Genomic DNA, 113,146 nt, shown 5'->3' with positions numbered 1-113,146 from the left:
GTGCGCCGTCCCGATGCAAGCAGCCCTGCCGCAGCCCCCGACACCCGAGCCTCTGGCCCGGCTGCTGCTGCAATGGGGCGTGCCTCCCGTGGCGTCGAAGCCGGTGCCCGAGCGGCTGGGCGGCTGGCTGGGCTGGGCGGATGCCATCGGGCTGTCGCAGGTGCTGGCCACGCCACCGGCCGCCGGGGCCAATGCCGCCGCACGCCGCGAGGCACTGGACTGGGCCAGCGCGGCGCTGGACCGCCTGCAGACCGAGCTGCCCGCAGCCTTCGACGATGCGCTGCTGGCGCGCGATGCGGCCGAGGCCGCGCCCGAGGGCATGCCGCTGGCCGACCTGCTGGCACCCTACCGCCTGCATCACACGCAGCAGCAGCGCAGCATGGCCGCGCGCGTGGCGACGCTGCGCGAGCGCCTGCGGCCGCGGCTGGCCGAAGCCTCGGGCGCGCTGGCGCGCCTGGCGCAGCTGGACGCCGTGCTGGAGCGCGCCGCTATCGCGCAGGAGCGCCAGGCCCTGGCCGGCCTGCCCGCGCTGCTGACCCGCCGCGCCGAGACCCACCACGCCGCCGACCCGCGCCACTGGCGCCGACGCTTCTGGGCTGACCTGCAGCGCGCGCTGCGGGCCGAGCTGGACCTGAGATTGCAACCGGTGCTGGGCTTGATCGAAGCCTTGCACGCCGACGATTCCGAATGAACCGCTTCCTGAACGCCCTCTACCCCCTGGCCCTGGCCGCCGGCCTGGCCGGCATTGCCGGCGCCGCACTGGCCGCCGCGCGCCACCATCCGGTGGCGCTGGCGATGACGCTGCTGATCGCGGCCTTCTTCGTCATCGGCGTGTGGGAGCTGGCGGCCTTCCGCCGCGCCAGCCGCGAGCTGGGTGCCGCGCTCGCCGGCGAGCCGGCCGACGGCTGGGTCGACACGCTGCCGGCCGCCCTGCGCGCCGGCGTGCAGCAGCGGCTGGAGGGCCTGCGCGTGCCCCTGCCGGGCCTGGGCCTCGCACCCGCGCTGGCGGGGCTGCTGGTGCTGCTGGGCATGCTGGGCACCTTCATCGGCCTGGTCATCACGCTGAGCAGCACGGCCAGCGCGCTGGGCGCGACGGCCGACCTGGCCGCGCTGCGCACGGCGCTGGGCGCGCCGGTGCAGGGCCTGGGCCTGGCCTTCAGCGCCAGCGTGGCGGGCGTGACGGGCTCGGCCATGCTGGGCCTGATGGTGGCGCTGGCGCGGCGCGAGCGCGCGGCCGTGTCGGCCCAGCTCGACGCGGCACTGCTGGGCCGGCTGCGGCCGCTGACCGGCGCGCACCGGCGTGCGCTGGCACAGCAGGCGGCCGACGCTCTGGCCGCCGAAACGGCAAGGCAGCACCAGCTCGAACTCGTCGCCCAGCTGCAGCAATTCGCGCAGCAGATGGCCGACCAGCTCGCGGCGCAGAACGCGCAGTTCCATGGCGAGACGAGCCGGGCCTACACGGCGCTGGCCGCCAGCGTCGACACGACGCTGCGCCACAGCCTTGCCGAGAGCGCCCGCCTGGCCGGCGCGGCCATCCAGCCCGCGGCGGAGGCCGCGATGGCCGGCATCGCGCGCGAGGCCGCGGCGCTGCACGAGCGCGTCGGTGCGCAAGTGGGCGAGCAGCTGACGGCGCTGGGTTCGCGCTTCGAGGCCGGCGTCGCGCAGATCGCCCAGCAGGGCGAGGCCGCTGCCCGCGCCCAGGGCGAAGGCCTGGCGCTGCAACGCGAGGCCGCGCTGCAGCTGCTGGCCGACACCAGCGCCGCCACGCAGCAGGCCGTCGATCGCCTGGGCGAACGCTGGGCCACCGAGGCGCAGGCGCTGCTGGCCGCACAGGCCGCGGCCGACGCCGCCCGCGCCGACGCGCTGAACACGCAGGTCCACGCGCTGGCCGAGCAACGCGCCGCGGCCCAGCAGGCCATGGCGGACACGGCCGAGCGCTTTGCCGCGCAGACGCAGACGCTGCTGGACCGCGTCGCCGAGGCGCAGGCCCGCCAACAAGCCGCGCAGGCCGAGCAGGACGCGCAGCGCCGCGCCGAAGCCCGCGCCGATGCCGAAGCCATCGCCCAGCAGCGCGCCGCCAACGAGCAGCTGCTGCATGCCCAGCGCGAGGCCGCCCAGCAGCTGCTGGCCGACAGCGGCGCCCGCGCGCAGCACGCGCTGACCGAGCTGACCACCGGCTTCGCGGCCCAGACCAGGGACTTGCTGGACCGCATCGCCGACACGCAGACCCGCCATGCCGCGCTGCAGGCCGAGCTGGACGCCGAAGCGCGCGCCGAGGCCCGTGCCGAGGCCCAGGCGCTGGCGCAGCAGCGCGAGGCCAACGAGCAGCTGCTCGCCGCCCAGCGCGAGGCCGCGCAGCAACTGCTGGCCGCCAGCGGCCAGCGCGCGCAGGACGCGCTGACCGAGCTGACCGCCGGCTTCGCCGCGCAGACGCAGGCCGCCATCGCCGCGCTGGCCAGCGCGCACAGCCAGCTGCAATCGGCCCATGCCGCCGACGACGCCGAACGCCTCGCCGCCTGGCGCGCCGAACTGCAGGCCGCGGGCGCGGCGCAGCTGGCCCAGCAGCAGCAACTGGCCGACGGCCTGCTGCAGCACACGCGCGATCTAGTAGCGCAGAACGAGGCGCAGGCCAGGACCACGCTGACCGAAGCCGGCGCGCTGCTGAAGGCGGCCGGCGAGGCGCCGCGCGCGGCCGTCGAGGTGGTGGCCGCGCTGCGCGAGCAGCTGGCGCAAAGCCAGGCGCAGGACCGCGCCGCGCTGGCCGAGCGCGCCGAGCTGATGCAGACGGTGTCGACGCTGCTGGCTTCGCTGCAGCAGGCGGCCGGTGAGCAGCGCGCGGCCATCGATGCGCTGGTGGGCAGCACGGCCACGCAGCTTGAGGCGCTGGGCCTGCGCTTCACGGCGCAGGCCGACACCACCGGCCAGGCGCTGGCCGAAGCGGCGACGGCCATCGCCGCCAGCGCCGCCGAGATGGGCAGCCTGGGCGATGGCTTCGGCGCGGCGGTGGCGCAGTTTCAGGGCGCGAACGCCGAGCTGGTGCAGCACCTGGCGACGCTGGAGGAGCGCCTGTCCGGCGCGATGACGCGCAGCGACGAGCAGCTGGGCTACTACGTGGCGCAGGCGCGCGAGGTCATCGACCTGTGCCTGGGCTCGCAGAAGCAGGTGCTGGACGCGCTGCAAGGGACCACGGCGCATGGATGAGCCGCTGGAGATCGAGCAGGAAGGCGTGGGCGCGCCCGCCTGGGCCGCCTTCGGCGACCTGATGGCCGGCGTGCTGGGCGCGTTCGTGCTGGTGCTGGCGGCGGCGCTGGTGGGCCAGCTGGACTTGGCCAACCAGCTGCAGGCCGAGGTGGCACAGCGCCAGGCCGAGCAGGCGCGCCGCGAGGCGCTGGAACGCGCGCTGGCCGGGCCGCTGGCGGACGGGCGCATCACGCTGGTCGAGGGCCGCATCGGCATCAGCGGCGCGGTGCTGTTCGCCGTCGGCTCGGACCAGCTGCACGCCGACGGCCGCGCGCTGATCAAGAGCCTGGCCGTGCCGCTGCGCACCTACCTCGCGCAGCGTGACGAGATCCTGATGGTCAGCGGCTTCACGGACGACCGCGGCCTGATCACCGGCAAGGGCGCGCCGAAGTTCGCCGACAACTGGGAGCTGTCGGCGCAGCGCGCGCTGAACGTCTCGCGCGCGCTGATGGCTGAGGGCCTGCCGCCGGACGCGGTGTTCGCAGCCGCCTTCGGGCCGCAGCAGCCGGTCGCATCCAACGACGATGCCGCCGGGCGGGCGCTGAACCGGCGCGTGGAGATCGCGCCGACACCGCGGCCGCGGCGCGCAGCAGCGTCGGCCCCGTGACGATGGACGCGCTGGACGACCCCGTCGCCTGGGTCGCGGCGCAGCCCGCCGGCGACCCGGTGCGCCAGCGCGTGCTGGAGGCGCTGGCCCGCCGCGCGGCCGCGCAGCCCGCCGGCGCGCTGCGCGAGCGGCTGGTCGCCCGGCTCGTGCAGCGCTCGCAGATTGAACCGGCCACACCGCCCGCATCCCGCCCTGCCAGGGCCCAGAGCCCGCTGGCCGAACTCGTCGCCCAGCTGCAGCCGGCCGGCCCCGAACTGCGCAACGTCGCGGCCCACCGCCGCACCTGGAGCGCGCTGCGGCTGACCCGCCGTATGGCGGAGGTGAGCGCGCCGGTGCCCGAGCATCTGGGCCCGCTGAACAGCCAGGTGCTGGTGACGCGCGCGCTGCAGCAGCTGCAGGCCTTGTCCCCCGACTACCTGCAGCGCCTGCTGAGCCAGCTCGACGACCTGGCCGCGCTGGCGCCGCTGCAGGTGCCCGAGGCCGCCGACAAGCCGGCCCGCAAGCCCTCGGCGCCGCGTCGCCGCTGAGCAGCGCCCGCGCGGATACGCGCTGCGTGGCCGCCAGGCCAGCCCGCGCCGACGCCCGTTCCGGCTTCGGGAATTCGCTTATTGGAATGGCGTTCCAAAATAATGAACATGCGTTTCGTTTGGTGCGACGCACCGGCGGATGCCTCCGACATCCGCTTTCCGGCGGGCCGGCGCTGCTGTTGATCGCTGCCGTCTGCCCTGGCCTGTGACTGTCTCCAGGACCCCTCGTTGCGCCGACGCTGCGCGGCCGCTCTCGCGGCTGCACCCTCAAAAAGCACGAACTGGAGACAAGCAATGAACGGAACTCTGATGAAACGCCTGTGGCAAGGCGCACTGGGCCTGGCACTCGTGGCCGTGGCGGGCGCCGCCGCCGCCGCACCCGGCGTGCGCACCGTGCCGGCCTGCACCAAGGTCAACGTGCCCGCCACCATCGACGTGCCGGCCGGCACGACCTGGGACGGCGTGGCCAAGTACGGCAAGTGGGTCTGCCTGGTGGGCACGGCGTCCAACATGAAGGGCACGCAGAGCGAGAGCCAGATCCCGATGTTCAAGCTGAACAACGGCGCGACGGTGAAGAACGTCGTCATCGGCGACGGGTCCCTCGGCAGCGGCACCAACCTGGCCGCGGGCGGCGCCGACGGCGTGCATTGCTACGGCGTCTGCAACATCACCAACGTCTACTGGGCCGACGTGGGCGAGGACGGCGCCACGGTGAAGAAGCTCAGCGGCGTGACCAGCAAGCTGACCATCAGCGGCGGCGCGGCCTTCAAGGCGGCCGACAAGCTGTTCCAGCACAACGGCGACGGCACGCTGGTGATCCAGGACTTCTATGCCGACAACATCGGCAAGCTCTACCGCTCCTGCGGCAACTGCTCCACGCAGTACGCCCGCAAGGTGACCGTGACGGGCGTGCGCCTGGGCACGGTCAACGCGGCCGGCATCGGCGTCAACAGCAGCTACGACAGCAAGTCGGGCATCGCGGGCAAGTACGACGTGGCCACCATCACCGACCTGGTCTACGGCGGCTCCAAGCCCAAGTGCGAAGGCTTCGTCGGCACCGGCTCGGGCAACGAGCCGGTGAAGGACACCAACGCCAGCAACGTCGCCCGCGCCTGCGTGTTCAAGTGATGGGCAGCCGTCCGCTCGCCTGGCTGATGGCGGCAGCGGCGGCGGCCGGACTAGGGGCGCTGGCCCTCGGGCCGGCCGCCCCGCCCGCCGCGGCGCCAGCGGCGGACGCGCCTGCCGCAGCACCCACGCCGGTGCTGCAGATGATCGGGCTGGCCGCGCCCACCGCCGGCGAGGCCAGCCCGGACCTGCGCGCCGACATCGAGGCCCTCGCCGGCCGTTGGCGCGCGCTGCCCGGCGGGCTGGGCAGCGGCAGCGCAGCCGAGCGCGCGCTGTGGCGGCACAGCCTGGCGCGGCTGCAGCCCTGGCTGGAGCGCCAGCCGCAGGCGCTGTGGCTGGCCTTGCCCCGGCTTGGCGAACCGGCCGCGGCGCTGGGCCAGGCGCTGGTCAGCGCGCTGCTGTCGCGCGACACGGACGCCACCCTGCCGCAGCTCGAAGCCCTGGCCGGCCTGTGGCCCGAGCGCGCCACGCCGCTGTACGAGGCACTCCTGCATCGATGGGCCGATCAACGCCAGCACCCGCGCGCCGTGCAGGCGCTGGCGCGCACGCCGCTGGATGCCCAGACCAAGGAGCGGCTGCAACAGGCGTTGCTGGCCCGCTGGGCCGAGGCCGCGCCGGAGCAGGCCGCGCGCTGGGCGCTGGCGACACCCGGCCAGGCCGCGTTGCTGGCGCCGCTGCACGACCGCTGGCTGCAGCAGGACGCCCGCTCGGCCACCGTCTTTGCCAGCACCCTGCCGCGCGGCGAGAGCCGCCAGGCGCTGCTGGACGAGGGCCTGTCGCGCTGGACCGCGCAGGACGGCCCCGGCGCGCGCGACTGGCTGCGTTCGATGGCCCCGCTGGCGGAGCTGGACGAGGCGATCGCCCGGCATGCCAGCGCCGACGAACTGGCCCGCCACGCGCCCTTGGAGGCCATGGACCTGGTGGCCCGCATCGCCACGCCCGAGCGCCGCTGGCAGGCCTGGCAGGCGCTGGCCCGCAACCTGCACGACATCGACCCCGGCCAGGTGGAGCCGCTGCTGGCGCGCGCACCGGGCCTGTATCCGGCCGAACGCGCCCGTCTGCTCGACGAGCTGCGGTAGCCCAGGCGGCGTTGGCCCCGGCTTGGCGAACGGCTTGCGAACGCCGAGACTGCGCGCCATGCAGCCCATCCTCTACTTCTCCCGCAACCCCAACCCGCGCCTGGCCGTCGCCACCGCCCGGCACCTGGCCGCGCCCGTCACCTGCGAGTTCGCCGCGCCGCTGGCGCCGGGCCAGGCCGAGAAGTTCCTGCCGCTGAACCCGTCGCTGCGCCTGCCCATCCTGGCCGAGGCCGGCGGTTCGCTGTGGGAGGCCGACGCCATCGCCTGCCGGCTGTCGCAAATGGTGGGCTCGGACTTCTGGCGCACCGGTGCGGAGCTGCCGGACATGATCCGCTGGGTCAGCTGGAGCCGCGACAACTTCATGCACGCCTGCGACATGGTGCATTTCGAGCGCGGCACCAAGCTGCGTTACGGCCTGGGCGCGCTGGACGAAGCCACCGTGGCGCGCGGCCTGGCGCGCTTCCACGAGACGGCCACCATCCTGAACGCCCACCTGGCCAGGCAGGACTGGCTGCTGCCCAGCGGCCTGTCCTATGCCGACTTCCGCATGGCCGTCTTCCTGCCCTTCAACGACGTGGCGCGGCTGCCGCTGGCCGACTACCCCGCACTGGCGGCCTGGCAGGCGCGGCTGCAGGCCTTGCCGGCCTGGGCCGACCCGTTCGAGGGGCTGGACGCGCCGGCGTTGCCGCCGCTGCCGGGTTGAGGCCACGGCGATGACGCCGCCGCCCGCCGCATCGCGGCTCGACAGGATCAGCTTCCAGGACTGGCTGCTGGCCGCCATCGGCGGGCTGTTCACGCTGGGCGGGCTGCTCATCATGCGTCGCGACTTCAACACCGGCATCGCCACGCTGGTGTTCTTCGGCCTGTGCTTCGCGCACGCGGTGCGCGTCATCCTCCGCAAGCGCCGGGCGCTGAAGCAGATGGCGCTGACGGCCACGGTGGCGGGCGGCGTGCCACTGCGCCAGTCCCGGCTGCGCATGGCGTTGCTGGGCGGCGCCATCCTCGCCGTCGGCGCCACGCAGGCCGTGTTCGGCGGCCACGCCCAGGCGCTGTTGCAGGGCATCGGCTGGCTGCTGGTCGCCGTCGGTGCGGCCACTCTGCTCGCCGTCGCGGCCGGCTTGCTGGCCAACGACCACATCCAGTTCGATCCGGCAGGCATCACCTTCGCGCAGCGGGGCGGCAAGGCGCGGGTGCCCTGGGACGCCGTCACCCGCCTGGCTCGCGGCGAGATCAGCAGCAACCCCATGGTGCTGGTCGCCGTCGATGCCAAGGCCGTCGTGGCCGAGCCTGCCGCCTACCGGCCCCGGCTGCTCACGCAGATGGCCCGCTCGCGCGGCGGCATGGGGGCGGACTTCGTCCTCATGAGCGAGGCGTATGGCATCGACGCGCCGGTCCTGCTGGCGGCGCTGGAGCGCTACGTCACGCAGCCTTCGGCGCGTAGCGAACTGGCGCGCCCACCAAAGCTGCCGGGTTGACCGGCGACGCTCAGCCCCGCCCGCCCCAGGCCATGCCCACCGTGCGCGGCGCCGTGTGCACGAAGCCGAATTGCGCATACAGCGCATCGGCCGGCACGTCCGCCAGCAGGCTGACATAGCCACCCGCTGGCACGTTGGCCTTCAGCCACACGGCAATCTCTTCCATGACACGCTTGCCCAGGCCGCGGCCCTGGTGCGCGGGCAGCACGGCGATGTCGACGACCTGGAAGGCCGTGCCGCCATCGCCGATGACGCGGCCCATGCCGACCGGCTCGCCATCGTGCAGCACCTGCACCGCGAACAGCGTGTTCGGCAGCCCGCGCACGGCGGCCTCGGCGGACTTGGCGCTCAAGCCGGCGGCGGCACGCAGGTGCTGGTAGGTGGCGGCGTCGGGCGTGGCGTGCAGCGTCGTGTAGGTCATGTGCCCATTCTTGCGCCCGGCCATCACCTGCCGGCATACCCGCTGCGGCGGCGGGCATGGGCGGTGCGGGCACTCCCGCGGTCGGCGCCGCGGGGGCGCTGCAACAATCCGGGGCTTGGCCACGCCCTTTCACGCATGAAGTCCTCCTTCCTCGCCGCCGCCCTGGCGCTGCTGCTCAGCGCCTGCGCCAGCGTCGCACCGCCGCCGGCCCCGCCCTCAGCGCCGGCCACGCCCGGCACCCCCGGCGTGCGCGCGCCGCACATCGACCGCAGCTACACCTCGCAGAACCAGGACAGCCGCAGCCTCTTCATCGTGCTGCACTACACCGTGCTGGACTGGGAGAAGTCGCTGAAGGTGCTGACGACCGGCGGCCAGGTGTCCAGCCACTACCTGGTGCGCGACAACCCGGCCATCAGCTACGCGCTGGTCGACGAGAACCGCCGCAGCTGGCATGCCGGCGCCAGCTTCTGGGCCGGGCACAGCAACCTGAACTCCTCGTCCATCGGCATCGAGATCGTCAACCCCGGCTATGTGGACGGCCCTGCCGGCCGCGTCTACGCGCCCTTCCCGCCGGCGCAGATCGATGAGGTCATCGCGCTGGTGCGCGACATTCAGCAGCGCCATAACGTCAAGCCCGAGCGCATCATCGGCCACGCCGACATCGCCCCCGGCCGCAAGCAGGACCCGGGCCCCAATTTCCCGTGGAAGCAGCTGGCCGACGCCGGGCTGATCCCGTGGCCGGACGGCCCCTCGGTACTCGTGAAGACGCTGGAGCACGAGGTCGCACCGCGCGACGTGGCCTGGCTGCAGGACAGGCTCGCGCGCATCGGCTACAACGTGTCGCGCTCGGGCCAGATGGACACGCTGACCCGCGAGGTCGTCTCCACCTTCCAGATGAAGTACCGCCCGCGCGACATCGCCGGCACGGTGGACGCCGAGACGGCCGCGCTGATCGAGGTCGCATCGACGCCGGGCGCCATGCGCGTGAGCGGCGCCGGCGACGTCGAGACGCGGCCCTACACCTCGCGCTGGTAGGTTCCGCCCGTGCTCGGATTCCTCCTCAAACGCCTGGCCACGCTGGTGCCGACGCTGATCGGCATCACGCTGGTCGCCTTCGGCCTGATCCGCCTCGTGCCCGGCGACCCCATCGAGGTCATGATGGGCGAGCGCCGGCTGGACCCCGAGACGCATGCCGCGCTGGTCAAGCGCATGGGGCTGGACCAACCGTTGCCGGTGCAGTACGCCGATTACGTCGGCAAGCTGCTGCAGGGCGACCTGGGCCAGAGCCTGGTCAGCCGCGAGCCGGTCAGCAAGGAGTTCGCGGCGCTGTTCCCGGCGACGGTGGAGCTGGCGACGGCGGCGCTGGTGTTCGCGGTCGGGCTGGGGCTGCTGCTGGGCGTCAGCGCGGGGCTCAAGCGCGGCTCGCTGCTGGACCAGGGCGTGATGGGCCTGGCGACGGTCGGCTACTCCATGCCGGTGTTCTGGTGGGGGCTGATCCTCATCATGTTCTTCTCGGTCAACCTGGGCTGGACGCCGGTGTCGGGCCGCATCGGCATCGAGTTCGACCCCGAGCGGGTGACCGGTTTCATGCTGGCCGACGCGTGGCTGAGTGGCGAGGAAGGCGCGTTCAAGTCGGCGCTGATGCACCTGATCCTGCCGGCGCTGGTGCTGGGCACCAGCACGCTGGCGGTGGTGGCGCGCATGACGCGCTCGTCGATGCTCGAAGTGCTGCGCGAGGACTATGTGCGCACGGCGCGCGCCAAGGGCTTGTCGCCCACGCGCGTGGTGGTCGTGCATGCGCTGCGCAATGCGCTGATCCCGGTGCTGACGGTGGTGGGCCTGCAGACCGGCAGCCTGCTGGCCGGCGCCGTGCTGACCGAGACCATCTTCTCGTGGCCCGGCATCGGCAAGTGGCTGATCGACTCCATCGCGCGGCGCGACTATCCGGTCGTGCAAGCGGGCATCCTGATCTCGGCGCTGACGTTCATCGGCGTGAACCTGATCGTGGACGTGCTGTATGGCGTGGTGAATCCGCGGATTCGCGGTGGGGGGCATTGAGCACATGCCGCATTTGATGGTCGCCAGCCCAACCTTCTATTCATCCAAGGACGAAGCCAGCTTCTTCGCTTGGCTCCAAAGCATCTCTGGTATCACGCAAGTCGTCGGGACGGGGCGGGAGTTGCGAGTGACCTTGCGCTCGCCGCGCGTGGGCGAAGAGGCGCTCCGGGATCTGCTCGCGTTGCATTGGCGCTATCAATTGCCCATGCGCGCGCTGGCAGCATTCCTGAGCTCCACCAACGAGCGCTGGTTTGCCGCGCCCGACGCCTACTGGCATGACGCCGTGTTCGGAGCCGCCGCATGAGCGCCGTCTTGGACAAACCCCTCGACCCTCCCGGCCCGCTGCGCGAGTTCTGGCTGGGCTTCTCGGCCAACCGTGGCGCGCTGGTCGCGCTGGTCGTGTTCGCGCTGATCGCCGTGTCCGGCCTGCTCGCGCCGCTGCTCGCGCCGCACGACCCCATCGAGCAGTACCGCGACCACATGCTGACCCCGCCCGTCTGGGCCGACGGCGGCAGCGCGCGCTTCCTGCTGGGCACCGACGAGCTGGGCCGCGACATGCTGAGCCGGCTGCTGCACGGCGGCCGCGTGTCGCTGGGCATCGGCCTGGCGGCGGTGCTGATGTCGCTGCTGCCGGGCGTGCTGCTGGGGCTGCTGGCGGCGTTCTTCCAGCGCTTCCTGTCGCCGGCCATCATGCGCGTGATGGACATCGTGCTGGCGCTGCCTGCATTGCTGCTGGCGATCTGCGTCATCACCATCCTGGGGCCGGGTCTGGTCAACACCGTCATCGCCATCGCCATCGGCGCGCTGCCCGGCTATGTGCGGCTGACGCGCGCGGCGGCGCTGGGCGAGATTGGGCGCGACTACGTGACAGCCAGCCGCGTGGCCGGCGCCAGCGTGTGGCGGCTGATGTTCATCACGGTGCTGCCCAACTGCATGGCGCCGTTGATCGTCAATGCGACGCTGTCGTTTTCGTCGGCGATCCTGGAGACGGCGGGGTTGGGCTTCCTGGGGCTGGGCGTGCAGGCGCCCACGCCCGAGTGGGGCACGATGCTGTCGTCGGCGCGGGACTACATCACGCGGGCGTCGTGGGTGGTGACGCTGCCGGGGCTGACGATCCTGGTGACGGTGTTGGCGATCAACCTGATGGGCGACGGGCTGCGCGATGCGCTGGATCCGAAGTTGAAGAAGGTGGCTTGATGAGCTGCATGCTTCTTCGCTGCTGCGGCTCGCTGGCCAGGCCCAGCCGGGATTTCGTCCCGGCGGCCGACCTACTTTCTTGTGCGAACAAGAAAGTAGGCAAAGAAATCGCCCCTGCAAAACCGGCCCTTCGGGCTCCCCTGCGATGCTCAAAACCCAGGGCCGCGCCGAACTCGCTTCGTTCACTGCGTTCACTACGCTCAGACAAGCGTCGCGAGTCAGTTGTTGAAGCGCGCTGCGCGCGCGCCCTGGGCTTCTGCGCTTCTCGGCGGTTTAGAAGGGGAGTCCCTAAATACCCAGTACCGAATACGCAGCCGGCCTTGGCCGGCTGCTGCATTGGGCTGCTGGCTGTTTCGGGTGTTAAGGAACTCCCCCTTAAAAGCCGCCGAGCAGCGCAGCCCGGCGAGGCGCGCGCGCAGCGCGCTTCAACAACTGACTCCGCGCAACTGTTTGACCACAGCGAACGCAGTGAGCGGAGGGAGTTTTGCGCGGGCCTCGTCGGGCGAGCAGCGCAGGGAACCCGAAGGGCGGCTTTTTCGGGGCGTCTTTCTTGCCTACTTCTTTGGACGCCCAAAGAAGTAGGTCGCCCGCCCGGGCGAACTCCGGGCATGGGCCTGGCCATCAACCCGAACCAACGATGAGCCTCCTAAGCATCAAGAACCTCCGCGTCACGTTCGGCAATTTCCCCGCCGTCGACGGCGTCGACCTGACACTTGCCCCCGGCGAACTGCTCGGCATCGTCGGCGAATCCGGCTCGGGCAAGTCCGTCGCCATGCTCGCGCTGATGGGCCTCATCGACGCGCCCGGCAAGGTCAGCGCCGACGCCATCGAGTTCCAGGGCCGCGACCTGTTGAAGCTCGGCCCCCGCGAGCGCCGCGCGCTGATCGGCCGCGACGTGGCCATGGTGTTCCAGGATGCGCTGACCAGCCTCAACCCCAGTTACACCGTCGGTGCGCAGATCGCCGAGGTGCTGAGGGCCCACCTCGGCCTGCGCGGCGCCGCGGCAAAGCAACGGGTCGTCGAGCTGCTGGACCTCGTCGAGATCCCCGACGCCGCCAGCCGAGCCGGCGCCTATCCGCACCAGCTGTCGGGCGGCATGAACCAGCGCGTGATGATCGCCATGGCCATCGCCTGCGGGCCGAAGCTGCTGATCGCCGACGAGCCGACGACCGCGCTGGACGTGACCATCCAGGCCCAGATCATGGCGCTGCTGCTCCGGCTGCAGCGCGAGCAGGGCATGGGCCTGATCATGATCACGCACGACCTCGCCATCGTGGCCGAGATGGCCCAGCGCGTGGCCGTCATGTACGCCGGCCAGATCGTCGAGACCGGCCCCGTGCCGGGCCTGTTCGACGCGCCGCGCCACCCGTACACCAACGCGCTGCTGGCCGCGATTCCGGAGCACAACAAGGGCGCGAAGCGCCTGTCGGCCCTGCCCGGCATCGTGCCCGGCGCGCGGGACCGGCCCGCGGGTTGCCTGCTGAGTCCACGCTGCCCGCGCGTGCAACCCAGGTGTATCGCCGAACGGCCGGCGCTTGAGGGCGGCGTGCGCTGCTTCTACCCGGTCGAGAAGGCAGCCCATGTCTGAACTCCTCCTTGAAGCCACCGACCTGGCCCGGCACTACAGCGTCAGCCGCGGCCTGTTCCGCCCCAAGGCCACCGTGAAGGCGCTGGCCGGCGTCAGCTTCACGCTTGCCGCAAAGAAAACGCTCGCCGTCGTCGGCGAGTCAGGCTGCGGCAAGAGCACGCTGGCGCGCCAGCTGACGCTGATCGAACCGCCCACGCGCGGCTCGCTGAAGATCCGCGGCACCGATGCGGCGACCGCCGACACGGCGACGTTGAAGACGCTGCGCCGCGACGTGCAGATGGTGTTCCAGAACCCGTTCGCATCGCTGAACCCGCGCAAGACCGTGGCGACGACGCTGGCCGAGCCGCTGCTGATCAACATGCCGCTGTCCGCCGCCGAGCGCCAGGAGCGCGTCGAGGCGCTGGCCACCAAGGTGGGCCTGCGCCCCGAGCACCTGCGCCGCTATCCGCACATGTTCTCGGGCGGCCAGCGCCAGCGCATCGCCATCGCGCGGGCCATGATCCTGAACCCGGGCATCGTCGTCGCCGACGAGCCCGTCAGCGCGCTGGACGTGTCCATCCAGGCGCAGATCCTGAACCTCTTCATGGACCTGCAGGACGAGTTCGGCACGGGCTACGTGTTCATCTCGCACAACCTCAGCGTCGTCGAGCATGTGGCGGACGAGGTGATGGTGATGTACCTCGGCGCGGCGGTCGAGATCGGCGAGAAGACGCGCCTGTTCGCCGCGCCGCTGCACCCCTACACACGGGCGCTGATGAGCGCCACGCCGGCCCTGCGCCGCGCCGACCGGCGCGAGCGAATCGTCATCCACGGCGAGCTGCCCAGCCCGCTCAACCCGCCAAGCGGCTGCACGTTCCACAAGCGTTGCCCGCTGGCCATGCCGCGCTGCACCGAGGAGGTGCCACTGCTGCGCGAGGTGGACGGCCGCCGCGTCGCCTGCCACGCCGTCTGACGGCGGGCCGGAACGGGCATAACCGCCGCACATGGCCCGCGGCCATTCCGTCATGCGCGGAGTGTTGCTCCGGTGCCGACTCCGCGGGCTTGGCCTCTCATCGTGCGTGACATGCGCCGCAAGAATCTTTGCGATCAGCAACGCAAGGACAACGACCATGAGATTCCAGCCCACTCCCATCGCCTGCGGCCTGGCCGGCCTGCTGTTGAGCCTGCAGGGCACGGCGCTGGCCCAGCAAGCCGCAGCCGGCAAGGACGACAAGGCCAAGCAGCAGCTCGAGGCCGTCGTCATCACCGGCATCCGCGCATCGCTGGAAAGCTCGCTGGACGCCAAGCGCAATGCGTCGGCGAACGTGGACGTCATCACCGCCGTGGACGTGGGCAAGATGCCCGACAAGAACCTGGCCGACTCGCTGCAGCGCGTCGTGGGCGTGGCCGTGCGCACCGACTACGACGAGGCCGAGAAGGTCGCCATGCGCGGCGCCAACCCCGACATGTCGCTGATCCTGTTCAACGGCCACACCGTCTCCGGCGGTGACTGGTACCTCAACGACCAGGCCTCCAGCAGCCGCTCCACCAGCCTGTCGCTGATGCCGTCCTCGGTGCTGAACTCGGCCACCGTCTACAAGACCTCGCAGGCCAACATCGTCGACGGCGGCCTGGCCGGCACGATCAACGTGACGACGCGCAAGCCGCTGGACAGCCCGAAAGGCTTCAGCGGCGTGGTCAGCGCCGGCGCCGTGTACGCCGATCTGCCCGGCAAGACCAGCCCGCAGCTCAACGCCAGCCTGAACTGGAAGAACGAGGACAGCACGCTGGGCTTCATCGGCCAGGTCTTCGCCGAGAAGCGCTACATCCGCCGCGACACGGCTTCGCGCTTCGCCTACGGCGCCAACTCCGGCTGGGACCAGATCAACACCGCCACCATGCTGGGCATCACCGACGCGTCGCTGGCCGGCTCGGGCTACACCGCCGCGCAGCTCAACGGCGTGCGCCTGCCGGGCTCGATGTCCACCGAGTTCGTCGAGGGCGTGCGCGACCGCAAGGGCGGCATGTTCTCGGGCCAGTTCAAGCCCACCACCAACACCGAGGTGGGCCTGACCGGCTTCTATTCCAAGATGAACGCGGCCAACTTCGGCCGCGCCACCATGGGTGCGATCTACCAGATGCTGGCCGGCCAGTCCGGCCCGCTGGGCGGCACCACGGCCACCAACGTCAACGGCCAGCGCGTCTACGCCTCCATCAAGAACCCGGTGATCGTCGAGGAAGAGACGATCTACGGCCACAAGCTGCGCGTGCTCAAGTCCGCCGAGATCTCCTACGCGAACGGCCTGCCGGCGCAGTACGTGGGCGATTCCGAAGGCTTCTACCGCAGCGGCGCCTACGCCAGCTCGGGCTTCCTGGACCTGGACGGCAAGTGGGTCGTCAGCGACAAGCTGACGCTCAAGGGCCTGCTGAGCACGACCAAGGGCATCGGCCACACCGACATGGACCGCGGCCTGACTTACTCGCGCTACGGCCAGGGCGTCAAGTACGCCTTCACCGACCTTGAAAGGGCGCCGGACTTCAGCTGGATCAACGCCGGCAGCGGCACCATGCCGCTGGCGACCAGCGCTGCGCCGGGTACGCCAGGCTACCGCCTGACCGGCCGCAGCGGCTTGAACCGCTACCACACCGTCGACAGCGAGAAGAGCTATGCCATCGACGGCGAGTACACGCAGGACAGCGGCATCTTCAGCTCGATGAACTTCGGCTTCCGCAACGCGGACCACCGCCGCCAGTACGGCCTGTCGACCGTGGCGCTGAAGTCCGCCTTCGTCGCGGCCAATGCGCCCGACCCGGCCCTGGCCGTGCCTTACCCCGGCGACTTCGGCCAGTACCTCGGCGGCAACTTCGACAACTCGGGCTTCTATTTCTCCAAGGACACGCTGACCAGCCTCTTCGCCGACCTGGCCAAGCAGACCAACCCCCAGTGGGAGCGCCGCATCGCCAACTCCATCGACCTGCGCGAAGTGCAAAGCGCGGCCTACCTGATGCAGAACCTCGAAGGCGAGAAATGGTCGGGCAATGCCGGTGTGCGGCTGGTGCGCACGACCGTCACCTCGCGCACCCCCGTGCCGATCCCGGCCGGCGCCTGCCTGCGCATCGAGCCAGGCAAGCCCTACGTGCCCTGCGCCGCCTACCCGGACGCGATCATCGACGTCAGCGAAGGCCAGCCCTACTACGACAACGTGCCGTTCAACGGCGCCACCGGCACCATCTACCGCAAGGAAACGACCCGGCGCGTCTTCGACGACATCCTGCCCAGCCTGAACCTGCGCTACGACTTCGGCTCCGGGCTGATCGGCCGCCTGGGGCTGTCCAAGACCATCGGCCGGCAGAACTACAACCTCTACGGCGCGACCTACAGCAACCCCAGCTGCACCTCGCAGGGCTGCACGGTCACCGGTCCGAACCCGAACCTGAAGCCGCTGAGCTCGCGCAACCTGGACATCTCCGTGGCCTGGTACTACGCCAAGCGCTCCATGCTGGCACTCTCCGCCTTCAGCTCGCTGATCGACGGCTACGCCAAGACCGGCGGCACGTCGTCGGGCCAGACCGTGGACCTGTACGACGGCACGACCAACACCGTGCGCACCTACATGATCAACAGCTCCACCCAGCAGAAGGCCCGCATCCGCGGCGTCGAGCTGGCGTGGGAGCAGCCGATCGCGTGGGGCTTCGGCTTCCAATCCAACGCCAGCTACGCCGAGACGCGCGTGGAAGACGGTCGCCCGATGAACGGTGCGTCAAAGCTCGCCGGCAACGCCGGCGTGTACTGGGAGAACGAGGTGTTCAGCGCCCGCCTGGTCTACAACTACCGCAGCGAGTACGTGTCCAGCACCACGGCACCGTCACCGACGGCCAACAGCCAGGGCATGTCCACCATCGGCGGCGTGCTGATGCCCTCGGCCCCGACGATCGCGGCGCCGGTGTCCAACGTCGCCTTCACGGCCAACTACAACATCACGCCGGAACTGCAGATCTCGTTCAGCGCGACCAACCTGACCAACCCGGTGCGCGCCACCTATCGCTACAGCGAGGCGGAGCAGCAGAAGGTCGACGCCAGCGGCCGACAGTACTACCTGGAAGCGCGCTACAAGTTCTGAGCGCGGCGCGCCGGAAGAAGGCCAGCAGCAGCCGGCCCTTCCGTGCACGGCTCGCGCCCGGTCAGCGGTTGCGCTTCTTGGACACTTCGTTGCCGATGACGCCACCGGCCGCGGCGCCCACCGCGGCGCCGGCCGTCGTGCCCGTCACGACGCCGCCGACGACCGCACCGGCCGTCGCGCCGACGACAGTGCTGGTCTCACGGGCCGACATGCCGGCACAGCCGGTCAAGGCCAGCGTGGCCGCGGCCACGAGGGAGATCAGGGTCACGCGCCAATAGACGGCGCCGCTGTCGGAGTGAAGAAGTGGGTTCATGGTTCGGTCCTCGCGGTTGCCGTTCACATGGCTTCACTTTCGGCGCCAGCGGCCGGCGGCGGCACCAGCCGGCTGGCCGACGCCCTGTCGGACGAGGCCCAACGGAAATGCAAGAAGCCACCCGAGGGTGGCTTCTTCGAGGCTGCAGCGCCGCTCAGCCTTTGGCGCTGAGGCACTCCTTCATGAAGGCCTTGCGCTCGTCGCCGGTCTTGCCCTTGGCGTCGGCGTTGCAGGCCTTCATCTTTTGCTGCTGGGGCGTGCCGCTGGCCGCGGTCGCCGCCGGCTTGGCGGACAGGCATTCCTTCATGAAGGCCTTGCGCTCATCGCCCTTCTTGTCACCGGCATCCTTGTTGCAGGTGCCCATCTTCGACTGCTGGGCGGTGGGCTCCTTGTCGGCCGCATGGGCGGCCAGCGCGGCACAGCCGAGCGCAATCGCGAGAGTGAAACGTTTCATCGGAGGCTCCTTCCTCTGGAGGTGAATGGCGCACCGATTCAAGCATGCGCGCCCCGGGCTGTGAAGTGACCCGCAGGTGGCAGTCAGCAACTCAAAGGATGCGGCGCGGATGGTGCAGCGCTTCGTGGGCGGCGTGCAGCCGGCGCACCAGCACGCGGATGAAGCCGCGGTCGAAGCGGTGCTGGCATTCGGGGCTCAACTGGCCGACCGTCTCGGGTTGGAAGCAGATCGTCGTGCATTCCTGGCTGACCCGGATGTCCGCGCTGTGCTTGCGCAGGTCGGGGTTGGGCGCCAGGTAGGCCATTTCGCCGACCGACGTGCCCGCGCCCAGCGTGGCCACCAGCCGGCCGTCGCGGAAGACCTCCACCTCGCCTTGCGCAATGATGTGGAAGCTGTTGCCCTCCTGGCCACGCTTGAAGAGCGCATGCCCCACCGGATAGCGCTTCCAGCGCGCGCGCCGCACGACCTCCCACAGTTGCACGTCGCCGAACTCGGAGAAGAACTCCAGCGCGCGCAACAGGTTGAAACGCTCCGAGTCCCGCACCTCGCCCAGCCGGTTCAGCGGCACCTGCTGACCCGCCACCAGGGCTGACAGCGCCTGCGCGAAGGCGTCCCAGTCGGCATAGCGCGCATGCGGCGCCTTGGCCAGCGCGCGCAGCACCACGGCGTCCAGCGCCTCGCTGACGCCCTCGCGCTGGCCCACGAGCGGCAGCGGTGCCTGGTGGTAGATCTGGTGCATCAGCGCCATCTGGTGCGGCGCGTCGAAGGGCGGGCGGCCGCCGATGAGGTGGTAGAGCACGGCGCCCAGCGCGTAGATGTCGGCGCGGCAGTCGACATCGCCGCCCTCGATCTGCTCGGGCGGCATGTAGGCCAGCGAGCCGACGCGGTGGATCTGCGTCGCGTCGGCATTCAGGTTCAGCGCCGAGCCGAAGTCGCTGACCTTCACATCCACGACCTGGCCCGAGCCGTCCAGCACCGCCAGCAGGTTGGCCGGCTTCACGTCGCGGTGGATCAGGCCCTGGCGGTAGACATAGCCCAGCGCCATCGCGCACTTGAAGGCCAGCTCGACGATCTGGTCCAGCGCCAGCAGGCGGTCGCTGCGGCAGAAGTGCTTGAGCGTGACGCCGGGCACGTACTCCATGACGAGGTAGGGCGAGGAGTCCTCGGCCACCGCGTCCAGGATGGCGACGACGTTGGGGTGGTGCAGCCGCCCGGCCAGCGCGGCTTCGGCGCTGAAGAAGCGGTTGCTGAAGTCGCTGCCCGGCGCATCCGGCGGCGGTGCCCAGGCGCGCATGCGCTTGATGGCGACGTCATGCTGCTGGAAGGGGTCGCGCGCCAGGAAGACATCGCTGGTCGCCCCTTCGCCCAGGCGCCGGAGCACCTGGTAGCGGCCGATGTGGGAAGGCAGGTCGTCTGCAGTAACGCTCACGCGGGGCATGATACGGGCCGCCCATGGAGGAGCCGCCCCCTTGTTCTCCCACGTCTTTGTCGCCACAAACGACTTCGAGCGAGCCCTCGCCTTCTACCGGCCGCTGCTGGCGCTGCTCGGCGTGGCCGAGCGTTTTTGCGAGCCCGAGCGGCCCTGGGCCGGCTGGCAGAGCACGCCGGGCCCGCGGCCGCTGTTGCTGCTGGGCGCGCCGTTCGAGGGCCGGCACGAGCCCGGCAACGGCCAGATGGTGGCGCTGCTCGCGGCCACGCGCGCGCAGGTCGACCAGGCCTACGCGACCGCACTGGTGCATGGCGGCCGCTGCGAAGGCCCGCCGGGGTTGCGGCCCGAGTACCACGCCCACTACTACGGCGCCTATTTCCGCGACCCGGACGGCAACAAGCTGTGTGTCGCCTGTCACGAAGCGACCATCGGCTGAGTCAGCGCCGCGAACGGCCCGTGCGTTCAAGACCTGCCTCCTAAAATCCCGCCCATGATCCAAGCCAAGCAGGCGCTGCTCGCTGCACTCGCCGAATCCCTCCAGGCCATCGCGCCCGGCTCCAATGCCGTCGCAGCCTTCGAATCCCCCAAGCAGGCCGCCCATGGCGACTTCGCCTGCACCGCCGCCATGCAGCTGGCCAAGCCGCTCAAGGCCAACCCGCGCGAACTCGCCACCCGGCTGATCGAGGCGCTGCAGGCCACGCCGGCCTTCCGGACCTGGGTGCAGTCGCTGGAGATCGCCGGCCCCGGCTTCATCAACATCCGCCTGAAGCCCGCGGCCAAGCAGGCCGTCGTCGCCGAGGTGCTGGCCGCCGCCGCGCAATTCGGCCACCGCCCGGCCACGGCCAAGCACGTCATGGTGGAATTCGTCTCCGCCAACCCGACCGGGCCCCTGCACGTGGGCCACGCCCGCCAGGCGGCGCTGGGCGACGCGCTGTGCTCGCTGTTCAAGACCCAGGGCCACGACGTGACCCGCGAGTTCTATTACAACGACGCCGGCGTGCAGATCGCCACGCTGGCCAACTCCACGCAGATGCGCCTGAAGGGCTTCAAGCCCGGCGACGCCGAGTGGCCGGAAGCCGCCTACAACGGCGACTACATCCAGGACATCGCCGACGCCTTCCTGCGCAAGGAAACCGTCAAGGCCGACGACCGCGAGTTCACCGCTTCCGGCGACGTGGACGACCTCGACAGCATCCGCCAGTTCGCCGTCGCCTACCTGCGCCACGAGCAAGACCTGGACCTGCAGGCCTTCGGCCTGAAGTTCGACAGCTACTTCCTGGAGAGCAGCGTCTACGCCGGCGGCCAGCTGGAGCAGGCGGTGGAGCGCATCGTCGCCAATGGCAAGACCTACGAGCAGGACGGCGCGCTGTGGTTCAAGTCCACCGACTACGGCGACGACAAGGACCGCGTGATGCGCAAGCGCGAGGGCGGCTTCACCTACTTCGTGCCCGACATCGCGTACCACATCAACAAGTTCGAGCGCGGCTACACGCAGTGCATCAACATCCAGGGCACCGACCACCACGGCACCATCGCCCGCGTGCGCGGCGGCCTGCAGGCGGTGGGGCTGGGCATCCCCGAGGGCTTCCCGGACTACGTGCTGCACAAGATGGTCACGGTCATGAAGGGCGGCGAGGAGGTCAAGATCTCCAAGCGCGCCGGCAGCTATGTGACGCTGCGCGACCTGATCGACTGGACCAGCCGCGACGCGGTGCGCTTCTTCCTCATCAGCCGCAAGGCCGACACCGAGTTCGTCTTCGACATCGACCTGGCGCTGAAGCAGAACGACGAGAACCCGGTGTTCTACGTGCAGTACGCCCACGCGCGCATCTGCTCGGTGATCCGCAAGTGGGGGGGCGATGTGTCCACCATCGGCCATGCGGACATCAGCCTGCTGACTGCGCCGACGGAAGAAGCGCTGATGCTGAAGCTCGCCGCCTACCCCGACATGCTGAGCGGCGCGGCCGCCGGCCTGGCGCCGCATGACGTGGCCTTCTATGCCCGCGACCTGGCCGGCGCCTACCACTCCTACTACGCCGCCGAGCGCGTGATGGACCAGGCGCCCGAGCTCAGCCGCGCCCGCATCGCACTGCTGGCCGCGACGCGCCAGGTGCTGGCCAACGCGCTGGGCCTGCTGGGCGTCAGCGCACCCGAGCAGATGAGCCGCGACATCCCCGACACTGCCGAAACCCTCTCGGAGACCGAATGAGTTCAGCATCCAAGCCTGCGGGCAACAAAGGCCAGAAGGGCGGCTTCGTCCTCGGCCTCATCGTCGGCCTGCTGGTCGGCCTGGCCGTGGCCCTCGGCGTGGCCCTCTACATCACCAAGGTGCCCATCCCGTTCGTCAACAAGGTGCCCCAGCGCACCGCCGAGCAGGACGCGCAGGAAGCCGAGCGCAACCGCAACTGGGACCCGAACGCACCGCTGGCCGGCAAGGCCGCGCGCAGCGCCAGCGGCGTCGTCAACCCGCCGCCGCTGACCGCGCCGCCGCCACCCACGACGACGGCCAGCGCCGCCGTGGCCGCCGCCAGTGCCGCGGCCACGGGCGCGCTGCCCAAGCCCCCAGCCACGCCCAAGGCCGAAGCGCCCGCGGCATCGGCCGCCGCAACGGGCACGACGGCCACGACAGGCGCCGAGGCGTATGTCTACTTCGTGCAGGCCGGCGCCTACACCCGCACCGAGGATGCCGAGGCCCAGAAGGCCAAGCTCGCCATCCAGGGCTTCACCGCCAAGCTGATGGAGCGCGAGCAGAACGGCCGCACGGTGTACCGCGTGCGCCTGGGCCCCATGGACACGCGCGAGGCCGCCGAAGACCTGCAGCGCAAGATTGAAGGGGCTGGCTTCGAGGCCAACCTCGTTCGTGTACAACGCTAACCGCCTGAACGCCTGAAGGACTTGACGCCATGAAGCGCCGCGATTTCTCCGCCCTGCTCGCCACCACGCCGCTGGCCGTTGCCGCGGGCTCCGCCCTCGCCCAGGGCGGCCCGGTCGAGGGCCGCCAGTACACCGTGCTGCCCCAGCCGCTGGCCACGGCGCCCGGCAAGATCGAGGTGGTCGAGTTCTTCTGGTACGGCTGCCCGCACTGCTACGCCTTCGAGCCCCTGATCGAGGCCTGGGCGAAGCAGCTGCCGGCCGACGTGGCCTTCCGCAAGGCGCACGTCGCCTTCCGCGCCAATGTCAAGATCCACCAGCGCATGTTCTATGCGCTCGAAGCCCTGGGCAAGGAAGCCGCCGTCCGCCCGGCCATCTTCAAGGCCATGCATGAGCAGGGCCAGGCGCTGGACGACGTCAAGAGCCAGGCCAAGTTCCTCGGCGCCCTGGGCGTGGACGCGGCCAAGTACCAGGACGCCTACAACTCCTTCGGCGTGCAGACCAAGTGCACGCAGGCCGAGAAGCTGTCCGAGGCCTACCGCATCGACGGCGTGCCGGCCATCGGCGTCGGCGGCCGCTTCCTGACCTCGCCCAGCCAGGCGGGCGCCGGCCAGCGCCTGCCCGAGCACGAGCTGGGGCAGCGCGCACTGCAGTACACCGACTTCCTGATCCAGCGCGCGCGTAACAAGGCATGAAGCGCCGCGGCGCCCTCGCGCTGACCGCCGCCGCCCTGGCGCCGGCCGCTCTTGCGCAGGGCGGCCCGGTCGAGGGCCGGCACTATGTCCGCCTCGGCCAACCTCTGCCCGGCACGCCGGGGAAGATCGAAGTCATCGAGTTCTTCTTCTACCGCTGCCCGCACTGCTTCGGTTTCGACCCGCTGCTGGAAGCGTGGGCACACCAGCTGCCGCCGGACGTCAGCTTCCGCCGCGTGCCCGTGGGTGCCCAGGCCGTGCTCAAGCTGCACCAACGCATGTTCTATGCGCTGGAGGCGATAGGCGTGATGTCGCCGACGCTGCACAGCGGCATCTTCAATGCCTTCCACCGCCAACGCGTGGAGGCCAACGACGAGGCCAGCATCGCCGCCCTCGTCGGCCGCCTCGGCGTGGACACGGGCAAGTTCAGGCAGGCCTTCTCCTCCTTCGGCGTACAGGGCAAGTTGGCGCAGGGCCAGAAGCTGGCGGAGCTGGCCGGCGCCGACACCGTGCCGGCACTCGTGGTCGGTGGACGCTGGCGCACCGGCCCCGGCATGGGCAGCAGTCCCGGCCAGAGCGAGGCCGCACACGGCCAGCAGGCGCTGGCCGTCGCGGATTTCCTGATCAAGTTGTCACGAGAGAAAGGCTGAGGCGGGCAGCACGCCCATAGAATGGCCTGCAACTTCCGTGCCGCCATGCCCCAGCGCCTGCCCTTCCTGACCGCGTCCTTGTTGACCCTGGCCTTGGCCCTGGCCGCCGGCCCCGTGCTGGCGGAAAAGGCCGACCGGACCAAGCCCATGGTCTTCACGGCCGACAAGGAAGGCCGGCTGGACGGCGTCAACCAGCGCACCGAGTTGAGCGGCAACGTCGTCATCACCCGCGGGACGCTGCTGCTGCGTGCCGAGAAGGTGGACGTGCGCGAGACGCGCGACGGCTACCACCAGGCCTATGCCACCGGCACCACGGGCCGCCAAGTCAGCTTTCGCCAGGCGCGCGACATCCCCGGTGAAGCCGTCGAAGGCGTGGCCGACCAGCTGGAGTACGACACCCGGACCGAGACCGTGCGCTTCATCGGCAATGCCAATGTGCGGCGCACCCGCGGCGCGGCCGTGGCCGAAGAGGTGACCGGCGCGGTCATCGTCTACGACAGCCGCACCGAGGTGTTCACGCTGGAAGGCGGCAGCGCCTCGCCCAACCCGAACGGGCGCACGCGCATCGTCATCATGCCGCGCGCCGAAAGCGCCGATGCGCCCGCCTCCGCGCCGGCGCCGGCGCTGCCGCTGCAGCCCTCCACGACGCTGTCGCCGCGCAAGCCCTCATGAGCGCCGTGGCGACTGCAAGCCCCCAGGCCCCGGCTGCGGCCGACCCGTCGACCGCCTGCGGCAGCCGACTCGAAGCCGAAGGCCTGGCCAAAACCTATGGGGTGCGCAAGGTCGTCAAGGACGTGCACGTGCGCGTGGACTGCGGCGAAGTGGTCGGCTTGCTGGGCCCCAACGGCGCCGGCAAGACCACCAGCTTCTACATGATCGTGGGCCTCGTCCGCTCGGACGCCGGCATCATCCGCATCGACGGTGCCGAGGTGCAGCGCCTGCCCATTCACTCACGGGCGCGCCTGGGCCTGTCCTACCTGCCGCAGGAAGCATCCATCTTCCGCAAGCTCACCGTCGAGCAGAACATCCGCGCCGTGCTGGAGCTGCAGCAGGACGCGCGCGGCCGCTCGCTGGGCAAGGCGCGCATCGACGAACTGCTCAACGGCCTGCTGCACGACCTGTCCATCGAGGGCCTGCGCGACAGCCCGGCGCCGGCGCTGTCCGGCGGCGAGCGCCGCCGCGTCGAGATCGCCCGCGCGCTGGCCACGCAGCCGCGTTTCATCCTGTTGGATGAGCCGTTCGCGGGCGTCGACCCGATCGCGGTGCTGGAGATCCAGCGCATCATCGGCTTCCTGAAGGGGCGCGGCATCGGCGTGCTGATCACGGACCACAACGTCCGCGAGACGCTGGGCATCTGCGACCGCGCCTACATCATCAGCGAGGGCGCCGTGCTGGCCGAAGGCACGCCCGACGAGATCGTGGCCAACGCCGACGTGCGCAAGGTCTATCTCGGCGAAAACTTCCGCATGTGAGCATGGACTGCCCCTCGCCCATCCTCGCGTCGCTGAACGCGAGCGAGCCTGATCGGTCTTGCAGACCGCGCAGCCGGCAGAGCGGCTGCTCTTCGGCAGGCGCGACGAGTCCACTGGACTTGTCGTGCCCTGCCTCAGCCCCCGCGGGGACGGCGATGCTTGCGGCATTGGGCCGCAAGCACATTGCCCAAGGCGGGCCGGCTTGGGAGCGGCCCGCAATGCGGCCATCCCATGCCGCCGATGCAACACCACGCGATGGGACGCCAAGATGAAGCAGACCCTTCAGGTCCGCCTCAGCCAGCACCTCGCGCTGACGCCCCAGCTGCAGCAATCCATCCGGCTGCTGCAGCTGTCGACGCTGGAGCTGAACCAGGAGGTCGAGCAGATGCTGGCGACCAATCCGCTGCTCGAGACCGAAGAGGAGTTCACCGTCAGCACGCCCGAGCTGGCCGCGAACGCGCCGGCGGAGCCGTCCGGCGAGACGGGCACCGACGCCGGCGGCGAAGGCGCCGAAGCGACGCCGGAACTGAGCGGTGACGACTTCGGCGGCACCGAGCGCGAGGACTGGGAGAACGGCACCGAGCGCGACGATTTCGACGGCATCCGCGAGCTGCCCTCCAACAGCAGCAGCAGCGGCCCCAGCGACGACGACGGCGAGCGCGAGAGCCAGGAGTCCGCCGAGACGACGCTGGCCGAGCACCTCGCCCAGCAGCTGGCCGGCCATCACCTCTCGCTGGAGGACCGCGCTGTCATGCAGCTCCTCATCGAATCGCTGACCGAGGACGGCTACCTCGAGGACACGCTCGAAGAGATCGCGGCCGCCTTCGCGGACGACGAAGAAGACCGCGAGGAGCTGCTGGACCGCCTGCGCATCGCGCTGCGCCTGCTGCAGAGCCTGGAGCCTGCCGGCATCGGCGCGCGCGACCTGTCCGAATGCCTGGTGCTGCAGCTGCGCGCCTTGCCCAAGAGCGCGGGTCAAGTCATTGCGATCCTGATTTGCAAGAGTCATCTGGAGCTGCTGGCCCGCCGCGACATGCGCCGCCTGATGGCCGAGACCGGCGCCGACGAGGTGCTGCTGCGCGAAGCGCAGGCGCTGATCACCCAGCTCGAGCCCAAGCCCGGTCGCCGCTTCGCCCAGGGCGCCGCCGCGGCCATCGTGCCGGACGTCATCGTGCGCAAGAGCGGCCGCGAGTTCCGCGTGATGCTCAACCCCGAGGTGGCGCCCAAACTGCGCATCAACGAGCTCTACGCGAATGCGCTGCGCGCCACGCGCGGCGGCATCAGCAACTCGCCACTGGGCGGGCAGCTGCAGGAGGCGCGCTGGTTCATCAAGAACATCCAGCAGCGCTTCGACACCATCCTGCGCGTCAGCCAGGCCATCGTGGAGCGCCAGCGCGGCTTCTTCACCCACGGCGAGCTGGCCATGAAGCCGCTGGTGCTGCGCGAGATCGCCGACGAGCTGGGCCTGCACGAGTCCACCATCTCGCGCGTGACGACGGCCAAGTACATGGCCACCAGCTGGGGCACCTTCGAGCTGAAGTACTTCTTCGGCTCGGGGCTGAGCACCGACGCCGGCGGCGAGGCGTCCAGCACCGCGGTGCGCGCACTCATCAAGCAGTTCGTCGCGGCCGAGGACGTCAAGAAGCCGCTGTCCGACAGCGCGCTGGCGGCGATGCTGGAGGAGCAGGGCATCCAGTGCGCGCGGCGCACGGTGGCCAAGTACCGCGAGGGGATGAAGATCGCCCCCGCGAATCTGCGCAAGGCGATGTAGGCCTCATTCCCCGCCCGCTGGGTATCCCAATCTCAACCCGGCCGTTCCGCCTTGCGCCACTCCCGCGGCGACTGGCCCGTGTAAGCCCGGAAGGCGCGTGACAGTGCCGCCTCGCCGCCATAGCCCACATCCATCGCGATGTGCTTGAGGGCCTTGCCTTCGCGCAAGCCCATCTGCGCCAGGCCGATGCGCCAGCGCTGCAGGTAGACGCCGGGCGTGCAGCCGACCACGTCGCGGAAGGTGTTCGCGAACACCGTGCGCGACATGCCGGCCTGCGCCGCCAGCTCTTCCAGCGGCCACCCGCGCTGCGGTGCCTCGTGCAGCGCCACGAGAGTCCCGCGCAACTTGGGGTGGGACAGGCCGGCCAGCATTCCGGACTCCACCTGACCCTGCGACATCAGCTCGCGCAGCACCCAGATCAGCAGCACTTCGAACAGCCGGTCCAGCATCAGCTGCCGGCCGCAATGGCTGGCCTCGGCCTCGGCGAACAGCTGGCCGAGTACCGGCGCGCAGCTCGGCACCGCCGCCAGCGGCAGGCAGACCCAGGGCGGCAACGCCGCGGCGATGGGGTGGCCGGCGCCGCCCTCGAAGGCCATGTGGGCGCAGACGAACTGGGCGCCGCAACTCGGGTCCGTCACGAAGCGGTGCGCCAACGGGCGCGGGTAGAGCAGCAGGCTGGGCTCCGCGATACGCAGCGGCTCGGGCGTGCCGTCGTTGTGCACCTCCACGCCGCCGTCGCGGATCAGGTGCAGCTGGCCACGGCCGGCCTGGGGTTCCAGGCTGTTGACGCCGCACAGCGGGCCGGCCTGGAAGGTCTCGGCCCGCACGGCGAAGTGGGCGAAGAGGGCGGCAAGTCGGTCGGCCATGTCAGTACGAATTGCAAACTAAAGCGTACCGGATGGTATTTCAAGTACGGCACTCCTCGGCACAGTTCGCCCTGTCGCAAGACAACGCAACCGCCCCCCCACAGGAGATCCCAACATGAACGCCATCACCCGCCTCGCCCTCGCCGCCGCCCTCGCTGCTGGGGGTTTTGCCGCCCAAACCCAGGCCATCGCAGCGCCTGCCACCGCGGCGCAAGCCATTGCCAGCTCGTATGTGGCCGCGCACGACGGCACGCCGCTGTACGTGAAAGACTGGGGCCCGAAGAACGGCCCGGTCGTCGTCTTCAGCCACGGCTGGCCGCTCAATGCGGACAGCTGGGAGTCGCAGATGCAGTTCCTGGCCGAGCGCGGCTACCGCGTCATCGCCCATGACCGGCGCGGCCATGGCCGCTCGGGCCAGCCGTGGGCGGGCAACACCATGGACCAGTACGCCGACGACCTCGACGCCGTGCTGCGCGCCCTGGACATCCAGCGCGCCACGCTGGTGGGCTTCTCCACCGGCGGCGGCGAGGTGGCCCGCTACGTCGGCCGCCACGGCTCGGCGCGCGTCGCCAAGGCCGTGCTGGTGGGCGCCATCACACCCATCATGGGCCAGTCGCCCACCCACCCCGAGGGCGTGCCCACGGCGGTGTTCGACAGCCTGCGCAAGGCTTCGCTCGACAACCGTGCCCAGCTCTACAAGGACATCGCCAGCGGCCCCTTCTTCGGCTTCAACCGGCCGGGTGCCAAGCCCTCGGCAGGCCTGATCGACAGCTTCTACGTGCAGGGCATGCAGGCAGGATCCAAGGCGACCTACGACAGCATCGAGGCCTTCTTCCACTCGGACTTCCGCGCCGACCTGAAGAAGTTCAATTTCCCGACCCTGGTCATCCACGGCGCAGACGACCAGATCGTGCCGATCGAGACGACCGGCCGCGCGACGGCCAAGCTGGTCAAGGGCGCCCGGCTGATCGAATACGCCGGCGGTCCCCACGGCATCACCGACACGCACAAGGACCGCCTCAACCAGGACCTGCTGGACTTCGTGCGCCAATAAGCGCAAAGGGCGTCAGGCGCCCGCTGAAGCCTGACAGGGCTTCGGCGGGCTTCAGTCCTTCGACTTCCCCATCTCCGGCGCCAGCGGCTCGAACACGAAGCGCATCCCGCGCGTGTAGCTCTCGGCCTTGGTGCCGGCATGGCGTTCGCCGTCGATGGTGCGGTTCTGGAACACCAGCTCGGGATGCTTGAGTTCCGGCAACAGCGCCTGGTAGCGCTGGATGCCGGCCAGGAAGCCGGGCCATTCGTACTCGGCACCGGTCACGTACAGCCGCGCCTTGATCGGCTTGCCGGTGGCGGCGTAGGCCTTGGCCTGGCCGATGATCCAGTCGTTGCCGGCGACGACGGCCGGGCTGGCCGCGATGTAGCCCTTGAAGAGCTGCGGCTTGGCGTACATCGCATGCAGCGTGAACAGGCCGCCCAGCGAGCTGCCGGCCAGGTAGCGCTGCGCCGGATCGGCGCGGTAGTCGCGCTCCATCAGCGGGAAGATCTCGCGCTCCAGCGCGGCGAGGAACTTGTCGGCGTGGCCGGTGTCGCTCGCCAGCGGGTTCATGCGCACGGGGGACAGCTCCCAGGCGCGCAGCTGGCCGTAGTCCAGGCCCTCGCCGGCATAGCCCAGGCCCACGGTGATGAACTCGGGCACGACCTTGTCGTAGTTCAGGTTGTTGTACGACGACACGACGGTCGGGAAGTCCCAGTAGCCGTCGGTGACGTAGAGCACCGGGTAGCGGCGCTTGGGTTCCTTGGCGTAGGAGGCCGGCAGGTGGATGTGCAGCTGATAGCTCCGGCCGTCGGCGTTCTTGGGCAGGGCGCGCAACAACGAGTTGCCGATGGCATGCGGCGGATAGGCCGGCACAGCATCGGCGGCCCAGGCGGATGCCGCCGGCAATGCACTCAACAGGAAGGTCAGGTTCAGGACGAAGCGCTTCATGGGTGGCACGGGTTGGCGGCGACGCGGTCAGTTTAGAGCTGACGTCATCGCCACCGCTCACGCACGCGCACCTGTGCCCAACCGGCCAGCAGCCGGTTGGGCACGCCCAGGGCAGCGCTCAGCGTGCGGTGCCGCGGCGGACCAGGTTGACGATGGCCAGCAGGATGATGGCGCCCAGCAATGACACGCCCAAACCCGCCAGGCTGAAGTCGTTGCTGTTGATGGTGCCGGTGCCGAGCATCGGTGCGAGCAGCCAGCCGCCCAGCAGTGCGCCGACGATGCCGACCACCACGTTCAGGGTGACGCCCTGTTGGGCATCGGTTTTCATGATCATGCTGGCGACCCAGCCGATCAATCCGCCGACGATGAGCCAAATGATGAAATTCATACCGATATCCTTTCAGTAGGGAGGGAGCACTTGCGGATAACCCAGGCAGAGCGTGCAGGAATTGCACGTTCGCCGACGGCCGGTCAGGGCCAGGCACCGCTGGGGGACAGGTGGCAAGCAGCGCTCCCGCGCCGGCAAACCGCAATCTCGCGCCCACACGGCGACAATCCGGCGCGTGAGCCTGCCTAACAAACTGTCCCTGTTCGTGTCCTGTGCCGGCGGCGTCGAGCCGCTGCTGGAAGAGGAGCTGAAACGTTTCCTGCCGCCCGGCGTGCGCAGCAAGGTGGAGCCGCTGCGCGGTGGCTGCGGCGTGGTCGGCAGCCTGGAAGACGCGATGCGCATCAACCTCGAGAGCCGGCTCGCGCAGCGCGTGCTCATCGAGCTGATCGAGGGGCCCTACCGCCACGAGGAAGACCTCTATGCGCTGGCCCGCCGCGTCGACTGGCGCGACTGGATCACCCCGCGCGAGACCATCCGCGTCGACACCATCGCCCAGCGCTCGCCGCTGAAGAGCCTGAACTTCACGACGCTGCGCATCAAGGACGCGATCTGCGACCAGTTGCGCGAGCACACCGGCGAGCGCCCCAGCGTCGACACCCACTCGCCCGACCTGCCGGTGCTGCTGCATGTCGGCCCGGAGCGCGCGGCGCTGTACGTGGACACGTCGGGCGAGCCGCTGTTCAAGCGCGGCTGGCGGGTCGACAAGGGCGACGCCCCGCTGAAGGAGACGCTGGCCGCCGCGATGCTGGCTGCCGCCGGCTGGCGTGGTGAGAGCGCGCTGCACGACCCCTGCTGCGGCTCCGGCACCATCCCCATCGAGGCGGCGCTGATCGCCTGCGACTCGGCGCCTGGCCTGACCCGCCGCTTCGCGTTCGAGCGCCAGATCCCGTTCTCCACGCCGGCGATGAAGACGGCGTGGGCCGCCATGACCCAGGCCGCGCGCGCCCGCATCCACGCGCCCGCCGTGCCCATCTACGCCAGCGACGTGGCCTTCCGCATGGTCGACTTCGCGCGCCGCAATGCCGAGCGCGCCGGCGTGGCCGCCTACATCCAGTTCAACGGCGGCGACGCGCTGGAGCGGCCCGCGCCGCAGCTGCCCGAGGGCATGCCCGGCAGCATCGTCATGAACCCGCCCTACGGCGAACGCATCGAGGTGCGCGGCAAGGCCGCGATGGCGCGCGACGCACGCGGTTCCGAGGAGCTGGACGCCGGCGACGACTTCTTCCCCCGCCTGGCCGCCCACTGGAAGCGCCAGTACACCGAGAACCCGGCCGGCTGGACCGCCTGGATGCTCAGCCCCGACATGAAGCTGCCCAGCAAGATGCGGTTGAAGGAATCGCGCCGCGTGCCGATGTGGAACGGCCCCATCGAGTGCCGGCTGTTCCGCTTCGACCTCGTCAAGGGCTCGGCACGCAAGCCCGAAACGGCGCCGGGCTGATCAGCGCGCCCGGCGCTGGCGCTGCGCCAGCCAGCCCAGCGCCGCCGCGCACAACGCGATGGGCACGAGGCTGGCCAGGTTCATCCACTGCCAGCCGCCGGTCGTTACCAGCGCGCCGGACGAGAACGACGTCAGCGTCATCGTCGCGTAGACGCCGGTGTCCATCAGGCCCTGGGCGCGCGTCTTCTCCTCGGGGCGGTAGGCCTGCGTGAACAGCGTCGTGCCGCCGATGTAGAGGAAGTTCCAGCCTATGCCCAGCAGCAGCAACGCGCCAAGGAAATGGTCCAGGTCCTGCCCGCTGAGTGCGAAGGCCACGCAGCCGAGGTTGAGCAGCACGCCCACCGCCATCACCGGCAGCACGCCCACGCGCTTGATCAGCGGCCCGGTGAAGAAGCTCGGCACGAACATGCCCAGCACATGCCACTGCAGCACCAGGCCGGCGTCCGCGAAGGGCAGGCCGCATTGCCCCATGGCGATGGGCGTGGCGGCCATCAGCAGGTTCATGACGCCGTAGCCCAGCGCACTCGCGGCCAGCGCGACGATGAAGACCGGCTGGCGCACCAGCGCCGCGCCGCTGCGGCCGCCCTGCCCCGGCGACGGCCGGGCCAGCGGCGGGAAGTCGATCAGCGAGATCAGCACCAGGCCGGCCAGCGCCACGCCGATCAGCAGCAGGTAGGCGCCGGCGAACGGCGCCACCAGCAGGTCCTTGCTCGCGCGCGCCAGCAGCGGGCCGCCGACGGCGCCCAGGCAGCCGCCGCCCAGCACCCAGGAGATGGCAGCCTCGCGCTTCTCGGGCGCCACCAGCTCGGTCGCCGCGAAGCGGTAGAGCGCCGCATTGGCGGTGTAGTAGCCGGCGATCAGCGTCGCGAGCACGAGCCCCCAGAACTGCTGCTGCATCACGCTCCACAGCGACATCGTGCAGCTGAAGAGCGCCACCAGCAAGCCGATCTGGAAGCCGCGCCGGCGGCCGAAGCGCAACTGGTGACGGCCCACCAGCCGCGCCGTCAGCGCGCCGCCGGCGACATAGGCGCAGATCGGCAGCGTCGCCATCCACGGCTTGGGCGCCAGCGCCAGCCCCACCAGGCCGTTGATGGCCATGAAGCAGATGTTGTTGGTCAGGAACAGGCCCTGGGCCAGCACCAGCAAGGCCAGCTTGCGGTTCACGCCAGGGCCAACCAGGAGAGCACCGCGAGCGGCGCCGTGTCGGCGCGCAGGATGCGCGGGCCCAGGCTGATGGCCGCGAAACCGTGGGCGCGGGCCGCGTCTTCCTCGGCATCGCTCAGGCCGCCCTCGGGGCCGCTGAGGAACAGCGCGCGCTGCTGCGGGAACGGCGCCAGCGGCTGGGCTGCGCGCGGGCTCAGCAGGCCGCGCCATTCGTCGTCGGCCGCGTCGGGCAGCGCCGCCAGCCAGGCGGGCAACTGCATCACCGGCTCGACGCGCAAGGGCACGGTGCGCCCGCTCTGCTCGGCCGCGGCGATCGCCACGCCCTGCCAGTGCGAGCGCTTCTTGTCGGCGCGCTCGCCGGCCAGGCGCAACACCGAGCGCTCGGCCACCAGCGGCTGCAGCGCGGCGGCGCCCAGCTCGGTCGCCTTCTCGACGAGGAAATCCATGCGGTCGTTGGCCGGCATGACGACGGCCAGCGTCACCGCACGGGCCAGTTCGCGCTGCGGCTGCACCGCGGCGATAAGGTTCACGCGCACCTCGCTGCGTCCCATGGCGGTGACCTCGGCCTGCCACTCGGGGCCGCTGCCGTCGAACAGCGTCAACGCATCGCCGGGCTGCAGGCGCAGCACCTGCACGTGGCGGGCGGCGCCGGGCGGCAGCGTGATCTCACCAGGCGCGGCGAGCAGGGTATCGACGTGGAAGCGGGGCAAGGCGGGACGGTGGCGGGCTGTGAGGCCGGCCAGTGTCCCAGATCAGCGCAGGCCCAAGGCGTCGCGCACGACGGCCGCGGCGGCGTCGCCCTTGGCCTTCTGAACGCGCTCGACCAGCTGCAGCGCCAGCGCCTGCAGGCCGGCCAGGCTGTCGCAGCGCTCGACCTCCAGCGCAAAGGCATAGCCCTTGAAGGGGCCGAGCAGCTTGGTGGCCTCGCCGCTCATGTAGGTGTACAGGGCCGCGCGGTCCAGCAGCAGCGAGCCGCCGGCTGATGCGGGTGCCGGCGCAGCGGGGCCGGGCGCCGGCGCTGGCGCAGGACTCGGAGCGGCGGGCGCCAGCGCGGGGGCTGGTGCCGCCGCGCGGGGCTGGCCCATGCCCGCCTGTGGCGCGATCAGGCCTTGCTCGCGCAGCGACTCGAGGTCAGCCTCGGTGGCGCCCGTCACGAGGCGCAGCCAATCCCCCGCCGTCTTGCTGGCGTCCAGCACCAGCAGCAGATTGCGCGCCGCGCGCGACAACGGCAGGGCGCGCGCGCGGATCTCGGCACGGCCGGCGTCGGTTTTGGAATGCAGCAAGTCGAGCACGTTGTGGAACCTCGCCCACGGACAGCTTCACCGTCCGCAGGTCTCATCGGGAGTAAGAGATCAGCTCTTGTCCCGCAGTTCCCTGCGCAGGATCTTGCCAACGGGCGTCTTGGGCAGGTCGGTACGGAACTCGATGATCTTGGGGCGTTTGTAGCCGGTCAGGTTGGCTTCGCAGAAGACCCGTACGTCGGCCTCGGTGATATTCGGGTCTTTCTTCACGATGACGACCTTCACGGCCTCGCCCGCCTTGGCGTCCGGCACGCCGACGGCCGCGCATTCAAGCACGCCGGGCATCTGCGTGAGGACGTCCTCGACCTCGTTCGGGTACACGTTGAAACCGCTGACCAGGATCATGTCCTTCTTGCGGTCGACGATCTTGAAATAACCGCGTTCATCGACGGTGCCGATGTCACCGGTGCGGAAGAAGTTGTCGGCCGTCATGACCTTGGCGGTTTCATCAGGCCGCTGCCAGTAGCCGGCCATGACCTGCGGGCCGCGGATGGCGATCTCGCCGGGCTGGCCCATCGGCACTTCGTTGCCGTCGTCGTCCAGCAGCTTCAGTTCGGTCAGCGGCATCGGCAGGCCGATGGTGCCGCTGTAGGCGGTGCTGTCGGTTGGGTTGCAGGTGGCCGATGGCGAGGTCTCGGACAGGCCGTAGCCCTCGACGATGGGGCAGCCGGTCTTCTCCAGCCACAGCTTGGCCGTGGCTTGCTGGACCGCCATGCCGCCCCCCACCGAGATGACCAGCTTGCTCCAGTCCACCGTGCCGAAGTCCGGGTGGTTGGCCATCGCCATGAACAGCGTGTTGACGGCCGGGAAGCTGTGGAAGCGGTGTGCGCTGAGCTCCTTGAACACGGCCGGCAGGTCGCGCGGATTGGGGATCAGCACATTGGCGCCGCCCATGTGCATGGACAGCATCATGTTCGTGTTGAAGCCGAAGATGTGATAAATCGGCAGCGCGCAGACGGTGACGACCTGCTCGCCCTTCGGGATCTTCTTGAGCGCCGGCTGGTACCAGGCTTCGCTCTGCAGGATGTTGGCGACGAGGTTGCGGTGCAGCAGCACGGCCCCCTTGGACACGCCGGTCGTGCCGCCGGTGTACTGCAGCACCGCGATGTCGTCCGGGCCCAGCTTGGGCGCCTTGTAGGCGAGGCTGCGGCCCTTGGCCAGCGCGTCGTTGAAGCGCACGGCGCCTGGCAGCTCGAAGGCCGGCACCATCTTCTTCACCTTGCGCACGACGTAGTTGACGATGCCGCCCTTCAGCAGGCCCAGCATGTCGCCCATCGCGGCCAGGACGACATGCTTGGTCGGCACGTTCTTGATGACCTGCTGCAGCACCGAGGCGAAGTTCTCGATGATGACGATGACCTTGGCGCCCGAGTCCTTGAGCTGGTGCTCCAGCTCGCGCGGCGTGTAGAGCGGGTTGACGTTCACCACCACATAACCCGCCCGTAGCACGGCAGCCACGGCCACCGGGTACTGGAACAGGTTGGGCATCATGATCGCCACGCGATCGCCCTTCTCCAGGCCCAGGCTCTGCAGGTAAGCCGCGAACGCGCGCGACGCTTCGTCGACCTGCGCGAAGCTGACGCTCTTGCCCATCATCAGGTAGGCCGGCTTGGCGGCGTTCTTCTTGAACGACGTGTCCAGCAAGTCGACGAGGCTGGGGTACAGCGACAGGTTGATGTCGCGCGGCACCTCGGCCGGGTATTGCTTCAGCCAGATCGGCTCCATGCCTTGTCTCCTTGTTGATTGGCGCCGATTCTGACCGAAGGCTGACAGCCGCCGGGTCAGGGGATTCGATAGCGGCCCAGGCCAATGCCGCATGCAGCGGCTGGCTGAGTTCAGCCTCAGCTCCAGCTGGACCTTCACGAACAACGCCCACCCGCCGCTGCCTTGCGCCCAGCGCCGCGGCCAAAGCTTCGGGCTGGACGAGAACCGCCGGGACTGTCAGGCCCGCTTATTCAAGCTCTAAGCAAGAGCGACGCGGCGCCGGTTTCATTCCACCGCCTTCAGCATGTCCTCCACGACCTTCTTCGCGTCGCCGAACACCATCATGGTCTTGTCCATGTAGAAGAGTTCGTTGTCCAGGCCCGCGTAGCCCGCGGCCATGGAGCGCTTGTTGACGATGATGGTCTTGGCCTTGTAGGCCTCCAGGATGGGCATGCCGTAGATGGCGCTGCCCTTCACGTGCGCGGCCGGGTTCACCACGTCGTTGGCGCCCAGGATGATGGCCACGTCGACCTGGCCGAACTCGCCGTTGATGTCTTCCATCTCGAAGACCTGGTCGTAAGGCACCTCGGCCTCGGCCAGCAGCACGTTCATGTGGCCCGGCATGCGGCCGGCCACCGGATGGATGGCGTACTTGACCGTGATGCCCTTCTCGGTGAGCTTGGCCGCAAGTTCCTTCACCGCATGCTGCGCGCGCGCGACGGCCAGGCCGTAGCCCGGCACGATGACGACGCTCTCGGCGTTGCCGAGCACGAAGGCCGCGTCGTCGGCGCTGCCGCTCTTGACGTTGCGCTGCTGCGCCGCCCCCGCGGCCGGGCCGGTGGCCTCACCGCCGAACCCGCCCAGGATGACGTTGAAGAACGAGCGGTTCATCGCCTTGCACATGATGTAGCTCAGGATCGCGCCCGAGCTGCCCACCAAGGAGCCGGAGATGATGAGCATCGGGTTGTTCAGCGAAAAGCCGATGCCCGCGGCCGCCCAGCCGGAGTAGCTGTTCAGCATGGAGACGACCACCGGCATGTCGGCGCCGCCGATGGGGATGATCAGCGTCACGCCCAGCACCAGGCCCAGCGCCACGACGATGCCGAAGGCCAGCGCCGACTGGTTGGCGAAGAACATCGCGCAGAACGCCAGCGCGCCCACGCCCAGCAGCAGGTTGAGCAAGTGCTGGCCCGCGAACTGCACCGGCGCGCCCTGGAACAGGCGGAACTTGCTGCCGCCCGACAGCTTGCCCCAGGCGATGACGGAGCCGGTGAAAGTGACGGCGCCGATGAACGCGCCCAGCGCCAGCTCCAGCCGGTTGCCCGCCGGGATGGGCGCCAGCGTGCGCGTGGCCACGCCGTCCTCCGGTGGGATGCCGGCGAGCGCCGCATCCAGCGGCGGCGTGAGGCCGAAGGCGGCCGGCTCCGCGACCGCGGAGACCGCGATGGCCACCGCCGCCAGGCCGATCATGCTGTGGAAGAAGGCCACCAGCTCGGGCATCTTGGTCATCTCGACCGTCTTGGCCCGCCAGGCGCCGTAGCCGCCACCGGCCACCAGGCCCAGCAGCACCCAGCCCAGGCCCGACGCCGTGCCGGCCAGCTTGATGATGAGGGCCGCCGTCGTGAACACGGCGATGGCCATGCCGACCATGCCGAACAGGTTGCCGCGGATGGAGGTCGTCGGGTGCGACAAGCCCTTGAGCGACTGGATGAAGCAGACGCTGGCGACGAGGTAGAGCAGCGTGACGAGGTTGAGGCTCATGCCTGGCCCTCCTTCGCCGCAGGATTGGCCGCCGGCTTCTTGTCCTTCTTCCTGAACATCTCCAGCATCCGCCGCGTGACGAGGAAGCCGCCGAAGATGTTGACCGCCGCCAGCGCCACGGCCAGCACGCCCATGCCCTTGGCGAACGGCGTCTCGGTCAGCGCCGCCGCCATCATGGCGCCGACGATGACGATAGCCGAGATCGCGTTCGTCACCGCCATCAGCGGCGTGTGCAGCGCGGGCGTCACCGTCCAGACGACGTGGTAGCCCACGTAGATGGCCAGCACGAAGATGATGAGATTGATGATGGTGTGGTCGACCAGTTCCATGGTGCTCAAGCCCTCGTCACTTGTCCGTCTTGGGTCACGCGGCAAGCCGCCACGATGTCGTCATCCAGCGGCACGTTGAACGTGCCCTCCTTGGTGATGACGAGCTTCAGGAAGTCCAGCACATTGCGCGCATACAGCGCCGACGCATCGGCCGCGACCAGCGCCGGCAGGTTGGTCTCGCCGACCAGCGTCACGCCGTGCTTGGTGACCGTCTTGCCCGCTTCGGTCAGCGGGCAGTTGCCGCCCGCGGGGGCCGCGATGTCGACGATGACCGAGCCGGGCTTCATCGCCTTGACCATCTCCTCGGTGACCAGCACCGGCGCCGCGCGGCCGGGGATCAGCGCCGTCGTGATGACGATGTCCGCCGCGGCCACGCGCTTGGCCACCTCGGCCTTCTGGCGGTCCAGCCAGCTCTGCGGCATCGGTCGCGCATAGCCGCCCACGCCTTCCGCCGCTTCCTTCTCTTCGGCGGTCTCGTAGGGCACGTCGATGAACTTGGCGCCGAGCGACTCGACCTGCTCCTTCACCGAAGGCCGCACGTCACTGGCCTCGATGACCGCGCCCAGGCGCTTGGCCGTCGCGATGGCCTGCAGGCCGGCCACGCCCACGCCCAGGATGACCACGCGCGCCGCCTTCACGGTGCCCGCGGCCGTCATCAGCATCGGGAAGAAGCGCTGGTACTTGTCGGCCGCGATCATGACGGCCTTGTAGCCGGCGATATTGGCCTGGCTGCTCAACACATCCATGCTCTGCGCGCGCGTCGTGCGCGGCGCGGCTTCGAGCGCGAAGCTGGTCAACCCGGCCGCCGCCATGGCGGCCAGGCCGTCGCGGTCGAAGGGGTTGAGCATGCCGACGAGGGCAGTGCCGGGCTTCATCAACGGCAGCTCGTCGGCCATCGGTGCGCGCACCTTCAGCACCAGCTCGCTGCCCAGCGCCGCGGCCTGGTCGACGATCTCGCAGCCGACGGCTTCAAAAGCCGCATCGGTGACGCTGGCGGCGATGCCGGCGCCGGACTCGATGCGCAGCACGTGGCCGGCGGCCTTCAGCTTCTTGGCCGTTTCGGGCGTGACGGCCACGCGGGTCTCTCCGGCCGCGCGTTCGCGCGGGACGCCGATCTGCATGGAAGCTCCTGTCGGGGGCAAGGGGTGCGCGGCAGCTTACACAATGCCTGCGCCCGCCCACTGCGGGAATTCGCGAGGAGGAAGCATGGCCGCCACAGATCGATTTCGTCCCAGCGTGACCGTCGCCGCCGTGATAGCCCGCGACGGGCGCTACCTGCTGGTCGAGGAGGAAACCCCCGAAGGCCTGATGCTGAACAACCCGGCCGGCCACCTGGAGCAGGGCGAAAGCCCGCTCGAGGCGGTCGTGCGCGAGGCGCTGGAGGAGACGGCACGGGCCTTCGTGCCGGAGACGTTCCTGGGCGTCTACCTCGCCCGCTTCGTGCGGCCGGCGCAATCGGAGGATGTCACCTACGTCCGGCTGGCCTTCAGCGGCTCGGTCGGCGAGGAGATCGCGGGGCGCACGCTGGACCAAGGCATACGCCGCACGCTGTGGATGAGCGAGGCAGAGCTGGCCGCCTGCGCGGACCGACACCGCAGCCCGCTGGTGCTGCAGTGCGTGCGCGACCACGCGGCGGGGCGGCGGCTGCCGCTGCAGGCCGTCTTCGCGCATGCATCGCTGCAACAGCCTTGGGTGAAACAGGCCTGAAGGCCCTGCGGGACAATTCCGCCCCATGAGTTCCCACCAGAAACACCGTGTCGTCGTCGGCCTGTCCGGCGGCGTCGACTCGGCCGTCACCGCGCATCTGCTGAAGCAAGAGGGCCACGAGGTCGTCGGCATATTCATGAAGAACTGGGAAGACGATGACGACGACGAGTACTGCTCGACGCGGCAGGACTTCCTGGACGCCGCGTCCGTGGCCGACGTGCTGGGCATCGAGATCGAGCACGTCAACTTCGCCGCCGAGTACAAGGACCGCGTCTTCGAAAGCTTCCTGCGCGAGTACCAGGCCGGCCGCACGCCCAACCCGGACGTGTTGTGCAACGCCGAGATCAAGTTCAAGGCCTTCCTGGACCATGCGATGCGGCTGGGCGCCGAGAAGATCGCGACCGGGCATTACGCGCGAGTTCGATGGGTTCCATCGAACTCACGCAAGCCCGATGGGCGTTATGACGAACCGGGCGCAGCTGCGCCCGATAGCGCCCGCGTCAGCGAAGTCGACGGCGAGTTCCAGCTGCTCAAAGGTCTGGACCCGTTGAAGGACCAGAGCTACTTCCTGCACCGGCTGACGCAGGCGCAGATCAGCAAGGCGATGTTCCCGGTGGGCCACCTGCCCAAGACCGAGGTGCGGCGCATCGCCGCCGAGATCCGCCTGCCGAATGCGAAGAAGAAGGACTCCACCGGCATCTGCTTCATCGGCGAGCGGCCCTTCCGCGAGTTCCTGAACAAGTACCTGTCGCACCAGCCCGGCCCCATCAAGGACGAGCGCGGACGCAAGCTGGGCGAGCACGTGGGCCTGTCGTTCTACACGCTGGGCCAGCGCCAGGGCCTGGGCATCGGCGGCGTGAAGGACAAGGGCGCACCGCGCGGCGGCGGCGAGCACGAGCCCTGGTTCGTCGCGGCCAAGGACATCGAGCGAAACACGCTCATCGTCGTCCAGGGCCACGACCACCCGCTGCTGCTGAGCCCCGCCCTCGTCGCCGACGACCTGAGCTGGATTGCCGGTCGCCCCCCCGACGTGGGCCAGGCCGCCGCCAAGACGCGCTACCGCCAGGCGGACGCCGCCTGCAGCGTCGGCTTGGACGCCGCGGGGCGGCTGACGCTGCGCTTTCCCGAGCCGCAATGGGCCGTCACGCCGGGCCAGAGCGCCGTGGTCTATGACGGCGAGGTCTGCCTGGGCGGCGGCGTGATTGCAGCGGCACTTCCGGAATGACGTGCCGCGCAGCGCCTGGCCGCGGCAATCGCGCGGCCGTCCCCCTGCGGATCGGTCGGCGTACCCGCCCCACGAGGGGCTTCAATGATTGACCGCCTGCTGGCCCGGCTGGCCGAGCCCGGCATCGTGCTGCGGCTGGCGGCCCTGGTCGTCTGCGCGATGGAGCTGGTCAGCGCCGGCGCCGCGCTGCTGGGCGCGCGCACTGAGCCGTATGACGGCCTGGTCGCCTGGGTGTGGCGCCAGCTCGGCGGCGACGTCAATGACCGCAGCCTCGTGCTCATCTGCGTGGCGCTGCTGGTGGCCTTCGTGGCGCTGATCCTGCGCCTCGCGCGCCTGGGCCAGGCCGCCCTGCCGGTCAACCAGCGCCTGGCCTGGCTGATGCTCGTCGACCTGCTGGCCTTCGGCGTGACGCCCGGCCTGCCGTTTCTCGTCACGGCGCTGGGCGCGGTCGTGCTGCCGGCGCGGCTGGCGCTGGGTTTCGCGGCGGCGCAGGTGCTGCTGAACACCGGCATCTACGTCTACGCCTCGACGACCGCCTGGCTGGACCAGTTCGGCATGCTGTTCGCCATGCTGGCCCTGCACGGCCTGGCCTTCGGCCTGGGCCGCATGGCCGCGGCCGAGGCCGAGAAGCGCCGCTGGCTGCAGGCGCTGCTGGCCGAGCAGCTCTCCGGCGAGCACCTGCTGGCCGAGCAGATGCGCTACAGCGAGCGCATGCAGATCGCCCGCGAGCTGCATGACCTGATGGGCCACCACCTGACGGCGCTGAACCTGCAGCTGCAACTGGGCGGCGCGCTGCTGGCGCGCGCGGACACGCCCGGCGCCGGCCAGGCACTGGGCCGCGCCCAGGGCGTGGCGGCGCAGCTGCTGGCGGACGTGCGCGAGGCCGTGTCGCAGCAGCGCAGCTCGCAGCACATCGACCTCTCCGCGGCGCTGCAGGCGCTGGCCGACGGCATCGCGAGCACGCGCATCGAGCTGGCACTGGACGACGCCGCGCGCGACCTGGGCCCCCGCGCCGCGCATGCGCTGCTGCGCTGCGTGCAGGAAGGCGTGACCAACAGCGTGCGCCATGCCGGCGCGCGGCGCGTGCAGGTGGCGCTCCAGGGGCTAGGGGAAGCGGGGGATGAGGTCGCGGTCGCCATCGACGATGATGGCTGCGGTGCGCCGGGCTGGCACGAGGGGCGGGCCGGCAATGGCCTGGCCGGCATGTCCGAGCGCATGGCCGAACTGGGTGGGCAGATGCGCGTGACGCGCACGAGCCCGGGATTTCGAATCGAGCTGAGATGTCCGCGATGGGTGTGATCAAGATCCTGCTGGTCGAGGACCAGCAACTGGTGCGCGAGGGCCTCAAGGGCCTGCTGGCGCTGCATGACGAACTGAAGGTCGTCGGCGAGGCCAGCGACGGTGCCGAGGCGCTGGAATGGCTGTCCACCGCCGCGGCCGAGGACATGCCCGACGTGATCCTGTCGGACATGCGCATGCCGCGGCTGGACGGCATCGGCCTGATCCGCGCGCTGGCCGCGCGGGCGCTGCGCGTGCCGACCGTGCTGCTGACCACCTTCGACGACACGGCCGCCTTCGACGAGGCGGTGCGCGCCGGCGCCAAGGGCTTCCTGCTCAAGGCCATCAGCCCGGAGACGCTGGCCCAGGCGCTGCGCGACGTGCACGGCGGCGGCACCGCGCTGCGGCCGTCGCTCACCACGCGCATGGAGGCCAAGGGCGGCGAGCGCGCCTTCACGGCCGCCGACCACCCGGACCCGCTGAGCCCGAAGGAGCTGCAGGTGCTGCGCCTGGTCGCCAGCGGCCGCAGCAACACCGAGATCGCCGGCCTGCTGGGCAACAGCGAAGGCGTCATCAAGAACCACTGCTCGGCCATCTTCTCCAAGATGGGCGTGCGCGACCGCACGCAGGCGGTGCTCAGGGCGATCGACCTGGGCTGGATCTAGGCGCGCTCGCCGGACTCCCGAGCTGCAACACCCAGTAGCGCTGCAGCCGCCCGGGGCCGGACACGCAGGCCAGGCCGAACTCCTGGAAGTCGGCTCCCATCAGGTTCTCGCAATGCGCCGGGCTGGCCAGCCAGAGCGCCAGCACCTCGTCCAGCGTCTCCGGGCCGCCGGCGAGGTTCTCGCCCGACAGGCGCATCACATAGCCGGCCTCGCGCAGCCGGGTGCGCAGCGTCGCGCCGTTGGCGCCGACATGGTCCAAGCGGTCTTGCGCCGCCAGCTCCTGCGCATAGCGCCGCGCCGCGTTGCCCAGCGTGGCTTGCCAGCGCAGCGCGGGCGCCGCGGGCCACAACCGGCCGCCGCAGGTCTGGGCCTGCGCGCGCAGCGCATTCAATGCGCGCACGGCCGAGGCTTCATCGGACATGCAGGCGCCGTCGGCGGCCGCTGCGGCCATGCAGGACAGGCCCATCAGCAGAGGCAGCAACAAACGCATGGATGCATCCTAGTTGTTGCCAAGCCCCGCGCCGCGGACCACCATGGGGCATGAAGACCCACCGCCTCCTCACCGCCCTGCTGGCCTGGGCCGCGCTCGCCAACTGCGCGCAGACCTCACCCGCGGCGCCTGCCGCGCCAGCGGCATCCGCGCCCGAGGCTGAATCCGCCCGGCTGGCCCGCGAACTGCGCGCCTTGATCGGCCCGGCGGCCTGCAAGACCGATGACCAATGCCGCACGCTGGCCGTCGGCGCCAAGGCGTGCGGCGGGCCTGGTGGCTATTGGGCCTGGTCCAGCATCGACACCGACGAAGCCCGCTTGCGCGACTTGGCGCAGCGGCAGGCCCAGGCTGCAGGCGCGGAGAACGTGCGCTCCGGCATGCTGTCCAACTGCAGCGTCGTGACCGATCCGGGTGCCCGCTGCGATGCCGGTCGCTGCGTGCTGCGCCGGGCGGGCGAGGCAGCGCCCGCGCGCTGACGCTGCCACCGCAAAGAAAAGCGGCGGACTCGTGTCCGCCGCTGCCGGCCCGAACGGGCCACTGCAATACCGCCCTTACTCGGCCTTACTCGGCCGCCGAACCGCCTGCGCCACGCGTCGCCGTCACCGCCGCCGTGCTCGCCGAGCCGGCCGGCTCCACGAAGATCACCGTGCTGGTGCCGGTCGGCGCGCCGCCGGTCTGGTAGGCCACGGCACCGACATAGCGGCCGCCGGCCTGCAGGCCGCTCCACGACAGGCCCGCCGACGCGGTACGCCCGGCATAGACCCGCCCTGGCAGCGAGGCCTTGAAGTTGCCGGCGTTGTCGGTCGGGCCGACCACCCAGGAGCTGAGCTTGAAGCCGGTCTGCGTCGCGCCTTCGGCATGCTCGTAGGCGACGGCGCAGACACGATAGTTGCCCGCGGCCGGTGCCACCAGCGTGATGGACTCGCTGCTGCCGCCGTTGCCGCTGTAGCCGACCGCGGTGCCCGCGGCGTTGACCATGACCAGGTCCAGGTCGTCGTACTTGCCGGCGGCAGCCCCCGAAGTGTCCTGGCCGTACAGCGCCACACGCATCACCAGCGTGCCCGCCGGCACGCTGATGGTGAAGCGCCGCAGGCCGGCCGGCGGCGTCGCGGCGGCGCAGCCGGCAGCCACCGTGGCCGAGTTGCCGGTGTTGGTGCCAGTCACCACGCCGTCGGTCAGCGTCGCGTCCTTCATGCCCTTCAGGCCGCTCATGGCGCCGTCGAAGCCGGTGCCGACCGAGAACACCTTGTTCCCGGTGGCCAGCTCGCTGGTCAGCAGGCTGGGCGCGGTCAACAGGTTGGCGCGCGCGGTCAGCGGGCTGCGCACGGTGTGGACGCCGTCCGACCAGGTCAGCGAACCGTACTTCCACGCGGCCTGCTCGGCCGTGGTGCGCTGCAGGCGCACCTGGAAGCTCTTGCTCTCGCCGGCAGCCAGCGTCAGCGACGCCGGCGTGACCGTGACGCTGAAGCCAGGCAGCGTGGCCGTGGCGTTGTACGTGGCCGTCGAGGCGCCGACGTTCTGGACCGTGCGCGTCAGGACGTGGGTGCCCAGCACACTGCCGACGGTCAGCGACGGCAGGTTCAGGTCGGTCGCGGTGATGCTGCCGATGCTGCCGCAGCTGATGCCCGCCTGCAGCCCGACGGAGGCCACGACGCCGGCCGCGCCGACGCCGCACAGGAAGCGGTTGTAGTCGTTGGCCGTGATGTCATAGACCAGGCCGGGGTCGGCCGCGAGCGAGGGCTGCGCGAAGCCGGCGCCCTGCCCCCACGGCAGGTTGCCCTGCTGGATGCTGTTGGACGCGATGGCGCTGGACGGGAAGACGTCGCGCGCGGTGGTCATCAGCGCCGACCGGATGGCCGCGGGCGACCAGCCGGGGTGCTTCTGCATCAGCAGCGCGGCCATGCCGGCGACGTGCGGGCTGGCCATGGAGGTGCCGCTGAGCAGGCTCAGGTTGGGCCGGCCCGCCTGGCCGCTGGCCACCATCGCGTCGTGCTCTGGGATGCTGTAGTCGGGCGTGTAGCTGGCGAGGATGGACGAGCCCGGGGCGGCGACGTCCGGCTTCATGATGTTCAGGTTGCCCTGGTTCGGCCCGCGCGAGGACGAGTCGCTCATCTGCGGGGCGTTGGAGATGGTCGGGTCCTTGATGGCCTGCAGGTTGGCCAGCGACGCCGTGGCATTGCCGTTGGCGGTCACGTAGGCCTTGATCGCATCGCCCTCGACCTGCTGCACGTGCACCGTCGACAGCGTGTGGCCCTGGTTGATGATGGTGTTGGCCGTGCCGGCGGCGTTGGCGATGATGACGCCCGCCGCGCCGGCCGTCTTGGCGTTGCCGCTCTTGTTGACCAGCACGTTGTTGCCGCGCGTGCAGACGACGATCTTGCCGGCCACCTTCGCCGGGTCGAGCAGCGGCTTGGAGGTCCACTGCGAGCCGAGCACCACGGCGGTCGCGTCGAGCGTGCCGAAGCATTCGCGCAGGCGGGCCTGGTCGATGGCGGAGAGGCCCGCCAAGCCGGCGTTCTCGGCCAGGATCAACGGCGCCGACGGCGTGCTGGGGTTGGTCGATGCGCCCGTGTAGCTGGCACCATTGCCCAGCGTGACGGTGCCGATGAACAGGCGGTCGTGCGTGGCGTTGCCGACCGTCGTCATCCAGGGACTGAGGTGGGCGACCTGGTTGGCCGGGCCGCTGTTGCCGGCCGAGGCGGCGACGAAGATGCCGGCATCCACGGCCGCCTTGAAGGCGACGTCGACCGAGTCGGCGATGTTGGTGGCCGAGCCGCTGATCGAATAGTTCAGCACGTTGACGCCGTCGTGGATGGCGGCTTCGATGGCGCGGATGGAGTCGGCGCCGAAGCAGCCGTTCTGGTAGTTGGGCCAGCGCGGGTCGGGGACGGTCGTCGCGGGGTTGCTGCGCGTCCAGCAGACCTTGTAGGTGGCCAGGCGGGCGCGCGGCGCGATGCCGCTGACACCGCTGACCGTCACGCCGTTGTCCAGCGGGCCGGCCACGTTGGCGTTGCCGCCGGCGGTGCTGGCGGTGTGGGTGCCGTGGCCGCCGTTGTCGCGCGGCGAGATGAACTCGGCCGGATGCACGCTGCCGGAGTACTGGCTCCAGAAGGTCTGTGCGAAGGCGCGCGCGCCGATCAGCTTGTTGTTGCAGTGCGCGGCGCTGAAGGCCTGGGCCGGTTGGGTCAGCGACGCCGAGAGCTTCACCGAGGTCTCGCATTCGCCCTGCCAGGTGGCCGGCGGCGAGCCGTACACCAGCGCGCCCGCGGGATCGTGCGTCGGGCGGCCGTTGGCGTCGACGCGGTCGGCGAACGCGGTGTTCTCGGGCCATACGCCGCCATCAATGACGCCGATGACGATGTCCTCACCGGCGTGCGCGGTGCCGCCGAGCTGGTCCCACAGGCCGCCCGGCTGGCTCAGGCCCATGAAGGCGGGCGTGTAGTTCGTGTCGAGCTGGCGCGGCACGTCCTCCTCCACCGCCAGCACGGACGGGTTGCCCTTGAGCTGGCGCACCTCGGCGTCGGTCAGCAGCGCCGAGAAGCCATTGAACGCGATGGAGAAGCGGTGGATGGGATCGACCGCCGGCAGCGTGGACAGCACGGCCGCCTGGCGGTTCTCGATGTAGGCGATGTAGTCCCGCACGGCCGAGGCGCTGAGGTCCAGCCGGGAGCCTGTGGGCGGGCGCGTGGCGGCAAGACCGCTGATGCCGCCGGCATAGGACGCCGTGGCCGCCTCCTGCAGCTGAACGATGTAGGGGCGGCGTGCGTCCTGGGCCGATGCCAGGCCGGCGAGGCCGGACAGCAGCAGGCCGGCGGCCAGGCTGGTGGCCGTACGGGAGAGAGAGCGCTTCATTGATCGGATCCTTTGTGGGGGGAGATCGGGGGTCCGGGGGTGGTGGACGTGCGGGCGAACGGATGGCGTCAGGCGTTGCGGCGGCGGCGCGCGCCACCTGCCACGGCCAGGCCGAGGCCGACGAGCGCCAGGCTGGCAGGTTCAGGGATCACCTGGATGCCGTCGATGCCGAACTGGCCGAGGTTGAAGCTGGCGCCGGCCGTGCAGCCGCCCTGGCCGTCGTCCAGGCACGAGGTGAAATTGACTTGGCTGAAGTAGGTGGAGGAGAACGCGGCGTCGAACGCGAAGTGCGCGAACGCGCCCGTGCCGGTCAGCGCATCCAGCCCTTCCAATGCGAACTCGGCCAGGGTCGTGCCACCGGCGCCGACGCCCTCCACGAGGATCTTGCCGACGGTGCCGACCAGCATGGGATCGAAGGCGTTGGTGATGAAGCCGAGGTCGAAGCCGGCCAGCGCGAAGCCGCCGCCATCCGCGCGCTCCATGCGCAGGGCGCCGTCGTTGATGACGCCGTAGTAGGCGCTGTCGCGGCTCGGGCAGACATAGGTCAAGCCGCAGCTGCCGCTTCCACTGCCAAAGCCGACGAAGATGCTGCCGACCGGGTCGATGGCCGTGAAGCGGAAGTCCCCCTCGACAAAGCTTTCGCCGCCATCGAAGTTGCTGCCCGCCACGCCTTCGAACTCGATGCTGATGGTCTTGGGGGCGGCCTGGGCTGCGCCCATGCACAGTGCCAAAGCGGCTGCGGCGCAGACGGCCTTGAAATGGAAGCTCATGAAGGATCCTTTGCGGTGGAAGTCTGGAAATCGGACAGCCGCCGGCAGCGAGCCATGCATTGCGCGAAGGCCGCCTGTCCCAACGACTGAGAGGTTGCGGCTCTTGGGCCGCGACTCTGACGAAGGGCCGATTCTGTGAAAACGAACACGTTTGGACATGCCGGGTTTCCCACCCCGCAAGCAAAGGAGAGGGAAAGCTTGGATTGCCAAACGCCGAGGCTCAATCTCCTGATCGAAGCCGGGCCGGTGCCGACGCTCCCCGCATCTCGGGCCTCCGCCGTGCGCCCATGCAGTCTCGCCGTTATGAGCCCTGGCTGGCGTCGCCGCCCGCGGTCGCGCGACACGCGCTGGCGCATACCAGATCCCCAACTTGATTGCGGGTTAGCACTCCCCCGGATACGTGGGTTTCCGCGATTTCTACCGGATATGCGGAGTTACGCTGACCCGCGCCTGCCGAGGTCGCCTTCGCGCGGCCCTCGGCTCAGCCCTTTCAACCACATTGCGCAGGCTCACAGTGGCCGCGCCTGGAGTCCTTGATGAAGTTCAAACAACGTCTATTGGCTGCTGTCACCTGGACGGCTTGCGCCTGGCCTCTGGCAGCTTCGGCTGGATTCCAGTGGACCGAGAGCGGCCCACCCGGCGCGGGCGACAGCCTGAGCACCGCGCAGGTCACCTACAGCGCCACGTTCGAGACGCTGGACCGCATCACCGGCGGCCTGACGGCCAGCGCGCCCGACATCAAAGGCGGCAGCCCGATCTACCAGGTCGACCTGTTCAAGATCCGCGTGGCGGACGTGTCGGCCTTCAGCGCCTGGACCACCGGCAGCACGGCCTTCGACACGCAGCTGTACCTGATCGACAAGGACGGCAAGGGCGTCTACACCAACGATGACGGCCTGGACCTGCTGTCGCTGCTGCCGGCTGCCAGCGCGCTGGGCCCGCTGAGCGCGGATGTCTACTACCTCGCCATCGCATTCGGCGGCTACCTGGCGCAGGACGCCGGGGGTGCATCGCTGTTCATGGGTGGCGGCCTGACCGACGTGCTCGGCGGCGACCCGTCCAGCGGCGCATTGGCCGGCTGGGGCCGCAGCTACGACAACGGCAACTCCGAAGCGCTCTACAGCTACCAGATCGGCCTGACCGGCGCGACCAACGCGGACCTGCCGGAGCCCGGCGTGTTCATGCTGGCCGCCGTGGCGCTGGGCGCCGCGGGCGTTGCCCGCCGCCGCCAGTCGATCGCAACCCAGGCCTGACCAGGAGCCACCATGCTGCCTTTGAAGCTCATCAAGAAATCCCTGCTGGCCGCCGCCGCGTTGAGCGCCTGCGCCCAACTGGCTGCGCAGACCGCCCTCCCCGCCATCGACCCGGGCCTCAAGCTCGCCACGCCCATCACCGGCACGTCGGACTTCCGCAATCGCGTGCTGACCGGCCCGGTGCAGGTCGCCATCCGGCTGACCGACGCCCCGCTGGCGCTCGCCGTGGGTGCCAATGCCAAGCGCGTGGGCAGCACCATGAGCCTGGCCCAGCGCCAGGCCTATGTGGCCTCGCTGAAGGCCAAGCAGGATGCGGTGATGGCCAAGGTCGCCAGCCTCGGCGGGGCCGAGGTCGCGCGGCTGAGCAAGGTCTACAACGCCGTGGTCGTCAACATCGATGCGGCGCAGTTGCCGGCCGTCGTCGCCCTGCCCGGCGTGTCGGCGGTCAAGCCCATCGTCAACCACGACCTGTCGCTGACCTCGACCGTGCCCCACATCGGCGCCGACAAGCTGCACAACCTCGGGCTGACGGGCGCCGGCATCAAGATCGCGGTGCTCGATTCCGGCATCGACTACACGCACAAGAACCTCGGCGGTTCCGGCAGCGTGGCCGATTTCAACGCCGCAGCCGCCGCCGCCGCGACCACCGCGCCCGCCGGCCTGTTCCCCACGGCCAAGGTGATCGGCGGCTACGACTTCGTCGGCGAGGCCTGGCCGAACGGCGCTGTCGCGCCGGACGCCAACCCCATCGACGCCGGCAGCGGCTCCAGCCACGGCACCCATGTCGCCGACATCGCCGCCGGCGCCAGCCTGGACGGCACGCACAAGGGCGTGGCGCCCGGCGCGCAGCTCTATGCGGTGAAGGTCTGCTCCAGCGTGGCCACGTCCTGCAACGGCACGGCCATCCTGCAAGGCCTCGAGTGGGCGATGGACCCCAAGGGCGACCTGAGCTTCGACGGCGCGGCCGACGTGGTCAACCTGTCGCTCGGCGCCAATTACGGCCAGCGCGAGAACCCGTCGACCGAGGCCGTGTCCAACCTCGTGCGCTTCGGCATCGTGGCCGCCGTGGCGGCTGGCAATGCCGGCGACCGGCCCTACATCGTCAGCTCGCCATCCAACGCCGCGGAGGCCATCAGCGTCGCGCAGACGGCCATGCCGAACGGCAAGGCGATGGTGCTGACCGTCAACTCGCCCGCCAGCATCGCCGGCACCTACAGCAACACCAACACGGTCGACTGGGCGCCCGTCGTCAACGGCTTCAGCGGCCCGCTCAAGCGCGGCAGCACCACGGCGCAGCTGGAGGCCTGCACGCTGGCCGACACGCCGGACTTCACCGACAGCGTGGCCTATGTGGACCGCGGCTCCTGCTCGGTCAGCTTCAAGGTCAGCAACGCGGCCGCCCGCGGCGCGCGCGGCATCGTCGTCGGCAACAACGTGGCCGGCGCCGCACCGTCGTTCAGCAACGGCGGGCCCGCACCCGGCACCACCGGCTTCGTCGAGACGCTGGTCGTCTCGCAAGACATCGGCGCCAAGCTCAAGTCGGTGGCCAGCGGTGCCGCGACGGTGACGGTCGACCCGAACGCCGCGATCTCGCTGGCCGGCAGCATGGCGTCCACGTCGGCGCGCGGCCCCGGCTACAACTTCGCGGCCATCAAGCCCGAGATCGGCGCGCCCGGCGCCTCGGTCTCCGCGCTCAACGGCACCGGCACGGGCGAGGAGAGCTTCGGCGGCACGTCCGGCGCGACGCCGGTGATCGCTGGCTCGGCGGCCCTGCTGCTGCAGAAGTTCCCGAACGCCACGCCGCCCGAGATCAAGTCCCGGCTGATGAACTCGGCCAGCACGGCGGTCTTCACCAACCCGGCCCTGCTGCCGGGCGAGCTGGCGCCGATCTCGCGCATCGGCGCGGGTGAGGTGCGCGTCAACCAGGCGGCCGCCGTCACGGCCGGCGTCTGGGACGCCACCAACCCCTACAGCGTCGGCCTGGCCTTCGGTGCGCCGCGGCTGAGCGCCGCCACGACCATCAGCAAGAAGGTGGCCGTGCGCAACTACAGCAATTCGGCGCGCACCTTCACCATCACGCGCTCCTTCCGCTACGCCAACGACGCAGCCAACGGCGCGGTGACGCTCAGCGCGCCGGCCAGCGTCAGCGTGCCGGCCAACGGCACCGGCGCCTTCGTGCTGACGATGAGCATCGACCCCGGCAAGCTGCCTGCGTGGAACCTGTTCAGCGGCTCCACCCAGGGCACCGGGGCGCTGCTGCAGGCGGTGGAGTACGACGGCTACGTGACGGTCAGTGACGGTACCGACACCGTCAGCACGCCTTGGCACGTGCTGCCTCACCGCAGCGCCAACGTGACCGCGGCGACCTCGCTGGCCATGGGCGGCGCCGCCAGTGCCGGCCTGCCGGTGTCCAACCTGAGCGCGCCACAGACGGGCTCTGTGGACGTGTTCGCGTTGACCGGCACCAGCCCGCAGGACTTCGCGACGCCGCCGGCCTATGGTGGCGGCCAGGCGCTGATCGACCTGCGCGCCATCGGTGTGCGGCCGGTCGACGTCGGGGTTCTCGGCCTGCAGTTCGGTATCACGACCTTCGGCTCGCGCGCGCACCCCGCCTACCCCGCCGAGTTCGACGTCTATGTGGACGCCAACAACGACGGCATCGATGACTACGTCATTTACAACAGCGAGCTCTCCGGCTTCGGGCTGACCGGGCAGACAGTCGTCAACGTGGTGAACCTCAACACCGGCACGACCGTCACGAACTTCTACGCGGCCGCCGATCTGAACTCGTCGAACATGATTTACACCGTGGTCGCGAGCGATGTCGGCATCACCAGCCCGACGCAGAAGTTCCGCTTCAGCGTCTATGCCTTCGACAACTACTTCAGCGGCCAGCTGACCGACAGCATCACCAACATGGTCCACACGCTGGGCACGCCGCGCTACGCGTCGACGCTCGGCGGCTCGCTCGGTGTCCCGGCGGGCTTCAACGGCAGCCTGCCGGTCAACAAGCCGGCCGGCGGCGCGACGGCCTCGCCGTCACAGAGCGGCCTGCTGATGCTCTACCGCGACGCGCGCAGCGGCCGCGAGGCGGATGTCGTGACCATCACGCCCTGACCCTGCGCTCCCGCCCCTCGCCAGCCACCGCGTCCTGTCGCGGTGGCTTTTTTCAATCCGGTGTCGGCCGGCCCGTCGGTACCGGCGGCGGCGGCGTGCCGGGCTGGGCGGGCGTGACGGGGCTGGGCACCGGTGCAGCCGGCCCGCCCGGCAGCGACGGCCGGGCCGGGGCGCTCGCGGGCAAGGCCTGGCCGGCCGCTGCCGCCAGCGGGTCGAACACCCAGTCGCTCGCCTTGGCGATGGGCTGGCCGTCCGGCGCGGTGCGCCGCAGCAGTTCGGTATCGGCACGGCTGTGGACCGCGCGAAAGCGCGAGGGGTTGAGCGGGTCGGGCACCAGCACCCAGTCCGCCTGCCCGGTGAACGGGTCGACATACAGCCGCCGCAGATGCCGCCGTACGCGCGGGCCGCGGTCGTCGGCCAGCAGGTCGCGCAGGCTGGCCGGATAGGGCGCCGGCTCGACGGCCGCAGCGCGCTGGTAGCTCGCGATCGCCCGGGCGATCTCGCCGCCGCGGAACGCCAGCTCGCGTTCGCGCTCGCGCTGCGCGGCCGTGCGCCAGGCCTGGCCCAGGGCGGCCAGCCCGGCGGCCGTCAGCGCGACGAGGAAGAGGACGGCCAGATAGCTGAAGCCGCGCTGGCGTCTCACGCGTGCCCCCTTGCGATCACCAGTCCGCGTACAGCCGCCCGTCGGCGCTGCGGCCGGCGGCGCCGCTGCGCACGTCCCAGAGGCGGCCCGTGGCCTGCATGTCGGCCGGCGGCGGCAGCTCGACCCAGCTCTCGCGGCTGGTCGTCAGCGGGTCCTCCGGCACTTCGCGGATGTAGCGCGCCTCGGCCAGTTCCTGCAACGACTCCGGATAGCGACCCTTGTCGGCGGCGTACTGGTCGATGGCGTCGCGCATCGTCGCCAGCGACGCCAACAGCGCCGTCTCCTTGCTCTTCTGCAGCGAGTTGAAATAGCGCGGCGCGGCGATGGAGGCCAGCAAGGCGACGATCGCCATGACGACGATGAGCTCGATCAGCGTGAAGCCGCGCGCCTGCTTCATCACCAGTCCTTCAGCTTGGAGCCGTCCAGCGCCGTGCGCTCGCTGCGCGAGAACACGTCGAACACGTCCTTGCCGGCGCGCGGCTCGTCGGGCGGGCTGTCGTAGGCGCGCAGGCCCCAGGTCTCGGCCGCGGGCAGGTCGGCCGGCGCGAAGGGGTCGCGCGGCAGGCGGCGCAGGAAGTAGATCCTGCGGCCGTTGGGCGACTTGGCATCGGTCACGCCATCCACCAGCAGCTGCAGCCGCGCCGGGTAGCCGCTGTCCTCGGGGCTTTGCATGATGCTGCCGGCCTCCGCCGCGCGCTTGTAGGCGTCCAGCGCCTCGCGCAGCGTGCGCAAGCCCTGGCGCAGCTCGTGCTCGCGGCTGCGCTGCACCGAGAGTTCGAGCAACGGCCGCGCGGCGGACGCGAGCACGCCCAGCATGGCCAGGACGACCAGCATCTCGATCAGCGTGAAGCCCCGGGCGACGCGCATGGCTAGGCCTTACTTCACCGCCTCAACGGTCAGCAGCCCGCTGCCGTCGACGCGCACCGGCGCGGACTCGCCATTGGTGCCCGTGGCCGACAGGCCGCTCACGCCGATGTTCAGAACCTGCCCGGCAGCCGACGGCAGCGCGCGCAGCACGATGACTTGCTCACCCCGTGGCGGCAGCAACACCTTCTGGCGGCCCGGCCCGGCGCCAACCGTGACGACATTGACCTCCGTCAACCTGCTGGCGTCGTACTCCAGCTCGCCCTTGATGTGAAGGCCACTCTCGTTCTTCAGCGCGACGGAGACCGTGCCGCCGGCCGGGATCTGCGGCGTGACGTCGAGCTTGAGCGTGGCTTCGCCGCTTGGCACCATGGCGGCCGCAGCAGTGGCAGGCGTGGCCGCCGGCGCTGGCGCTGCCCCGCCGCCGCTCGGCCCCACCCCCACGCGAGCCTCGCGCCGCAGCAGCGTGGAGTAGGCACCCGGACTCGCGTCCACGCCGCTGGCCAGGCGCGTCAGCGACGCATCCGGCACGGCCAGGTTGCGCACCACGCGCGGCGTGATCAGCAGCACCACCTCGGTCTTGTTGCGCGTGTCGGTCTGGGTGCCGAACAGCCGGCCCAGCAGCGGGATGCGCGACAGGCCCGGGATGCCCGCGGCGGTCTTGCGGTCCTCGTCGTTGATGAGGCCGGCCAGCACCTGCGTCTCGCCGTCGGCCAGGCGCAGCACGGTGGCGGTGTTGCGCGTGCCGATCTCGTAGGCCGTCGTGCCGCCGGGGCCGGTGACCTGGCGGATCAGGTTGCTGACCTCCATGCCGATCTTGATGACCACGTCGTTGTCCAGCTGCACGGTGGGCTCGACGTCCAGCTTCAGGCCGATGTCCAGGTAGCTGACCGACGCCGCCACCGACGTGGAGCCGGTGAAATTGGTCGTCGTCGTGAACACCGGCAGCTTCTGGCCGATGTGCACCTTGGCCTTGTCGCGGTTGCGCACGCGGATCTTGGGGTTGGCCAGGATGTTGGAGTTGCCGGCCGTGCCGCGCAGCGTGGCGACGAGCGCGGGGTTGGCGATGCTGCCGCGAAAGCCCCGGCGCTCGTTCAGGAACACCTGGCCCGACACCTGCCCCACCACCTGGCCCAGGCTGTCCAGCGCGGGCAGGCCGTAGTTGATGGTCTCGGGCCACTGCAGCCCCAGCGCGTCGACCTGGTCGGTCGCCAGCTCCATGACCTCCACCTCCAGCATGACCTCGGGCTCGGGCAGGTCCACGGAGGCGATCAGCTTCTCGACCAGGCGCAGCACCTCGGGCGTGTCGCGCACGATGAGCAGGTTCAGCCGCTCGTCGATGTGGATGTCGCGCACCTTGGCGATGGTGCGCACCATGGCCTGCACCTGCTTCACGTCGGCGTTGGTCAGGTACAGCGTGCGCGTGATCAGCTCCTGGTGCTCGCGCTGCTTGGCGGGCGTGTTCGGGAAGACCAGCACCGAGCTTTCGTTGAGCAGCTTGCGGTCCAGCTGCTGCGTGCTGAGCACCACGCGCAGTGCCTCGTCCAGCGTCACGCCGCGCAGGAAGACCGTCACGCGGGCGTCGGCGCGCACGTCCTTGTCGAAGACGAAGTTGATGGCGCTGGAGCGCGACAGCGCCTCGAACACCTGGCGCAGCGGCGCGTCGCGGAACTCCAGCGTCACCGGCTTCTGGAAGCTGGGGCCCAGCTCGCCGACCGCCATCTCCAGCGGCCTGGCCTGCCCGACCTGGCTGGCCAGCAGCCGCGCGCCGGGGTGCTGGGGCGCCTCCGCCAGGATCTCGCGGGCGATGGCGTCGGCGCGCTCGATGCGGCCCTCCTTCAGCGCCGTGCGGCCGGCGGCCAGCTGGGCCTCGTGGCGGCGGCCGCGCTCGATGTCGACCGTCAGCGCCGCCAGCCGCGGGTGCCGGGCGTCGGCCAGCGCCAGCTGGCTCAGCACCGCCTGGGCCTCGTCCCAGCGGCCCGCGCCGCGCAGCGCCTCGATCTGCAGGATGAGCCGCGCCGTCGCCTGCTCGCGGGCGCGCACCTGGGCGGCGCGCAGCTGCGGGTCACCGGGCTCCTTGGCCAGCGCGTCGTCCAGCACGCGCAGCGCCGCCGGCCACTGGTTGGTGCGGCCGAGGTCTTCGGCCTGGCGCAGCGCTGGGTTGGCGCAGGCCGCGAGCAGCACGACGCTGAGGAGTACGAGGAGCTGCTTCATGGAATGGGCCTGAAGGCGATGTTCTGGGGAAGCTTGGCGGGCAGCCAGGTCAGGCTGATGCCCTGGGTCGACACCTGCTCGACGCGCCACTGGCCGTCGATGACGTCGCCGCGCTTGACGCTCAACGCGCGGTTGGGGCCGGCCAGCAGGCCAACCTCGACCGCCGCCGCGCCCTCCCCTTCGACGACGCGGCCGATCATCTGGTAGGGCAGCGGCGGCGCCATGGGCGGCGGGGGCGGAGCGGGGGGCGCGGGCGCTGCAGCCGGTGGCGGGGGTGGCGGCGGTGGCGGCTGCCAGGCGGCGAGCTGTTCGGGCGGCACTTCCGCCCAGGCCTCGCGCGTGCCCACGACCGGCGCCGATGCGGTGAGTGCCGCCGAAGCCGCCGCGGCCACAGTGGCCGTGCGGCGCACCGGCGCGACGACGGCGGCTTCATCGCCCGGCTGCGTGGCGACCCAGGCGGTGGCGGCCAGCGTCGCGGCAAGGGCGCCGCCGAGGGCCAGCTGGCGCGGCTTCATGGCGCGGCCCTCCCGTGCAGCGACCACTGCAGCTCGGCATCGACGTCCGTGCTGACCGGGCTGACGCGGCGCAGCTTGAGCGCGTCCAGGCTCAGCGCCGGGTCGTGCGCCAGCGCGGCGCCGATGAAGCGGCGGACCTGGGCGTAGCTGCCGGTCAGCGGCATGGTCACGCGCAGGCGCTCCAGGCCCTCGCTGGTGGCCAGCCGGTGCTCGGTGCGGGCGCTGTTGAGGTCCATGCGGATGCTGAGCTCCAGCAGGTCGGCCAGGCGCTGCTGGCGCGCCGCCGCCGCGGGCAGCGCGGCCTGCCACTGCTGCACGCTGACCGGCACGGCGGTGGCCGCGGCGGCCGGCCGCGCCTTGGCGCGCAGCGTGTGGGCCTCGGCCTGCAGCGCGGCGGCCTGGGCGTCCCAGCGCTGGGCAAGCATGATGGCGGCCGCGGCGAGCAGCAGCGCCGCCAGCCCGGCCAGGCCCGGCCAGCCCAGTGCCCTGACGAGACGTTGGAGCGGTGCCGTCATGACCCGCCCCCGCCCGGCACGCGGGCATTGATCTCGAAGCGCTGGCCGACGAGGCCGGTCTCCGCCGCCGAGAAGCGCGACAGCACGACCTGGCGCCAGCCCGGCGTGGTGCCCAGCTGCTCGGCCAGCTGCAGGGCCAGCAGTTTGTCGGGCGTCAGGCCTTCCAGCCGCAGCTCGCCGCGGCCGGCGCTGGCATCCAGGCCCAGCCAGGCGATGGCCTTGGCGTCGGCGCCCGCCGTCTCGACGCGGCTCAGCAGCGGCTCCCACGGCATCGCCAGCAGCGCGCGGGCTTCATTGGCGCTGCGGTTCTCGGCGGGCGCGGCGGCTGCGGCGCGGCGCGGCGGCGGTTTGGCGGCGCTGCGCAGCACGGCCACGCGGTCGCGTGCGGCCTGGGCCACGTCCAGCGCGCGGTGGCTCTCGACGGCGCTCCACGCAGCCGTGGCCAGCACCAGGGCGCCGGTCGCGGCCAGCGGCCAGGCCAGCGGCGAGCGGCCGGAGCGCGGCAGGAAGTCGGGCTGCGGCGTGGCCGGGCCGGGCAGCGGCGCGAGGTCGCTCGCTGGCGTGCCGACGGCCAGTAGCTCGTCGCCGCCAAGGTCCGCCAGGCTTTGCACGCGGCGCGACTGCAGGCCGGTCACGCGGCCACGGTCCAGCTGGATGACGACCGCGATGTCGTCCTCCCGCCAGACGGCGCGGCCGGTGGCTGAGCGCGTCGCCGCCGGCAGCGCGGCCAGCCACGCGGCCCAGGCCGGCCGCACGCTGGCCAGCCGCACCTGCGCGGCGTCGGCCTGGCTGCGCAGCGCGGTCAGGTCCAGCCCATGCAGCGCCGAGGCGCCGGCCACGTCATCGAGCCGCCAGGGCGCGAGGGCAAAGCGCTGCGCGGCCGAGCCGAAGTAATGGGCGAACTGCTGCTGCGCATAGGCCTGCACCGCGTCCAGGTCGGCCAGCGGCAGGCCCGGCTCGGCGACCAGCTCGTGCAGGGCGCGGGCCGAGACGACCAGCTCCACCGCCGTGCCCGGCTGCTCGCGGCACCAGGCGGCGAACTCGTCCCCGCCGGGCGTGACGAAGAGCCGCCGCGGCTTGGCCAGCCGTGCGGCGATCTGCCGGCGCAGCCGCTCACTCATCGAGGGTGACACGTTCCAGCTCCTCGAAAGTGGTGTCGCCGCGGCAGACGGCGGCCAGCGCCATCTCGCGCAACGACTTCATGCCGCGCGCCTTCGCGGCGGCCTTGATCTCGGACATCGGCGCCCGGCCGGCGATCAGGTCGCGCAGGCCGTCGTCCAGCCTGAGCAGCTCGGCCACCGCGCGCCGGCCCTTGTAGCCGGTGCCGCGGCAGTGGCCGCAGCCCTCGCCCTTCAGGAAGTTGCCGTTGATGACGCCATGCCTGGCCAGCGTCGCAGCATCGGGGCTGAACGGGCGCGCACAGTGCTGGCAGGTCAACCGCACCAGCCGTTGCGCCAGCACCGCGTTCAGTGCAGACACGACGTTATAGAGGTCCAGCCCCATGTGCATGAAGCGGCCGATGACGTCGAACGCGTTGTTCGCATGGACCGTGCTGAACACCAGGTGGCCGGTCAGCGCGGCCTGCACGGCGATCTGCGCGGTCTCGGCATCGCGGATCTCGCCGACCATGACGCGGTCGGGGTCGTGGCGCAGTATGGAGCGCAGGCCGCGCGAGAAGGTCAGGCCCTTCTTCTCGTTGACGGGGATCTGCACGACGCCGGCCAGCTGGTACTCGACCGGATCCTCGATCGTGATGATCTTGTCGGCGCCGGTGTGGATCTCGGCCAGCGTCGCGTACAGCGTGGTCGTCTTGCCGGAGCCTGTCGGGCCGGTGACCAGCAGCATGCCGTGCGGCTGGCGGGCCTGGTGGCGGATGGCGGCGCGCTCCTCGTCGCCGAAGCCGAGCGAATCCAGCGTCAGCGAGCCGGCGCGCGCGATGGCCGCGCGGTCCAGGATGCGGATGACGGCGTCCTCGCCGAACACGCTGGGCATGATCGAGAGGCGGAAGTCGATCTCGCGGCCCTGCACGCGCAGCTTGAAGCGGCCATCCTGCGGCAGCCGGCGCTCACCGATGTCCAGCTCGGCCATGACCTTCAGGCGCGACACCAGCTGCTCGGCCACCTGCGGGCTCTCGACCTGGCGCACCAGCGCCATGACGCCGTCCACGCGGAAGCGGATCACCGCGCCGCGGGCCGTGCATTCGATGTGGATGTCGGACGCGGTGTCCTGCAGCGCGTCGTAGATGGTGGCGTTGAGCAGTCTGACGACGGGGCTGGCCTGTTCGCTGAGCGCCAGCGCCGACAGTTCCTCGGTGTGGTCCTCGACGGCGGCGAGCGCGTCCTCGACGTCCGACAGCGCGCGGAAGTCGGCCTCGCCGGCGCCGAGGAAGTGCGTCACCGCCTCGCTGGAGGCGCGCTGCCAGCCGACGGGCGCATTCAAGCGCGACTCGACGCTCTGCAGCAGCATCGCGTCTTCGTCGCGCTCGGCGAGCAGGATGCGCTTGTTGGCAGGGTTAGTGGCGAGGACGGCGCGCCAGCGTTGGGCCTGTGCCTGGGGCCATTGCTCGAAGTCGAGGTGCCAGGGGCCTTGGTCAGGCGGCAGCCAGTCGTGGAGGGAGGTGGTCATGGGCTTTGCCGATGCTTTGGCTTGTTGGCAAAGCCCAACCGGGGGTTGCCTGCGGCGAAACCTTCGGTTTTCGCCCCAAGAGGAATACCTCGTTGCGAACGGCTTTCGGGTTTGGCTGTTGGCTGTACGGCTGTTCTGGGAACTCCCCCTTCAAAGCCGCCGAGAAGCGCAGAAGACCAAGGCGCGTGCGCAGCACGCCTCAAGAACTGACTCGCGACGCTTGTTTGAACGGAGCGTAGCGAAGTGAGTTCGGCGCGGCCTTGGTCTTCGAGCATCGCAGGGGACCCGCCCGCGCAGCGGGTGGGCGGCTTTGTCGGGGCGGTTTTCTTGCCTACTTCTTTGGGCGCCCAAAGAAGTAGGTCGCCCGCCCGGGCGAACTCCGGGCACGGGCCTAGCCTGTATGACAGCGCAACGAGCCGCATCACTGCACCTGCTCCACCAACTGAAAGATCGGCAGGTACATCAACACGATGATCCCGCCGATCAGCACGCCCATGATCAGCATCAGCGCCGGGTTCACCAGGCGGGTCAGCAGGTCGGTCAGCCGCGCCGCCTCCTCGTCGTGGAAGGCGGCCGCCCGCTCCAGCATGGCCGCGACCTCGCCGCTGCGCTCGCCCACGCGCAGCATGCGGCGCGCGACCGGCGTGGCGAGGTCTTGCGCATCGAAGGCGGCCGACAGCCGCTCGCCGCGCTCGACCTGCGCCGCCGCCGCCTGCACCGCGGCTCGCCAGGGCCCGGCCACCACGTCGACGACGATCTTCAACGCTGCCAGCGCCGGCACGCCCGAGGCCAGCAGCATGGCCAGCGAGCGGTACAGCCGCGCCAGCGCCAGCACGCGCAGCCGCGGGCCCAGGCCGGGCAGCGTCCACAGCGCGGCCTGCGCGCGCTGGCGAACCGCCGGTTGGCGCAGCAACGCGAAGACCGCGAAAGCGACGGCCGCGAGGCCGCCGACGACCAGCCCCGGATGCGCGCCGGCCGTCTGGCCGAACTCGATCAGCACGCGCGAGGCCCAGGGCAGGTCGGCGCTGGTCGCCTCCAGGATGCCGGCGAAGCGCGGCAGCACGTACAGCAGCAGGAACAGGATGACCGCGCCGCCCACGCCCAGCAGCATCAGCGGATAGACCAGCGCCGCGACCAGCCGCGAGCGCAGCGCGTCGACCCAGGCCAGGTAGCGCGCATGCTGGGCCAGCGCCGTCGACAGCTGCCCCGTGCGCTCGTTGGCCGCGACGATGGCGACGATCAGCTCGTCGAACGCCTGGGGCTGCTGGCGCAGCGCCGTGGACAGCGGCTGGCCCTGCTCGATCTGCGTGATGACGCCGTCCAGCGCGCTGCGCACGCCGGGCTGGCCTTCCTTCTCGCGCAGCGTGTTGAGCGCCTCCAGCAGCGCGATGCCGGCGTCCAGCAGCACGGCCAGCTCCTGGCTGAACAGCTGCAGCGGGAAGCGCGAGTTGCGACGCCAGGGTTTGGCCGCGGCGGATGCGACCTCGCGCACCTCCAGCACGTGCTGCGGCGGCACGCCCAGCGCCGCGGCGACGGCGGCCCGGTCGGGCGCTTCCACGCGCTCGGTGCTGACGGCACCGGCGCGCAGCACGCGGGTCTGGAACTGCGGCACCGTCGTCAGTCCCGCCCGGCCGTCCGAAGGGACTGACAAGCCCCCGCGGGGGGCAGGGCGCGAAGCGAGCGTGGGGGCTTCATCGCTTACCAGCTGGTGAGGTCGGCGTCCTCACCCTCGCCGCCGGGGCGGCCGTCCTTGCCGAGGCTCAGCAGGTCGTATTCGCCATGCTCGCCGGGGCTGCGGTACTGGTAGTCGTTGCCCCAGGGGTCCTTGGGCACGGCCTTGCTCAGATAAGGGCCCTGCCACTTCGGCTCGTCGGCCGGCTTGGTGACGAGCACGGCCAGGCCTTGCTCGGTGCTGGGGTAGCGGCCCACGTCCAGGCGGTACTGGTCCAGCGACTTCTGCAGCGCGTCGATCTGGGCCTTGGTGGCCTTGACCTCGCTCTTGCCGATCTGGCCGAAGAACTTCGGGCCGACGTAACCGGCCAGCAGGCCGATGATGACCATGACGACAAGCAGTTCGAGCAGCGTGAAACCGCGGGCGCGGGCAGGACAGGATCGGGTCATGGTCGGGCGAGGTACAGCAGGAGGGCGACTTTTGACTGCGCCGGGCGACCCGGCAATCGGGATTTGACCGCCCCGCATTCTCAGGTGCTGGTGTGACTCGCCCGTCAGGACGACTGGGCCAGCGTACAGGCATTGGCCGCGTTGTCCGGGCAGGGGCCCTGCCAGCGGATCTGCACGGCAGCGGCCGGCGGCAGCGGCGCGCGGCCGTCCAGCGCCTGGCCGCGCACGCCGGTGAAGTCGGCCAGCGTCGTCCATGTCGAGCCGATGCGGTATTGCAGCGCATAACGGCTGCCGGGGCGCAGGCTGCGCGTCTTGATCTGGTATTCGCCCGCCACGATGGCGAAGCCGGGCGTGTCGCGGAAGGGCTGGGCCAGCGGCTCGCCGACGAACAGGCCCTGGCCCGGCCACTGCACGGCCTTCCAGTAGGCCTCGATGGCCGTCGCGCCGCGCCAGTACTGATCGATGAGCACCGAGGCGCGCGAGAACTTTTCAGTGAAGTTGCAGGGCTCCTCGACCGTGCCGTAGCTGGCGGTGGCGCCTGCGTCCAGCCAGGCGGTGACGGGCATCTGGCCGGCGCCGGTGGGCAGGAAGCCGCCCGTCGAGGTGAGCGTGTCGGCCAGCGCGCCGGGACGGAACTGGAGGGTGGACAGGTTGGCGACGCTGCTCAGGCCGGTCAGGTAGAACAGCACGCCGGCCTTGCCGGACAGGGCGTTGTCTGCCGGCAGGCCGGCGCTGTTGTCCACGTAGTTGAGCTTCAGCGCGATGCCCCAGGCGGCCGGCAGTGGCGAGAAGTCCGTCCAGCGCGGGCTGCGGTCGGCGTCGGTCGTGCGCACCAGCCAGCCGTCGCCGGCCGGCCGGGTGGCGTCGGCTGAAACGCCGCGGCTGATCAGCGCCTGGGCGGCCGCCAGCGTCGTGGCACCCAGCAGCATGGACGGGCGGACCTGCAACTCGGCCTGCGGCCGGCGCGATTCGCTGTCGTACAGCGGCGAGGCGGCCGTGTTGGTACAGGTGTTGCTGGCCGGCGTGGGGTTGCAGTAGCGGGTGTCGAAACCCAGCGCCATGGCGCTGGTGATGCCCATGCTGCAGGCACCGACGACGCGGCTGGGAGCGGCCCAGGTCAGCAGCGTGGCCTGGACGCCAGCCGGCAATTTCGCGTCGATGTCTGATTTAAGCAACGCAAAGTCGGCGGCCGGCAGGCCCGGGCTGGCCGTATTGACCTTGACCCGGATCAGGTTGGCGGCCGGCACGCCACGGGCCGCGACATAGGCCGCGCCAACCGCCTCGCTGAGGGCATCGCCCTCCGCCACGATGACGGCCAGGTCGGCCGGCGCCAGGCCGCTGGCCGGCAGCGTCAGCGTGAGCGTCTGCCCTATGCCGCCACCGCCTGAACCACCCCCACCGGAGCCGGTGTCCCCACCCCCGCCGCCACCGCCGCCGCAACCGTTCAAAAGCAACAGGAACAGGGGCAGCAAGAGGGCAACGAGACGGCGCATGAGGGGATTCTGACGCGCTCGACGGGACGGTTTTCTGCACAGTTTCAGTGCGGCCACGCCCTTTCGTGTCCCACAAACCCGGACTTACCCCAGTGCCTTGCACCGGAGCGGGGCAATACATTTTCGTCACTCGACGCGGTTCCCGGTTCATAGCCAGGGCCGCCGGGCGGGTTGTGAGGAGACAAGACAAGCGACAAGCGCATACGGTTGCTTCGTAACCCCGAAGACAATCACACCGGCCACCAAGGCACCCCTTGGTGGCCGTTTTATTTTGTGGATTTGAAGCCCCTCGTCCGGTCTTGCGCCGCTGGACGCGGGCAAGCCCAGCCGGTCCCCCGGAGGGGACGGCGATGCTTGCGGCATTGAGCCGCAAGCACATCGCCAGACGGGCCGGCTTGGGGCGGCCCGGCGCTCGGCCCGTGAAGGCACGACGGCCGCGTTGTACTGGAATCTGGACATGCTTGAACTCGTCACCGTTGCCCTCGCCTCGCTGCTCGCGGGCTTCATCGATGCGGTGGCGGGGGGCGGCGGGCTGGTGCTGGTGCCGGCGCTGTTCAGCACCTTCCCGAATGCCGCGCCGGCCACGCTGCTGGGCACGAACAAGGGCGCCTCCGTCTGGGGCACCGGCTGGGCGACGCTGCAGTACGTCAAGCGCGTCGACCTGCCCTGGAAGCGCCTGATGCCGGCCGCGGCGCTGGCCGGCATCGGCAGCTTCGCCGGCGCCTGGGCGCTGACGCTCGTCAGCGCCGACGGCCTGCGCAAGGCGCTGCCGCTGGTGCTGCTGGGGGTGCTCATCTACACGCTGGCCAAGAAAGACCTGGGTCGCGAACACACGCCGCGCTACACCGGCCGCGCCGAAGCGCTGGTGGCCGGTGGCATCGCGCTGGCCGTGGGCTTCTACGACGGCTTCTTCGGGCCCGGCACGGGCAGCTTCTTCGTCTTCCTGTTCGTGCGGCTGCTGGGTTATGACTTCCTGCATGCGTCGGCCACCGCCAAGCTGATGAACCTGCTGACCAACGTGTTCGCGATCGCCCTGTTCGTCAGCAAGGGCCACATCTGGTGGCATGTCGCGGCGGTGATGGCCGTCACCAACGTCGCCGGCAGCCTGCTCGGCACCCGGCTGGCGCTCAAGCATGGCGCCGGTTTCGTGCGGGGCGTCTTCGTCATCGTCGTCGGCGCGCTCATCCTCAAAACAGCCTGGGACGGCTTCTTCCGCTGATCTACGATCGGGCACCCCCAGTGCCATTCCCCTTTTCACCATGCCCGTCGATCCTCAACTGCGCAACCTGGACATCGAGATCCCGACCCAGCCCGAGGTCCTGGTCAAGCTCTCGCTGCTGATGGCGGCCGAGGACATCGACCTGCAGGCCATGTCGGGGCTGGTCGAGACCGACATGGCACTCGCGGCAGCCGTCATGAAGGCGGTCAACTCCTCGCTCTACGGCCTGCGCGGCCGCGTGCAGACGGTGCACCAGGCGCTGACCTACCTGGGCATGCGCGAGGTCGCCGCCATCACCTTCGAGATGGGCCTGCGCGCCGCCTTCCCGGCCGCGGCCGAGCTGGAGTCCGTGTGGTCGCGCGCCTCGCAGCGCGGCCTGCTGATGGGCCGCATGGGCCAGATGCTGGGCGTGGACCCCTGGGCCGCGCATTCGGCCGGCCTGTTCGAGGAATGCGGCAAGGCGGTGCTGTACCGCCATGCGCCGACGCACTACCCGGCCATGTTGCGCGCCACGACGCTGGACTCCGAACTGGTGGAGCTGGAGCGGACGGCCTTCGGCGTCAGCCACGATGCGCTGGGCGCGGCGCTGTGCGAGAGCTGGGGCCTGGCGCCGGCGGCCGTGGCCAGCGTGCGCCACCACGTCGAGGTGCAAGCCACGCTGACCATGCCCGAGAACCTGGCCCGGCGCAGCGTCGCCGCCATTTCGGCCGTCGCCTGGGCCTTGCTGACCGCGCCCGAACAGCTGGACGAAGTGGCCAGCCAGATCGCCCCGCAGGCGCAGTTGGACGAGACGCTGGTGCTGCGCGCGGCGCGGCGCGTCAACGAGCAACTGCTGGCCGCCCAAGAGCACGGTCGCTGACTCGCACCGGATGAAACTGTGGGGCGGCGCCAAGGCCGCTCCAAGCCCGCCCGCGTTCAGCGCGGCGAGACCGGGCGAGCCTCCTCTCAAGCAGCCAGGCTGAGGCGGTCTCGTCCGGCGTGCTTGGCGATGTAGAGCGCCTCGTCGGCCGCCTGCAGCAGGGCTTGGGCGCTGAGGTAGGGGTGGGCCGGGCTGGCGGCCGCGAGGCCCACGCTGAGGGTCAGGCTGCCGACACCGTCGGGCAGGCGCAGCTCGCGCAGCTCGTCGCGCAGCGACTCCAGCACGCCCTGCGCCTCGGCCATGCCGAAGCCCGGCAGCAGCGCAACGAACTCCTCGCCGCCCAGGCGGGCAACGACGTCGGTGTCGCGCTTGAAGCGCTCGTTCAGCAGGGCCGCCACACGCTGCAGCGCCGCATCACCGGCCGCCGTGCCGTGCGCTAGGTTGAACTGCTTGAAATTGTCCAGGTCCAGCACCGCAACGGCCAGCAGCCCGCGCTGGCGCTGGGCCCGCTTGAACTCGCGGCGCAGCGTCTCGTCGAAGGCACGCGGGTTGGTGAGGCCGGTCAGTGCGTCGATGCGGGCGAGGCTCGCCAGCTCGCGCTGGTTGACTTCGAGCGCCGCATGGGCCTGTTCGAGCAGCGTGCGCTGCTGGGCCAGCTCGCGGCGCAGTTCGCGGGCGTCCTGGTCCTGCTGCCACAGCGAGCCGCGCGCCCGGCGCATCGCGTGGCCGATGCGGTCCAGTTCGAGAGCCAGCCCGGCAACCGGCGCGGCCTCCCCGGGGGTCAGCGGCACGGGGGCCGACTCCATCGCCTCGCAGCCGGCGGCGAGCTGGCGCAGCGGGCGCAGCAGCCACAGTTCGATGAGCAACAACTGGGCGGCGCTGAGCAGCAGCACCAGCCAGACCGCGTGGCCACCCCCGCTCCACTCGAAGGCGGCCACGATGGCAGCCGTCAGCAGCGGCACCGCGAGCGTCAGCCGCAGCCGCAATGACCCCAGCCGGCGCGGCATGGCGCGGTCCAGGGGTTCGGCGGCTGAATCGGTGTGCATCGGTGGCGCGGGGGGACGCCACAAATTGTCACGGTCTTGGTCCAACCGTGCGGGGCGAATGCGTCGGGGTTTGTCAGGGGGCCGCGGCGCGGCGTGCTCAGTACGGCACCTGATCCGACGGGTACTTCCAGAAGTCCTTGAGCAGGTAGCTCATCGGCAGGTTCAGCGCCGTGTTCTTCGGCGGAATGGGCTTCAGGAACCAGCGCTCATAGATCGCAACGGCCTCGTGGCTGGTGATGAGACGCTTCATTTCCTCGTCGACGAGCGCTTTCAGTTCCGGATCGTTCTTGGGCAGCACGATGGACAGCGGCTCGATGGTGAGGAACTTACCGACCACGCGGAACTTGGCCACGTCAGGCCGTGAGGCAACGATGCCGTACAGCAGCACGTCGTCCATGACGAAGCCATCGGCCTGGCCGGCGGCGAGCATCTCCATGGCCTTGGCATGGTCGGGGGCCTCGACGACATGGATGTGCAGCGCGCGCTCGTTGTTGGCCTGCGTGATGGACTTCAGCGGCGTCGTGCCCTTGGTGGACACCAGGGTCTTGCCCTCGAACTGCGCCAGCTCGGTGATGCCGCTGTCGGTGCGCACGAGATAGCGCGCGCCGGTGATGTAGTGCGGCACCGTGAACGCGACCTTCTCGCGACGGTCGGCGTTGTTGGTCGTCGAGCCGCATTCCAGGTCGATCTTGCCGTCCATCACCATCTGGATGCGGTTGGCCGGCGTGACGGGCACGAACTGCGGCGCCAGCGAGTTCATCTTCAGCTTCTTGCGCACGCCTTCGGCGATCTTCAGGCAGAGGTCCAGCGCATAGCCGACCGGCTTGCCGTCGGGCAGCACATAGCTGAACGGCACGGAGGACTCGCGGTGGCCGAGCACGATGTGGCCGCTGGACTGGATGCGGTCCAACGCCGGGCCGGCCTCGGCCGTGGTGTTGACGATGCCCAGGGCGAGGATGACCGACAGCGCTGCTTTCATGGCCGCGGATTGTTCTTTGCGGTCTTACCAAAGCTCCGGCAAAAAGTCACGAATCGGCGGCCTGTGCGGCGCCCAAGCTGTCAGCAACCGTACGGTTGCGCCCGGCGCGCTTGGCGTCGTAGAGCGCCCGGTCGGCCGCGTTCAGCAGCTCGGCGAAACTGGTCGCGCCGGCCGGCAGCATCGCCAGGCCGGCCGACAAAGTCGCGTTGACGGTGCCGCCCTCGGGCGTCACGAAAGGGGCGTCCTGCACCATCAGCCGGATGCGCTCCGCCACCTCGCAGGCACCGGCCAGGTCGGTGCGGGGCAGCAGCACGACGAACTCCTCGCCACCGTAGCGGGCGGCCAGGTCGCCGGTACGCAGCGAGCGCTGGATGAGGCCGCCCACCTGGCGCAGCACCTCGTCCCCGGTCGGGTGGCCGTGGCCGTCGTTGATGGCCTTGAAGTGGTCGATGTCCAGGAACAGGCAGGCCAGCGGGTAGCGATGGCGCACGGCCTGGCTGAATTCGATGAGGCTGCGGTGGTCGAAGTAGCGGCGGTTGTGCACGCCGGTCAGGCCGTCGGTCATGCCGGCGCGGCGCAGGCGCTCGCGGTTGAGCATGCTCTCGATGGCGATGGCCGCGATGGCCGCCAGGCGGTCCAGGAACTTGGTGCCCGACGCGGCGTCGTAGCGCTCCGGGTCGTGCGCGCCGAAATGCAGGCTGCCGATCAGCAGCCCCTGGCGGATCAGCGGCAGCAGTGCGGCGGAGCGCACCGGCGTGCCCTCGCCGAAGGCCTTGGCCAGCAAGGGCGCGTCCGCCGGGCCGACGAGACGGGTGCTGCGGGCAGCGCCGAACAAGTCCTTCAGCGGGCCGTGGTGATCCAGCAGCCGTGGCGCCTTGACCATGGGCAGCGCCGGCAGCGCACGGCGCAGCTCTTCCTCGGGGTCCAGCAGCCACAGCTCGGCGGCGTCCAGGCCGAAGTCGGCGCAGCAGTCGATCAGCAGCAGGTGCACCAGCTCCTCCATCGAACCGACCGCCATCAGCCGCCGCTCCAGCGCATCGAAGCGGTCCAGCTTGCGCTCGTTGGCCGTCGCGGCCTCTAGCAGCGACTGCAGCTGGCGGCGCAGCTCCTGGACTTGGGCTTGAGGGTCGGTCGGCGGGCTGCTCATGGCGGCGCGATTGTGGCGCTGTCGCCCGAAAGCCGGCGTGAAAAGCGGCGCGCCTGGCCGGTGACCGGGTCCGTGAACGCGATCTCGCGTGCGACGAGTTGCAGCGGCGCGTCGAAGCTCGGCGGGTTCTCGTGCGGCTGCAGCACCGGGTAGACGCGGTCGCCGACGATGGGCAGGCCCAGCGCGTTCATCTGGGCGCGCAACTGATGGCGCGCGCCCGTGTGCGGGCGCAGCTCGTAGCGCGCCAGGCCGCCGTCGAGCCGTTCGACGAGGTCGATGTGCGTCTCGGCATTGGGCTCGCCGCCGACCACCTGCATCTGCAGGAACTGCTCGGTATCCGGTTCGGCAAGGCGGTGCCGCACCACACGCGGCCACGGGCCGTCGCCGGCGGGCGCGATGGCGTCGTAGACCTTCTCGACGGCGCGGTCACGGAACAGCCGGTGGTAGGCATCGCGCTCGCCCGGGCGCACGCTGAAGACGACCAGGCCGGCCGTCTCGCGGTCCAGCCGGTGCACGGGAATGAGGTCGGCCAGGCCGGTGCTGTGGCGCAGGCGGGCCATCAGTGTCTGCCGGGCATAGATGCCGCTGGGCGTCACCGGCAGGAAGTGCGGCTTGTCGGCGACGAGCAGGTGCTCGTCCTGGAAGACGATGCGCTCCCGGAACGGCACGTCGGGCTCGGTGGCCAGGTAGCGCCAGTAGTAGACGCGCTGGCCGGCGCGGTACGGCGCATTGGCGACGGGGCGGCCGGCGTCGTCGACGACATCGCCGCCGGCGATGCGCTCGGGCCAGTCGAGCACGCGCGGCAGGCGCTCGGCCAGGAAGGCCGCAAGCGTCGCCCATGGCCCGGCGGCACAGAACACCGCACTCGCGGCCACGCCGTCGCGCAGCGGCAGGGTCGGCTTGGCAGGTCGGGCCACCTCAACTCCGACGGTGGAACGCGCCCGAGAGGCGTGCGAGGCGGGTCGCTGGCAAGGCGCGCCGACGCTGCGGGCTCCCGCCCGCAAGGAGAAGCAACGCCGCCAGCGGCCTGCAGCGCGTAGCGTTGGCGGTCGAAGCCATGCCCGTTGCAGTCCAGTTCTGGATCTCGAAACGCTCCAAGGCGTGCGTCATGGCAAGCGATCTACCGTCGGCGTTGAGGCACTACTCGATGCGCGGCCCGCCGCGGGCGCGCTCGTCCATGTAGGCGTTCAAGCGCTTCATGTCCTGCGGGCCGGCGCGGCTGCCGCGCCATTCGCGCACCCAAGCGTCGCGGTCCGGCCCGCGGGCCAGTGCGCGCACTGCGGCGTCGATGGCCTCGATGTGGCGGCGGCCCGTGGGCGTGCGGCTGCAGGACACGGTGGCCAGCGGCGTGCTCTGGCCCTCGGCCACCGGCAGCGCGACCAGCGCGTCAGCGTCGCCGATGCGGGCCAGGTGCTCCTTCACGACGGCCGGGTACTCCAGCGTGTAGTCCATGCGGCCGGCACGCAGCATGTCCAGCAGCTGGCTGCTGAGCTGCGCGCCCACGGCCAGGCGCGGCACCACCTGATTGGCCAGCAGTGCGTCGATCTGCGGGCCGAAGGCACGGTCACGCGCCAGCAGCAGCCGCAGGTCGGGTCGCTGGAGCAGCTCGGCCAGCACGAGGCGGCCGTCCTGCGGCCGGCCCTGCGACAGCGCGGCCAGCGCCTCGCGCCTCACGATGACGTGGATCTCGCGCGAAACCAGCGGCGGGTACAGGTGCGAGAAGTAGAGCCAGCCGGCCCGCGCCGGCGTGCGCACATGCAGCGTCGAGCACAGCGTCTCGCCGCTGCGGCTCAGCGCCTCGTAGCGCGCCGTGCTGGCCTCGACGAACTCATGCCGGAACCCGGGCATGCGCGCCAGCAGCACACGCATGAAGCCGTCCACCTCGCCACGGCCCAGCTCGGCAATGCTGCGCGGCGCATGACCCTGGTGGAAGCTGAAATGAGGCGGCACGTCCTGCGCTACCCAGCGGATGGTGTCGGCGTGTGCGGCCACTGTGGTCAGCAGTGCCAGCATCAATGCGCGCCGCATTCAGCGTTGCCGGTTTTCGGGCCGAGCGCCGGGCCGCTCCCAAGCCGGCCCGTCATGGCGATGTGCTTGCGGGCGAGACTGGACGAGGGGCACCACGTTCAGTCGCCTTCGACCCACTCGATGCGGGCGCCCAGCTCGCAGATGTGCTCGACGAAGTTCGGATGCGCACGGCGGATGGGCGTGGCATTGCGGATCACGCTCTTGCCGGAAACGCTGGCGGCCACCATCAGCAGTGCGATGGCGACGCGGATGATGTAGGGGCTCTCCACCTCGGCCGGGCTCAGCGGCTTGCCGCCGAAGGTGATCATGCGGTGCGGGTCGCTGAGGAACGCATGCGCGCCGAACTTGGCCAGCTCGCTGGTCCAGCCCATCGCGCCGTCATAGACCTTGTTCCAGAACATCACGCTGCCCTCGGCCTTGACGCCCAGCGCCACGAAGATGGGCAGCAGGTCCACCGGCACATAGGGCCAGGGCGCGGCCTCGACCTTCTGCAGGATGTTGCGCGTGAAGGGTTCCTTCACCTTCAGCGGGCCGTTCGTCACGCAGCGGCTCCAGCCGTCCTCGTGGACGATCTGCACGCCGAACTTCGCAAACGTGCGGTCCAGCAGCGGGAACATCTCCGGTGCGCCGTTCTTGACCTGCACATTGCCGCCGGTGATGGCGCCCAGGGCCAGGAAGGTGACGATCTCGTGGAAGTCCTCGGTGAAGGTGTAGTCGGCGCCGCCCAGCTCCTTGACGCCGGTGATCTTCAGCTTGGACGTGCCGTGGCCTTCGATCCGGGCGCCCAGCAGCGACATGAAGTTGCAGAACTCCTGCACATGCGGCTCGCTGGCGGCGTTGGTCAGCGTGGAGACGCCATCGGCCAGCGCCGCGCACAGCACGAAGTTCTCGGTCGTCGTGACGGAGGCGTAGTCCGTCCAGTGCGCGTTGGCATGCAGCGGGCGGTTCACGCGCAGCACCAGGCCGTCGGGCAGGCGCTCGACCTGGGCGCCGAAGCGCTCGAACACCTCCACGTGCGGGTCGATCTCGCGCGCGCCCAGCGTGCAGCCCTTGACGTCGTCCTCGATGCGCGCGGCGCCGAAGCGGGCCATCAGGCCGGGCACCAGCATGATGGACGAGCGCATCTCCTCGGGCAGGCGGTCGGTGGCCGGGTCGAAGTGCGTGTCCTTGTGATGGACATCGAGGATGCCGGTCTTGAAGTCCAGTTCGACCTGCGAGCCGAGCTTGCGGAAGACCTCGACGATCTTCTTCACGTCGGTGATCTCGGGCACGCCGCGCAGGCGCACCGGCTGCCGGGTCAGCAGCGTCGCGCACAGGATGGGCAGGACGGCGTTCTTGTTGGCCGAGGGGGTGATGCGGCCCGAGAGGGGCGTGCCGCCGTGGACGATCAGGTGGGACATAAATGCAGGGCTCGAAGCGAGGCGGCGATTGTCAGGCCTCCTCAAAGACATCATGTTTCAGGGTCCAGCCGGCGCGCCCGCGCCAGTCGCCAGGCATCGGCCGGGTCGGTGAAGACGTCCTCGGCCGTCGTGCCCGTCTCGCGGCCGGCGGCGTCGATGGCGATGCGCTTGTCGAAGACGTAGCACTCGCCTTGCCAGTCCTGCGCGGCGTCCGGAAACGTTTCGAGATAGTTCAGGATGCCGCCGTCGAGTTGCGCGACCTGCAGCCCTTGCGCCTGCATCCACGCCGCCGTCTTCTCGCAGCGGATGCCACCGGTGCAGTACATCGCGACCGTCCTGCCCTGCCATTCGGCGCGGTGCGCCTCGACGTAGGCCGGGAAGTCGCGGAAATGCGTCACGCCGGGGTCGATGGCGCCGCGGAAGCGGCCAAGCTTGAATTCGAACGTGTTGCGGTTGTCGAGCACGACGGTGCCGGGGTCGGCCAGCAGCTCGCGCCAGCGCTGCGGGCTCACGTGGGTGTCGGTGGCGTCGCCGTTCCCGCCCGATACGCCCGGCACGCCGAAGGCGACGATCTCGCGCTTGACCGAGACCTTGAAGCGGCTGAAGGGCCGGCGCTCGCAGGCGTTGTGCTTGAAGTGCAGGCCGGCCAGGCCGGGACGGGTCTGCAGCTCGGCTTCGAACGCCGCCACGGCGTCGGCTTCACCGGCTATGGCCGCGCTCAGGCCCTCCTCGGCCACCAGCACGACCCCGCCCAGCGCCAGCGCGGCGCCGCGCTCACGCAGCCACTCGGCGAAGCCCGTGGGGTCCGGCATCGGGGTAAAACGGTAGAAGGAGCTGTGGACGAGCGGCATGACGACGAATTGTCGACTCGTAAACTTCGCCCCATGCCAGATCGCTTCAAAGTCCTGCCCCAATACCTGATGCCCAAGCGGGCCATGACCCGCCTGGCCGGGCGCATTGCGAGCAAGCCGCGTGGGGCGATGACGACCGCGACGATCCGCCGCTTCGTCGCGCGCTATGGCGTCAACATGGCCGAGGCCGTCGAGCCCAACATCACGGCGTATGCGACCTTCAACGATTTCTTCACGCGCGCTTTGAAGCCCGACGCCAGGCCGCTGGCCGAGGCGCCGTTGATCTGCCCGGTGGACGGCGCGATCAGCCAGTTTGGTCGCATCCAGGGCCACCAGATCTTCCAGGCCAAAGGTCAGCAGTTCACGACGACGGCGCTGGTGGGCGGCGATGCGCAGCTGGCCGCCAGGTTCCAGGACGGCCTGTTCGCCAACCTCTACCTCAGCCCCAAGGACTACCACCGCATCCACATGCCCGCCGCCGGCCGGCTGCTGCGCATGGTGCATGTGCCTGGCGAGCTGTTCTCGGTGAACCCGACGACGGCGCGCGGGGTGCCAGGGCTGTTCGCGCGCAACGAGCGGGTGGTGTGCGTGTTCGAGAACGACACGCTGGGCACCTGGGTGCTGGTGCTCGTCGGCGCGACCATCGTCGGCAGCATGGCCACGGTCTGGCACGGCGTCATCAATCGCCGCGGCCCGGTGCGCGAATGGAACTACCAGGACCAGGACGTCCGCCTGGCCCAGGGCGACGAGATGGGCCGCTTCCTGCTGGGCTCCACCGTCGTCATGCTGTTCGAGAAGAGCGGCCTGCAGTTCAACCCGGCCTGGCAGCCCGGCGGCGCGATCCGCATGGGCGAGTGGATGGCGCGTTAGGGCTTGTTCACCACACCAGCGTGACGACGCCGCTGGCCGGCAGCTCGTAGCTGAAGCGCTGGCCGGGCGCCTGCACGGTGAAGCGGCGTGCCTCGCCAGCCGAGTTGCTGACGATGAGGGCGGTGCTGCCATCCGGGTTGGTGAAGGCCACATGGTCCAGGCCCTTCACATCGCCGCGGGAATCGACCCGGCGAGCGCCCTGGTGGACGAAGCGGCTGGCGTGGCCGAAGGCGTAGTACTCGATGTTGCGCGTGATCTGGCCGGTCTTGGGGTCGATGGTGACGACGCCACGGCAGTCCTTGCAGCCGCCCAGGTGCGGGCCGTGCTGCGGGTCCAGCGCCAGGTTCCACATCAGCACGCCACGCGCGCCGTGGCGGGTGCTGCCGATGATGAGGTTGCGCATCAGCCACGGCAGGGTCTCGGCCCATTGCGGCTTCCATTCGCCGCCGGAGCATTCGGTGAACCAGACATCCAGCTCGGGGAAGTGCTGCGCCACCTGCGACTGCGCGGACACGTCGCCCGCGTAGCAATGCCAGGCCACGCCCGACACGTACTTGCGCGCGGTCGCATCGGACAGCATGGACAGCGGGCTCCAGGGCTCGTCCCAGTTGTGGTCCCACTCCAGGATCTGCGTCTTCATGCCCTTGGCCTTCAACAGCGGGCCCAGGTGCCGGCCCACCACGTCGGCCCGCGTGCGCGGCGTCATGCGCATGCCGGGGTAGTCGCCGGGTTCGAAATGCGGCTCGTTCTGCAGCGTCAGCGCAAAGATGGGAATGCCTTCGGCGCCCATGGCCTCGACGTAGCGAACCATGTAGTTTGCGAATGCGCCGTAGAACTCCGGGCGCAGCTGGCCCTGGACGAGGCTGTCGGTGGTCTTCATCCAGCCCGGCGCGCTCCAGGGCGAAGCCATCACCTGCAGCTTGGGATTGAGTGCCAGCGCCTGCTTCGTCGCGGGGATGACGTCTTGGCGTTCGGGCGCCAGCGAGAAGTGCTTCAACTCGGGGTCGGTCTGCCCCGGCGGCATGTCGTCCAGGCTGTAGTGGCGGCGCGAGAAGTCGGAGGCGCCGATGGTCAACCGGGTCAGCTCGAAGCCGATGCCACCGTTCTCGCGCGTGAACAGCTCGCGCATCAGCGCATCGCGTTCCTTGTCCTTCAACCCGTTGCGAATCAGCCAGGCCGAGCCCTCGGTGATGGCGGCGCCGAAGCCGGCCATGCGCTGGTGCTGGCGACGGGGGTCGATGCGGATGACTGCGTCGGCCTTGGCCGGCGTGCCGACCGCGCTCGCGCTGAGCAGGTTCCGCTGATCGGCAGTCGTCAGGAAAGCCCGTACAGGATCGGCGTTAGCAATGCCGGCGAGCGCGGCCGTCAGCGCGAGGATGAGTGTTTTCATGGCGGTGGGGTCAGCTCAGGCGCTGTTCGCTGGCGGCGTCGAAGACGCTCAGCAGGGACTCGTCGATGTCGAAGGCCAGCACATCGCCGGCCGCGATGCGGCGGCCGTCGTGCACCAGCACGGAGAAGCCCTGCTCGCCCAGCGTCATCCAGATGACCTGATGGTTGCCCATGGGCTCGACGAGCTGGACGGTGGCGCGCCAGCGGCCGTCGGCCTGCAGGCGCACATGCTCGGGGCGCACGCCCAGCACGACATGCTGGCCCGGCTTCACGCGGCCGGCGGCGAGCCGCAGCGGCAGCACGCCTTCCAGCGACACGCCATCCGCGCCCACCTTGGCGGGCACGAGGTTGATGGCCGGCGAGCCCAGGAAGCCGGCGACGAACAGGTTGGCCGGCTGTTCGTAGACGTCGCTGGGCGTGCCGATCTGCTGGATGACGCCGCCCTTCATGACGACGATGCGCGAGGCCAGCGTCATCGCCTCGACCTGGTCGTGCGTCACGTAGACCATGGTGTTGCCCAGCGTCTGGTGCAGCAGCTTGAGCTCGCGGCGCAGTTCGGCGCGCAGCTTGGCATCGAGGTTGGACAGGGGCTCGTCGAACAGGAACACGCCGGCCTCCCGCACCAGCGCCCGGCCGATGGCCACGCGCTGACGCTGGCCGCCTGACAGCTGCGCGGGCTTGCGGTTCAGCAGCGGCGTCAGTTGCAGCATCTCGGCCGCGCGGTTCACGCGGCGGGCGATCTCCGCCTTGGGCACGCCGGCCACGCGCGGGCCGAAGGACATGTTGCGCTCCACCGTCATGGTCGGGTAGAGGGCATAGCTCTGGAACACCATGCCGATGCCGCGCTCGGACGGCTCGGCGTCGGTCATGTCCTGGCCGCCGATGTGGATGCTGCCGCCGCTGACGTCGATGAGGCCGGCAATGCTGTGCAGCAACGTCGACTTGCCGCAGCCGGACGGGCCCAGCAGCACGAGGAACTCGCCCTCGTGCACCTGCAGGTCGAGGTTCTTGATGACCTCGTTGTGGCCGAAGCGGATGCTCAAGCCCTGGATGTTCACACCGCTCATTTCACTGCCCCAGCGGCAATGCCGCGAACGAACCAACGACCCGAAATCAGGTAGACGAGAAGAGGCACGGCCGACGTCAGGATGGTCGCGGCCATGTTGAGGTTGTAGAGCCGCTCGCCGGTCGTCGTGTTGATGACGTTGTTGAGCTGCACCGTCATCGGCTGGTTCTCGCGGCCGGCGAAGGTCAGGCCGAGGATGTAGTCGTTCCACACGCCGGTGATCTGCATGATGGCCGCGACGATCAGCATGGGCGTGGACATCGGCAGCACCAGCTGCACGAAGATGCGCCAGAAGCCGCCGCCGTCCACCCGCGCCGCTTTGAACAGCTCGGCCGGCAGGCCCGCGTAGTAGTTGCGGAACAGCAGCGTCATGATGGGCATCGCGAACACCAGGTGCACGACCACGATGCCGGGCAGGCTGCTGTAGATGCCCACCGCCGCCTCCAGCTTGACGAGCGGATAGATCATCACCTGGATGGGAATGAAGGCGCCCAACATCAGGATGCCGAACAGCCATTCGCCGCCGCGGGGCTTCCACCACGACAGCGCGTAGCCGTTGATGGCGCCCAGCAGGATGGGCAGGATGACCGAGGGCACCGTGATGGCCACCGAGTTCCAGAAGCCGCCGCGTATGCCTTCGCAGCTGACGCCCGTGCAGGCCTCGCTCCAGGCGGCGCGCCAGGCGTCCAGCGACGCCGAGGAGGGCAGCGCAAAGATCTGGCCGAGGCGGATCTCCTCCATGCTCTTGAACGAGGTCGTCAGCATGACGTACAGCGGCAGCAGGAAGAACACGGCCGCGAACAGCAGGAAGGCGTAGATGCCGACGCGCGCCCACGTCTTGGTGGCTTTGCGCTTCATGCGTGGCCTCCCTTGGCCTTCTGGCGGCTGCGGGCGTAGGCCAGCGGCGCGATGAGCGCGAGCACGGTGATCAGCAGCACCACGGCGCCGGCCGAGGCCAGCGCCAGGTTGGCGCGGCCGAACAGGTGGTCCATGATGAACTTGGCCGGCACGTCGCTGGCGGTGCCGGGGCCGCCCTGCGTCATGGCGACGACGGTGTCGAACACCTTGACGACGCCGGTGGCCAGCAGCGTGAAGACGGTCGCGAGCGTCGGCGCCATCATCGGCAGCACGACCGACAGGTACACGCGCCAGGTCGGGATGCCGTCCAACCGCGCGGCCTTCCAGATCTCCTCGTCGATGCCGCGCAGCGCGGCCAGCATCAGCGCCATCACCAGCCCCGCCCCTTGCCAGGTGCCGGCGATGACGACCGTGTAGATGACCATGTCCTGGTCGACGATCCAGTCGAAGGTGAAGTCCTTCCAGCCGAGCTGCTGCATCGCGTTCTGCAGGCCGCTGTCGGGGTTGAGCACCCACTGCCAGACCAGGCCGGTGGCGACGAAGGACATCGCATACGGGTACAGGAAGGCCGTGCGCAACGCGCCCTCGCCGCGCACCTTCTGGTCGATGAAGACCGCCAGCAGGAAGCCGATCAGCATCGCCGCGACGATGTAGAGCACGCCGTAGACGGCCAGGTTGTGGATGGCGTGCTGCCAGCGGTCGTTGTCGAGCAGGCGCTCGAACTGCTGCAGGCCGACGAAGTCGTCCTTGGGGAAGGTGCGCGAGCTGGACACCGAGGTGCGCAGCGTCCACAGCACCGTGCCGACATAGCCGACGAGGACGATGACGGCCAGCGGCAGCAGCGCGCCCCAGGCCGCGAGAGAACGGCGGCGCATGTCAGGACTTCAAGGCGTTGACGATGTCCTTCTGGACCTTCTCGACCGGGATGTTGCGGTTCCAGTAGCTGGTCAGCACATCCTGCAGCGCGCCGTTCTGGTCGGGCGTCATGTAGATCTCGCCGTTGCCGAGCTGGCGCGACTTGTCCTTCATCGCCGCGACGCCGATCTGCGCGCACAGGTCCATCTGGCTCGCATCGACGTCGGTGCGGATGGGGATGGAGCCCTTCTTCATGCTGAAGGCCACCTGCGTGGCCGGCTGGGTGATGACGCTGGCCAGCAGCTGCTGGGCCTTGACCTGGTCGGGCTTGCTGGTCTTGGGGAAGACCATCACGTCGCCCTGCACGATATAGGGCGCCCTGGGGCCGAAGCCGGGCGCGCAGCCGTAGTCCTTGCCGGCCTCCTGCCGGGCCTGGGCGAACTCGCCCTTGGCCCAGTCGCCCATGATCTGCACGCCGGCGCGGCCGCTGATCAGCATGGCGGTGGCGTCGTTCCAGTTGCGGCCGGGCGAGCCCTTGTCGGTGTAGCCCTGCAGCTTCTTGAAGGCCAGCAGCACCTTCTTGAAGTCCTCGCTCATGATGGCCTTGGGGTCGCGGTCGCGGAAGATCTTCAGGTACAGGTCGCGGCCGCCGTAATGGGCCAGCGTGGCGGTGAAGACGATGCCGTCCTGCCAGGGCTGGCCGCCGTGGGCCAGCGGCACGAGGCCGGCGGCCTTGAGCTTGTCCAGCGCGGCGAAGAGTTCGTCGAAGCTCTTGGGCTCCTCGGCGATGCCGGCCTTCTTGAAGGCGGCCTTGGAGAACCAGAACCACGACATGTTGTGGATGCTGACCGGCGCGGCGTAGTAGTGGCCGTTGACGCGGATGGCGCTCAGCACGGTCTCGGGCAGGAACTTGTCCCAGCCATCGCGCTTGGCGACCTCGTCGACGTTGTTCAGCAGGCCCTGGTCGACGATGTCGCGGAACTGCTGCGTGGTGTTGAACTGCGCGGCCGTCGGCGGGTTGCCGCCGGCGATGCGGTTGATGGCAACCGAGCGGGCCTGCTCGCCCAGCGCGATGGCCGTGTCCACCCACACACCGCCCTGGGCCTTGTAGGCCTCGGCCAGCGTCTTGGCGGCGGCGGATTCACCGCCCGAGGTCCACCAGTGAATGACCTCCGCCTTCAGCGGCTGGGCGGTGGCAGGAAGGGCCGCCGCAGTGAGCAGGGCGGCGGCCAGGGCGTGGCGAGCGAACTTCATCTTGTCTCCGGATCTTGTTGGGGCGGCGAGGCGGAGTGTCTCCTGCCCAGGCGCGGCCCGCTCTGAGGGTCGACCCTGTAATAATTCATTTAGAAACTCGCTGTACCCAGCTATACCAGCGTCGTTTCCGTTAATCATTCGTTCAGGAATCGGCCGTACCACAGGCCGCTGTCCTTCAGCGTGCGCCGTTGGGTGGCGTAGTCGACATGGGCCAGGCCGAAGCGGCGCAGGTAGCCCTCGGCCCATTCGAAGTTGTCCAGCAGGCTCCAGGCGAAGTAGCCCTTCACGGGCACGCCGGCGTCCAGTGCCCGCTTGAGCGCCGCGAGGTGGCGTTGCAGATAGCTCAGGCGCTCGGCATCGTGCACGCGGCCGTCGGGCGTCGGCACGTCCTCGAAGGTGGAGCCGTTCTCGGTCAGCTGGATGACCGCGGGGTGGTAGTCACGCTGGATGCGGGTCAGGAGGTCCACCAGGCCCTGCGGCGAGACCTCCCAGCCGAAGCCGGTGCGCTCGACGCCTTCTTTCTCCACCAGGCTGGCGCGCATCGGCCCGTCGGCGGGATCGTGACGGACCGTCTCCGGGAAGTAGTAGTTCACGCCGAGGAAGTCGGTCGCCGCGGCGATGGTGTCCAGGTCGCCGGCTTCGACGCGCGGCGCGGCGTCGCCGAGCAGCGCCAGCGTGTCCGCCGGATAGCCGCGGCCGAACAGCGGGTCGAGGAACCAGCGGTTGCGCAGGCCGTCATGGCGCAGCACGGCCGCCAGGTCCTCGGCACTGCCGGATGCCGCGGTGATGGGGTGCAGGCTGAGCGTGATGCCGACCTGGGCGCCGGCCGAGTTCTTGCGGATCACGGGAATAGCCTGGCCGTGCGACAGCAGCACGTGGTGGCAGGCCTGGATCGCGTCGGCCAGGCTCTTGCCACCGGGGGCGTGGACGCCTTCCCAGTAGCTCATCATGCAGGAGCACCAGGGCTCGTTGTGCGTGATCCAGTGCTTGACGCGGCCACCCAGGCGGCGCGTGACGAGGTCGGTGTAGTCGAGGAAGGCGCCGACGGTGTCGCGCGAGAGCCAGCCGCCCTGCTCCTGCAGCGCTTGCGGCAGGTCCCAGTGGTAGAGCGTGGCCCAGGGCTCCAGGCCGCGTTCCAGCATGCCGTCCACCAGCCGGTCGTAGAAGGCCAGGCCGGCTTCGTTCACCGCGCCGCGCCCCTGGGGAAGGATGCGCGGCCAGGCAATGGAGAAGCGGTAGGCATTCACGCCCAGCTGCTTCGCCATGTCCAGGTCCTGCGGCCACCGGTGGTAGTGGTCGCAGGCCACCAGGGCGTTGGAGCCGTCGCGGATGCGGCCGGGCTCGCTGCAGAAGCGGTCCCAGATGGACTCGCCCTTGCCGTCCTCGCGGCCGGCGCCTTCGATCTGGAAGGACGAGGTGGACACGCCCCAACGGAAGTCGGCGGGGAAGTCTTTGCGCGTCGGGGCGTTGTGGGCACTCATGAAAATGGGGTCAGGTTCAGAATTTATAGGTGCCGCCGAGCAGGAACTGGCGCCCGTAGGACGTGTAGCGCTCGGGCAGCGTGGCGTTGGGGTCGCTGGAGCCGGTGGAGATGCCGACGCGGGTGCGGTACGGCCGGTCGCGCAGGTTGTTGACCTGCAGCGTCAGCGACAGGCCTTTGAACGCGCCGGTCTCGAAGGCATAGCCGATCTGCGCATCGAGGATGGTCTCGGCCGCGATCATGCTCGGCACGTTCTCGCCGAAGGTGCCGCGCACCGTCGTCACGAAGGCCGAGCGGTGGCGGCTGCCCAGGCGCGCCGAAATTCCGTGGCGCTCGTAGTAGACGGTGAAGTTGGTCGCGATGCCCGACAGGCCGTCCAGCGGCTTGGCTGGGTTGTTCTCCTCGTGCATGGAGCTGCGCGTGTTGGAGTAGCTCAGCGCCACGCCGATGCCATCCAGCGCCGGGCTGATCAGGCCACCGTCCAGCGAGCCGCTCAGCTCGGTGCCGGCGATCATGCCGCCGCTGCCGTTGGCCTGCGTGTTCAGCGTGCCGATGTTGCTGTAGGGCGTGTAGGGCGTGGGGTTGGGGAAGCCGGTGAAATCGAAGTCGATGGCGCGGCCGTAGACGAAGTTCTTGATGTGCTTGTGGAAGGCCGCCGCCGCCACGTAGCTCCGCTTGCTGAAGTAATGCTCGATGGACAGGTCCACCGCGTCGGCGCGCCAGGGCTCCAGCTTGGCGTTGCCGCCGTTGGCCGACCACAGGTGCGGCTCGGTCGTGCTGACGCCGATGCCGGAGAAGCCGGCGCGCATGTCCTCCATGTTGGGCCGCGCCAGCACCTTGGCCAGGCCGAAGCGCAGGATGGTGTCGGGCGCCAGGTCGGCCGCGAGGTTGATGCTGGGCAGCACGTCGGTGTAGCTGGTGCCGCCGGTGGTGGGCTCGGTGGCTTTCGCGGTGTCGTTCCACAGCAGGCCGTTGCTCCACTGCTTGGCATGCACCACGCGCAGGCCCAGCGTGCCGTGGATGGGCAGGCCCCAGTCGAACTCCAGGCCCAGCTTGCCGTACAGCGCGGTGACCTTCTCGTGCACCGACCAGATGCGGCCCGGCGCCTCGTTGCTGGCGGCCGGGGCGACGTCGTACAGGCCCAGCGCGCTGGGCACATCGAAGTTCACCATGCGGATGTTGCTGCCCGCAAACGTCAGGTCGGTCGGCGTGCGCAGCAGGCTGGTGGGGACGAGCACCGGCGCGCGGTTGTTCTTGAGGTTGTAGTAGACCTCCGTGCGGTTCATGTGCTTGTCGCGCTCGGAGTAGTCCACGCCCGTCTCGACGCTGCTGACCCAGCTGTCGAACGTGCGGCCGGCCGACAGCTTGAGCGCCTTGATCTCGTCGCGCACCTTGGGGAACTGGCTGCGGCCGTCGCGGCCCCAGCCGGGCGGGTCGGTCAGGTAGACGTTGGCGCCGGCGAAGTCGAAGGCCGGTGCGAACGTGGAGCGGCCGTCGCCGGTGGCGATGTTGACCTGGCCCAGGCTGACCGGCGCGTTGGCGCCCGCCGCCAGTTCCGCGTTCTGCTCGTCGCGCTTGGCCTTGGACCAGCTCAGGTCGCCCACCAGCTTCCAGTCCGCCAGCTTCAGTTCGTTGTTCCAGCCGATGGCGCGGATGTCGTCCTGGCGCTTGTTGAAGGTCGTCAGCGCAACCGGCTTGGTGCCGTTGACGATGCCGCTGGTGACGATCTTGTCGCCGTTGACGACGGTGGTCTGCGCGTTGCTCCAGCTCGCACCCGACCAGACGGACATGTCGGACATCACCGTGCGGCGCGCCTCGGTCTGGTCGAACTTGGAGTAGTAGAGATCGAGCGTGCTGTGCAGGCCGTTGCCGGGCTTGTACTCCAGCACCGCCATCAGCCCGTCGCGCTTCTGGCGCGACGACGCCGCGCCCAGCTCGAAGCCCTGCAGCGCCACCGAATCCGTCGGCGTGCCGGGCAGCGGCGAGCCCCAGTTGTTGGTGTTGGCCCACCACCAGCTCTTGTAGTGCTTCTCCTGGTTGGGCGAATCCAGGTGGGCGAAGCCGATGGCCGCACCCCAGCTGCGGTCGGCCGACTGCGTGACCCATGAGGCGCTGAGGCGGTTGCCGTTGCCCGAGATCTCCGGATTCAGCGAGCCGTTGGAATTGCGCTCGATGCGCGCGCCGACGACGGCCTGCGGCGCGGCGAAGTCCAGCGGGCGCAGCGTCTTCATGTTGACGGTGCCCGACAGGCCCTGCGCCGACAGGCTGGCATCGGGCGTCTTGTAGACCGTCGCCGCGTTGATCAGCTCCGACGGGAACTGGTCGTACTCCACCGAGCGGTTGTCGCCCGTGCTGACGATCTCCCGGCCGTTCAGCAGCGTCACGCCGTAGCGCGGCGCCATGCCGCGGATGCTGATGACGGAGGAGCGCCCCGCCACGCGCTGCGCGGTGAGGCCCGGCAGGCGAGAGATGGCGTCGGCGATGGACACGTCGGGCAGCTTGCCGATGTCCTCTGCCGAGATGGCCTCGACGATGGCGTCGGCATTGCGCTTGGTGCTGATCGACGACTCCAGGCTGGCGCGGAAGCCGCTGACGGTCACGGTGTCCAGCTTCTGCGCGTCGGCCGCCGAGGCGGCCGGGGCCGGCGCCGCCTGGGCCAGCGCCAGCAGCGGCGCGCTCAGCAGGCCGGCGCAGACGGCGGCGACGGGGTTCAGACGCAGGCGCGGCGTGAAGGCACGCTCCTCGGCGCGCAAGGGATGGCGGGTCATGGTGGTCTCCTGGTTCTGTCTTGTTCGCTGCCTGGACCGGTCTTTCCGATGCAAAATGGAACCGGTTCCAATCGCAACGCAAATCTAATGCGGCCCCACCGGCCTTGTCAATCTCGTCGGCCCAGGGGTTGACGTTTTTTTGCTTCGGCCACTACCGTCGCGCCCCTAACCGAACAAAGACGATGACACCCAAGCCCTCCCTCCTCAGTCCCATCCTCGTCGCCTGCGCGCTGCTGCTGCCCGCCGCGGGCCGCGCCGCTGGCGAAACCGATGCCATCGTGCTGGCGTGGCCGGCGCGCCAGCCGCAGCGCGACGCCGCGCTGGAAGCCAAGGTGGAGGCCGCGCTGAAGACGCTGACCCTGCGCCAGAAGATCGGCCAGATGACCCAGCCCGAGATCCGCGCCGTCACGCCGGCCGAGGTGCGCGAGTACGCCATCGGCACGGTGCTGAACGGCGGTGGCGGCTGGCCAGGCGAGAACCGCGCGGCCACGCCGGCGCAATGGCGGGCGCTGTCGGAGGAATTCCAGGCCGCGGCGCTGCAGGCCACGCCGGGCATTCCGCTGCTGTGGGGCACCGACGCCGTCCACGGCCACAACAACGTGCGCGGCGCCACGCTCTTCCCGCACAACATCGCGCTGGGCGCCACGCGCAATGCCGACCTGGTGCGCGACATCGGCCGCGCCACCGCCCGCGCCGTGCGCGCCTCGGGCCTGCACTGGGCGTTCGCGCCGACGCTGGCCGTCGTGCAGGACGTGCGCTGGGGGCGCACCTACGAGAGCTTCGGCGCCGACCCGGCGCTCGTGAAGCGCCTCGGCACGGCCGCCGTCGAGGGCCTGCAGGACGGCCTCAAGGACGGCCGCGGCGTGCTGGCCACCGCCAAGCACTACATCGCCGACGGCGGCACGCGCCGCGGCATCGACCAGGGCCTGGCGCGCACGACGCCGCAGGAACTCGCCAGCGTCCACGGCGCCGGCTACCTCGGCGCGCTGGACGCCGGCGTGCTGACGGTGATGGCCTCGTTCAGCAGTTGGACCGACACGGCCAACTACGTCGAGCACGGCAAGATGCACGGCAACAAGACGCTGATGACCGGCGTGCTCAAGGAGCGCCTCGGGTTCGACGGCCTCATCGTCAGCGACTGGGACGGCGTCGGCCAGGTGCCCGGCTGCAAGGACGAGGACTGCCCGCAGGCCATCAACGCCGGCATCGACGTGGTGATGGTGCCGTTCAAGTGGAAGGCGTTCCACGAGAACACCGTGCGCGCCGTCGAGCAGGGCCGCATCACTATGGCCCGCATCGACGACGCGGTGCGCCGCATCCTGCGCGTGAAGTTCAGCATCGCCATGCAGCCCGCCGTGCCCGCCACCGTGGAGGCCTTGCAGGCCCGCGACCTGGCGCGCCGCGCGGTGCGCGAATCGCTGGTGCTGCTCAAGCACAAGCCCGGCCTGCTGCCGCTCAAGCCCAGCGCGCGCGTGCTGGTCGTCGGCGCGGCGGCCGACAGCCTGGCCCACCAGAGCGGCGGCTGGAGCGTGACCTGGCAGGGCCGCGACACCAGCAACGTCGACTACCCGCAAGGCACCTCGCTGCTGGCCGCGCTGCGCCAGCGCCTGGGCGACGCGCAGGTCACCTTCGATGCCGACGGCAGCCAGAGCGACCCTTCGCGCTTCGACGCCGTCATCGCCGTGCTGGCCGAGGCGCCCTATGCCGAGGGCGAGGGCGACATCCGCGCCACCGAGAACCTGCGCCACAGCGCGCGCTACCCGCAGGACGCCGCCGTGCTGCAACGCGTCGCCGGCCGCGGCGCGCCGGTCGTGACGCTGCTCTATTCGGGGCGGCCGCTGTACGTGAACGACCTCGCCAACAAGAGCGATGCCTTCATCGCCGCCTGGCAGCCGGGCACCGAAGGCGCGGGCCTGACGGACGTGCTGGTCGCGCCCGCCGCCGGCCAGGCCTGGCCTGGCTTCACCGGGCGGCTGTCCTTCCCCTGGCCGGCAGGGCCCTGCCAGTTCAGCAGCCACGAGAGCAAGCCCTGGTGGCCGGTCGGCGGCGGCCTGAGCGGCAAGGAGGCCAAGGCCGGCACCCAGCGCCTGCCCGAACCGGCCGATCCGAAGCCCATGTGCCCGCTGTGAAGCCGCCGTGATTCAATCCAGCCCTTCGATCTCAGAGGGCGAATGGCAACCATCAAGGACGTAGCGCGGCTGGCGGGCGTGGGCGTGGGCACCGCGTCGCGCGTCATCAGTGGGAACGGTTCCGTCGCGCCGGCCACCGCCGAGCGCGTGCGCAAGGTCATCGCGCAGCTGAAGTTCCGGCCTTCGCACACCGCACGCTCGCTGGGGGCCGGCACGTCCAAGCTGATCGGCGTCTACATCCCCTTCCTGCGCGGCACCTACTACACGCCCATCCTGCGCGTCATCGACACGACGCTGCGCGGCCTGGGCCTGCACATGGTGGTGGCCTTCGGCGAGGGCATCGAGGACGAGCGCGTCGAGACCGTCGAGGGCATGCGCTTTCTGCTGGACCGCGACTGCGACGGCCTCATCGTGCTGTCCAACGCCATCCGGGACGAGGACATCAAGGCGCTGGGCCCGGCGGCGCGCCAGGTGGTCGTGCTGAACCGCCACTTCGACCGCATCAAGGACCAGTGCTTCACGGCCGACCATGTGCAAGGCGGCGTACAGGCGGCGCGCGCGCTGCTGCAGCACAAGCACAAGGACATCGCGGTGGTGTCCGGCCCGACGACCTCGCCCGACAACATCGCGCGCATCAACGGCTTCATGGGCGAGCTGGCGCTGCGCGGGCTGGACACGTCCAAGCTGCAGATCGTGCTGGGCGACTTCTCCAACCAGGCCGGCTGGAACGCGGCTGAGGCGCTGCTGGGCGCCAAGCGCCTGCCGACTGCCGTGTTCTGCGCCAACGACGAGATGGCCATCGGCCTGCTGGCGCATTTCCAGGAGCGCGGTGTGTCGGTGCCGCGGGACATTTCGGTGCTCGGCTATGACGACTCGCCCAGCGCCGAGTTCGCCGCGCCCCGCCTCACCTCCGTGCACATCCCCAGCCACGAGGTCACGCTGGCCGGGCTGAACTGGCTGCTGAACCGCTGCTACGAGATGGCGCTGCCCATCTCACGGCAGTTCGACATCAGCGTCACGTGGCGCGCCTCGGTGGCGGCGCCGCCCTCGCGCAAACGCGGCTGAGGCCACAATCCGGGCTGCATTTCCGACAGCCCACCATGCCCCAACGCGTCCTCACCGGCATCACCACCACCGGCACCCTGCACCTCGGCAACTACGTCGGCGCCATCCGCCCGGCCATCGCGGCCAGCCGGGCGCCCGGCGTGGAGAGCTTCTTCTTCATGGCCGACTTCCACGCGCTGATCAAGTGCGACGAGCCGGACCGCCTCGCCCACTCCAGCCGCGCCATCGCCGCCACCTGGCTGGCCGCCGGCCTGGACGCCGACCGCGTCACCTTCTACCGCCAGAGCGACGTCCCCGAGATCCCCGAGCTGACCTGGCTGCTCACCTGCGTGACCGCCAAGGGCCAGATGAACCGCGCGCACGCCTACAAGGCCGCGGTGGACGCGGCCGTCGCCGCGGGCGAGGAGCCGGACGCCCACGTGACGATGGGGCTGTTCAGCTACCCGGTGCTGATGGCGGCCGACATCCTGATGTTCAACGCCCACCGCGTGCCGGTCGGCAAGGACCAGGTCCAGCACATCGAGATGACGCGCGACATCGCGCAGCGCTTCAACCACCTGTTCGGCCAGGGCCGGGAGCTGTTCACGCTGCCCGAGGCGCAGGTGGACGCCGAGATGGAGCTGCTGCCCGGCCTGGACGGCCGCAAGATGAGCAAGAGCTACGACAACGTCATCCCGCTGTTCGAGGGCGGCGCCCAGGCGCTGAAGGACGCGGTGGCGCGCATCGTCACCGACTCCAAGCTGCCCGGCGAGCCCAAGGAGCCCGAGGGCCAGGCGCTGGTCACCATCTACGACGCCTTCGCGACGCCCGAGCAGCGCGCCGCATTCCGTGCGGCGTTGCGCGGCGGCCTGGGCTGGGGCGAGGCCAAGCAGCAGCTGGTGGCGCTCATCGACGGCCAGATCGGCCCGATGCGCGAGCGCTACGCCAACCTGATGGCCCACCCCGAGCAGCTCGAGGCCGTCCTGCAGGCGGGCGCTGCCAAGGCGCGTGCCATCGCCGTGCCGTTTCTCCAGCAGCTGCGGGCCGCGGTCGGCCTGCGCCCCTACACGGCCACCGCCACGGCAGCCACTGCCAAGGCCAGCAAGGCCGCGCTGCCGGTGTTCAAGCAGTACCGCGAGGGTGATGGCAGGTTCTATTTCAAGCTGCTGTCGGCCGGCGGCGAGCTGCTGCTGCAGAGCATCGGCTTCGAACAGGGTCGCGAGGCCGGCCAGTGGGTGGCGCGGCTGAAACGCGAGGGCTGGGTGGCGGACGCGCCGGTGCAGCGCGAGGCCAGCGAGGCCGACATCACCGCGGCATTGGCGGCCTTCCAGGACGACTGAACCGACCGCCAGGGCGGCCGGCAGGCGTTTCTAGAGTCATCTCTCCACGGTCTGTAGGCAGCGCGTCACGCCAAAAAGCGTTTACCCGGAGGGGCCGATGGCGCGCCCACGGTTAACTTCGCGGCTCCCCAAAAAGATCCCCGAGGAGACCTGCCCATGGCCACCATTGCCGCCGACCAACTCGCCCTGCAACGCCTCTACCACTGGGAGCGCACGGCCGGCAGCACGGTCACGCTGACGCAGCCCATGGGAGGCGTCGGCGGCGCCGACGTGAAGGACTTCACGTGGGCCCAGGTGGGCGACCAGGTGCGCCGCATGGCAGCCTTCCTGAAGGCCAAGGGCGCCGCCGAGGGCTGGCCGGCCGATGCCAAGGTGGCCATCCTGTCCAAGAACTGCGCGTGGTGGCTGATGAGCGACCTTGCCATCTGGATGGCCGGTTATGTCTCGGTGCCGCTGTACCCGACGCTCGCGGCCGACACCATCGCGCAGATCCTCACGCACAGCGATGCGCGCTTCATCTTCGTCGGCAAGCTCGACGGCTGGGAGGGCATGAAGCCGGGCGTGCTGCCCCGCCTGCCCGGCGCGAGCTATGCGCTGTCGCCCGACGACGCGAAGACCACCTACGAGAGCTGGGACGCCATCTGCGCCCGCACCGAACCGCTGCAGGGCGAGCCCACGCGCGGCGCCGACGAACTCTGCACGCTGATCTACACCTCGGGCACGACCGGCAACCCCAAGGGCGTGATGCACAACTTCGGCGCCTTCGCCTGGGCCATCGGCGCGGGGCTGGACCGCTTCCCGATGAGCGCCAACGACCGCATGCTGTCGTACCTGCCGCTGGCGCACGTGGCCGAGCGCGTGCTGGTGGAGCACAGCTGGCTGAAGGTCGGCCTCAAGGTGTTCTTCGCCGAGTCGCTGGACACCTTCACCGCCGACCTGCAGCGCGCCCGGCCGACCATCTTCTTCAGCGTGCCGCGGCTGTGGGTCAAGTTCCAGCAGGGCGTGCAGGCCAAGATGCCGCCGCAGAAGATGAATAAGCTGCTGCGCCTGCCCATCATCGGCAACCTCGTGCGCAAGAAGGTGCTGAAGGCCCTGGGCCTGGACCAATGCCGCATCGCCGTCGGCGGCGCCGCGCCCATGCCGGTCGCGCTGCTGGAGTGGTACGACGCGCTGGGCCTGCACGTCAACGAGGGTTACGGCATGACCGAGAACCTGGCGCTGTCGCACATGACCCTGCCGGGCAAGAACCAGCGTGGCACCGTGGGCCCGGCCTACGGTGGCGTGCAGACCCGCATCGACCCCGCCACCGGCGAACTGCAGATGCGCAGCCCGGCGCTGATGATCGGCTACTACAAGGAGCCCGGCCTGACGGCCGACGCCCTGACGCCGGACGGCTGGCTGCACACCGGCGACAAGGTGACGCAGGACGCCGAGGGCTGCGTGCGCATCACCGGCCGCGTGAAGGACTTGTTCAAGACCAGCAAGGGCAAGTACGTGGCACCCGCACCCATCGAGGACAAGCTGGGCATGAACCCCAACATCGAGGCCTGCTGCGTGGCCGGCGCCAACATGGGCCAGCCGCTGGGCATCGCGATGCTGTCGCCGCAGGGCTTGCAGCGCACCAGCACCGATGCCGAGAGGGCGGCATTGATGGCCGAGTTGAGCCAGCACCTGGACGACGTCAACGCCCGCCTGGACCCGCACGAGCAGCTGGACACGCTGGTGCTGATCAAGACGCCCTGGACGGTGGACAACGGCTTCATCACGCCGACGTTCAAGGTCAAGCGCAACCGCATCGAGGAGGCCTACGCGGCCAAGTTCGACGCGTGGGTGGGCAAGCGGGCCAAGGTGTCGTTCGGGGATTGAGCGTCGCGATGAACAAGAAGGAAATCCACGCCGAAGTGAACCGCCGGCTGGCGCAGGGCGACAGCAAGACGGTGACGTTCAAGGCGCTCAGGGGCAGGGTGTTCGCGACGCGGTGCTGGCGAACATGATTGCCTCGTACGCCGAGCCGGCGCGGGTCGAAGCCCACGCCACGGCGGTCAAGGTCCTGGTGCTGATCACCGGCGTGCAGCTGGTGATGGCGGCGATGGTGACGTTCGTGTTGAGCCTCTCGATGGGCTGGCTCGCCGCGGTGGCTTTCACCACCGTCGTAGGGGCGTTCTGCTACCTGTTCGTGTGGGGCTTCAGGCACCACCGGGCCTGGGCGTACAACGTGTCGATCTTCCTGACGGTGATCAACCTGCACCGGCATTTCAAGGACTTCGGGGCGGCGCCGGTGATGAACACCTTGCTGCTGCTCTTCAGCCTCGGGGTGCTTGGCTTGACCCTGTACCTGCGCTTGAAGCTGTTCCCGGACTTCGTCTTCATCACGCCGCAGAAGATCCGCGGCGAGTACAAGTTTTCAAGCTAAGGCCTGCGCGCGGGCCTGGCGGCTCGCGCGCATTCGCTCAATCCGGCACCGAGAACGCGTACAGCTTGCTGTTGGCCGTGCCGAAGCCGAAGTTGCTGTAGCCCGAGCCCCAATAGAGCGTGCCGTCGGCGACGGCGGCACCCGACAGGCAGGAGCCGCCGCTCGGGTAGCTCCACAGGATGGCGCCCGTCGCCCCGTTCAGCGCATACATGCGGCCGCTGGCGTCCAGCGAGCAGCCGTAGACGACGCCGTTGGCCGTGGTCACCGGGCCCGAGGGCCCACCGCCGACGCCCGCCGGCGCCAGCGGGTCCAGCGTCTGCCACAGCATCTGCCCGGTCGCCGCATCCAGGCCGAACCAGGCGCCGCGCGTGCTTGGCATCGCGGCACCCGCGGGCGTCCACGGGACCTGGTTGCTGTTGGCATTGGCGGTGTAGATGCGCGTGCCGTCGGTGGCCGAGCCCCACTGCAGGCCGCCCGCCGTGCCGCCCGGGCCGGCCTGGGTCACCCAGACGACGGCGCCGGTGTCGGGGTTCAGTGCCCAGTACTGGCCGCTCTTCTGCCCGAGGCCCAGCAGATCGACGGGCTTGCCCTTGCCGGCCTTGGCCTTGAACAGCGCCGGCGCCTGGCCGAAGTCATAGTCCGGACCGGCTGGCGAGGGGCAGAGGTCGCCGTCACCGAAGAAGGGGATGCAGTCCACCGTCCAGGCGTCGTACGGAATGGCCCGCGTCGCCCAGCGCACCGCGCCGGTCCTCATGTCCAGCGCTAGCACGCTGTCGAAATGGTCGTCGGCTGGCAGGCAGGCCGCCTTGGCGACCGCGTCGCTGCCGGCCGCGGCCACGCAGGCCAGCACGGCGGGCGGCACCGAGTAGTTGTTGCCGGTCGCGACATAGACCGCACCGCGTCGCGTGTCGACGGCCGGCGAGCTGCCCCAGATGGCATTGCCGGTGTAGCCGGCCGGGGCCATCAGCGTCCTCCAGCGGATCGCGCCGGTCTTCAGGTCCAGCGCCAGCATGCTGCCGCGAAACGAGAGCTGGTAGCCCGGCACGAAGGCGGCCAGGGCCTCCTCCTGAGAGGCGACGCCGACGAAGACCTGGTCGCCATGGATGGTGGCGGACTGCGTGATGATGGCCGCCATGTGAGGGTCGGCCTGGGTGCTCCAGACCAGCGCGCCGGTGGTCTTGTCGAAGGCCAGCACGCGGCCGCCCGGCCCGCCGCCGGCCAGGATGGAACCCTGCGTGCCGATGACGACCTTGCCGTCACCGAGGGCCGGCGTGGCACGCGCCTTGTCCATCGGAATGCCGGTCACCGCGGGCAGGTGGACGGCCCAGCGCACGCTGCCGTTGCTGCGGTTGACGGCGTAGAGCCAGCCGGCCCAGTCCGGCACGTAGACCGTGTCGGCATCGACGGCGGGCGTGGCCGACACGTCGCCGGCCGTCGTCAGCACCCATCTGACGGCCAGCCGGCCGACGTTGCCGGCGCCGAGCCGATGCTCGGATGGCTGGCTGCGCGTGTTTTCGCGGTCGCCCCCCGCATTGCTCCATTCGCTGCCCTGCGCCGCTGCGGCGCACAACGGCAGGGCCAGGGCCGCTGCTGCGACGGCTGCGCGCCCCCGCGCCGCCCGCTCTTGAAACCAGGTGGTCTTGTTCATCGACTTGCTCCGGTTCTTGTCTGCGATGCCCGTGGTGCGGGCCGGGACGGTGGGCATCGCAGAGCCCGCCACAGCAGACGCTCGCGCTGCACGGCGACAAAGCGGCAGGGCCATCAGAGGCTGCCACCGGCCCACGGGCATCAGGGCATACCCGCCGCCGTCCTCACGCTTGATGAGGGTCGGGGCTGGCGGGCTCAGGCCGCTGGCTGCGCCAGTAGTCGGCGCGGCCGTAATGCGCCCGCAGGTGCTCCACCCACAGCCGCACGCGCAGCGGCAGGTGGCGGCTCTGCGGGAAGACGGCGTAGATGCCATTGGGCGGCGCCGCGAACTCGTCGAGCACGCTGACCAAGCGGCCGGCCGCCAGGTCGGCTTCCACCTCCCAGGTGCTGCGCCAGGCCAGGCCCAGGCCCGCCACGCACCAGTCGTGCAGCACCTGGCCGTCGCTGCAGTCCAGCCGTCCGGTCGGGCGCAGGTGCTGGACGGCACCGTCCATCTGGAAGGCCCAGCCGCGCGTCTGGCTGGCCTCGGAGCTGAGGGTCAGGCAGGCGTGGCGGCCGAGTTCGTCGGGGTGCTTGGGCACGCCGGCGCGCTTCAGGTAGGCCGGCGCGGCGACGCACAGCCGCCGGTTGTCGGCCAGCCGCGTGCTGACGAGGCTGGAATCCGGCAGGTCGCCCACGCGCACGGCGCAGTCGAAGCCCTCGTGGACGATGTCGACGACGCGGTCGCTCAGGTTCAGCGACAGGCTCAGGTCCGCATGCTCGGCCAGGAAGCCCGGCACCAGCGGCGCGACGTGGCGGCGGCCGAAGCCGGCCGGGGCGGTCACGCGCAGATGGCCGCTGGCCTTGAGGCCGCCAGCGCTGACGGCCGCCTCCGCGTCCGCCAGCGAGGCGATCAGGCGCTGGCAGTCCTCGAGAAACGCCTGGCCCTCCGGCGTGAGCGTCAGTCGCCGCGTCGTGCGCAGCATCAGCTTGACGCCCAGGCGCGCCTCCAGTGCGTCCAGCCGCCGGCCCATGACGGCCGGGGCGACGCCTTCCGCCTGCGCGGCCGCCGTCAGGCTGCCCTTGCCGGCGACGAGGACGAAGGACTCCATCTGCTTGAGCTTGTCCATGCGGGGATTGTGCTGGGGAGCCGACTGAAACGCAGCGATTCATGCAGCGACCTTTGCGTTCAAGTCACAGATTCATTGCGCGGCACGCAGCGAATCCAGACACGCCGTGACGCTAGATTGGCGACATCTGTTCTGCCAGGAGCCCGCCCCATGTCCGCCGCCCGCCGCACCACCATCCACCGCCTGCAGGTCGATGCCGACCTGGCCTGCTTCATCGACACCGAAGTGCTGCCCGGCACCGGTGTCGACCGCGACACCTTCTGGGCCGGTTTCGACCGGCTGGCCCACGAGCTGACGCCCACCAACCGCGCGCTGCTGGCCGAGCGCGACCGCCTGCAGGCCGAGCTGGACGCCTGGCATGAGGCCCACCCCGGCCCCATTGCCGACATGCCGGCCTACCGTGCCTTCCTGGCCCGCATCGGCTACCTGGTGGAAGCACCGGCGCAGGTGCAGGCGACGACCGCGAATGTCGACGCCGAGCTGGCGCTGCAGGCCGGCCCGCAGCTGGTCGTGCCCATCCTGAACGCGCGCTATGCGCTGAATGCGGCGAATGCGCGCTGGGGCTCGCTGTACGACGCGCTGTACGGCACCGACGCGATTTCCGAAGCAGACGGCGCAACGCGTGACGGCGCCTACAACCCGGTGCGCGGCGCGAAGGTCATCGCCTTTGCGCGCCAGGTGCTGGACCAGGCGGTGCCGCTGGCGTCCGGCTCGCATGCCGACGCGACGGCCTATCGCGTGGAAGGCGGCCAGCTGGTCGTCGCACTTCTCTCCGGCGCGACGACCCGCCTGCAGGACCCAGCCGCGTTCGCCGGCTACCAGGGCGACGCCACCGCGCCGAGCAGCGTGCTGCTGGTGCACCACGGCCTGCACCTGGACATCCGTATCGACCCCACGACGCCCATCGGCAAGAGCGACGCGGCCGGCATCGCCGACGTGGTGCTGGAGTCGGCCCTGTCCACCATCCTCGACCTGGAAGACTCGGTCGCCGCGGTGGATGCCGAGGACAAGCTGCTGGCCTACCGCAACTGGCTTGGCATCCAGCAGGGCACGCTGACCGAGGAGGTGGCCAAGGGCGGCAAGACCTTCACGCGCCGTCTGAATGCCGACCGCGTCTACACGGCGCCTGATGGGAAGGACGGCGGCACAGTGACGCTGCACGGCCGCTCGCTGATGTTCGTGCGCAATGTCGGCCACCTGATGACCAACCCGGCCATCCTGCTGGACGACGGCCGCGAAATCCCCGAGGGCATCATGGATGCGGTCGTCACGACGACGATCGCGATGCACGACCTGAAGCGCCGCGGCAATTCAAGAACGGGCAGCGTCTACATCGTGAAGCCCAAGATGCACGGCCCGGCCGAAGTGGCCTTTGCCGCCGAACTGTTCACGCGCGTCGAACAACTGCTGGGCCTGCCGGACAGCACCGTCAAGCTGGGCATCATGGACGAGGAGCGCCGCACCTCCGTCAACCTGAAGGCCTGCATCGCCGCCGCGGCCAGCCGCGTGGCTTTCATCAACACCGGCTTCCTGGACCGGACCGGTGACGAGATGCACACCGCGATGCGCGCCGGCCCCATGCTGCGCAAGGGCGATATGAAGACCTCGAGCTGGATCCAGGCCTACGAACGCAGCAACGTGCTGACCGGCCTGGCCTGCGGCCTGCGGGGCCGCGCGCAGATCGGCAAGGGCATGTGGGCCATGCCCGACCTGATGGCCGCGATGCTGGAGCAGAAGATCGCCCACCCCAAGGCTGGCGCCAACACCGCCTGGGTGCCTTCCCCCACGGCCGCGACGCTGCACGCGCTGCACTACCACCAGGTCGACGTGTCTGCCGTGCAACGCGAGCTGGAGCAGGTGAACCTCGCCGCCGAGCAAGAGGCCCTCCTGAACGCGCTGTTGACGGTTCCCGTCGCGCCCCGCGCCGACTGGACACCCGAACAGCGCCAGCAGGAGCTGGACAACAACGTGCAGGGCATCCTCGGCTACGTGGTGCGCTGGATCGACCAGGGCGTGGGCTGCTCCAAGGTGCCCGACATCAACGGCGTCGGCCTGATGGAAGACCGCGCGACGCTGCGCATCAGCAGCCAGCACATCGCCAACTGGCTGCGCCACGGCGTGGTAACCGCCGAACAGGTGCGCGAGACCTTCGCCCGCATGGCCAAGGTCGTCGACGGGCAGAACGCGGGAGATCCGGCCTACCAGCCCCTGGCAGGCAACCCGCAAGGCGCGGCGATGCAGGCGGCGCTGGACCTGGTGTTCAAGGGAGAAGCACAGCCGAGCGGGTATACGGAGCCGTTGCTGCATGCGTGGCGGTTGAGCCGTAAATCGTCTTGCTGACGCCCCAGATTAAAGCCATCACGCGGTTATTTTCTAAACTCCAAGTCTGGGTTGTCAGCTCCCTTCAAACTGAATCGCCTAAACCTAACTTCCCTTCCCGCTGCGGCGCGGAGCGGCCCCGGTTGCACGCCTGAGAAGACAGGCTTCGTCGCGCGTGCACAACAGGAAGGGCAGTTGACGGTGGCCGCCACTAAATTGAGGGAAGCAAGCCAAGTCGTTGTCAACAATGTGAATTTTTGTACGGAGGCGACCGCCGCTAGTGCTAACCCGGGGCAGCTAGGGGGTGTCTTCCTTCACACTCTCCCCGGCCTCGCCCTGCGGTGATCCCGTGAGCGAGTATCGGTATTGCTCAATACACCGACTTCTTGGAGTAATAAATGTTCAAACTAAATATTGTGAGCGCTGCGTCACTAGCGTGCCTCGCAACCCTGGCAATTCCGGCCTTTGCTCAACAGCAACTTGAGCGCGTTGAAATCACCGGCTCGGCCATCAAGCGCATCGACGCTGAAACGGCCGTGCCTGTCACCGTCATCAGAATGACGGACCTGAAGGCTCAGGGCGTGTCGACGGTCGAACAGATCATGTCGACCCTGAGCGCCGTGCAGATGACGCAGACCACCAGCCAGCAAGTCGGCGCAGGCACCGGCGGCGCCGCGTTCGCGGACCTGCGCGGTATTGGTTCCAACAAGACGCTCGTGCTGCTGAATGGCCGCCGCATCGCCAACAACGCGATCGACGGCGCGGCCCCTGACTTGAACATGATCCCCTTCGCCGCGATCGAGCGCGTCGAAGTGCTGCGCGACGGTGCCTCGTCCCTGTATGGCACTGACGCCATCGGCGGCGTGATCAACTTCATCACCCGCAAGGACTATCGCGGCGGCACGTTGACCATCGGCGTCGACCTGCCCCAGAAGAACGGCGGCGAAGGCCGCACTGCCAACCTCGGCTTCGGCTTTGGTGACCTGAGCACCCAAGGCTTCAACGTCTTCGGCTTCGTCGACCTGACCAAGACGGATCCCATCGGCGGCCTGGATCGCCCCTTCAATGCCCGTTTCCCGGGCGGCTTGTCGCCCACGCCCTTCCCGGCCAACTACTACCAGAATGGCGACGTCACGGCCAACCCGGCCGCTCCGGCTTGTAACAATCCCACCTTCCTGGTTCCGGTGGACGGAAGCTCCTGCCAGATCGCAACCGCAGCATTCGTCGACTACACGACCAGAACCGACCGCAAGTCGGCCATGCTGCGCGGTGCTGTCAAGCTGGGCGAGAACCACACGCTGACCGCCGAATGGTTCACCACCAGCAACGATTCGGTTTCGCGCATTGCCCCGGTGCCCTACGGCACTCTATGGATGAACCGCGTGCGTCCGGACGGCTCGCTGAATCCCTATTTCCCGGGCAACCCGGGTGCCATCACACCGGGGTTCGCAATCAATCCGAACTACACGGTCGCGAACATGAACCCCCGTCCGGGCATTGCGCTTCAGCCGGGATTCATCATCGTGAAGTGGCGCGCGCTGGCCGGTGGCTCCCGCACCAACGAATCGCAAAACGATCAGCAGCGACTGCTGCTTTCGCTGGATGGCACGCTGGGTAACTGGGACTACCAGGTTGGCGCGGCGGTGAACGAGAACAAGATCAAGGAAAACGTCACTGGCTACTCCGACGGCGACAAGATCGCCAAGGCGATGCTCAACGGCCTGATCAACCCGTTCGGCCCGCAAAACGCGGCCGGTGACGCTGCCGTCAACGACGCGCTGCTGGGCGGCAATCTGCAGAACCACAAGGGCCGCGTGTCCACACTCGATGGCCGCATCAGCCGCGAATTGGGCGATTGGTTCGGCACAGGTACCAAGGCCGCATTGGCCATTGGTACCGAGTTCCGCCATGAAGACTTCCGCTCGGCGGCCAACGCACCGGTCGCAGCACTGCTGGTGGCGAGCACGGGCGTGGACCCGAACTCGCTTTCCGAAGGTAAGCGTGACGTCTACGCCGTCTATTCGGAGCTGAATGTCCCCTTGACCAAGCAGCTGGACGTGACGGCCGCACTGCGCTACGACAAGTACAGCGACTTCGGCAACACCGTGAATCCGAAGTTCGCGGTGCGGTACCAGCCCATGAAGAACCTGCTGCTGCGCGGCAGCTTCTCGACCGGCTTCCGCGCACCGTCGTTGTATGAGCTGAATGCCTCACAGGCCTACACCAACACGGGCACCGTCTCCGACCCGGTGAACTGCCCGGATGGCAAGAACCCCATTCCTGGCAAGTCCAAGGCTCTGAACTGCAGCGTGCAGTTCCAGCGCCTGACCGGCGGCAACCTGGATCTCAAGCCCGAAAAAGCCAAGAACCTGACCTTTGGCGTGGTCTTTGAACCGACCGCCGATGTGTCGCTGGGCGTGGACTTCTGGGCCATCCGCCAGAAGGAAACCATTTCGGCCCTGTCGGAGAACACGGTGCTGGGCGACCACCAGACGTTCGCGCAGTACATCAAGCGCAATCAGAACGGCGACCTGTCCATCGACGGTTTTTCGTGCCCCGGCACGGACTGCGGCTACCTGGACCTGCGGCAGCAGAACCTGGGCGGCACGAATGCCCGCGGTATCGACCTGAGCCTTCAGTGGCGCCTGAAGCTAGGCGGCGCCGGCGACCTGTCGCTGGGCATGAACAGCACTTACGTCAACAAGTACGAGTACCAAGACTTCCGCGCCGGTCCGTGGAACCAGAACGTGGGCGTGTACTCCGGCTCCGCGCCGATCTTCCGCTGGCAGCATGCCGCTACGGCGCGCTGGAAGATGGGTGCTTGGTCGCTTGGCGCTGTGGGCCACTACAAGAGCAGCTATGTGGACCAGGATCCCGAGAACCGCGTCTCGGCCTACACCACGATCGATGCCTACGCGTCGTTCGAGGCGAACAACCAGATGTCCTTCACGCTCGGCGTCAACAACCTGTTCGACCGCGATCCGCCGTACTCCAACCAAGGCGAGGTTTTCCAGGCCAACTACGATCCGCGCTTCGCCGACCCGACTGGCCGCAAGTTCTACGCTCGCGCCACGCTGAAGTTCTGATCGCACTCATGGCGGTGCAGCCTCATGCTGCGCCGCTTTGTGCTGACCCCAAAGGGCGAGGAAACTCGCCCTTTTTTCATTTCCAGCGCGCAGGTTCACCGTTTGTGCAACCAACAGCCCTTCGAATCACCCATGGATCAGCCGACAGCTGCCCGCTCCTCTCCCACAGCTCCTGGCTTGCGCCGGCCGCACCAGGCGGACGTCCTCATCATCGGCGCCGGCCCCGCCGGCTCCGCCTGCGCCCGCGTGCTGGCCCGTTCGGGCGTCAACGTGCTGCTGGTGGACCAGCAGCCCGCCGGTCGTGACAAAACCTGTGGTGACGGCCTGATCCCCGATGCGCACAAGGCGCTGGCGCGGCTGGGGCTGCTGGATGAGGTGATGCGTCGGGCTGAACCAGTCGCCCATGTCGGTTGCATCGGCCCGCGCGGCGGGCGGATCGATGTGCCGGGCTCGCTGGCCGTGCTGCCGCGCAAGGAGTTGGATGCCCTGCTGCTGCAGGCGGCGCAGGACGCCGGTGCGCGTTTCGGGCAGGCCCGCTTCGAGGCGCCGCTGGAGGTCGAGGGCCGCGTTGTCGGCGCAAGGCTCAAGCGCGGCGACGAGATGGTTGACGTGCAGGCGCGCTGGGTGGTGCTGGCCACCGGGGCAGTGCCCAAGGCACTGACCGCCGCCGGCATGTGCGAACGCCACACGCCCAGCGGCGTCGCGCTGCGCGGCTATGTGAAGGCGCCGCAGATGGTGGGCAGGATCAAGGCGCTGGAGGTCGTCTGGGACAAGGCGGTGCGGCCTGGCTACGGCTGGATCTTCCCGGCGCCGGACGGCCACTTCAACATCGGCGTCGGCGTGACCGACTCACACCGCGACCTCGGCGGCGGCAAGGGCCGCAAGAAGGACGTGAACCTGCGCGCCATCTTCGATGCCTTCGTTGCCAAGTACGAGCCGGCGGCCGAGTTGATGCGCGTCGGCGAGCTGGTCGGCGACCTGAAAGGAGCGCCATTGCGCTGCACGCTGACGGGCGCCAAGTGGACGCGGCCCGGTCTGCTGGTCACGGGCGAGGCAGCGGGCAGCACCTACTCCTTCACCGGCGAGGGCATCGGCAAGGCGATGGAGACGGGCATGCTCGCTGCCGATGCCATCCTGGCGCATGCCGACGACACGGCCGCACGCGCCGCTTACGAGACCAGCCTGACGGCGCTCAAGCCGAAGTTCGACCTCTACGAGCGCGCCAACCGCGTCAACGCCCATCCCTGGCTGGCGGACCTGCTGATCTGGCGCGCCAAGAAGAGCCCGCGGCTGCTCCAGCGCATGAGCGGCGTGCTCAACGAGACGAGCAACCCGGGCAACCTGGTCAGCGTCAAAGGGATCTCTCGGCTGTTCTTCGAGTGACGGAAGCCCTTGGGAGCGGCCCGGCGCGCGGCCCGCAAGACCGGCGCGACGCTCAGACGCGCTCGACGATCAGCGCAATGCCCTGCCCCACGCCGATGCACATCGTGCACAGCGCGTAGCGGCCGCCCGTCACCTCCAGCTGGTTGATCGCCGTCGTCACCAGCCGCGCGCCGCTGGCGCCCAGCGGGTGGCCCAGTGCGATGGCGCCACCATTCGGGTTCACGCGGGCATCGTCATCCACCAGGCCGAGGTCGCGCAGCACCGCCAGGCCCTGGGCGGCGAAGGCTTCGTTCAGCTCGATGACGTCCATCTGCGCCAGCGTCAGGCCGGTCAGCGCCAGCACCTTGCGCGTGGCCGGCGCGGGGCCGATCCCCATGATGCGCGGCGCCACGCCGGCCGTGGCCATGCCGACGACGCGGGCGCGCGGCTTCAATCCGTGGCGCGCGGCTTCGGCCTCGCTGGCCAGCAGCAGCGCGCAGGCACCGTCGTTGACGCCGCTGGCATTGCCGGCCGTCACGCTGCCATCGGGCTTGACCACGCCCTTCAGCCTGGCCAGCGCCTCGAGGCTCGTTTCACGCGGATGCTCGTCCAGCAGCACGCGCAGCGGCTCGCCCTTCTTCTGCGGCACGTCGACGGGCACGATCTCGCCCTCGAAGAAGCCGCGCTTCTGGGCCGCGATGGCCTTCAGCTGCGACGCCAGCGCCATGCGGTCCTGAGCCTCGCGCGCGATGCCGAAATCGGCGGCCACGTTCTCGGCCGTCTCGGGCATGCTGTCCACGCCGTACTGCGCCTTCATCTGCTTGTTGACGAAGCGCCAGCCGATGGTCGTGTCATAGACGGCGTTGGCGCGGCTGAAGGCGGCCTCCGCCTTGGGCATGACGAAGGGCGCGCGGCTCATGCTCTCGACGCCGCCGGCGATCATCAGCCCGGCCTCGCCGGCGCGGATGGCGCGGGCCGCCGTGCCGACCGCGTCCAGCCCCGAGCCGCACAGCCGGTTGACGGTGCTGCCCGGCACCTCTATCGGCAACCCCGCCAGCAGCGCGGCCATGCGGGCGACGTTGCGGTTGTCCTCGCCGGCCTGGTTGGCGCAGCCGTAGATGACGTCGGCGACCTGCGCCCAGTCGACATTCGCGTTGCGCGCCATCAGCGCCTTGATGGGCAGCGCGCCGAGGTCGTCGGTGCGGATGCTTGAGAGCGCGCCGCCGTAGCGGCCGAAGGGGGTGCGAATCGCGTCGCAGATGAAGGCGTGTGTCATGTCAGATAACGGCTCGCGCGGTAGCGCTCGCCGCGGTGGTGTTGATCGAGTCGGTCCAGCAGCGCGGCGACCTCTTGCGAGCCCCACAGCGCCAGCCATTCAAAGGGGCCGGCGGGATAGTTCACGCCGAGCTTCATCGCCGCGTCGGCGCCGGCCTCGTCGCAGACGCCCTGGCTGACGGCGTCGGCCGCCTCGTTGATGAGCATCGCGATCGTGCGCGCCACGACGAGGCCGGGCATGTCCACCATCTGGCGTGGCACCAGGCCCAGCCGCCGCAGCCAGGCGGCGGTGTCGGGGTCGCCCGCGTAGGCGATGTCGCCGCTCGGCGCCAGCGGCAGGTCGAAGACCGCCGTGCCCGGCCCGAAGTCGCGGGCGCGGCGGCCGTCGGTCAGGCGCAGCTCGCGGCCGTCGACGGCCAGGCCCAGCCAGTCGCTGGTCAGGTCACGGCTCGCCTCCGGCAGGTTGGCAACGAAGCGCTCGGCCAGCGCACCGCGGCCATGCACGACGACGCGACCGCCGCGCGGCTCGGCGCCGACCGGCGCCTGCAGCGCCGGCGCACCCTCGGGGTAGCGGTAGAAGCCACGCCCGCTCTTGCGGCCGAGGAAGCCGGCATCCACCAACTCCTGCTGCACCAGCGACGGCGTGAAGCGGCGGTCGTAGAAGTTGGCCTCGAAGACGGACTTCGTCACCGCCAAGTTGGTGTCGTGGCCGATCAGGTCCATCAGTTCGCAGGGGCCCATGCGGAAGCCCGCCGCACGCAGGCATGCGTCGATCAGCTCGGGCGTGGCCGCACGGTCCTGCAGCAGCATCAATGCCTCGGCGTAATAAGGCCGGGCGATGCGGTTGACGATGAAGCCGGGCGTGGAGCGCGCGTGCACCGCCGTCTTGCCCCAGCGGCCCGCCAGGTCGAACACGGCCTGCGCCACCTCGGGCGCCGTGCCCAGGCCCGACACCACCTCCACCAGCTTCATCAGCGGCACCGGGTTGAAGAAGTGCATGCCGACCAGGCGCTCCGGCGCCTTCATGCCGCGCGCCAGCGCCGTCACCGAGATCGACGAGGTGTTGGTCGCGATGACGGCATCCGCCGGCAGCAGCGCCTCCAGTTCGGCGAACAACGCGCGCTTGATGTCGAGGTTCTCGACGATGGCCTCGATGACCAGCTCCGCCGGCGCGAGCGCGGCCACCGGCGTGATGCGTGCGAGCGTGGCCTGCGCCGCGTCGGGCGTCAGCTTGCCCTTGGCGGCGAGGCCCTCCAGCGTCTGCGCCAGCTTGGCCTTGGCCGCTTCGGCCGCGCCGGCGCGGCTGTCGTGCAGCAGCACCTGGTGGCCGGCCTGCGCGGCCACCTGGGCGATGCCGGCGCCCATCAGGCCGGCGCCGATGACGAGGATGCGAGAGTCGTTCAAGTTCATTCGGGAGCGCTCCAGTTGGGCTTGCGCTTGCTAAGGAAGGCGGCAAAGCCCTCGCGCGCTTCGGCGGTGGTGCGCACGCGGGCAATCGTCTGGGCGGTCAGCTCGCGCACGTCGGTCGTGACCGGTCCGGGGCCCAGCCGCGCGTAGAGCTGTTTGATCTCCGCCTGCGCCCGCGGGCCGCAGGCGAGCAGGTCGGCGAGCAGCGCTTCGACGGCCGCGTCCAGACCTTCGGCCGGCACCACGCGTTGCACGAGGCCCAGGCGCAGCGCCTCGTCCGCGCCGATGCGGCTGGCCGTCAACGCCAGGCGGCGCGCCTCGCGCACGCCCACCGCGTTGACCAGATGCGGCCCGATGACGGCCGGCAGGATGCCCATGCGGGCCTCGCTGACGGAGAAGCTCGCCGGCTCGGCCGCGACGGCCATGTCGCAGGCGCACACCAGGCCGACACCGCCACCGAGCGCCGCGCCCTGCACGCGCGCGAGCGTGGGCTTGGGGCACGCCGCGATGCGGGCCAGCATGGCGGCAAAGCGGCGCGCGTCGGCCAGGTTGTCGTCCTGCGACGCTGCAGCCGCACGCTGCATCCACTGCAGGTCGGCGCCGGCGCTGAAGTGCTTGCCGGCGCCGGCCAGCACGATGGCCCGCACGCCGTCATCGCCACCCAGCTGCGCGAACGCGGCATCCAGCTCGGCGATCAGCGTCTCGTCGAAGGCATTGAACACGGCGGGGCGGTTCATCGCTAGCACGGCGACGCCGTCGTCGCGACGATCCAGATCAAGCGCGGTCCAGGAAGGCATCCCGGCATTTTGCACTTTTCCCGACCGATCGGTCGACTATCCGTTCAAGCGCCCCAACCTGCCATTCGCCGCAGGGTCGCGGGGGTCGCCGGCAGCGGCCCCTAGACTCGCCCGCCATGCGCTCCCTGCTCGACAAGCTGCACTGGCAACAGTGGTTCTACCCCGGCCCGTCGCGTCGCTTCACGGCGGCGGAGATGGCGAGTGCCGGCGCGCAGCCATGGCCGCTGGCGGTGGACAGCTATGTGGGCATCAACCTGCTGGTGCTGCTGCCGGTCCTGCTGGCAACGCGGGCGGGGCGCGATTGGGGCACGCTGCTGGGCTGGTGGCTGGCCTGGTGCGTGCTGGCGCTCGCGGCACTGGGCATCGCCCGCGACCTGTGGTTGCGGCCCACGCGCCAGCGGCTCAACGCCTACTGCTACGGTACAGCCGCCCTGACCGCAGCGGCCTGCATCGCTGCTGCCGCGGCCGGCTACCGGGACTGGGTGACCCATGAGAACGCGGGCATCGTGGTGGGCATGACGGGCCTGTTGACCGCCTGGTGGATGCTGACGGTGTTCCGCGTCCAGCAGATCGAGGGGCGCCTGCGCGAGCTGCAGGACCAGCAAGCCGCGCTGCGCCTGTCCACACGCCTGGCGGCCGCGCAAATCCAGCCGCATTTCCTGTTCAACACCCTTGCCTCGCTGCAGCACTGGGTTGACACGCGGGATGAGCGCGCCGCGCCGCTGCTGCGCGACTTCACGGCCTACCTGCGCGCCACGCTGCCGATGTTCGAGCGCGAGCTGCAGCCGCTGGCCGACGAGATTGGGATGGTGCGGCGCTACCTGGCCATCATGCAGGCGCGGCTGGGCGCGCGGCTGACCTTTGCCATCGACGTGCCGGCCGACGCCGACGCGCAGTTGCCGCCGGGCATCGTGCTGACGCTGGTCGAGAACGCGATCGCGCACGGCATCGAGCCGCAACTGCGTGGCGGGCACATCGAAATAACCGCTCGGCGCGACGGCCAGCGCCTGGTGCTGGCGGTGCGGGACGATGGCCCCGGCCTGGCCCCCGGCTGGCGCGAAGGCGTCGGCCTGTCCAACACGCGCCGCCGCCTGCTGCAGGCTTGCCCCGGCTGCACCCTCACGCTCACCGATGCCGCCCCTGGCTGCATCGCCACCCTGACGCTGACATCATGACCGCCCTGACCGCCCTGATCTCCGACGACGAGGAAGCCCCGCGCGAACAGCTGCGCGCCGCGCTGGGCCGCCTGTGGCCCGAGCTGCAGCTGGTGGCCGCCAGCACCAATGGCGCCGAGGCCTGGGACGACTGCCTGGCGCACGAGCCGGCCATCGCCTTCCTCGACATCCGCATGCCCGGGCTGACCGGCCTGGAGGTCGCACGCCGCCTGTCGGCGCTGGCCACGCCGCCGCTGATCGTGTTCGTCACGGCCTTCGACGACCACGCGCTGGCGGCCTTCGACGCGGGCGCGGTGGACTACGTGCTCAAGCCGGTCGACGACGAACGCCTGGCGCAGACGCTGGCCCGGCTTCAGTCCCAATTGAAGGCGCGGCTCGCCCAGCCCGCGCCCGACACCACCGCGCTGCAGCGCCTGCTCGCCGGCTTGATCCAGCCCAGGCCGGCCATGCGCCCCATCCAGGCGGGCATCGGCCGCGAAGTGCAGCTGATCCCGCCCGACGAGGTCCTCTACTTCGAGGCCGACGCGCGCTACACCCGCGTCGTGCACCAGGGCGGCGACGCGCTGATCCGCACGCCGCTGCGCGAGCTGCTGACCCAGCTCGACCCGGAGCAGTTCTGGCAGATCCACCGCAGCGTGCTGGTCAACAGCCGCTGCATCGCGCGCGCCATCCGCGTGGACGAAGGCACGATGGTCGTCACACTGCGCGGCCGCGACGAGAAGCTGCCGGTGTCGCGGCAGTTCCAGGCCTTGTTCAAGGGGCAATGAACGGCCCCCGCAAGGGCAAACCCGGGGCTGCGGCCGGGGCCGAGTTCGGACAATCCGCGCCACGCCAGAACCCCTAGTTCTTGGGGCCCTCCCAGCCACAGAGACACCATGCCCAGCGCCCTGCCCAGCCCACGCTTCGACCATTTCTACCGTTACGACGAGCTGACCGCCCTGCTGTTCGCCTACGCCGAGGCGCGGCCCAACCTGGTGTCGGTGCGCTCCATCGGCAAGAGCTACGAGGGCCGCGACATCTGGGTCGTCGTCGTGACCAACCTGGCCAGCGGCATGGACATCGACAAGCCGGCGATGTGGATCGACGGCAACATCCACGCCGCCGAGCTGACCGCCTCCACGACCTGCCTGTACTACCTGCACCAGTTGTTGAAGGAGCACGGCGGCACGTCGACCGAGGCACAGCAGATCAACCGCCTGCTGGACACGCGCACGCTCTACATCGTGCCGCGCCTGAACCCCGACGGAGCCCAGCTGGCGCTGGCCGACCGGCCGCGCCACATCCGCAGCTCCACGCGGCCCTACCCCTACACCGAGGAGCCGGCGGACGGCCTGACGGTGGAGGACATCGACGGCGACGGCCGCATCCTGACGATGCGCGTGCCCGACCCGCACGGCGGCTACAAGAAGCACGCTGGCGACCCGCGGCTGATGGTGCCGCGCGAGCCCGGCGAGTTCGGCGGTGAGTATTTCCGCCTCATCCCGGAGGGCTTCGTCAAGAACCACGACGGCCTGACCGTGAAGGTCAACTCGGACCGCGAGGGACTGGACCTGAACCGCAACTTCCCCGGCGAATGGCGCCAGGAGTTCCAGCAGCTCGGTGCCGGCCCCTACCCGACCAGCGAGCCCGAGGTGCGTGCGATGGTCGAGTTCATCACCGGCCACCCCAACATCGGCGCGGCGATCAGCTTCCACACCCACAGCGGCGTCATCCTGCGCCCCTGCGGCACGCGCAGCGACAAGGACATGACGCCCGAGGACCTGTGGCTGTTCCAGCAGTTCTCGGCGCTGGGCGAGAAGCACACCGGCTACCCGGCCGTCAGCATCTACGAGGACTTCCGCTACCACCCCAAGGACGTCATCACCGGCACGCAGGACTGGGTCTACGAGCACCTGGGCGCGCTGTTCTGGGTGGTGGAGCTGTGGTCGCCCAAGAAGGAGGCCGGCGTCGAGGAAGGCAAGTGGATCGACTGGTACCGCCAGCATCCGGTGGAGGACGACCTCAAGCTGCTGCGGTGGAGCGACGAGCACTGCGGCCGGCAGGCGCATGTGGACTGGACGCCGTTCCAGCATCCGCAGCTGGGCGCGGTCGAGATCGGCGGCTGGGACAAGATGAACTACTGGCGCAACCCGCCGCCCGCGCTGCGCGAGCGCGAGGCCGCGCGCTTTCCCGCCTGGATGACGCAGATCGCCATGAGCCTGCCCAGGCTGGAGCTGGTCCGCACCGAGGTGCGGGCGCTCGGCCCCGACATGTGGCGCGTGCGCCTGGCGGTGGCCAACGCCGGCTACCTGCCGGCCCATGTGACCCAGCGCGCGCTGGAGCGCAAGACGGTGCGCGGCGTGATGTTCGAGATCCACATGCCGTCCGGCGACCCGACCATCAGCCTGGTCAGCGGCAAGGAACGCATGGAAGGCCCGCAGTTGGACGGCCACGCCCCCAAGCAAAGCCAGCTCGCCTTCCTCGCCAACAAGCAGCCCACCGGCGACCGCGCGGTGGCCGAATGGGTGGTGCGCGCGCCGGTGGGCACGCGGCTGGCGCTGAGCGCGAGCGCGGAGCGGGCGGGCGTGGTGCGGACCGAGGTGGTGCTGGACTGATCAGTCCGCCGGCCGCTCGCCCTGCTGTGCGGCCACCACCGCGGCGCGCCACAGCCGCGCCGGGATGAAGGTGCGCAGCTGCTCCAGCGCCTTGTCGATCAGCGCAGGGTGCAGGCCATGGTCGAGATGCGGCAGCAGGTCTGCGGTCACGTCGGCGCCCAGGTCGACCAGCGACTGGGCCGCGTCGACGACATGGCGGTACGGAAAGCGCTGGTCCTCAAGACCGTGCAGCAGGTGCACGCAGACATCCTGCGGCGCATGCTCCGGGCGCGCCAGATAGCCGCCGGCAAAAGACATCACGCGGCCGACCAACTCCGGCTCGGCCTGCACCGCTTCCAGCGCCAACAGCGCGCCATCGCCGACCCCAGCCAGCGCGACGCGCTGCCAGGGCAGGCCGAGCTTGGCGGCCTCCGCGCGCAGGCGTTGGATCAACAGCGGCAGCGCCGCGGCCAGGCTCTCGACGCTGGGCGACTCCGCCGCCCACCAGCGGCAGCGGCCTTGCGGATCACGCAGCGGCGGATGCAGATTCAGCGTGACGGCGTTGGGGTACTGCGCATGCAGGGCAGCGGCCAGCGCCGCCAGCGTGTCCGGGCCGTCGGGGGCGATGCCGCTGTCTGGCAGCAGGGCGAACAGCAGGTCGGGGGCGGCCGCGTCTCGGGAAAGGCTCATTCCAGGTATTTTCGACCCTGACTGCGCCATCTCCCACAACGGCTGTGCCGTCCGATTGCCTCCGACATGCGCGTCGTCGCGGTTAGCAACCATTTCTTGACCATGACCAATGGCATGTGTCAGTCATCCAACGGGCAGGGCTCATCGTGGATCGCGCGCTCCAAACCGTTGTACTGCCCCCACGCAAATCACCATAGATAGGTGCGTGGCGATGCAGTGTTGAGACGAACAAACGACGACCGATCGCGACGTACGCGCGATTTTGCTCAGCAGTTTGACCTGATCAGAACCAATTCAACCGTTCTGACGCCTCAGTAAAGATTCCTCCAGTTGTTCGAATTTGTCATTTGGCTTGTCAAGGGGGAGATGCCTGACTTCGTTATCCACGACGGCGCTTCAGACTGCCATGACTAATTTCACCTGCCCTCACGCCCATGAAATCGTACGGACACATTCCCAAGCTCGCCGTCACGCTGACGGCCCTCGCCGCCCAGGCCTGCTGCTTTCAGGCTTTTGCCCAGGCAAACCAGCTTGAGCGGGTTGAAGTCACGGGCACCAACATCAAGCGGATTTCCCGTGAGACGGAATCACCCATCGACGTCATTACCGCCAAGGACATCCAGGCCAGCGGCGCTCGCACCGCGCTTGAAGTGATGAAGATGATCCCGTCGATCGGCAACGACGGCTATAGCGACACCGCCACCCAGAACGGCTTCTCGCGCGGCGTCGCCACTGTCTCGCTGCGCAACCAGACCGCCACATCCACATTGGTGCTGATCAACGGCCGCCGCATGACGCCGTCGGCTTACGCAAACCCGAACAACGGCACGACGACGCTGTACGACTTGAACTCCATCCCCGTGTCGGCGATCGAGCGGATTGAAGTGCTGAAGGACGGTGCTTCCGCCGTCTACGGCTCGGACGCGATGGCCGGCGTGATCAACTTCATCACTCGCAAGGACTATCAGGGCTTCGAGGTCAAAGTCTTGGCCGCCGCCAACGACGCCGGCGAATACAAGCGCCAGACGCTCAGCGCCACTGCGGGGTTCGGAGATTTCGCGACCAAGGGCTACAACATCTTCGTGGGCGTCGACTACACCCACAAGGGTCGGAGCATGGTCGGTGACAAGACGGACGAGGACATCCAAGCTGCCGACTACCGCGCCATCAACCTGCGCCGCAATCCGTACGGCAGCTTCCTCTACAACAACCAGCCCTGGTTCATCCGCGAGAACGGCGCCGTAGGCTCGCGCAGTTTCCCGCAGACCGCCGCGGTACCTGCAACCAACACGGTCAACAACGCCAACTGCCCGGACGCCGAGAAGATCGTCGGCGAAACCGCTCGCTATGGCATCACGACCAACCATCTGCTCGGCCGCACCTTCTGCAACTACAGCCTCGACCAGTTCGCAGAGATGCAGAGCCCAGGCGACGACCTGAACCTGCTGGCACGCGGCACCCTGAAGCTGGCCGAGACCATGGAGGGCTTCGCTGAGTTCATGTACAGCCGCAGCAAGCGCGAATACCTGGGTGCACCGCGCACCATCAACGGCCTGAGCCCCTCGAACAACTTCAACGGCACGGGCCTGGCAGCAAGCTTCCAGCCCATCCTTGAAATCGGCCACCCTGACAATCCCTTCACTAACGCTAACGCGCGCGCCGCCGTGCAACTGCGCTTTCCCAGCGCCCCGGGCGGCTTCGACTTGACGAACACCGGCACGCGAGCGCTGGTCGGCGTGCGTGGCACTGCTGGCACCGACATCGACTGGGAATCCGGCCTGCTGTGGAACCGTTCGGACCGCGACGAGTACTACTACGGCTTCCTGCGCCTGCCGGTGCTGCGCCAGATGCTCGGCCCGGCGTTCGGCGGCACCAACCGTTCGTTGGCCTCCATCGCCTCGGACCCAGACCTGTCCCGTCCGCTGCTCAACAGCGGCTCGGCCGAAGTGCTGCAGTGGGACGCCAAGGCCAGCACCACCGTCGGCAAGCTGCCCGGTGGAGCGATAGGCTTGGCGGGCGGCGTCGAGTTGCGGCGCGAAGCCATCGACATCAAACCCGACCCTGAAAACGTCGCCGGAAACATTCTCGGTCTGGCCAACACGGCCGTGAAGGGCTCTCGCGTCGTCAAGTCGGCCTTCGTCGAAGTCGTCGCCCCGGTGCTGAAGGGCCTGGAGCTGAACCTCGCCGGTCGCGTCGACAAGTACCCGACGCTGAAGACCAACTTTGTGCCGAAGTTCGGCGTCAAGTGGCAGGCGGCGGACACCCTGGCCTTGCGCGGCAGCTACTCGGAAGGTTTCCGGGCACCGTCAGTGTCGCAAGTGAGCCCCGGCGGCGCTCAGTTCTTCCTGAACAACCTGCGTGACCCGGTGCGCTGCAACACCGAGGCCACGCCACCAGTGCCGAAGCCGGGTGCCGAAACCGCCGACTGCGCCAAGAGCGTGGCCGGCGTGGGTGGCGGCAATCCGACCCTGAAGCCCGAGAACTCGTACAACACCTCGCTGGGCCTGCTGTTCAGCCCGACCGCTGGCGTGGACTTCGTGCTCGGCTACTGGAAGATCCGCAAGAACAACGAAGTGGCGCTGACCGACGGCCAGTCCGTGATCGACCATCCGGAGTCCTATCCTTCCGGCTCGCTGGTGCGTGACACCAACCCCAACCTGCTGCTGAACGGCCAAGCCGGCACGGGTCCGCTGCTCACCGTGTCCACGCCCTGGGTCAACCAGGGCACGACGATGACGTCGGGCATCGACTTCGAAGCCCGCACCGCCACCACCGTGATGGACGGCGTTCGCTGGAGCAATGCGCTGAATGGCCAGTACACGCTGAAGTACGAGCGTATTGAGCACCCCGGCTATGCCAAGAACAACCTGGTGGGCACCCGCGGTGGTCTCGCAGACTGGTCGACCTCTGCGCCCGACGTGCCGCGTCTCAAAATGCGCTTCACATCGTCGTTCGAAACGGCCTCGCATTCGTTGACCGGCGCGATGAACTACGTCAGCGGCCTGTCCTTCATCCGACGGATGGATGGCACCAACATCCCGGCCTCGGGGAACACCGCCGCCGTTACGCCTCTGTATTACTCGGGCACAACCTGCCATTACGGCGGCGCGCTGAACGACCAAAACCTGTTCAGCCGCTCCGTGCTTGGCTTGGCGCCCACTGCCACCAACGGCCGCGACTTGTACATCAACCGCTACCCGGGCTGCTCGATGGCCAAGTGGGTTACCTTCGACGTGGGTTACACCTACCGCGGCTTCAAGAATCTGACGTTGAGCGTAAACATCCAGAACTTCACCGACGAAAAGGCTCCCTACGACCCATTGGGCGCGACTCAGGCCGCAGCGCAGCTTGGCTACAACACCGGCATGCACAACCCCTTCGGCCGCTATTTCACGGTCTCCGCGAACTACAAGTTCTGGTGATCAAAAAGGCCGCCTCCCGGCGGCAAACGCCGCAACGCAAAAGGGCACCACGAGGTGCCCTTTTTTATTGCCGGCGGTCGAAAACGCCGGCTCGTCGTCGCGTTACAGGCAACAGGCGATCGGCTGCTGGACGCAGCAGGCCAGGCCGCCAAGCAGCTTCAGCAGGAGGAGGACGCGGCGCGGCATGGGGGGACTCTGTGCCGAGGGCGGCTCATGCCTTGAGCGTTCTCAAACCTTCATCGAAAACGGATTGAAGTCCGTCCCCCGGTCGTAGTGGTCCACGCCCTCGACGCGCTTGAGGAAGCCGACCACGCGCGCCGTGACGGGGTACATGACGGTTTCCCAGATCGTCTTGAACAGGTACTGGGCCACGATGACGGCGAAGAGCTGTTCATTCGCCCACACGCCGTAGAAGGCGATCAGGAAGAACACGCCGGTGTCGACGAATTGGCCCACGACGGTGGAGCCGACGATGCGCGCCCACAGATAGCGGCCCTGGGTCGCGATCTTCATCTTGGCCAGCACGAAGCTGTTGGCGAAGCTGCCGCACGCGAACGCGACCATGGAGCCGGCCGCGATGCGCCAGGTGTTGCCGAACACGGCCTCCAGCTGCGGCTGGTAGACGGCCATGAAGGGCGTGTCGGCCGGCGGCTGGTGCACCACCGCCCAGGCCATGAAGGCCGAGAACAGCAGTGCGCCGAAGCCGGCCCAGACGACGCGGCGGTCGTGCTTGTAGCCGTAGACCTCGGTCAGGATGTCGCCAAAGATGTAGCTGATCGGGAAGAAAAACAGGTCGGCGCCGTACGTGACGGTGCCGATGAGGGGCAGCGTCAACTGCGCCTGCTTGGCCGCGCCGATCAGGTTGGCGCACAGCAGCACGCAGACGAACGCCGCCATGATGAGGTCGTAGTACTTGTAGTGGCGGACGGGCGCGTTCATATGGCGGGTGCCCCGGTAAGCCTGAGCAGCGTCTGGTGCAGCTTGGGCGTGTCGATGGGCTTGGTCAGGAAGTCGTTCATGCCGGCGGCGAAAGCGTCGTCGCGCTCGGACACCAGCGCCGCGGCGGTCAGCGCGACGATGGGGAGTTCGTCGGCGGGGAAGTGCTTGCGCAGTTCGCGGGTGGCGTCATGCCCGCCCATGACCGGCATCTGCACGTCCATCAGCACGATGTCGAAGGGCTTGCCGACGCTGGCGGCGGCATGCACCGCTTCGATGGCCTGGCGGCCGTCACTGGCCTGCGCGACTTCCATGCCCCATTGCTCCAGTTGCGCCACGGCGATGAGCATGTTGACGGGATGGTCCTCGGCGATCAGCACGCGGCGGCCATGCAAGGCCTCGTGGGGCGCCCCGGCCGCACGCGGCTCGCGCGGCTGGTGGGCCATCGGCGCGGGTGCAGCGGGCAGCGGCAGCTCGGCCCAGAAGGTCGAGCCCTCGCCCAGCCTGCTGCGCATGCCGACCTCGCCGCCCATCAGCGTGGCGAGCTCCCGGCAGATGGACAGCCCGAGGCCGGTGCCACCGAAGCGCCGCGTCGTCGACTCGTCGGCCTGCGTGAAGGGCTGGAAGAGGCGCGCCTGCTGCTCGGCCGCAATGCCGGAACCGCTGTCCCGCACCTCGATGCGCACCCATTCGCCGGCGCTGCCCTGGCTGTTCACGGCCAGCGCCTTGACGCTGACGGTGATGCCGCCCTCGGTGGTGAACTTCAGCGCGTTGGTGAGGTAGTTGGACAGGATCTGTCGGGTGCGCAGCGGGTCGCCGAAGACCCAGCTGGGCAGCGTCGGGTCGATCTCGACGGCGAAGCTCAGGCCGCGAGCCTGCGCCAGCGTCAGGTAGGCCAGGCGGATGGATGCGAGCAGCTCGCGCAGCGAGAACGGCTGGGTCTCCAGCGTCAGGCGGCCAGCCTCGATCTTGGACAGGTCGAGGATGTCGGAGATCAGGCCC

98 protein-coding genes (1 of these 98 cut by a window edge) are annotated in these 113,146 nt (G+C 69.8%); 48 read left to right on the top strand and 50 right to left on the bottom strand.

From position 1 onward, the window contains the following. Positions 1–13 precede the first annotated feature (13 nt). The 8 genes from ASD35_RS00835 to ASD35_RS00800 all read left to right on the top strand — a co-directional run bounded on the left by ASD35_RS00835 (position 14) and on the right by ASD35_RS00800 (position 8,053). Positions 14–691 (top strand): DUF3348 family protein, encoded by a 678-nt coding sequence (locus ASD35_RS00835; RefSeq protein ID WP_056873012.1) that lies wholly within the window; start codon positions 14–16, stop codon positions 689–691. After that, a complete protein-coding gene (locus tag ASD35_RS00830) occupies positions 688–3,201 on the top strand; it encodes a hypothetical protein (RefSeq protein WP_056873011.1) in 2,514 nt (837 codons plus the stop codon). Before ASD35_RS00835 ends, ASD35_RS00830 begins: the two co-directional genes overlap by 4 nt. Continuing rightward, positions 3,194–3,847, top strand: a complete 654-nt coding sequence (locus ASD35_RS00825; RefSeq protein WP_056873010.1) for an OmpA family protein — start codon at positions 3,194–3,196, stop codon at positions 3,845–3,847. The genes ASD35_RS00830 and ASD35_RS00825 overlap by 8 nt, the downstream gene beginning before the upstream one ends. 2 nt (positions 3,848–3,849) lie before the next feature. Next, positions 3,850–4,374 (top strand): DUF2894 domain-containing protein, encoded by a 525-nt coding sequence (locus tag ASD35_RS00820; protein WP_056873009.1) that lies wholly within the window; start codon positions 3,850–3,852, stop codon positions 4,372–4,374. A gap of 294 nt (positions 4,375–4,668) precedes the next feature. Beyond that, the gene (locus ASD35_RS00815) at positions 4,669–5,502 is read left to right on the top strand and encodes a pectate lyase (protein ID WP_082579795.1); all 834 of its coding nucleotides are present in this window, start codon (positions 4,669–4,671) and stop codon (positions 5,500–5,502) included. Further along, positions 5,502–6,578, top strand: coding sequence for a hypothetical protein (locus ASD35_RS00810; protein WP_056873007.1), 1,077 nt, complete (start codon positions 5,502–5,504; stop codon positions 6,576–6,578). The genes ASD35_RS00815 and ASD35_RS00810 overlap by 1 nt, the downstream gene beginning before the upstream one ends. Before the next feature lie 58 nt (positions 6,579–6,636). Further along, positions 6,637–7,281, top strand: a complete 645-nt coding sequence (locus ASD35_RS00805; protein WP_056873006.1) for a glutathione S-transferase family protein — start codon at positions 6,637–6,639, stop codon at positions 7,279–7,281. A 10-nt stretch (positions 7,282–7,291) separates the two neighbouring features. Further along, complete coding sequence (locus ASD35_RS00800; RefSeq protein ID WP_056873005.1) at positions 7,292–8,053, top strand: hypothetical protein; 762 nt, start codon at positions 7,292–7,294, stop codon at positions 8,051–8,053. A gap of 10 nt (positions 8,054–8,063) precedes the next feature. On the opposite strand, the gene ASD35_RS00795 is transcribed toward ASD35_RS00800, so the two are convergent. Next, complete coding sequence (locus ASD35_RS00795) at positions 8,064–8,474, bottom strand: GNAT family N-acetyltransferase (RefSeq protein WP_056873004.1); 411 nt, start codon at positions 8,472–8,474, stop codon at positions 8,064–8,066. A 135-nt stretch (positions 8,475–8,609) separates the two neighbouring features. Between ASD35_RS00795 and ASD35_RS00790 the strand changes: the two genes are divergently transcribed. From ASD35_RS00790 to ASD35_RS00760, 7 genes are all read left to right on the top strand, one after another. Continuing rightward, complete coding sequence (locus ASD35_RS00790) at positions 8,610–9,509, top strand: N-acetylmuramoyl-L-alanine amidase (protein ID WP_056873003.1); 900 nt, start codon at positions 8,610–8,612, stop codon at positions 9,507–9,509. Between the two features lie 9 nt (positions 9,510–9,518). Then, entirely contained in the window at positions 9,519–10,532 is a 1,014-nt protein-coding gene (locus ASD35_RS00785) for an ABC transporter permease (RefSeq protein WP_056873002.1), read from the top strand. A gap of 4 nt (positions 10,533–10,536) precedes the next feature. Then, positions 10,537–10,836 (top strand): hypothetical protein, encoded by a 300-nt coding sequence (locus ASD35_RS00780; RefSeq protein ID WP_157275290.1) that lies wholly within the window; start codon positions 10,537–10,539, stop codon positions 10,834–10,836. Then, positions 10,833–11,729 carry an ABC transporter permease subunit gene (locus ASD35_RS00775; RefSeq protein ID WP_056873000.1) on the top strand — a complete coding sequence of 299 codons (897 nt, stop codon included), beginning with the start codon at positions 10,833–10,835 and terminating at the stop codon, positions 11,727–11,729. Before ASD35_RS00780 ends, ASD35_RS00775 begins: the two co-directional genes overlap by 4 nt. A 637-nt stretch (positions 11,730–12,366) precedes the next feature. Further along, entirely contained in the window at positions 12,367–13,317 is a 951-nt protein-coding gene (locus ASD35_RS00770) for an ABC transporter ATP-binding protein (protein WP_056872999.1), read from the top strand. Next, on the top strand, positions 13,310–14,269 hold the full coding sequence (locus tag ASD35_RS00765; RefSeq protein WP_056872998.1) for a peptide ABC transporter ATP-binding protein: 960 nt from the start codon (positions 13,310–13,312) through the stop codon (positions 14,267–14,269). The genes ASD35_RS00770 and ASD35_RS00765 overlap by 8 nt, the downstream gene beginning before the upstream one ends. A gap of 157 nt (positions 14,270–14,426) precedes the next feature. Beyond that, on the top strand, positions 14,427–17,417 hold the full coding sequence (locus ASD35_RS00760; protein ID WP_056872997.1) for a TonB-dependent receptor: 2,991 nt from the start codon (positions 14,427–14,429) through the stop codon (positions 17,415–17,417). A 61-nt stretch (positions 17,418–17,478) separates the two neighbouring features. Here the strand turns inward: ASD35_RS00760 and ASD35_RS00755 are convergent, their stop codons facing one another. Further along, positions 17,479–17,730, bottom strand: coding sequence for a glycine zipper domain-containing protein (locus ASD35_RS00755; protein ID WP_056872996.1), 252 nt, complete (start codon positions 17,728–17,730; stop codon positions 17,479–17,481). A gap of 27 nt (positions 17,731–17,757) precedes the next feature. On the opposite strand from ASD35_RS00755, the gene ASD35_RS26890 reads away from it, so the two are divergent. Continuing rightward, on the top strand, positions 17,758–17,901 hold the full coding sequence (locus ASD35_RS26890; protein ID WP_157275289.1) for a hypothetical protein: 144 nt from the start codon (positions 17,758–17,760) through the stop codon (positions 17,899–17,901). Here the strand turns inward: ASD35_RS26890 and ASD35_RS00750 are convergent. Next, positions 17,885–18,184: a PsiF family protein gene (locus ASD35_RS00750; protein WP_056872995.1), complete on the bottom strand. Its 300-nt coding sequence runs from the start codon at positions 18,182–18,184 to the stop codon at positions 17,885–17,887. The genes ASD35_RS26890 and ASD35_RS00750 overlap by 17 nt on opposite strands. A 91-nt stretch (positions 18,185–18,275) precedes the next feature. Then, positions 18,276–19,613 (bottom strand): serine/threonine-protein kinase, encoded by a 1,338-nt coding sequence (locus tag ASD35_RS00745; RefSeq protein ID WP_235538197.1) that lies wholly within the window; start codon positions 19,611–19,613, stop codon positions 18,276–18,278. Positions 19,614–19,653: 40 nt separating this feature from the next. On the opposite strand from ASD35_RS00745, the gene ASD35_RS00740 reads away from it, so the two are divergent. From ASD35_RS00740 to ASD35_RS00705, 8 genes are all read left to right on the top strand, one after another. Continuing rightward, on the top strand, positions 19,654–20,049 hold the full coding sequence (locus ASD35_RS00740) for a VOC family protein (protein ID WP_056872993.1): 396 nt from the start codon (positions 19,654–19,656) through the stop codon (positions 20,047–20,049). A gap of 54 nt (positions 20,050–20,103) precedes the next feature. Continuing rightward, on the top strand, positions 20,104–21,822 hold the full coding sequence (gene argS, locus ASD35_RS00735) for an arginine--tRNA ligase (RefSeq protein ID WP_056872992.1): 1,719 nt from the start codon (positions 20,104–20,106) through the stop codon (positions 21,820–21,822). Next, positions 21,819–22,487, top strand: coding sequence for an SPOR domain-containing protein (locus tag ASD35_RS00730; protein ID WP_056872991.1), 669 nt, complete (start codon positions 21,819–21,821; stop codon positions 22,485–22,487). The genes argS and ASD35_RS00730 overlap by 4 nt, the downstream gene beginning before the upstream one ends. A 29-nt stretch (positions 22,488–22,516) precedes the next feature. Beyond that, positions 22,517–23,179: a thiol:disulfide interchange protein DsbA/DsbL gene (locus tag ASD35_RS00725; protein WP_056872990.1), complete on the top strand. Its 663-nt coding sequence runs from the start codon at positions 22,517–22,519 to the stop codon at positions 23,177–23,179. Then, positions 23,176–23,826 carry a thiol:disulfide interchange protein DsbA/DsbL gene (locus ASD35_RS00720; RefSeq protein WP_056872989.1) on the top strand — a complete coding sequence of 217 codons (651 nt, stop codon included), beginning with the start codon at positions 23,176–23,178 and terminating at the stop codon, positions 23,824–23,826. The genes ASD35_RS00725 and ASD35_RS00720 overlap by 4 nt, the downstream gene beginning before the upstream one ends. Before the next feature lie 45 nt (positions 23,827–23,871). Further along, complete coding sequence (gene lptA, locus ASD35_RS00715; RefSeq protein WP_082579843.1) at positions 23,872–24,498, top strand: lipopolysaccharide transport periplasmic protein LptA; 627 nt, start codon at positions 23,872–23,874, stop codon at positions 24,496–24,498. After that, complete coding sequence (gene lptB / locus ASD35_RS00710; RefSeq protein ID WP_082579794.1) at positions 24,495–25,298, top strand: LPS export ABC transporter ATP-binding protein; 804 nt, start codon at positions 24,495–24,497, stop codon at positions 25,296–25,298. The genes lptA and lptB overlap by 4 nt, the downstream gene beginning before the upstream one ends. 268 nt (positions 25,299–25,566) lie before the next feature. Beyond that, on the top strand, positions 25,567–27,069 hold the full coding sequence (locus ASD35_RS00705) for an RNA polymerase factor sigma-54 (RefSeq protein ID WP_056872987.1): 1,503 nt from the start codon (positions 25,567–25,569) through the stop codon (positions 27,067–27,069). Positions 27,070–27,101: 32 nt separating this feature from the next. On the opposite strand, the gene ASD35_RS00700 is transcribed toward ASD35_RS00705, so the two are convergent. Next, positions 27,102–27,935 carry an AraC family transcriptional regulator gene (locus ASD35_RS00700; RefSeq protein WP_056872986.1) on the bottom strand — a complete coding sequence of 278 codons (834 nt, stop codon included), beginning with the start codon at positions 27,933–27,935 and terminating at the stop codon, positions 27,102–27,104. 115 nt (positions 27,936–28,050) lie between these two features. Between ASD35_RS00700 and ASD35_RS00695 the strand changes: the two genes are divergently transcribed. After that, a complete protein-coding gene (locus ASD35_RS00695; protein ID WP_056872985.1) occupies positions 28,051–28,989 on the top strand; it encodes an alpha/beta fold hydrolase in 939 nt (312 codons plus the stop codon). A gap of 51 nt (positions 28,990–29,040) precedes the next feature. On the opposite strand, the gene ASD35_RS00690 is transcribed toward ASD35_RS00695, so the two are convergent. After that, the gene (locus ASD35_RS00690; protein ID WP_056872984.1) at positions 29,041–29,919 is read right to left on the bottom strand and encodes an alpha/beta hydrolase; all 879 of its coding nucleotides are present in this window, start codon (positions 29,917–29,919) and stop codon (positions 29,041–29,043) included. 118 nt (positions 29,920–30,037) lie between these two features. Next, a complete protein-coding gene (locus ASD35_RS00685; RefSeq protein WP_056872983.1) occupies positions 30,038–30,307 on the bottom strand; it encodes a GlsB/YeaQ/YmgE family stress response membrane protein in 270 nt (89 codons plus the stop codon). A 175-nt stretch (positions 30,308–30,482) separates the two neighbouring features. Here ASD35_RS00685 and ASD35_RS00680 point away from each other — a divergent pair, with 175 nt between their 5' ends. After that, positions 30,483–31,745, top strand: coding sequence for a class I SAM-dependent RNA methyltransferase (locus ASD35_RS00680; RefSeq protein ID WP_235538196.1), 1,263 nt, complete (start codon positions 30,483–30,485; stop codon positions 31,743–31,745). Here ASD35_RS00680 and ASD35_RS00675 read toward each other — a convergent pair whose 3' ends face one another. From ASD35_RS00675 to ASD35_RS00645, 7 genes are all read right to left on the bottom strand, one after another. Then, complete coding sequence (locus tag ASD35_RS00675; RefSeq protein ID WP_056872982.1) at positions 31,746–32,909, bottom strand: MFS transporter; 1,164 nt, start codon at positions 32,907–32,909, stop codon at positions 31,746–31,748. Beyond that, positions 32,906–33,619, bottom strand: a complete 714-nt coding sequence (locus ASD35_RS00670; protein ID WP_056872981.1) for a 16S rRNA (uracil(1498)-N(3))-methyltransferase — start codon at positions 33,617–33,619, stop codon at positions 32,906–32,908. The genes ASD35_RS00675 and ASD35_RS00670 overlap by 4 nt, the downstream gene beginning before the upstream one ends. 42 nt (positions 33,620–33,661) lie before the next feature. Then, a complete protein-coding gene (locus ASD35_RS00665; RefSeq protein ID WP_157275288.1) occupies positions 33,662–34,192 on the bottom strand; it encodes a hypothetical protein in 531 nt (176 codons plus the stop codon). Between the two features lie 69 nt (positions 34,193–34,261). Further along, the gene (locus ASD35_RS00660) at positions 34,262–35,935 is read right to left on the bottom strand and encodes a long-chain-fatty-acid--CoA ligase (RefSeq protein WP_056872979.1); all 1,674 of its coding nucleotides are present in this window, start codon (positions 35,933–35,935) and stop codon (positions 34,262–34,264) included. Positions 35,936–36,199: 264 nt separating this feature from the next. Continuing rightward, positions 36,200–37,675 carry an NAD(P)(+) transhydrogenase (Re/Si-specific) subunit beta gene (locus ASD35_RS00655; RefSeq protein ID WP_056872978.1) on the bottom strand — a complete coding sequence of 492 codons (1,476 nt, stop codon included), beginning with the start codon at positions 37,673–37,675 and terminating at the stop codon, positions 36,200–36,202. Continuing rightward, a complete protein-coding gene (locus ASD35_RS00650) occupies positions 37,672–38,004 on the bottom strand; it encodes an NAD(P) transhydrogenase subunit alpha (RefSeq protein WP_056872977.1) in 333 nt (110 codons plus the stop codon). The genes ASD35_RS00655 and ASD35_RS00650 overlap by 4 nt, the downstream gene beginning before the upstream one ends. Positions 38,005–38,009: 5 nt before the next feature. Continuing rightward, positions 38,010–39,125 (bottom strand): Re/Si-specific NAD(P)(+) transhydrogenase subunit alpha, encoded by a 1,116-nt coding sequence (locus ASD35_RS00645; RefSeq protein WP_056872976.1) that lies wholly within the window; start codon positions 39,123–39,125, stop codon positions 38,010–38,012. A gap of 85 nt (positions 39,126–39,210) precedes the next feature. Between ASD35_RS00645 and ASD35_RS00640 the strand changes: the two genes are divergently transcribed. From ASD35_RS00640 to ASD35_RS00625, 4 genes are all read left to right on the top strand, one after another. Next, positions 39,211–39,711 (top strand): NUDIX domain-containing protein, encoded by a 501-nt coding sequence (locus ASD35_RS00640; RefSeq protein ID WP_056872975.1) that lies wholly within the window; start codon positions 39,211–39,213, stop codon positions 39,709–39,711. A 25-nt stretch (positions 39,712–39,736) separates the two neighbouring features. Further along, a complete protein-coding gene (mnmA, locus tag ASD35_RS00635) occupies positions 39,737–40,936 on the top strand; it encodes a tRNA 2-thiouridine(34) synthase MnmA (protein ID WP_056872974.1) in 1,200 nt (399 codons plus the stop codon). A gap of 84 nt (positions 40,937–41,020) precedes the next feature. After that, complete coding sequence (locus tag ASD35_RS00630; protein WP_056872973.1) at positions 41,021–42,235, top strand: sensor histidine kinase; 1,215 nt, start codon at positions 41,021–41,023, stop codon at positions 42,233–42,235. Next, complete coding sequence (locus ASD35_RS00625) at positions 42,217–42,879, top strand: response regulator transcription factor (protein ID WP_056872972.1); 663 nt, start codon at positions 42,217–42,219, stop codon at positions 42,877–42,879. The genes ASD35_RS00630 and ASD35_RS00625 overlap by 19 nt, the downstream gene beginning before the upstream one ends. Here the strand turns inward: ASD35_RS00625 and ASD35_RS00620 are convergent. Then, positions 42,851–43,369, bottom strand: a complete 519-nt coding sequence (locus tag ASD35_RS00620; RefSeq protein WP_056872971.1) for a CAP domain-containing protein — start codon at positions 43,367–43,369, stop codon at positions 42,851–42,853. The two genes, ASD35_RS00625 and ASD35_RS00620, sit on opposite strands and share 29 nt — an antisense overlap. 50 nt (positions 43,370–43,419) lie before the next feature. Here ASD35_RS00620 and ASD35_RS00615 point away from each other — a divergent pair, with 50 nt between their 5' ends. Beyond that, positions 43,420–43,845: a hypothetical protein gene (locus tag ASD35_RS00615; RefSeq protein ID WP_056872970.1), complete on the top strand. Its 426-nt coding sequence runs from the start codon at positions 43,420–43,422 to the stop codon at positions 43,843–43,845. Positions 43,846–43,930: 85 nt separating this feature from the next. Here the strand turns inward: ASD35_RS00615 and ASD35_RS00610 are convergent, their stop codons facing one another. Together ASD35_RS00610 and ASD35_RS00605 are read right to left on the bottom strand one after the other, a co-directional pair. Next, entirely contained in the window at positions 43,931–47,221 is a 3,291-nt protein-coding gene (locus ASD35_RS00610) for a S8 family serine peptidase (protein WP_056872969.1), read from the bottom strand. A gap of 68 nt (positions 47,222–47,289) precedes the next feature. Beyond that, on the bottom strand, positions 47,290–47,991 hold the full coding sequence (locus tag ASD35_RS00605) for an NF038120 family PEP-CTERM protein (protein ID WP_056872968.1): 702 nt from the start codon (positions 47,989–47,991) through the stop codon (positions 47,290–47,292). Between the two features lie 536 nt (positions 47,992–48,527). On the opposite strand from ASD35_RS00605, the gene ASD35_RS00600 reads away from it, so the two are divergent. Both ASD35_RS00600 and ASD35_RS00595 read left to right on the top strand, forming a co-directional pair. After that, a complete protein-coding gene (locus ASD35_RS00600) occupies positions 48,528–49,244 on the top strand; it encodes a PEP-CTERM sorting domain-containing protein (RefSeq protein ID WP_157275287.1) in 717 nt (238 codons plus the stop codon). Positions 49,245–49,256: 12 nt separating this feature from the next. Continuing rightward, positions 49,257–52,361, top strand: a complete 3,105-nt coding sequence (locus ASD35_RS00595) for a S8 family serine peptidase (RefSeq protein WP_082579792.1) — start codon at positions 49,257–49,259, stop codon at positions 52,359–52,361. Between the two features lie 52 nt (positions 52,362–52,413). On the opposite strand, the gene ASD35_RS00590 is transcribed toward ASD35_RS00595, so the two are convergent. From ASD35_RS00590 to ASD35_RS00540, 11 genes are all read right to left on the bottom strand, one after another. Continuing rightward, positions 52,414–53,004, bottom strand: coding sequence for a type II secretion system protein (locus tag ASD35_RS00590; protein WP_056872965.1), 591 nt, complete (start codon positions 53,002–53,004; stop codon positions 52,414–52,416). 16 nt (positions 53,005–53,020) lie between these two features. Continuing rightward, positions 53,021–53,401: a type II secretion system protein gene (locus ASD35_RS00585; RefSeq protein WP_056872964.1), complete on the bottom strand. Its 381-nt coding sequence runs from the start codon at positions 53,399–53,401 to the stop codon at positions 53,021–53,023. Then, positions 53,401–53,871, bottom strand: coding sequence for a type II secretion system protein (locus tag ASD35_RS00580; protein WP_056872963.1), 471 nt, complete (start codon positions 53,869–53,871; stop codon positions 53,401–53,403). Before ASD35_RS00580 ends, ASD35_RS00585 begins: the two co-directional genes overlap by 1 nt. Positions 53,872–53,880: 9 nt before the next feature. After that, a complete protein-coding gene (locus ASD35_RS00575) occupies positions 53,881–56,082 on the bottom strand; it encodes a secretin N-terminal domain-containing protein (protein ID WP_056872962.1) in 2,202 nt (733 codons plus the stop codon). Beyond that, positions 56,079–56,597 carry a hypothetical protein gene (locus ASD35_RS00570; protein ID WP_056872961.1) on the bottom strand — a complete coding sequence of 173 codons (519 nt, stop codon included), beginning with the start codon at positions 56,595–56,597 and terminating at the stop codon, positions 56,079–56,081. The genes ASD35_RS00575 and ASD35_RS00570 overlap by 4 nt, the downstream gene beginning before the upstream one ends. Continuing rightward, positions 56,594–57,112: a GspMb/PilO family protein gene (locus tag ASD35_RS00565; protein WP_056872960.1), complete on the bottom strand. Its 519-nt coding sequence runs from the start codon at positions 57,110–57,112 to the stop codon at positions 56,594–56,596. Before ASD35_RS00565 ends, ASD35_RS00570 begins: the two co-directional genes overlap by 4 nt. Further along, on the bottom strand, positions 57,109–58,245 hold the full coding sequence (locus tag ASD35_RS00560) for a hypothetical protein (RefSeq protein ID WP_157275286.1): 1,137 nt from the start codon (positions 58,243–58,245) through the stop codon (positions 57,109–57,111). The genes ASD35_RS00565 and ASD35_RS00560 overlap by 4 nt, the downstream gene beginning before the upstream one ends. Continuing rightward, positions 58,226–59,737, bottom strand: coding sequence for a GspE/PulE family protein (locus ASD35_RS00555; protein ID WP_056872958.1), 1,512 nt, complete (start codon positions 59,735–59,737; stop codon positions 58,226–58,228). Before ASD35_RS00555 ends, ASD35_RS00560 begins: the two co-directional genes overlap by 20 nt. A 421-nt stretch (positions 59,738–60,158) precedes the next feature. Further along, complete coding sequence (locus ASD35_RS00550; protein ID WP_082579791.1) at positions 60,159–61,388, bottom strand: type II secretion system F family protein; 1,230 nt, start codon at positions 61,386–61,388, stop codon at positions 60,159–60,161. A 47-nt stretch (positions 61,389–61,435) separates the two neighbouring features. Continuing rightward, positions 61,436–61,858, bottom strand: a complete 423-nt coding sequence (gspG, locus tag ASD35_RS00545) for a type II secretion system major pseudopilin GspG (protein ID WP_056872956.1) — start codon at positions 61,856–61,858, stop codon at positions 61,436–61,438. Positions 61,859–61,962: 104 nt separating this feature from the next. After that, positions 61,963–63,351 (bottom strand): TIGR03790 family protein, encoded by a 1,389-nt coding sequence (locus ASD35_RS00540; RefSeq protein ID WP_157275285.1) that lies wholly within the window; start codon positions 63,349–63,351, stop codon positions 61,963–61,965. Positions 63,352–63,808: 457 nt separating this feature from the next. On the opposite strand from ASD35_RS00540, the gene ASD35_RS00535 reads away from it, so the two are divergent. Then, entirely contained in the window at positions 63,809–64,570 is a 762-nt protein-coding gene (locus tag ASD35_RS00535) for a TSUP family transporter (RefSeq protein ID WP_056872954.1), read from the top strand. 40 nt (positions 64,571–64,610) lie between these two features. Further along, complete coding sequence (locus ASD35_RS00530) at positions 64,611–65,429, top strand: HDOD domain-containing protein (RefSeq protein ID WP_056872953.1); 819 nt, start codon at positions 64,611–64,613, stop codon at positions 65,427–65,429. Positions 65,430–65,515: 86 nt separating this feature from the next. Here the strand turns inward: ASD35_RS00530 and ASD35_RS00525 are convergent, their stop codons facing one another. From ASD35_RS00525 to ASD35_RS00495, 7 genes are all read right to left on the bottom strand, one after another. Continuing rightward, the gene (locus ASD35_RS00525) at positions 65,516–66,475 is read right to left on the bottom strand and encodes a GGDEF domain-containing protein (RefSeq protein ID WP_056872952.1); all 960 of its coding nucleotides are present in this window, start codon (positions 66,473–66,475) and stop codon (positions 65,516–65,518) included. Between the two features lie 97 nt (positions 66,476–66,572). Next, complete coding sequence (locus ASD35_RS00520) at positions 66,573–67,454, bottom strand: amino acid ABC transporter substrate-binding protein (protein ID WP_056872951.1); 882 nt, start codon at positions 67,452–67,454, stop codon at positions 66,573–66,575. Positions 67,455–67,500: 46 nt separating this feature from the next. Beyond that, positions 67,501–68,601 (bottom strand): diguanylate cyclase, encoded by a 1,101-nt coding sequence (locus ASD35_RS00515; RefSeq protein ID WP_056872950.1) that lies wholly within the window; start codon positions 68,599–68,601, stop codon positions 67,501–67,503. After that, positions 68,598–69,518, bottom strand: coding sequence for a pseudouridine synthase (locus tag ASD35_RS00510; protein ID WP_056872949.1), 921 nt, complete (start codon positions 69,516–69,518; stop codon positions 68,598–68,600). The genes ASD35_RS00515 and ASD35_RS00510 overlap by 4 nt, the downstream gene beginning before the upstream one ends. A 223-nt stretch (positions 69,519–69,741) precedes the next feature. Continuing rightward, positions 69,742–70,614, bottom strand: coding sequence for a hypothetical protein (locus tag ASD35_RS00505; protein WP_056872948.1), 873 nt, complete (start codon positions 70,612–70,614; stop codon positions 69,742–69,744). 113 nt (positions 70,615–70,727) lie between these two features. After that, entirely contained in the window at positions 70,728–72,029 is a 1,302-nt protein-coding gene (locus ASD35_RS00500) for a UDP-N-acetylglucosamine 1-carboxyvinyltransferase (protein WP_056872947.1), read from the bottom strand. 50 nt (positions 72,030–72,079) lie between these two features. Beyond that, positions 72,080–72,880, bottom strand: coding sequence for a rhodanese domain-containing protein (locus ASD35_RS00495; RefSeq protein ID WP_162254402.1), 801 nt, complete (start codon positions 72,878–72,880; stop codon positions 72,080–72,082). 33 nt (positions 72,881–72,913) lie between these two features. Here ASD35_RS00495 and asd point away from each other — a divergent pair, with 33 nt between their 5' ends. Continuing rightward, the gene (asd, locus tag ASD35_RS00490; RefSeq protein ID WP_056872946.1) at positions 72,914–73,750 is read left to right on the top strand and encodes an archaetidylserine decarboxylase; all 837 of its coding nucleotides are present in this window, start codon (positions 72,914–72,916) and stop codon (positions 73,748–73,750) included. Positions 73,751–73,757: 7 nt separating this feature from the next. On the opposite strand, the gene ASD35_RS00485 is transcribed toward asd, so the two are convergent. The 7 genes from ASD35_RS00485 to ASD35_RS00455 all read right to left on the bottom strand — a co-directional run bounded on the left by ASD35_RS00485 (position 73,758) and on the right by ASD35_RS00455 (position 83,420). Continuing rightward, a complete protein-coding gene (locus ASD35_RS00485; protein WP_056872945.1) occupies positions 73,758–75,140 on the bottom strand; it encodes a glycoside hydrolase family 30 beta sandwich domain-containing protein in 1,383 nt (460 codons plus the stop codon). 10 nt (positions 75,141–75,150) lie between these two features. Further along, positions 75,151–76,206, bottom strand: coding sequence for an ABC transporter ATP-binding protein (locus ASD35_RS00480; RefSeq protein WP_056872944.1), 1,056 nt, complete (start codon positions 76,204–76,206; stop codon positions 75,151–75,153). After that, complete coding sequence (locus tag ASD35_RS00475) at positions 76,203–77,063, bottom strand: carbohydrate ABC transporter permease (RefSeq protein ID WP_056872943.1); 861 nt, start codon at positions 77,061–77,063, stop codon at positions 76,203–76,205. The genes ASD35_RS00480 and ASD35_RS00475 overlap by 4 nt, the downstream gene beginning before the upstream one ends. Next, positions 77,060–77,938: a carbohydrate ABC transporter permease gene (locus ASD35_RS00470; protein ID WP_056872942.1), complete on the bottom strand. Its 879-nt coding sequence runs from the start codon at positions 77,936–77,938 to the stop codon at positions 77,060–77,062. Before ASD35_RS00470 ends, ASD35_RS00475 begins: the two co-directional genes overlap by 4 nt. A gap of 1 nt (position 77,939) precedes the next feature. Further along, a complete protein-coding gene (locus ASD35_RS00465; RefSeq protein ID WP_056872941.1) occupies positions 77,940–79,172 on the bottom strand; it encodes an ABC transporter substrate-binding protein in 1,233 nt (410 codons plus the stop codon). Between the two features lie 134 nt (positions 79,173–79,306). After that, entirely contained in the window at positions 79,307–80,653 is a 1,347-nt protein-coding gene (locus ASD35_RS00460; protein ID WP_056872940.1) for a GH1 family beta-glucosidase, read from the bottom strand. 16 nt (positions 80,654–80,669) lie between these two features. Next, a complete protein-coding gene (locus ASD35_RS00455) occupies positions 80,670–83,420 on the bottom strand; it encodes a TonB-dependent receptor (protein WP_082579790.1) in 2,751 nt (916 codons plus the stop codon). A gap of 182 nt (positions 83,421–83,602) precedes the next feature. Here ASD35_RS00455 and ASD35_RS00450 point away from each other — a divergent pair, with 182 nt between their 5' ends. From ASD35_RS00450 to ASD35_RS00430, 5 genes are all read left to right on the top strand, one after another. Next, positions 83,603–85,549: a glycoside hydrolase family 3 protein gene (locus ASD35_RS00450; protein ID WP_056872938.1), complete on the top strand. Its 1,947-nt coding sequence runs from the start codon at positions 83,603–83,605 to the stop codon at positions 85,547–85,549. Positions 85,550–85,591: 42 nt separating this feature from the next. Beyond that, entirely contained in the window at positions 85,592–86,614 is a 1,023-nt protein-coding gene (locus tag ASD35_RS00445; RefSeq protein WP_056872937.1) for a LacI family DNA-binding transcriptional regulator, read from the top strand. 35 nt (positions 86,615–86,649) lie between these two features. Beyond that, positions 86,650–87,933, top strand: coding sequence for a tryptophan--tRNA ligase (locus ASD35_RS00440; RefSeq protein ID WP_056872936.1), 1,284 nt, complete (start codon positions 86,650–86,652; stop codon positions 87,931–87,933). 156 nt (positions 87,934–88,089) lie between these two features. Further along, complete coding sequence (locus ASD35_RS00435; protein ID WP_056872935.1) at positions 88,090–89,799, top strand: AMP-binding protein; 1,710 nt, start codon at positions 88,090–88,092, stop codon at positions 89,797–89,799. Positions 89,800–89,911: 112 nt separating this feature from the next. Further along, positions 89,912–90,346, top strand: coding sequence for a hypothetical protein (locus ASD35_RS00430; RefSeq protein WP_056872934.1), 435 nt, complete (start codon positions 89,912–89,914; stop codon positions 90,344–90,346). A gap of 37 nt (positions 90,347–90,383) precedes the next feature. On the opposite strand, the gene ASD35_RS00425 is transcribed toward ASD35_RS00430, so the two are convergent. Both ASD35_RS00425 and ASD35_RS00420 read right to left on the bottom strand, forming a co-directional pair. Beyond that, on the bottom strand, positions 90,384–91,994 hold the full coding sequence (locus ASD35_RS00425) for a PQQ-binding-like beta-propeller repeat protein (protein ID WP_056873388.1): 1,611 nt from the start codon (positions 91,992–91,994) through the stop codon (positions 90,384–90,386). A gap of 163 nt (positions 91,995–92,157) precedes the next feature. Next, complete coding sequence (locus ASD35_RS00420) at positions 92,158–93,102, bottom strand: LysR family transcriptional regulator (RefSeq protein ID WP_056872933.1); 945 nt, start codon at positions 93,100–93,102, stop codon at positions 92,158–92,160. 150 nt (positions 93,103–93,252) lie between these two features. On the opposite strand from ASD35_RS00420, the gene ASD35_RS00415 reads away from it, so the two are divergent. The 3 genes from ASD35_RS00415 to ASD35_RS00405 all read left to right on the top strand — a co-directional run bounded on the left by ASD35_RS00415 (position 93,253) and on the right by ASD35_RS00405 (position 99,890). Next, positions 93,253–95,442, top strand: coding sequence for a malate synthase G (locus ASD35_RS00415; RefSeq protein WP_056872932.1), 2,190 nt, complete (start codon positions 93,253–93,255; stop codon positions 95,440–95,442). 377 nt (positions 95,443–95,819) lie between these two features. Next, positions 95,820–98,507, top strand: coding sequence for a TonB-dependent receptor (locus ASD35_RS00410; RefSeq protein ID WP_082579789.1), 2,688 nt, complete (start codon positions 95,820–95,822; stop codon positions 98,505–98,507). 177 nt (positions 98,508–98,684) lie between these two features. After that, entirely contained in the window at positions 98,685–99,890 is a 1,206-nt protein-coding gene (locus ASD35_RS00405; protein WP_056872930.1) for an NAD(P)/FAD-dependent oxidoreductase, read from the top strand. A gap of 52 nt (positions 99,891–99,942) precedes the next feature. On the opposite strand, the gene pcaF is transcribed toward ASD35_RS00405, so the two are convergent. From pcaF to ASD35_RS00390, 3 genes are read right to left on the bottom strand one after another with little or no spacing between them, the layout of a single operon-like run. Then, on the bottom strand, positions 99,943–101,145 hold the full coding sequence (gene pcaF / locus ASD35_RS00400) for a 3-oxoadipyl-CoA thiolase (protein ID WP_056872929.1): 1,203 nt from the start codon (positions 101,143–101,145) through the stop codon (positions 99,943–99,945). After that, positions 101,142–102,554 carry a 3-hydroxyacyl-CoA dehydrogenase NAD-binding domain-containing protein gene (locus ASD35_RS00395; RefSeq protein ID WP_056872928.1) on the bottom strand — a complete coding sequence of 471 codons (1,413 nt, stop codon included), beginning with the start codon at positions 102,552–102,554 and terminating at the stop codon, positions 101,142–101,144. Before ASD35_RS00395 ends, pcaF begins: the two co-directional genes overlap by 4 nt. Beyond that, positions 102,551–103,348: an enoyl-CoA hydratase-related protein gene (locus tag ASD35_RS00390; RefSeq protein ID WP_056872927.1), complete on the bottom strand. Its 798-nt coding sequence runs from the start codon at positions 103,346–103,348 to the stop codon at positions 102,551–102,553. The genes ASD35_RS00395 and ASD35_RS00390 overlap by 4 nt, the downstream gene beginning before the upstream one ends. Before the next feature lie 116 nt (positions 103,349–103,464). Here ASD35_RS00390 and ASD35_RS00385 point away from each other — a divergent pair, with 116 nt between their 5' ends. From ASD35_RS00385 to ASD35_RS00375, 3 genes are all read left to right on the top strand, one after another. Continuing rightward, complete coding sequence (locus tag ASD35_RS00385) at positions 103,465–104,523, top strand: sensor histidine kinase (protein WP_056872926.1); 1,059 nt, start codon at positions 103,465–103,467, stop codon at positions 104,521–104,523. Continuing rightward, positions 104,520–105,290: a LytTR family DNA-binding domain-containing protein gene (locus ASD35_RS00380; RefSeq protein WP_056872925.1), complete on the top strand. Its 771-nt coding sequence runs from the start codon at positions 104,520–104,522 to the stop codon at positions 105,288–105,290. Before ASD35_RS00385 ends, ASD35_RS00380 begins: the two co-directional genes overlap by 4 nt. A 108-nt stretch (positions 105,291–105,398) precedes the next feature. Continuing rightward, positions 105,399–107,117 (top strand): M14 family metallopeptidase, encoded by a 1,719-nt coding sequence (locus ASD35_RS00375; RefSeq protein ID WP_056872924.1) that lies wholly within the window; start codon positions 105,399–105,401, stop codon positions 107,115–107,117. Here ASD35_RS00375 and ASD35_RS00370 read toward each other — a convergent pair whose 3' ends face one another. Then, positions 107,118–107,786 (bottom strand): hypothetical protein, encoded by a 669-nt coding sequence (locus tag ASD35_RS00370; RefSeq protein WP_056872923.1) that lies wholly within the window; start codon positions 107,784–107,786, stop codon positions 107,118–107,120. 434 nt (positions 107,787–108,220) lie between these two features. On the opposite strand from ASD35_RS00370, the gene ASD35_RS00365 reads away from it, so the two are divergent. Beyond that, positions 108,221–111,208, top strand: a complete 2,988-nt coding sequence (locus ASD35_RS00365) for a TonB-dependent siderophore receptor (RefSeq protein ID WP_056872922.1) — start codon at positions 108,221–108,223, stop codon at positions 111,206–111,208. A gap of 228 nt (positions 111,209–111,436) precedes the next feature. On the opposite strand, the gene ASD35_RS00360 is transcribed toward ASD35_RS00365, so the two are convergent. Further along, the gene (locus ASD35_RS00360) at positions 111,437–112,147 is read right to left on the bottom strand and encodes a queuosine precursor transporter (protein ID WP_056872921.1); all 711 of its coding nucleotides are present in this window, start codon (positions 112,145–112,147) and stop codon (positions 111,437–111,439) included. Continuing rightward, positions 112,144–113,146 carry the 3' portion of a PAS domain S-box protein gene (locus ASD35_RS00355; protein WP_056872920.1) on the bottom strand. Its footprint extends 2,309 nt past the window's final position, so only the last 1,003 of its 3,312 coding nucleotides appear in the window; the start codon falls outside the window, past its right edge; it ends in the stop codon at positions 112,144–112,146. The genes ASD35_RS00360 and ASD35_RS00355 overlap by 4 nt, the downstream gene beginning before the upstream one ends.

Source organism: Pelomonas sp. Root1444 (assembly GCF_001426885.1).
GTDB lineage: Bacteria > Pseudomonadota > Gammaproteobacteria > Burkholderiales > Burkholderiaceae_C > Pelomonas.
This window is presented reverse-complemented; position numbering and strand designations above follow the sequence as displayed.

Coding starts and splice junctions, on each gene's coding strand:
- ASD35_RS00485 (WP_056872945.1), bottom strand. CDS start 75,140: ATGAAAACACTCATCCTCGCGCTGACGGCCGCGCTCGCCGGCATTGCT.
- ASD35_RS00830 (WP_056873011.1), top strand. CDS start 688: ATGAACCGCTTCCTGAACGCCCTCTACCCCCTGGCCCTGGCCGCCGGC.
- ASD35_RS00540 (WP_157275285.1), bottom strand. CDS start 63,351: ATGCGCCGTCTCGTTGCCCTCTTGCTGCCCCTGTTCCTGTTGCTTTTG.
- ASD35_RS00600 (WP_157275287.1), top strand. CDS start 48,528: ATGAAGTTCAAACAACGTCTATTGGCTGCTGTCACCTGGACGGCTTGC.
- ASD35_RS00360 (WP_056872921.1), bottom strand. CDS start 112,147: ATGAACGCGCCCGTCCGCCACTACAAGTACTACGACCTCATCATGGCG.
- ASD35_RS00615 (WP_056872970.1), top strand. CDS start 43,420: ATGAAGACCCACCGCCTCCTCACCGCCCTGCTGGCCTGGGCCGCGCTC.
- ASD35_RS00825 (WP_056873010.1), top strand. CDS start 3,194: ATGGATGAGCCGCTGGAGATCGAGCAGGAAGGCGTGGGCGCGCCCGCC.
- ASD35_RS00385 (WP_056872926.1), top strand. CDS start 103,465: ATGCGCTCCCTGCTCGACAAGCTGCACTGGCAACAGTGGTTCTACCCC.
- ASD35_RS00655 (WP_056872978.1), bottom strand. CDS start 37,675: ATGAGCCTCAACCTCGTCACGCTGCTCTACCTCGTCGCCAGCGTCTGC.
- ASD35_RS00775 (WP_056873000.1), top strand. CDS start 10,833: ATGAGCGCCGTCTTGGACAAACCCCTCGACCCTCCCGGCCCGCTGCGC.
- ASD35_RS00750 (WP_056872995.1), bottom strand. CDS start 18,184: ATGAAACGTTTCACTCTCGCGATTGCGCTCGGCTGTGCCGCGCTGGCC.
- ASD35_RS26890 (WP_157275289.1), top strand. CDS start 17,758: ATGGCTTCACTTTCGGCGCCAGCGGCCGGCGGCGGCACCAGCCGGCTG.
- ASD35_RS00570 (WP_056872961.1), bottom strand. CDS start 56,597: ATGAAGCCGCGCCAGCTGGCCCTCGGCGGCGCCCTTGCCGCGACGCTG.
- ASD35_RS00365 (WP_056872922.1), top strand. CDS start 108,221: ATGAAATCGTACGGACACATTCCCAAGCTCGCCGTCACGCTGACGGCC.
- ASD35_RS00460 (WP_056872940.1), bottom strand. CDS start 80,653: ATGAGTGCCCACAACGCCCCGACGCGCAAAGACTTCCCCGCCGACTTC.
- ASD35_RS00795 (WP_056873004.1), bottom strand. CDS start 8,474: ATGACCTACACGACGCTGCACGCCACGCCCGACGCCGCCACCTACCAG.
- ASD35_RS00575 (WP_056872962.1), bottom strand. CDS start 56,082: ATGAAGCAGCTCCTCGTACTCCTCAGCGTCGTGCTGCTCGCGGCCTGC.
- ASD35_RS00760 (WP_056872997.1), top strand. CDS start 14,427: ATGAGATTCCAGCCCACTCCCATCGCCTGCGGCCTGGCCGGCCTGCTG.
- ASD35_RS00605 (WP_056872968.1), bottom strand. CDS start 47,991: ATGAGCTTCCATTTCAAGGCCGTCTGCGCCGCAGCCGCTTTGGCACTG.
- ASD35_RS00395 (WP_056872928.1), bottom strand. CDS start 102,554: ATGAACTTGAACGACTCTCGCATCCTCGTCATCGGCGCCGGCCTGATG.
- ASD35_RS00640 (WP_056872975.1), top strand. CDS start 39,211: ATGGCCGCCACAGATCGATTTCGTCCCAGCGTGACCGTCGCCGCCGTG.
- ASD35_RS00420 (WP_056872933.1), bottom strand. CDS start 93,102: ATGGACAAGCTCAAGCAGATGGAGTCCTTCGTCCTCGTCGCCGGCAAG.
- ASD35_RS00565 (WP_056872960.1), bottom strand. CDS start 57,112: ATGACGGCACCGCTCCAACGTCTCGTCAGGGCACTGGGCTGGCCGGGC.
- ASD35_RS00595 (WP_082579792.1), top strand. CDS start 49,257: ATGCTGCCTTTGAAGCTCATCAAGAAATCCCTGCTGGCCGCCGCCGCG.
- ASD35_RS00685 (WP_056872983.1), bottom strand. CDS start 30,307: ATGAATTTCATCATTTGGCTCATCGTCGGCGGATTGATCGGCTGGGTC.
- ASD35_RS00835 (WP_056873012.1), top strand. CDS start 14: ATGCAAGCAGCCCTGCCGCAGCCCCCGACACCCGAGCCTCTGGCCCGG.
- ASD35_RS00755 (WP_056872996.1), bottom strand. CDS start 17,730: ATGAACCCACTTCTTCACTCCGACAGCGGCGCCGTCTATTGGCGCGTG.
- ASD35_RS00625 (WP_056872972.1), top strand. CDS start 42,217: ATGTCCGCGATGGGTGTGATCAAGATCCTGCTGGTCGAGGACCAGCAA.
- ASD35_RS00520 (WP_056872951.1), bottom strand. CDS start 67,454: ATGAAAGCAGCGCTGTCGGTCATCCTCGCCCTGGGCATCGTCAACACC.
- ASD35_RS00530 (WP_056872953.1), top strand. CDS start 64,611: ATGCCCGTCGATCCTCAACTGCGCAACCTGGACATCGAGATCCCGACC.
- ASD35_RS00470 (WP_056872942.1), bottom strand. CDS start 77,938: ATGCGCCGCCGTTCTCTCGCGGCCTGGGGCGCGCTGCTGCCGCTGGCC.
- ASD35_RS00415 (WP_056872932.1), top strand. CDS start 93,253: ATGTCCGCCGCCCGCCGCACCACCATCCACCGCCTGCAGGTCGATGCC.
- ASD35_RS00700 (WP_056872986.1), bottom strand. CDS start 27,935: ATGGCCGACCGACTTGCCGCCCTCTTCGCCCACTTCGCCGTGCGGGCC.
- ASD35_RS00390 (WP_056872927.1), bottom strand. CDS start 103,348: ATGCCTTCCTGGACCGCGCTTGATCTGGATCGTCGCGACGACGGCGTC.
- ASD35_RS00495 (WP_162254402.1), bottom strand. CDS start 72,880: ATGCCGCTCGTCCACAGCTCCTTCTACCGTTTTACCCCGATGCCGGAC.
- lptA (WP_082579843.1), top strand. CDS start 23,872: ATGCCCCAGCGCCTGCCCTTCCTGACCGCGTCCTTGTTGACCCTGGCC.
- ASD35_RS00610 (WP_056872969.1), bottom strand. CDS start 47,221: ATGAAGCGCTCTCTCTCCCGTACGGCCACCAGCCTGGCCGCCGGCCTG.
- ASD35_RS00725 (WP_056872990.1), top strand. CDS start 22,517: ATGAAGCGCCGCGATTTCTCCGCCCTGCTCGCCACCACGCCGCTGGCC.
- ASD35_RS00440 (WP_056872936.1), top strand. CDS start 86,650: ATGCCCCAACGCGTCCTCACCGGCATCACCACCACCGGCACCCTGCAC.
- ASD35_RS00450 (WP_056872938.1), top strand. CDS start 83,603: ATGACACCCAAGCCCTCCCTCCTCAGTCCCATCCTCGTCGCCTGCGCG.
- ASD35_RS00645 (WP_056872976.1), bottom strand. CDS start 39,125: ATGCAGATCGGCGTCCCGCGCGAACGCGCGGCCGGAGAGACCCGCGTG.
- ASD35_RS00475 (WP_056872943.1), bottom strand. CDS start 77,063: ATGAAGCGCAAAGCCACCAAGACGTGGGCGCGCGTCGGCATCTACGCC.
- ASD35_RS00705 (WP_056872987.1), top strand. CDS start 25,567: ATGAAGCAGACCCTTCAGGTCCGCCTCAGCCAGCACCTCGCGCTGACG.
- ASD35_RS00410 (WP_082579789.1), top strand. CDS start 95,820: ATGTTCAAACTAAATATTGTGAGCGCTGCGTCACTAGCGTGCCTCGCA.
- ASD35_RS00445 (WP_056872937.1), top strand. CDS start 85,592: ATGGCAACCATCAAGGACGTAGCGCGGCTGGCGGGCGTGGGCGTGGGC.
- pcaF (WP_056872929.1), bottom strand. CDS start 101,145: ATGACACACGCCTTCATCTGCGACGCGATTCGCACCCCCTTCGGCCGC.
- ASD35_RS00505 (WP_056872948.1), bottom strand. CDS start 70,614: ATGCTGGCACTGCTGACCACAGTGGCCGCACACGCCGACACCATCCGC.
- ASD35_RS00585 (WP_056872964.1), bottom strand. CDS start 53,401: ATGAAGCAGGCGCGCGGCTTCACGCTGATCGAGCTCATCGTCGTCATG.
- ASD35_RS00690 (WP_056872984.1), bottom strand. CDS start 29,919: ATGAAGCGCTTCGTCCTGAACCTGACCTTCCTGTTGAGTGCATTGCCG.
- ASD35_RS00730 (WP_056872991.1), top strand. CDS start 21,819: ATGAGTTCAGCATCCAAGCCTGCGGGCAACAAAGGCCAGAAGGGCGGC.
- ASD35_RS00515 (WP_056872950.1), bottom strand. CDS start 68,601: ATGAGCAGCCCGCCGACCGACCCTCAAGCCCAAGTCCAGGAGCTGCGC.
- ASD35_RS00480 (WP_056872944.1), bottom strand. CDS start 76,206: ATGAGCGGTGTGAACATCCAGGGCTTGAGCATCCGCTTCGGCCACAAC.
- ASD35_RS00650 (WP_056872977.1), bottom strand. CDS start 38,004: ATGGAACTGGTCGACCACACCATCATCAATCTCATCATCTTCGTGCTG.
- ASD35_RS00370 (WP_056872923.1), bottom strand. CDS start 107,786: ATGAGCCTTTCCCGAGACGCGGCCGCCCCCGACCTGCTGTTCGCCCTG.
- ASD35_RS00820 (WP_056873009.1), top strand. CDS start 3,850: ATGGACGCGCTGGACGACCCCGTCGCCTGGGTCGCGGCGCAGCCCGCC.
- ASD35_RS00790 (WP_056873003.1), top strand. CDS start 8,610: ATGAAGTCCTCCTTCCTCGCCGCCGCCCTGGCGCTGCTGCTCAGCGCC.
- mnmA (WP_056872974.1), top strand. CDS start 39,737: ATGAGTTCCCACCAGAAACACCGTGTCGTCGTCGGCCTGTCCGGCGGC.
- ASD35_RS00720 (WP_056872989.1), top strand. CDS start 23,176: ATGAAGCGCCGCGGCGCCCTCGCGCTGACCGCCGCCGCCCTGGCGCCG.
- ASD35_RS00375 (WP_056872924.1), top strand. CDS start 105,399: ATGCCCAGCGCCCTGCCCAGCCCACGCTTCGACCATTTCTACCGTTAC.
- ASD35_RS00770 (WP_056872999.1), top strand. CDS start 12,367: ATGAGCCTCCTAAGCATCAAGAACCTCCGCGTCACGTTCGGCAATTTC.
- ASD35_RS00380 (WP_056872925.1), top strand. CDS start 104,520: ATGACCGCCCTGACCGCCCTGATCTCCGACGACGAGGAAGCCCCGCGC.
- ASD35_RS00800 (WP_056873005.1), top strand. CDS start 7,292: ATGACGCCGCCGCCCGCCGCATCGCGGCTCGACAGGATCAGCTTCCAG.
- ASD35_RS00660 (WP_056872979.1), bottom strand. CDS start 35,935: ATGGAGCCGATCTGGCTGAAGCAATACCCGGCCGAGGTGCCGCGCGAC.
- ASD35_RS00500 (WP_056872947.1), bottom strand. CDS start 72,029: ATGTCCCACCTGATCGTCCACGGCGGCACGCCCCTCTCGGGCCGCATC.
- ASD35_RS00805 (WP_056873006.1), top strand. CDS start 6,637: ATGCAGCCCATCCTCTACTTCTCCCGCAACCCCAACCCGCGCCTGGCC.
- ASD35_RS00765 (WP_056872998.1), top strand. CDS start 13,310: ATGTCTGAACTCCTCCTTGAAGCCACCGACCTGGCCCGGCACTACAGC.
- ASD35_RS00465 (WP_056872941.1), bottom strand. CDS start 79,172: ATGAAGTTCGCTCGCCACGCCCTGGCCGCCGCCCTGCTCACTGCGGCG.
- ASD35_RS00695 (WP_056872985.1), top strand. CDS start 28,051: ATGAACGCCATCACCCGCCTCGCCCTCGCCGCCGCCCTCGCTGCTGGG.
- ASD35_RS00525 (WP_056872952.1), bottom strand. CDS start 66,475: ATGCACACCGATTCAGCCGCCGAACCCCTGGACCGCGCCATGCCGCGC.
- ASD35_RS00535 (WP_056872954.1), top strand. CDS start 63,809: ATGCTTGAACTCGTCACCGTTGCCCTCGCCTCGCTGCTCGCGGGCTTC.
- ASD35_RS00780 (WP_157275290.1), top strand. CDS start 10,537: ATGCCGCATTTGATGGTCGCCAGCCCAACCTTCTATTCATCCAAGGAC.
- asd (WP_056872946.1), top strand. CDS start 72,914: ATGCCAGATCGCTTCAAAGTCCTGCCCCAATACCTGATGCCCAAGCGG.
- ASD35_RS00630 (WP_056872973.1), top strand. CDS start 41,021: ATGATTGACCGCCTGCTGGCCCGGCTGGCCGAGCCCGGCATCGTGCTG.
- ASD35_RS00810 (WP_056873007.1), top strand. CDS start 5,502: ATGGGCAGCCGTCCGCTCGCCTGGCTGATGGCGGCAGCGGCGGCGGCC.
- ASD35_RS00555 (WP_056872958.1), bottom strand. CDS start 59,737: ATGACCACCTCCCTCCACGACTGGCTGCCGCCTGACCAAGGCCCCTGG.
- lptB (WP_082579794.1), top strand. CDS start 24,495: ATGAGCGCCGTGGCGACTGCAAGCCCCCAGGCCCCGGCTGCGGCCGAC.
- argS (WP_056872992.1), top strand. CDS start 20,104: ATGATCCAAGCCAAGCAGGCGCTGCTCGCTGCACTCGCCGAATCCCTC.
- ASD35_RS00815 (WP_082579795.1), top strand. CDS start 4,669: ATGAACGGAACTCTGATGAAACGCCTGTGGCAAGGCGCACTGGGCCTG.
- ASD35_RS00435 (WP_056872935.1), top strand. CDS start 88,090: ATGGCCACCATTGCCGCCGACCAACTCGCCCTGCAACGCCTCTACCAC.
- ASD35_RS00425 (WP_056873388.1), bottom strand. CDS start 91,994: ATGAACAAGACCACCTGGTTTCAAGAGCGGGCGGCGCGGGGGCGCGCA.
- ASD35_RS00620 (WP_056872971.1), bottom strand. CDS start 43,369: ATGCGTTTGTTGCTGCCTCTGCTGATGGGCCTGTCCTGCATGGCCGCA.
- ASD35_RS00580 (WP_056872963.1), bottom strand. CDS start 53,871: ATGCGCGTCGCCCGGGGCTTCACGCTGATCGAGATGCTGGTCGTCCTG.
- ASD35_RS00455 (WP_082579790.1), bottom strand. CDS start 83,420: ATGACCCGCCATCCCTTGCGCGCCGAGGAGCGTGCCTTCACGCCGCGC.
- gspG (WP_056872956.1), bottom strand. CDS start 61,858: ATGACCCGATCCTGTCCTGCCCGCGCCCGCGGTTTCACGCTGCTCGAA.